Origin of the sequence: Leptospira fainei serovar Hurstbridge str. BUT 6 (genome assembly GCF_000306235.2) — a bacterium.
In the GTDB taxonomy this organism is placed as follows: domain Bacteria; phylum Spirochaetota; class Leptospiria; order Leptospirales; family Leptospiraceae; genus Leptospira_B; species Leptospira_B fainei.
Genome location: NZ_AKWZ02000009.1, coordinates 1 through 115343 on the forward strand (window position 1 = coordinate 1; position 115343 = coordinate 115343).

Consider the following 115343-nt stretch of genomic DNA (forward strand, 5'->3'; position numbering starts at 1 on the left):
AAGAAGGGACTGCCGTAGCAGATCGTTTAAATATACCGAAATCCGCAAATTTTTCCTATGTTGTGAGCGGAGCATCTTTCGGACCATTCAAGAGAAACTTTTTCCAATCCTTTTGTCATGAATCTATTTCCTGCACGAGATCCTTTCATTGCACCAAAGACGCCTTCAATCGAAGAAAACCGTTTGGCATAAATTTTTCTCGATTTCGGGTTTTGTAACTTTTTGCGCATTTCCATCGTGTAGAAATTATTCAGCTCGCTCGGATGGTAGTTTTTACTTGGACTTAAATGAATGTAGTTTCTTCTCAAGTTATTAGAATTCACCAAAATGGATTTAGATCGACCTTTTGTGCAGAAATGTTTCAACTTACAGCCGTTGCAACCCGTCGATCTGTAATCCGAATAACTGTATTGTCCATGAAGATACTTTTCGGATCGGAATTTAAGTGTTCTGCCCGATGGACAGACGAAGTTGTTGGCTTTCTTTTCATAGATAAATTTGATGAACGGAGGCCTTCGTTTGGAGAAATCGGTAACTTTTGGGATCTTCCCTGCTTGGAATAACCTTGTTACTTTTTGATCGGGACAATAAAGATCGAAGTCTTTTAATCTCTGGAAATTACTTTCGCTTGCATAACCGGCATCTAAGACATATTGAATTCTATTTAAATCTTGTTTTTCCGATCTTAAGAATTCGTAGCAAGATTCGACTTTTCGAATCATTTTCTCCGCAAACTTAGTATCGGATTGTTCCGTTTCCACACTGTGAGAAATGATCATGGTTGGATTTGCAATCGACCGCCGCTTGAGCATTGTAACCTACCAGGAATACGTTTCCTTTTTTCTGTAGATCGCAATCTCTCTCATAGAGATGGACTCTACGACGGTCTTTGTGCTTTTTTAGGAATTTTACCGCATCCTGAAGCTTTTCTGCCTTTAGTTCTAATTCTTTCTTTTGTCTCGAATTTGAGAACGATCCATATCGGCAGACTTTTCCCATTCTTGAAATTTGACCTTACTTACCTTTTCGATTTGTTCAAGTCTAAGCTCGAATTTTTCCAGGTCCCCTATATCATCGGGATTCGCATTCGCCTTTATCTTAGTGCCATCTATGGAAACGGTTTCAAAATCTATATAACCGCTTTCGTAACCGAGAAATACCGTTTGAGAAAATAGATCTTCGATTTCAGTTCTGTGAGTCTTTCTGAACTTTGAGATAAAACTATGATCCAGCTCTTCTCCATCCAGAAGATAGATCAATTCAGCTCTGAGTTTGGATATCCTACAGAGTTCCCGCATCGAGATATTGCCGATTAAAATGGAATAAAAAAGAGCCGAAATAACTTTCTTCGGTGAAATTGCAGGTCTTCCAGTCTCATCATTCTGGTAATTCTTTTCGAAATCTTCGAAATCTAACCGATCAATGACTTTCTTAAAACCGTGAATCGGATGTTCTTCCCCGAACAATTCCTTGAAGTCTAAAACGTACATTCTAAGCTGATTCGGATCCGTATTCTTGAACTTTGCCATTCCGTAAATCTAGCAAGTTCCCTAAAATTGCATCCCTTTTTCAACAGGCTCGTGGGGGATGGAGGCGGTTTCTCGAAGCAAAGTTATTTATCACGAATTATCCGAACTGTCAACAAGGCCTCAAAAAAGACTGTAGGAGCTCCAACACAAACTCGCTAAGAAAAAGGGTTTCCAAAAAAGCGGGATTGTGCTAACGAGGGGCTTCGGAGCGGGTACCACCGACCGGCCCCCACCCAATAAGGGTGTGTACGTCCTGGAACATAGGTAACACTTTAGACCGGAGACATGGGTTACACTTTCAAAGTCCTAGATATTTTCTTTGTGTTCTCATTCAAATAACCTATTTTCACAAAGCTGAAATAAATGGCCCATATACCGTCGTCGACAGGTTCAAGGCCGATATTCTCTCCACCTAAACTCTTCGTAATAAAGAATCTTTGATTTTTCCAATAAAAATTACCGTCATCGACTTTACGAATTTCAAAATGATCTGGATAAAATATCTCGGATAGACGATTCGGATAGGATCTTAGGGAAGGTTTATAGATCTTCGCAGGCGGCTTCTGACCTAACGCCTCATGGGGACGATCATGGTTATATTCCGCTCTAAAACGATCGAATGCCTTTTGCTGCTGTCTCATATTAGAACGAATCGGATAAACCGCTTCTGCCTTCAAAGTCCTATGCATTCTTTCATGCCTTCCGTTCTCTTGTGGTTTTCCCGGATGAATCCTTTCCGGAAAAATACCTAATTTGATCCACCACATTGATAATAGGGAAATTCCCGACCCGGCAGCAAACGGAATTCCATTATCCGTTCTAATCGCATTCGGAAGGCCGTATTCTCGAAAACACTTCTCAAATTCCTTCTTTGTTCGTAAGTCCTTGTGCCTGATAGCCCTTTGCAACTTAGAAGAAACCGACTGTAACCGTCGGATATTGTTAAGGGATAACAACGGATTCCGTCTCGCATTTTAAAATCACCTTTGAAATCAGCACACCAAACCGCATTCGGATGATCATAACCTCGGAAAGGTTCCGAAAAACGAACCATGCCCCTCTCTTCTTACGGGGCTTTACTAAACCTCTTTTCTTAAGAATACTGCCGATCGTGCTCGCTGCAGGCCAAATAATTTCCGGATGACTTCCCTCAAGTATTACAAGCAATTTGCGAGGTCCCCAAGTAGGGTGTTGCTTACGAACTGCAAGAATCAACCGCTCTTCCGCAAAACCTACTCGGTTCGGGTTTGTGTGCGGAACCCTACTTCTCTCCAAAAGACCTTCAGGGCCTTCCTTGCGATACCGTTCAAGCCACTTGTATCCCGTCTTTCTACTTATTCCAAATGTTTCACAAAGAGAACTTATGGAAACCGTTCCGTCGCATACTGCGGCAATGAATTTTACTTTCTCGTCCATAGGGAACACCTCTTTCCACGGCAAAGGATTTTCCTCCATTTGCCTAAATTTCAGTGTTACCTATGTCACAGGTCTATTCTGTTACCGATGTCTCCGGTTTGTACCGGCGGGGCCAGCTCGAAAAATTTCTTCCCATTGAACTTTCTATTTGCGATCTTAGAATCTGGAGGAAGCAGATGGCCGAAAATTTTGACGTAACCGTTATTGGCGGTGGTCCGGGCGGTTATGTTGCCGCAATCAGAGCTGCTCAACTGGGATTGAATGTCTGCCTCGTTGAAAAAGAAAGACTCGGCGGTATTTGCTTGAATTGGGGATGCATTCCCACGAAAGCATTGTTAGAGTCCGCCCACCTTCTCCAATCGATACGAAAAGCGGAAACCTTCGGCCTAAAAGTCGCTGAAGCCGCTCCCGATTTTCCTGCAGTGATCAAACGTTCGCGCGGAGTTGCCGATACGATGGCAAACGGTGTCGACTTTCTCATGAAGAAAAATAAAATTTCCGTAAAGAAAGGAAGCGCAGTCTTCAAGGACAATAATACGATTTGGCTGCCTGATTCCTCAAAAGAAGAAATTCATTCCGAATTTTTTATAATTGCTACGGGTGCACGCCCCCGAGAACTTCCCGGTTTACCCTTCGACGGTGAAAGAGTTTTATCCAGCAAGCATGCAATGATCCAAGAAGCCGCGCCCAAATCTCTCGCAATTATAGGCGCCGGAGCTATAGGAGCCGAGTTTGCCGACTTTTATTCAACGATGGGAACGGATATCACTCTTATCGAGCTGCAGGATAGAATTCTCCCTTTAGAAGATTCTGAAATTTCAAACTTGCTGAACCGATCCTTCGCAAAGCGCGGCATTAAAATACTTACTAATGTCGGAGTCACCGAGCCGAAACTGGAATCGAACGGAGTATCCCTTTTATTAAAAGGAGAAGGACTTCCCGCAACGGGAGAAAGATTGGAATTTGCAAAAGTATTAGTCGCGATCGGAGTCGTTCCGAATACGGAAGGGTTATTTTTGGAAGAAGTCGGCGTCTTTCTTCAAAAAGGATTCATAAAAGTAGATACCAAATATAAAAGCAAAGTCGAGAATATATATGGAATCGGAGACTGTATAGGAGCTCCCCTGCTCGCGCATGTAGCTTCAATGGAAGGAGTCAAAGCTGCGGAGGCGATATCGATCGCAAAGGGAAACCCTCACAATCTTGTCTACGAACCCATCGATTACGATAAAATCCCTGCCTGCACATACTGTCATCCGGAAGTAGCGTCCGTCGGTTACAAGGAAGAAGAAGCCAAGAATGCAGGGTTCGAAATTGTGGTTGGAAAATTTCCATTTCGAGTCAGCGGTCGTGCCCAAGCATTAGGAGACACGGAAGGCTTAGTGAAATTAGTAGCCGATAAGAAGTCCGGAGAAATATTAGGAGCCCACCTAATCGGTCCGAACGTAACTGAATTATTAGGTGAGATCAACTTGGGAATCGGGTCGGAATTGACCTTAAAAGAAATCGCTGGGAGAATTCATGCTCATCCGACTCTTTCAGAAGCGCTTATGGAAGCCGCAGCTCAAGGATCGGGAGAAGCGATTAATCTGTAGAAATTGATTCGCTCTTGACAGGATCCATCGTACCCGAAAAGAGAATATCTACTTTATTCACTTTGAATTCCGACGGTAAATGAGATTCGAGGCTGAGCAAGGATGTATCTACATCGTGAAATTTACCAGTGGTCTCGTCAAAAAAATGGTAGTGATCGTCTATGTTGCTGTCATAGACGGATTTTCCTAAACAGGAAAATTTAAATTCACGAAGAAGACCTGCGGAGACAAGCACATTCAAAGTATTATAGACGGTAGCCAAGCTCATCTTAAATGAGCGACTATCCACCCATTCCTTAACTTCTTCCGCAGTCGGATGATCCGCCTCACAAAGTACGTACTGGCAAATTGAAATTCTTTGCATCGTAGGCTGAATAGAAACGGACTTAAGCCGCATTTCGATCTCATCTGGAGTGAGGCAATAGTTATTATTCTTACCGAAATGAGTCATTGTGCAAAGTCGTTTAAAAAGGTCTCTATAATATAAGACGGTCGTTTTACGCCGAATCTGATAGAAAAAACACCTATTTCCACGCTAGTCTGAGGAAACCTTTGGATTAGTATCGAATTCCGCAATCCAAAAACCCTTCGAAAAAACGACGCTAAATGGGTTTTTCCTTTGAAAGGGATTCTTCCGACCTATAACCTGACCAAAAATCTTCGGAAATGACAGGAACGATGAGAAACAAAATCCTTAATTCCATCTTAATCTTTGCGCTGCTGCTACCTTTGACTCTTGGGGCTGAGAATTCTCCAGCTGGGAAATCCGGCGAGAGTATCGCTCAAACAGAATCGGCACCGACTACACCGGAATCCGCTATAGAGCACCATGACTCGAATCCCGCCTCTCACCACGAAAGCTTAGGAGGCGACTTGCCATTTTGGTCGGTCATCCCGTTTATCCTTATCCTCTTAAGTATAGCGCTCTTACCGTTGATTTCGCATTCGACGGCACATTGGTGGGAAAATAATAATAATAAACTCCTACTCGCTCTGGCATTAGGAGGCGTTTCGTTCGGAGTTCTTCTGGCTTATAACTGCGGTGAAAAAATATATCATACAATGGTATTCGATTATATCCCGTTTATCATTTTACTCGCATCGCTTTTTTATATTTCAGGAGGAATCGTTTTAAAAGGGGATATCGAAGCGACTCCTATCAACAATACTATCTTTTTAATCGTAGGAACTTTCCTTTCTTCGTTTATCGGAACGACCGGAGCATCGATGTTGATGATTCGCCCGATCTTAAAGACGAATTCGGAAAGAAAGCATGTCGTCCACACTGTGATTTTCTTTATCTTCTTGGTTTCGAATATAGGAGGATCGCTGACTCCTTTAGGAGATCCGCCTCTCTTTTTAGGATATCTACAAGGAGTTCCCTTTACCTGGACTTTCGGCTTATTTCCTGAAATGCTTATCGCCACCATCATTCTACTCGTGATCTACTTCATCTGGGACACGGTAATGCACGGAAAAGAGACCAAGAAAGATATTCAACGAGATATTAGGAACAAGGAACCGATCGGATTGGAAGGCCAAGTAAACTTGATTTGGCTTTTAGGCGTCGTTCTATCCGTCGCTTATATCAATGACCATTATATTCCGGCTATCAAAGGAAATCATTATCTAGGATTCTTCAGAGAGGCGGTCCTAATTTTACTCATTCTTGCTTCCAAATTCACGTCCGATCCGAAATTACGGGAAAGAAACAAATTCACTCTGCAACCAATCCAAGAGGTCGCTTATCTGTTCATCGGAATTTTTCTTACCATGATTCCGGCGCTCCTTCTGTTGGAGCATCATGGAAAAGAGTTAGGCGTGACGAAACCTTGGCACTTCTTTTGGGTAACCGGGCTATTTTCCGGAGTCTTGGATAATGCGCCGACTTATCTTACTTTCGTTTCTTTAGCAAAAGGTTTATTAGGATTCTCGGATATACATCAGATTCTGGCCGATCCATTCGGCGAATCTTTGCTGAAAGCGATCTCGGTCGGAGCCGTATTTATGGGAGCCTTAACTTATATAGGTAACGCTCCGAATTTTATGGTCAAATCGGTCGCAGAGGAAAACAATATCAAGATGCCCAGCTTCGGCGGATATGTTCTTTATTCCTTGGCGCTGCTGATCCCCACTTTTATTCTACTAACGTTTATCTTTTTTATCTAAAAGAAGAAACGTTTCGAGCATAATAAAATCCTTCCGCTGATCCATGGGGAAAGGCGGAGGGATTTTATTATGCCCTTTCAGAAAGTAAAGGAGAATAGAAATAAGAGTCGATTCTATGGCTCACTCGGACGCTTTTGGAATAGGAGCAAAGACGACCGAGTGTAGAGTCCGAGATATCTTCCCGTCCGGATTTATTTTTTCCGTATATAAGACTTCGGCGTTCGTGTTGGAAGCCGGTTTATACATCACGTATTTTCCTACCCAATCGTAAACGGAAAGAGAATAATCAATAATCGTTAATGCAGCTTGCAATGGGAGAAATCTGGATTTCACAACCGGTTTTACATCCCTATCTTTTGCCGCAGCCAGCCATTTGTACATTCTAGCAGACCGACCCATATTCTTTAAATTGTCCCATTCCAATCTTGTTTCAGGTAGAGTCGCTTCGACTTGTCTGAAATTCACCCGTACTGGAAGGCCCTTCTCTTTGGATTCCTTAATAGCCGTGGATAATTGAAGATCGAAAGTATCCTCGTCCAAATATTCGATTTCGTTGCACGACGCAAATACGGTCTCGCAAATATCGCCGTATCTTTTATGCACGATGAAAACCATCGCGATATTCCCTGTAGTCGGGTTGTATAAAACTTTCGCGTTATAGTTGGTGGTAGGTCTATAATAAATTCCGCGATAGACTCGTTTAAAGACATTCCATCCCACAAATCCGACATCTTTGAGAAGAGGCGGTTCCGGTATTTCCAATCCGCGGGTGGCAATATGCAGTTTCTCGACGGCAACGCGGCCGTCCCTTTTAGAGATTTCTAATAAGAAATCTCTAATATCTTCCAGGCCGTCGTCCCCCAGCTTCAACCGTTTCGACATGGTATCGACGAAAATCTTACCGACGTTTTCGGAAAGAAGTCGCTTCAGCTCGGACTTCCCTCCTTTCTCGTTCAGGTCATCAAGCGTATATTGAATGCAATCTTCCTTGTGACAAGAAATCTGCTCTTCATACCGATCGACTCCAAAATATCCTGAAGAAGAAGGTTTAGTTTCGACATCGGATTGTGCGAACAAATCCGAACAGACGATGATAATCGCGAATAACGCTAAAATTTTAGATCTCAAGGATCCGCACCGAATTCAGGAAACCTCGTCCCTATAATCCATGACTAGATACATCAACGTTTCGTTATCCGTCGGATTGATATACTCATGAGGAACGTCTGCTCTAAAGAACACCGAATCTTTCGTATCCAGCTCCACTACTTTGTCCGCGACTCGGAGTCTTAATTTCCCAGAAACGACTACGAGATTCTCCGTAGTTCCGGCTTGGTGAGGTTCTGCGACCTCGATTCCTCCCGGTTTCAAAACCAATTCGTAAAATTCGGTTCTTCTTCCGCCCAAGAAAGGAAACAGAGCCCTACTCGAGAAAACTTTCGAACTAGAATATAAAATCTTCGTATTTTCAGCCTTTAAAACAAGTACCCCATCGGTTCCCTTTTCTTTTAACAGTTCGCTAAACGGCACATTCAAACCGTTCGCAATTTTCCAAAGAACCGCTATAGTCGGAACGCTCTTACCTTGTTCGATTTGGGATAGCATGGCTCGGCTAACCCCACAACGTGAGGCCAATTTATCCAGCGAGAGGCCTTTAGTATGGCGGATTAATTTAAGGTTTTCTTTTACGACTTCCGTAATATGTTCACTGGAGACGAGATCTTTTCCGTCTAATTCTTCCGCATCGGCCTGGTTCATACCTTTTTCATCCAATATAACGGAAAGTGTGTCAATCTAATTTCCATAAAAACAGGACAGGTTTACAAGAAGATAGGATTTCCTATCCTCGGATTTGCATGACGTTCCCGGAAAAATCAAATCCTTCGAGATCGATTCCTTCTGCCAAGCCGATGCAAAACTTAAAAATTTATTATCGAGGAAGTTTTCTGCTGATCGCCGAGAAGCCCGCCGGCCTTCCCGTTCATGCGACACTGGATCCGCATCGAAAGAACTTTGCCGATCTAGTCCAAGCGCAGGAGAAACTCCCTTATCTCCGACTCGTTAACCGATTGGATTTGGATACGACCGGCTTAGTCGTATTTTGCACCGATCCGGAAAAAAATAAGGACGCCGATGAGATCCTGTCCCAGGCGGAAAAAAAATATCTGTGCATCGTTAATGGAATTCCGAGAGAGAAATCGTTTCGCGAAGAATGTTTCTTGAAGGATGGGAAAGGTCGTGTAACAGCCGTTCGATCAGGTGGAAAGAAAGCCATAACCGATTTTAAGATTTTATCAACTAACGTAGCGGAGAATATTTCTATTCTCGAGGCGACCCTGATAACCGGACGGAGACACCAAATTCGGTTTCAAATCGCACAAGCAGGATTTCCTATTTTAGGCGAGACTGTTTATATACCGAACGATTTCAGAATAAAAAAATCGGTTCCGATCCCAAACCGTTCTTTACTTCATTCTTATCTTCTAAAATTCAAAACGGAAGAAGGAATCGACAACTCCGTAACCTCTACCCTACCGGACGATTTTCAGCGATATCTTAACTTTTTTCCTGGAATTTCCTTACCAGACTGAATACTCTGGAGCGCATATTTTCAAGGTCGATTTCGATTCGACCGTCCGGGAGGACAAATGTCCGAATCCATTGCATTGATCGTGGGCGGCTCAGGCGCTGCGGGGCAAAGCGCCATTCAAGGATTGACAGAAGACCGAACAATCTCGGGTCGAAACTGGAGAATCATCGCGACAACTTCCGGTGACAAAGATGTGGAAGGCGCGGATAGAACGTTAAAACAAATTCAACTAGAGGAACCGGACGAAGCCGTTTCTAAAATAATCGAAGCTCTAAAAATGGAAGATCCCGTGGATATTTTAGTTTATACGCCCGCTCGGGGAAAATTAGGATACCCAGCTTCCGAAACACCCGACGAAGACATCGAATCCGGATTGAAGTTTTGCTTCGATCCGATGCTGGAATTGGAAAAGAAATTATCCCCACGTTTGACAATCGGATACTCCGCATTCTACTATTTACCTTATTTACTTACATATTACGGTTCTTTAGCTTTCATAAAAAAGAAAATGGAGGAATGGACTTTAGAAAAACCCGCCTCCCGAAAAGCAATTCGAGCCGGGACATTTTTAAGCCAAAGTGCAAGAGGAATCGGAATCATACTCCAGAGACTCGCGAAATCGACTTCTCATCCGGATTTGCAAAAACTGATCGAAGAGCAAAAAAGTTCGGGTAAAAAATTTTCCGACTTTTTCATCGATTATATTCAGAAAAAGGAAAAGGAAACTTTCCTGAAGAATTTTCCCTCTATTCCTTATCGATTTACCGAACCGAAGGACCTAAAGATTGCTTTATTAAGAATTTTACAAGGAGAACCTTCTCCGATCATATCGGTCATTGGAGATTGGGTTTGGACGGAGAATACGCTACCTCCGATGCCCGATTATCTCAAAAAAAGATGAGCGAATTTAAGATTCTTCCCATCGGCACGGTCCATTGCAGTCGCTCCGAGGTGATCGACGACGATTGGGACAAGGAGGAATCCTACATCGAATTAAGTCATGAGATTCCGGTAGAGAGTCTGGAAGGATTGAAGGACTTCTCGCATATCGAAGTATTCTATATTTTTGATAAAGTGGATCCGAATACGATCGTTTATAAATCGGAGCGCCCGAGGGAAAATCCGGATTGGCCGAAGATCGGAATTTTTGCGCAGCGAAAGAAGGCTCGTCCCAACCGCATCGGTGCAACCATCGTCGAATTACTACGTATTGACGGAAGAAAGATTTTCGTAAAATCTTTGGATGCCATTGATGGCACACCGGTCATCGATATTAAACCCGTTTTTAAAGAATATCTGCCGAGGCAAAACGTAGTTCAGCCTCGCTGGTCCGAGGAATTAATGCGTGATTATTGGACGCATTAGTTTTCTGCCGAATGAGAATTCTTCCGATAATCACTCGCTCCGCGCTTTATATGAGTGATTTTGCATATTGAGATAATTGCGCATCGTATCAGGATCTTATTATAGTACGGGCCAGTCTAGGATCGATTGGATTAATGATCCGACAGGGGGAATTTTCCCTTTTCCCCGATCCAGAAAAATTCCCCGTAATTTCGAATTTTCCAATAATGCAAAATCGTTTTCGGTGTCGCCGAAGGATATATCGTATCCCTCACCGTTCGTAGCTTTCATAATTTTCCGAACCTTCCCGGCTCCGTACGTAAACGGTTCCACGACCTGATGAGAAAGAACTCCTTCTTGCTCCGCAAGCTCTACGCCTAAAACCCGATTTTCCGGGATATTCCAGCGACCGGAAACTTCTCGGATGACCCCTTCCGGTGAAGCAGTCACGATCCAAATATCCGTATTTATGCTTTGCAATGCAAGAGTCAGTTCGTAGAGAGCTCGGTACGGTTTTACGGAAATCTTAGTTTCGGAACTTTGGTTTTGCTCCCATATTTGCCGTGCGGTTTTTCTTAATTCCAGGTTCGAACGACCCGAAAAAATCCAGGTGGACCAACGATAAGCCACTTCCAGCCCTTTCGTTTCATGGATCGTGTCGTACACTGCCCAGGCTTCTTTCTGAAAGGTAGAAGGATCCGTTTTACGCAATTTTTCCAAACGATCGGCGGTCTCAGGTTCCGGAAAAAAAGGGCGAATGTCGGAGATCCAAGGAAGGCCTTGTCGGAGAAGCTCATTCATAACAGCTTCTCCGAAATCATTACGCACTAACGTATTATCAAAATCGAATACAACGCGAAGAGGTTTTGCGCGATCTATGACCCCGCCTAAAAAGGATAATAATTCTGTAGACCAAAACGTGTCGGACAAGTAACTTATTGTTGAATCGTTTCCTTGGCAATTGCGACTTGAGAATCTCTGTCCGCCAAGAACGGTGGTAAGTAATGTTCAGGATTTAAAACGACATTTTGATAACGCACTTCGAAGTGGACATGAGGTCCGGTCGTATGCCCCGTATTACCGGAAAGCGCGAGCACCTGGCCCTTCTTTACCTTATCTCCTTGTTTTACGAACAAAAGAGAATTATGAGCGTATAATGTCTGGATTCCATTAATCTGAGGATGCTGGATCACGACTCGAAGGCCGTAACCGCCGTCTCTCTTGGAATCAACGACCAATCCGTCCGCTGCGGCGATGACTATAGATCCGTTCGGGCAAGCGATATCCACTCCTGCATGTAGAGCGTTCCAACGTCTTCCCAAGCGAGAGGTGACTCTTGAATGTTTGAAGCTTAGCGGCCAAATAAGTTCTCGCGAATCGGAAGTGAATATTTCCCGTCCCTTATCTTCCAAGAGAAGGTTCCGAGTATAATTTGCATTGTATGGAAAGAAAACCGGTTCCGAAGCGGGAATTTTTCCCGAGTCATGAATTCCGTTTAAAACTCGAACTTCTAATTCGGATGTACCAAATTTATGGTATAAATCGTCCAATGAGTCTTTCACTTTTCCGGTTACTATCCAAGTCCCTTCTCTTCCTTGGTACGTTTGGATGTATTGGTTATCGATTTTTACTTCTTCTAAATTTGGATTCGCAAAAGATTTCAGCGCAAAAACGAGTAGGAGTGGGGTCAGGATCCCCAGAATTGTTAGGCGGATTTTACTTTTCATTTGGTCCTTTCCTTTATGCACTGCCAAAAATCTTCCTAAAAAACGAAGACTGTTTCTAGGATCGGCAGAAAATTTCCGAAAGTTCAACCTATCCTGCCTTGCGGGAATCCTTGGACAAGAATTTTTCTCTTCCCAAACCCCTGCAATTGGACAATTGGGTTAAATTTTGAATTGAAATCGGATGTTTTCGATAAGATTTTATCTATTTTCATTCTATTTAATGGATTTTTAAAAGTTTTTAATAAAAATGGGTATTTGCTTCTTTAAAATTGGAAGCAGTATTTCCAGGTTTTTGAACCGATCCTCTCTGTAAAATGGATTCTCGAGAATTTTCTTCTATGGATCCAGTTTATGCGACATAATATAGTAAAAAATTAGATAATTGTCCACTATCTTTCGGTGAATCTAATTCGAGAATAGGAATCAAGAAGTTGAAAATGGCTTAATTTAAGAACCGTTCTTTCAATTCCGGCGTAATTACCCTGCAGGAATCAGACTTTCCAAACCAACGATATCGACGTTTGGCCACAAAATCGTAGAACCAGTCTCGAATAAATGCCGGAATTGCAATTCCGGCATATCCGAGGTTCCAGGGAAACCCAACCAATAGTAGAATTTCCAAAATTGCCCTGGATTTTCGGAAAATCTTCCCTTTGGTATAAAAGACGATGCTCGCTCCCCTTCCTAAAAGTTCGGCGGATTCGGCGGGCGTTAGAAAAGATTGGGCGGTAGCCGATTGAAGGCTCGCGAATACCATCTTCTTTTTCCTATCGATATCAATGAGAAGATTAACGCTCGCATTGCAAAGATTGCACACGCCGTCAAAAAAAACGATATTTCGGTCTTTTAGATCGGGCGATATGAATGCCATGTTAACTGTTAGACTTACATCTCTAACAATCTATCTTCAGAATAACGGAAACTAAAAGCGCGGATGAATACGCGCTTACTCCCCCTGTCTTTCGATCGAATCTACAAAAAAGGATGTTTAATTTTTTCGTTCCACTCCGCCGACTCTAGGCGCAGCCCCGGTTCCACCGGCCTGTCCATAAATACTAACAGCCTGCTTGGGTAAGCTGGATTTTCTCCATTCAAACCAAGAACCGATATAAACGTTTACATCATTGTATCCGACTTCTTTTAGCATCAAAGCCAAAAGAGACGATCTTGCACCGTTATAATCGTAAATAACTGTCGTACGTTCCGGCATAAACGGAAAGCCGCGAAGTTTTTTATTAAAGAGGGTTTTATCGATTAGATCGCCGGCAGGATCGTACAACATTCTCCAATCCCAAAGAAACGCGCCCGGTAAACGACCGCACAAGCTTCCTGGCTCCGGGGCAGTAAGGCGGGGCAGTTTGCCTTCATATTCCTCAGGAGTACGAGTATCGAATATTTGAAGTCGAGTTAGGTTTTTTTCTAGAAAGGCCTTATCGATGATTCCTTCCACTTTACGAATCTTGGAAGCAGGACCAAAATCGAGTTCTCTGGATCCTTTTTCGGTTCCTCCTTCCACAGGCCAGCGCTTATCCAAAACATAGGTATGCACAAAGCCGGCCGACCTTAGGAGTAGAGTTAAGCGAGCGGCGAACATTCCCATTCCCTCGTCGAAGACTACAATCCGGGACTTCCCTTCTTTTTTTGCCAAAGCGAGAATTTCATCCAAGGGTCCCAACATCTTCTTAAAAGATTCGGGGTCCGATGCGAACGCCTTCTTTACAAAAGGAAAATAGTACGCTCCCTTCAGAGTTGCTTCCTGGTACTGCGCCTGGGAACGACAATCGATTAATAAGTCCTGATCAGACAGGTCTGATTTTAAAAAGCTCCAATTGGACAAGATACACTACCGTTTATTTGTTATAGAATTCGAACCTATTTAAGTCCGAGAGAGTAAGAAGAATATTCGAAAACGATTCGATGGAATCCGAAGTATTCTAAACTTACTTTTAACCATATTCCTAAGTCCCGCTCGAAAGTTTAACTTTTTTTTCGGAAAGAGAAAAATTCGCGACATAAGGAAGAAAAATGCTGCGATTTTTTTCTTCCTGGAGCGGTTCGGTAAAATACGGTTTTTCCGGAGCCGATACTCTATAGCAGTGAATCTTCCGGTGCGCAAAATTATCCAGTCGTTTGTCACTCCGACCTATCTATTCTTGATTTTTATCGTTCCGACAGTCGGTTGGGATCGATTTCCATCCTATAACTTCTCGCTTTTAGCGGAAACCAGCCCATTAATCAGTTCCTCAGCGGGCAATCTGGATGATCCCGAATTCAAGGAAGGTTGGAAAAAATATTCGAAGGATAAGGATGCCCGGCCGCTGAAGGCATGGTTCCAATCTCATCCGGATGTTAATATCCGCCCTTGCAAATTATCAAGGACTCTCGACTTTGAAGGGCTACAGTATTTTTCGATCAAATGCCAGGATGAAATTCTGAACGGCTTCTTTTATTCGGGAGGCGCGACCGTTTCCAACCCCGACTCGATCGACTCGATTCGAGTAAAAGGTCCGGTGAAAATCGGTAAAGTCGTATATTGGGATTTATCCTTTTCGTCCAAAGATCTTCCCGTAAATTCCTCCCCTGGCCGTTTAGAAAAACCGAATAGACGAACCCGACTCCCGGAAAAGCCACCCGATAATTTAGGACTGCAGTATTTCTTAAGCTTAGCAAGACGTCCGGCTCATAGACCCGCGCCCGACGGAAAAGAGGTTTTCTTTGATTCATCCTGTCCGTTAGTTTTCCTGGGTAAGGACGGAGATTTTTACTGGGACAAAGCTATTTACTTTTCTTTCCAGGCCAGTTGCTTTCCTCAATCGCCGTATTCTTGGGTGCGAATCAAAGCGGATTTTTCCGGGAATCTAGTGTTAGATAATAAACCTTCCCAAAGCCTAAAGGAAGGAGAACGCTTTCTCGCGAAACTCAAAATTCAATCCATCGAGAAAGATAAAATCGTCTGGTCCGAGGCCGAGCTATTCCATGAATAATATTCGAAATTCTGCAATCTATCTGGCCCTTTCGGCTCTTCTATTTCTTCCCGAATCCGTTTCGACGCAAAACGCCCAGAACAGTAACCAAGATCTTAAAAATCTGTTCGGTAGCGTGGTTATCGTTCGAAGCGACAGTTATCCCGATCCCTCCGATCCCCTCGAGTTCGGAGACCAGGATTTATCCAAGGACGTGGGCTCCGGTTTCATCATCCAAGGGAATAGAATTTTAACGAACGCACATGTTGTCGCAGAATCGAAGTTTTTGAAAGTGAAACATTATAATAGTGGCAAATACTACGATGCCCAAGTGGAATTTTTAGGCTTCGATTGCGATCTCGCTCTTTTGAAAGTTGAAGACGACGAGTTCTTTATGGGGATCGAGCCTCTGGAAATCGCGGAGGAATCCCCTTCTTTAGGAAGCAATTTATTAATGCTCGGCTATCCTGAGGGCGACGAAAATCTTACTCTCGAAAACGGCATCGTGAATCGAATCGAGAGGCTTCGATATTCGTTTACCGGCCTCGATTATAGGAAGGTCGTTCGAGTTACTGCAAATATCCTTCCGGGTTATTCGGGCGGACCGGCCATCCAAAACGGCAAAGTTGCGGGGATCACGTTCGAAGTCAGTCAACTGCAGGGAAATACCGCATATCTAATTCCTCCCGAAATCGTTCTCCACTTCTTAAGAGACGTTCAGGACGGATCATACGACGGATTTCCTTACGCGGGATTCACGTTTCAAAACGGAAATTCGGATTCTTTAAAACGATATTTAAAAGTTCCCGCAGGTTTGCAGGGGATACTGATCAATAAAGTCTATCCTGATTCTTCCTTTTCGGAGGTTTTGAAGCAGGACGATTTCTTATATAAAATAGACGATGCTTTCTTGAATAACGAAGGCGGCCTTTTGGAATTTACCGGAAGGACGGTCGTCGATTTGATAGAACCGAATTTTATCGGACAAACTCTGACTCTATTCTTTTACCGAAACGGTAAACACTTCAAAGTTCCCACGCAATTAAAGAAAACCAAATCTTTAGATATGTACCGAGACAGGGACTCCAAAAGTTTCGTAGGCGGAGGACTAATGTTCCAGTCGGTAAATCGGGCCTTGTTCGGTAAGGAAAGCCAAAGAATCGAAGCCGCATTACGTTATCATTATAGTTACTATATTCAGGACGAGCTCTTTCGATTTACGGAACGGGACCTGATTCTTACCACCCTTTTTCCCGATCCTTTAAATTCGAAATATCTATCCTATCGATTTAAAATTTTAGAATCGATCAACGGAAAGACTCCCGCGGATTTAGCCGACTTTAAAGAATTATGGAAGAAATACTCGGACGGAACGATCGTTTTAAAATTTCGCGGCGTGGGTTTACCCATGATATTGGATACGAAAACGATCCGAACCATCGATGCGAGAGTTAAGAAGCGGTTCGATGTGCGTCCGGACGGAAGCAAGGAGGAAAAATGAAACTTCGCCTTGTATCGCGATTCGTTCATAGTTTTCTAATTCTATTTTTCATCCACGCCTTCGCAATCGAGGCGAGATCGACAGGTGAATTCTCGGTTCTCGTTCATTTTAGAAAATATTCTCATCATAATCCGTTTCAAAAAGGAATCCCTTTCCAAAAACGGATCCCCGCAATTAGGATCGACGAACATACTGCATTAGCGCTTCTAAAACCGGGGGACATCCCTCTTTTTGCGGAACTCCATCCGGACGAATCCGCCGGTCGCAAGGCCTACTTTGAGAAGGTGGATGTGGAAACCGGTTTAGGAATTCTTGTTCTTCCGGAAGACATAGGCAGATCCAGAAAAAGAATTCCTATTTCTCATTTGGATCACCTGCATCGCGGATCAAAAGTCTGTAGCTCGTATTTTACGAATCAGGAATGGGGAAGTTTGGACAATTCCAAGACTTTACTTCCTTTAACCAAAATTGTTAAACGTGAGGAGGGCGAATCCGTTAGAAAATTTCTTTTCTCACACGGCGTTGTATGCGGTTTTACGGACGGTTTTTGGAATGCGGGTTCGGATCTGTTGCGAAGATTCTACGTTCACCGATATTCGTCCGTTTCTCCGTTCCCGCACCCGGGGTTTGTGGCGGATACGAGCCTGACTCCGGCGGAGGAAAATTACTACTTCCCCAAAGGAAGCGTGGGAGTTGTCGTATCGGAAGTCCTGCCAGGCGTGGGTCCGATGCATAATTTGTTTCCTGGAGACGCGATTCTATCAATCAACGGAATTTCCGTCGCTTCCAAAGATAAACAGCGTCTTTACGACCTTATTCTAACGCGACATGGAACTGCCTTGAATGCAGGAGATTCCGTGGATTTAGTTTTATATCGAGATGGGCGTCGACGAGAAATCGTTTATCGCCTGAAACAATACAGTGAAGATTCCTTTCTGATACCCGAACGAATCGACAAAGGAGCGCCTAGATATTTGATTTCCGGCGGTCTTTTATTTACGGAACTCACTCGCGCTTACCTGAAAGAATTCGGAGAAAAATATAAATCTTCTGCGGAACGAAAATTAGTTTATTTAGCGGATAGTTTTTCGCGAAAACTTCATCCGGAAAAGAATAGAATCGTCCTACTTTCGAGAACGTTTCCCGATGAGAAGAATCGTTCATATCAAGAATTCCAAGATCTGATCTTAGAGTCCGTAAATGATAAAACAGTGGACTCTATTGCCGGTCTAAAGGCCTTAATGCGGGATACCAAGGATGAATTTTACGTCTTTCGGTTTTCCGGGAATCGGATCGTGGTTTTCGGAAAAGATGAAGCAAAAGAACTCGATGCTCGCATAAAATCTTTATATTCTTTGGACGCCTTAGATAACGTAGATTGACAAAATTCTTGACTAAGTCTCTGTCTCGGGATTTTCTTTGGATTCGGAACTTTCCATGAAAATCCTTTTCGTAGATGATGAGGAGGTTATCCGGGATCTATTCCAGGAAATCTTCGGTAGCGAGTATGAACTCACGCTTGCAGGAACTGCGGAGCAAGCCCTTGAAGTCGCCGACTCGGACGCTTTCGATCTTATCATTACTGATATCCGTCTTCCTCGGATGAACGGAATAGAGTTAATAACTAAACTCCGAGAAAAAGGAGTAGAAACCCCTTTTATAGTCATTACCGGAAACCAGGATATTCAAATCTCCATCAACGCTCTTCGATTGGGCGCAGTGGATTTTTTTCTAAAACCGTTCCGAATGGAAGCGATCAGATACTCCCTACTTCGATTCCGAAACCTTTTTTATGCGGGAAAAGATTTAGTAGACAAGCGATTTTTTCAAGTTCGAGAATCGAAACAAAAGTTCGCATTAATTCCTAGATTAGGAAACCTTAATCAATATGTTCATTTAATTCTACGGTCCATTTCTCATTTACCCGGACTTCATAGCGATGACCTTCTTTCGCTGAAAGTTTCCCTTTACGAATTGGTCGGGAATGCGATAGAGCACGGTTGTGCGAGAATTTCCTACCATCAAAAACAGGAGTTGATGTTCAAGGAAAACGATTACTTTTCCTACGTGGACAGTATATGCGAATCCAAGGAAGAGTGGATCGAAGTGGAAGTGCATTACGACGATAAACAAGTAACCGTTATCTTGGAAGATAAGGGAGAAGGCTTCGATCCGGATCGAGTCCCGGATCCGGTAAACGATCCTAATGCAAGCCAACTATCCGGACGAGGAATCTTTTTAGTTAGAATGAACGTCGATTCTTTAGAATATAACGGAAAAGGAAATCGAGTTACTTTCATTAAGAAATTGCAGGCTCCCGTTTCAGTTAAGAATTAAAACCTTAATCCCGCGCTTGCGTACCATCGAAAATATTCACGCATCGCGATCGGTCTTCTAATCTCGTCCAATATGTAGGATTCGTCTTGGCCGGGTTTAACCCAGGCGTAAGCAGCCCCTAACAAAAAGTATCCGAGCTCCCCTTTCCACCCTCCGGCCGCGATCAACTCAAGACCGCGACCTATATAAGAAATTCCGATCCCGGTAGCCAAGGTCGCACTCCAACCCCCATCCAATTCCTTTCGAATCCCGGTCTGATAATATTGCATTCCGGAATTTTCATAAACCGGCGACCGAAGCGAATCGATTCCGTAAAAAGGAGAGTCTTGCTTAGCTTGAAAGTCCCGTAATAGTAAAATCGAGATCGGGGCCAAAAAGCCCCTTGGGTCTCCTTTAATTCCGGCAAACCCATTGGAATTATGGTCCGTTCTGAACGTACGGTCTTTTGTCGAATACAATGCTCTAGCAAAAACGGAATAGGATTCCAACTCAAGGGTTCCCGAAAGAGTTGCCAACCAAGCGTTCGTCGCCTGGCGAGTATTATAAGAATTAAAAATGTCCGCCCCGTTTTCTCGCCTTCCTTCCAAGTGAAAGGCCGAGCCGTCGAATTTAATTCCTCCAAATTTCAAAAAATCCCATTCGATTCCGGAATATCGAAAAAATCCGTAAGCGCGAAACGGTTCTGCCGTTTGAAAGTAACTCGCTCTAACCGGTTCCTGCCGAGGTTCCGAATATTGGTAATAGAAAAATCGTAAAGATTTCAAGATACGATCCGGCTCCCATAAAAAATCTCCGCCTTTTACCTGAAGGGGAGACTGAGTCGTATCTTTCGGTAAATAAGAAAACTGCGATTGAAATTCTAACCCGGTAAAGCTTCCGCGTATTTTCCAGGAAAGGACAGACCAACCGAATTCCGCATAATTGGCAATACTCGCAAAAAGAAAGCCCGCACTATCCAATCGCTGGAACCCTCGTCCACCTTCCGCCCGAAAGGCGATTCCTCCGAGTCGAAGGGAAAGAGATCCGATCGCCTCTCCATCTGTTAGGCGATATACTTTGGTTTGTGAATCTTCCTTTACCATGTAAGTAAGATAAGGAGATACGAGAAACTGACTTTCCCAGGTCGTCGATTTACCGATCCACCCGAATTCCGGACTTAGCGAACCTTTTACTGATGTCTTTCCGGCAGCGTCCGACTGAACTCCTCCCTTTTGAGAAAACCCCCTACCGGATAAATACAAGGAGGTATAAAAACCTGACTCGGTCCTATATTTAGGAAGATCTTCCTGAGTTTGCGCCGAGCGCCCTACGGAACGAACTCGAATATTTCCATCCGACAATAAGGATGCATCGTCCAGTCGATATTTCGGATAGGAATCCGCTCTCGTATTGGTCCATGAAATTACGAGCAAACTACAAGATAAAAATTGAATATACTTTAGAGTGTTCACTTACTCGAAGGCCGGTAATAGGCCAAAAAATATCCGCTTAAAAGAAGCCAGGAGGGAATCTGCCCCAAAAAGAACGCGCTGGCAGCTCCCATAGGTCCGTATTCAGGAATTAATAAATTATCCAATATTAAACCGGAAACCAATCTAACTAGAGCGAGAAGAGCCAACATTCTCGGTTGTCCCAAAGCGAAAAGTGCCATTCCCAGCGGTGAAAAGACCAATTGTAAAAGATAATTCGGATACAATAGCTGAAAGACGGGGACCGACTCCGGATACTTTCCTGAAAATAATGCCGCGAATACCCAATCCGAAAGCAAGACCCAAGGTCCGAGAAGCAAAGCCAATCCGCTTGCCATTAGAATCGATTTGCCGAGAAATTTTGCGAACTCACCGTTTTCGGTCAACCTGGAAAGTTTCGGATAAATCATCGAGTTAAGAACCGAAAAAAGAATCACAAATCCACTGAAAGGTTGCAAAGCGGTTCCGTAAGATGCGACGGCTTCGTTGGAATGATACCGATTCAGAAAGAACAGTTCCATCCTGTCCGACACGATCGCAAACAAGGACGCCAAAAAAGCGTATCTGTTAAAGGAGGCCAGCTCGCCTGTCTGAATCCGTATCTCCTCTTTCTCACCAACCCAGTTTAGCTTTTCTCTGGGAAATAGAAAAAAGAAGAGTATGATAGTCAGGGCAGGCGCAGCGGTGAAAATTCCAAGTATATCTAGATTATTTAATGCTCGATCCGTAAACTGATCGGCAAAATACAATATCGTTAATCTAAAAAGATTCGGGAGCGGATACCAGAGAGAGAGAGACTGATACTGTCCGAAAGACACGAAAATACTTTCGAAATACGTATTAAACGAAAGGACAAAACTTCCGAATACGAGCAAAAAAACCACTAATGCGTTTTCATGCAATAGAATTGCCGCCGCTCCCGAGATGACGGTTAACGCGGCAAATGCGCCCCATTTAATCCACAAGGAGGAGGCTAATAATATGCCGATTCTTTTCTTATCTTCGGTTAACGGGGAAAGATATTTGACCAGTGCGGTCGGTAATCCGAACTCAGCGACAGCAAGCAAAATCGGCAAAAAGCCGGAATAGTATTGGAAAATACCGTTTTCATTTTTACTCAGTATTCGAACCGAGTAGACCATAAATACGAAATTTAAGAGGGATGCAAGGACCTTGGAACCGCCTACCGAAAAAAAGGAGCGTAAGAACCCCGAAGTGCGGAGGCGGCTAATCGCTTCCGGAAAAACTTTCAAGGTATCCGATAGTCGGGACATTCGTTAAAGTAAGTAAATTCCTCCTTTGATCCTCTTTAAAAGAAAGGGAGAAACGTGGCTAATATAGTAGCATACGATCCCATACCTTACGTATCTGGCAACCGGATTTTCCGGCAAAAGAACTTTGAGGAGTTCTCCCAAGAAAATGAAAAATACTAAAATGCCGAGCAGGGTGATTCCGATTCTCACCAGAAAAGACATCCAATTATCGCCTGCATTCCAGTCTATGCCGGTAGAGCGATTAGAAACGATCCCGATTCCGAATCCTGCTAAGGCTCCCGCAGAAGAGACGACCACTTCCCATGAATGATACGATTGATCCACCCTAGATCCTTCCATTAAGAGAACGCTCGGTATCGTCATCGCGATGATTAAAATCACATAAGATTTAAGACGGTTAGGCGGAAGTTCCTTGCCGTCCGAAAATTTTGCCTCAAGTAGGTCAGGATTCCTCTTGAACCAAAATTCCAATCCGATAAGAAGCAAAAGGCCTAATATAAAGCCGCCGATCACGTCTCCTAAAAAATGTAGGCCGGCATACATCCGAGCGATAGGCATAAGCAAAATGAATGCCGGCAAAATTCCTCGTAACCATCCGACTTTAAAATGCAAAAATAACGTGCCATACAGAACAACCGCGGTTTGAACGTGACCGGAAGGAAATCCGAAAGAAGGTTCCGAAAGACCAAGCTCGTTGGAAAAAGGTAAACCGGTCGGTCTAGGGAATTCCAACAATGCTTTGCAAGTTCCGTTCAAAACCCCGGCCACCATCAATCCGAATGCCATTCGAATTCCCACTTTGCGATCCACGCATAAGTAGATGAACGAGACCAAAGCCATGAAGAAAGCCGTAGACCCTAAGTGATGGAAGATTACCGAGAGCGGACCTAAGATCGAACTTAATCCTATTTCGTGAAGTAATTCCAAAGGAGTATTACTAAAGATCGCACCGCTTAATACCGAAGTCTTCCAGTCCATGCGACCAGCATAAGAAACCTCTCGCTCCCAGCAAAGGTTTTTCAATCGCGAGATTTCCTCTCATCGAATTGATTCCGAACGAATGGTAGATTAACCGCTGAAACGTCGCATAATTGCCCGAACAAAAGGAAAATCTAAGTTGATGTAATGTACGCATGGGAGTAGCATGAATCAAAGTAAGATCGCAAAGTGAACAGTCGTTAACTTCGCTTTACGATCTTCTCTAAGATTGTTTACAACATTCCAAAGTTTGAATTAAGCATAGACAGGATTTTCATGGACGAAGCCGCGCCGCAATTAGGAGAATTAGAGAGTTTATTTCTTATTCCGAGGGAATACGCCAGACTTTTTTTAAAAGGTTTTCTTCACTTGATCTACGACGTAGAAGTACAAGGAGTTGAAAATATCCCCGCGACCGGCGGAGGAGTGATTGTTTCGAATCATACGGATAATCTTGATGTGATCGTCCAAGGAACTTCGGTTACAAGGAAGATCATTTACCTGGGAAAATACGAACTCTTTCATCCTCAAGAATCCATGATAGAACTGCTAAAGAACCCGGCGTTCGATAATTTTCCTCTAAGCCTAATAAAAACCGGACTTCATGCGACATTGAATACGATCGGCGGTTACCAGGGAAAAACGTTGATAAATTGGGGTGGAGTTCCTATTTTAAGAGCGCATAATATAACCGATTCTAAATCCGCCGCAAAATATTATGAAGATCTCGAAAAGTATATGGTGGATATTATTTCAAAAGGAGAATTGGTATCCGTTTATCCCGAGGGCACGAGGTCCGAAGACGGGAAACTCGGTAAATTCAAGGCCTTAGCCGCAAAAATCGCGATCCAGGCGGGTGTGCCGATCATCCCTTCCGGAATTCAAGGAGCATGGAGAATGACCAAATTGGATTCGTTTTTAAGCGGCAAGGTATTTAAAACGAAGATAGTTTATAAAATTGGAAAGCCGATATTTCCGTCCGAATTCCCAAAGGAACCTTTAAAACGAGCCGCAAAATTATTAACCGAAGAACTCGAACGTCGAGTGGCCGATTTATCCGGCAGTCGTTGTAGCAACGACGAATCGACCGAAGAGCATTCGTAGGAGAATTTTGAAATGGAAGCGCAAGCATACCAACCTAAACATAAGCTAAAGTTCGTAACTGCGGCGTCTCTCTTTGACGGACACGATGCTTCCATCAACATCATGAGACGAATACTACAATCTTCCGGTGTGGAAGTCGTTCACTTAGGGCATAATAGATCCGTTCAAGACATTGTGGAGTGCGCTATCCAAGAAGACGTGCAAGGAATCGCCGTTACAAGTTACCAAGGCGGCCATGTCGAATATTTCAAATACATGATCGATTTATTAAAAGAAAAAGGATCTAGTCATATCAAAGTGTTCGGGGGAGGAGGAGGCACGATTCTTCCTCAGGAAATCCAAGAGTTGGAAGCGTACGGAGTCTCCAAAATTTATTCCCCCGACGACGGCAGAGCCTTGGGACTTCAGGGAATGATCAACGATCTACTCGCAAAATCCGATTTTATCCCTCCTCTGACATTTAACGGAGATCTTCATTCGGCCTTAAGATCTCGAAACCCGATCGCGATCGCACAATCCATTTCATTGGTCGAAAGTAGCACGAGCAAAAATAATGCGGATCTTTCCGTCGGAGGAAAGTTGGATTTCCCTCCCCCATCTCGCCCAATTCCGGTCGTTGGAATCACCGGAACCGGCGGGGCCGGAAAATCTTCGCTCACGGATGAACTCGTCCGTAGGTTTATACAGGATTTTCCAAAGAAGACCATTGCGATCGTTTCGGTTGACCCTTCCAAAAGAAAGACCGGCGGGGCCTTGCTAGGAGATAGAATTCGTATGAACTCCATCTCGCATCCGAACGTATATATGCGCTCTTTCGCCACCCGGGAAGCGAATATCGCTTTAAATAAGAACGTGAAAAAGAGTCTAGAAATTCTAAAGAGTTCCGAATTCGATTTAATCATAGTAGAAACCGCCGGAATCGGCCAAAGCGATTCGGAAATCACCGAAGTTGCCGATATCAGTTTATACGTGATGACTCCCGAATTCGGAGCAGCGACCCAACTTGAAAAAATAGACATGATCGACTATGCCGATCTCATCTCCGTAAATAAATGCGATAAACGCGGAGCGCAGGACGCAATTAGAGACGTACAAAAACAATTCCAACGTTCTCGAAAGCTCTTTGAAAAATCTCCCGATGAAATGCCTGTATATGGAACGATCGCATCTCAATTCAATGATCCCGGCACGAATAATTTGTATGCGGCATTGATCGGCGTATTGAACTCGAAATTCAATCTGGGCTGGAAATCGACTTTCTCCATCACGAAGGAAGCCAGCCAAAAAATCCATATTATCCCTCCCGAAAGACATCGTTATCTTTCCGAAATCGCGGAAGAATGCGAGAAGTACGATTCCTTTGCGGAAAAAGAAGCCGCGTTAGCCGAAGTCTTATATAGAATTCAGGGAGCGATCGAGGTTCTTCGAGAAAGAGGTAAGGATACGGCCGATCTCGAGAAAGAATTTCATGAAAAGGAAGCTCAGCTTCGTCCCGAAACAATGGACCTATTGCGTAATTGGGAGAAAAAGATCGGCAAATACTCCGGTGATTTCTTTACGTATTCGGTTCGAGACAAGGAAATTAAAGTTCCAAACTTTACGAAATCATTAAGTAATATCGAAATTCCGAAGGTCGCAGTTCCGAAGTTTAGAAATTGGGGGGAGATAGTCCGCTGGTCCTATAAGGAGAATTTTCCGGGCGAATTCCCGTTTGCGGCCGGAGTTTTTCCGTTTAAACGAACAGGGGAAGATCCTACAAGAATGTTCGCGGGAGAAGGCGGCCCGGAACGCACAAATGCGAGATTCCATTATGTTAGCCTTGGAATGCCCGCTCAAAGATTAAGCACGGCCTTTGACTCCGTAACTTTGTACGGAGAAGATCCGGGAGAGAGGCCCGATATTTACGGAAAAATCGGGAACTCAGGCGTTAGCATTGCAACGTTAGACGACGCAAAGAAACTCTATTCCGGATTCGATTTATGCAAACCGAGTACCTCCGTTTCCATGACGATCAACGGCCCGGCTCCCATGCTATTATCTTTTTTTCTAAATGCGGCTATCGATCAATCTTGCGAAAAATACATTCGATCGGAAGGGAAAACGGAGGAGATCCGGGAGAAAATCCAGGCAATTTACCGAACGAAAGGAGTTCCGACACCGATTTATAAAGGCGAGATTCCCAAGGGAAACGACGGACTCGGTCTCCTGCTATTGGGAGTAACGGGAGATCAGGTTTTAAACAAAGAAGTTTACGAAAAGCTGAAAGCCGAAACGTTAACTACAGTACGAGGTACGGTCCAAGCGGATATTCTGAAGGAAGACCAAGCACAAAATACCTGTATTTTCTCCACGGAATTCGCCTTAAAGCTAATGGGAGATATTCAAGAAAATTTCATTCGCAATAAGGTGCGCAATTTTTATTCAGTCTCCATATCGGGATACCATATCGCCGAGGCGGGCGCGAATCCGATCACGCAGGTCGCATTCACGCTGTCGAACGGATTTACGTATGTTGAATATTATCTTTCTAGAGGAATGAAGATAGACGACTTCGCCCCGAATCTTTCCTTCTTTTTTTCCAACGGGATAGACGCCGAATATGCGGTAATCGGTCGGGTCGCCAGAAAAATTTGGGCAAAGAGTATGAAGAATAAGTACGGAGCCGGGGAAAGATCTCAAATGTTGAAATACCATATTCAAACCTCCGGACGTTCCTTGCACGCACAGGAAATAGCGTTTAACGATATTCGAACGACTCTTCAGGCATTGTACGCGATTTATGATAATTGCAATAGTCTTCATACCAACGCGTATGACGAGGCGATAACCACTCCCACGGAAGACTCCGTTAGAAGGGCGATGGCGATTCAACTGATCATCAATCGGGAATTGGGCTTAGCCAAGAATGAGAACCCGCTGCAGGGCTCCTTCATAATCGAAGACTTATCCGATCTAGTGGAGCAGGCGATACTGACCGAATTCCGTAGAATTTCGGAACGAGGCGGCGTATTAGGTGCTATGGAAAGAATGTATCAAAGGAATAAAATTCAGGAAGAATCGCTACATTACGAACATCTAAAACATACCGGAGAAATTCCGGTAATCGGCGTAAATACCTTTTTGGGCAAAGACGGCTCGCCTACGATCCTCCCCGATGAAATCATTCGCTCTACGGACGATGAAAAGAAGGCGCAAATCGCTCAGCTGCGAAAATTCCAGGAAAGAAATCGGGAAGAAGCTCCGATTGCATTACAAAAACTGCAAGAGGCATGCATCGAAGATAGAAACGGTTTTGATCAGTTGATGGAAGCTTCTAAAGTTTGTTCTCTCGGACAGATGACCCAGGCCCTTTATGAAGTAGGCGGACAATATCGGCGAAATATGTAAATTCCGCGCCGAACCGTAAATAATCGAATCTTTCCTCTAAGATCGCAGGATTGCCAAAAAACAATCGATTCACTCACGAAAATGAATTGATTCTCTGGCTAATTCGGATAATTTTTTGACAAAGTTTTGGATTCTGAATTCCGATTTTGCCTGCAACTGACTGATCGGAATAGGATATATTTTTCGGAGAATTCTTGTGATGTCATTTAAACGATTTATTTCGCTTATTACGATTCTGCTGATATTTCTCATTTCTATAGATTGCAATAATATCGGCTACGCCGGTCCGGGGGGAGTCAGAGGGTCGGATGCAAAATTAAAGATTAAGGAAGCGGTGAGCGACGAGAACGATCTTTTCGTTGCGCAGGTCTACCCTCTCCTGCTCAATCCTCCGAGTTGCACCAATTACGGAGGAGCCAGAGCCACCCGATTAAGCGGGTTTGACGCTCTTGCACTCAAGGATTTCTTCGCTAAAGCGAGAAATTTTACGATCCAAGACACCAAAGTTTATACGCAGAGTTCCTTAGACAAATGTACGTCGACGATTCGAAATATCGGAGTAACGTTTGATATACAGTATGCTCAGGCAGTACAACTTTATGCTACTTGCAATTCAGCTCCGCAGCCGATCGATCTTGGCTCTTACATTATCTATAAATCCTGCGAGTTAGAGGACGCGGGAATCATTCAATGGAATAAAACGAAAATCCCGTAAACGGCGATATCGAATTTTAACATAAACCCGATCGGGGTGGGAAGCACTATGGAGTCGTGGAAAATTTAAGACAGATTTTTCTAGGCTCCGGATCTTCCACCCGTTCGGACAAAAGCCTTTGAAAGAAATTTCTCCGCTCACCCGTTCTCTTCTCGTCGCCGGTGTCGGCTTCGCAGACCCAATTCAATTCTCCCGGAAAAATCGGAAACTCCACTTTCATCTTAGGCTCGATATGAATAACCCGTGCTTCGGAATCATTATTAGAGAATTTTAAAATTCTTTTTTGATTCGCAGACTCTTGCAAAAAAGGAAAATCGGCTTCCAAAAGAATTTTTCCGGACGCGGAAATTTCCATCCATCCTTTGCCTTCCAATAGATACGATTCCCCGATTCGATCGGGCGGAAAAAATGTCCCGTATCGGGAGGTTTTTTTACCTGCAAAGAAGACAGCCGCAACTAACAACCCGCAAAAAACATACAGAAATAATTTGAATTCGCGAACCGTCGCTCTTCGCTTACCGATCATTGATAATAATAATATCCAAAAAGGAATTTGTATCGCTCTTAGGAAAAACCATTCTTGCAGCCAGCTATATGCGAAAATTCCCAGAAAAGACGATATAATGACTCGATGAATAAGTCCCTTTTTACTTATTGAAAAACGAATCCCGCGATAAAAGGCGATTCCCCATAATGCGCAAAAGAAAAATAATCCGAAGATTCCTTCTCCCGACAAAACCTGTAAGAATTGGTTATGGGAAGAGTGCAATCTGGTCCCTTTATCTACCCCCTTCAAAAAATGCTCGTTACCCCAAGCATAAGACTCCATCCCACCGCCAAAAATCGGAGAATAAGAAGAAAGTAAAATACCTGCGGAGAATAACTCCTTTCGCTCTTCTCCGCCGGAAAGAAATCCGAATTCCTTCGCAAAGAGAAAAGGAAATAACAACGCTAAACAGAGCAGTAACCCAGTCGTTCGTAAGGCAAATACTCTGGAAAAACCGGAGTCTTTTTTCAAAGACAAAACGGTCATCGATAGAAAACCGAAGACGGTAATGCCGAAAGCGATGAAGGCTCCGCGAGCTCCGATCAAAAACAAAGTATATCCAAAACCTAATAACAGGGAGGAAATTAATAAAAACGAAATATTGTAACCGAATGCAATGAAGCGCCGTCTACGAAAGAAATTCGTTAAATACAGAGCCCCGAATGGAAGGCACGCAATTAAATACATCGCGTACCAACTTCTATTCCAAAAAAGGGATTGAATGCTGCGACTGCCCGATAAATGGAAAGAAAGTACAGAATGAGGAATGTTTCGATCAACGTATCCTCCCAGCCAAATATGATATAAATCCAACCAGTTGGATACTGTAGGAAAAATAAATTCCAAATACCCGATAATGAGAGTCACACTAAAGCCGGTCAATAGTCCGCCAAATAAAACGGTCGGAATTCTGAAATCTCCTTTCTCCCGCTTGAAGGCCCCCGCTAGTACGAACAAGAGGTAAATGGAAATCGTTACGAGTATCATTTTTAAGGGATACATAGGTTCCAATTCGCCAGAACGAAAAAAGAAAAACGGATTGATTCGATAGTGTTCCAAGTCCGTTAGAATGTCCGGCTGGAAAAGTAGTCCAAGGAGGCCGGCAAAAACGAAACCGACTGATAACATTCCTCCGATACTTTTAAAAAAAATAAGAATGCGAGCATCCGCTCGCTTCACGGTCGAATAAGCCCCACAAAGCCAAGTAAGCAACAGAAAATCCATGATTTCCATGAAGCGTCCGCCCGGATGATTTCCAAACAAAGGAAGAACGGCAAACAGCAGGAACAAACCGAACTTAGGTTTTAAAAAACAGATTCCAATCCAAAGAAGCGCGCAACCGACGATTGGGAAACGAAACGAAAGCGGATAATAGAGAAGAAACGAAAATAAAAACGAAACCGTAACAATGCAAACGATCCATGGGATAAGGACTCTCTTACGAGCAAGCGTAAGTTCGGTTTTTTTATGAATTGGCATTCGTATGGAAACTTTTTCTAAAAGTCTTGCGTGTCCTATCTACTGACATTCCTTTTTTACGGCTCTCTTCGAAAAAGGCTTTCGTTTTTTAGTTTCCCGAATAGCCTTATACGGGAAATTTTGGTTAAAATTTATGGCTTCATCCGTTATACAGTTTACAGAGTCTCACGTTTATCCCGACAAAAATCGGTTTAGAGTAGTCTTTGTACGGAACGTATGTTCTGTCGAAACGGAAGAAATTACTCTGATTTTAAATAAAATCCAGGACGTACAACCGAAATCGGTCGAGCTGGATTTGGAAAGCGTGGTGGCAATTCCGTCGCTTATCCTGAACCGAATTCTCAAACTTCTCGCGGAACTTAAATCTCGGGGAATTCCTGTAGAAATCAAAACTAGCGAAGGACTCAGATCCGTCCTGAATCGCCTTAAGATCTCTTTGCAATGAAGGGAACGACTCTCGTATTGATCCACTGCTTCTTGTTTCATAGCCTAGTTTTCGGTAGTGGGTTTTTCGGTGGCATCCTTGCCGACGAAATCAAACTTTGCGAATGCAATCATGGTAGCAAAAAGGAAACCCATGCAACGGACGAAGATTTATCGTTCAAAACTAAACTAGCCACCGAAGACTCCTCCCGTTCGCATACTGACGACACGAATCATCATTTACCCGATTGCCAATCCGCCGATGCGGGAGAAGTTCATAAATGTTCTTGCTCGAAAGCAAAGGACAAGGTGGCCTTCTTTACTGGAACGCTTGTTCAGCAGATATTCGCGCTGGACGCTTTTGGATTTTTCCCTAACCTGGAAGAATCGAACATTTTGTCCTTACAAACCCGAATCTCCGGCCTGTACCTTTCAAGCGATATCGATCGTCCTCCTAGCTTCTACTGATATCTCCCTCCAAACGAACCCGTCCGGCTATTGATATGCCGACGTTTAGTTATTCCACCTAATAAGAATTAGGTGACGTATGATCTTGGATCCGACTAAATATCGAATCCGGGATGCATTAGGAGATTATAATGTTCTTTTTAAAAACAACAATACGTGCGCTACTTTTATCATCAACCGTTGCATTCTTAGGCAGCTGTAACGGAAACACAGAAAAATCAAATATGCCTTGGCTGCTCGCGGGGTTACTTGCGAGCGGCCCTCTCCCCGGAATACGTTTCAAGGCAATGGCAGGATCTAGCCTCATAGAATGCGGTAAAGATATTTCAGGCCACGCCCTCTTTCGGACCACCGGAACGAAATCGGTTTCGGAAGGAATCGGACCGACTTATCATATAGCGGAAATTATGCCGATCAGCCTAAAAGACCTAAGACTTTACGTTTCCAATCTAACCTTGATCGAAGCTGATGGTTCCGAAACGAAACCGGTATTTACGGCAGACGGCAAATGGCAGAACTCGTCCGTAGCTTTACTGGATTTTGAAAATCTTTCGGGGGATTGTACGGGCACATCCGACACGAATTCCCTCGTGAAAATTACGATACCGAATAAGTTATACAAAGGCATTCGCTTTGAAGTTGGAGTTCCCGAGGAATTCAACCATCAAAATCCGGCTCTCGCGAACAGTCCCTTAAACGTCAGCGGACTAGCATGGGGTTGGGCGATGGGCTATCGTTTTTTAATCGCCGAATTCGTTTCTCATGACCCGACTGCGAACGGAAATACCGCCGTATTTCATTTGGGTTCGGGAGGATGTTCAATGTCGGCGCCTTATGCCTGCGCAAGACCCAACCGGGCGGTCATCGATCTACAACCTGCCGGCGGGTACAATCCTTCGACTCAATCCGTAAAATTGGATCTCAAGGCTCTCGTCAACGGTTGGGATATCCGCTCGGGAAGTATCTCTTGTCATTCCGAGAGCGCAATGACTTGTGCATCCCCCTTTACAAACCTGGGAATCGATTTTTCCACCGGAAACTTGTCCGGAATCCAATCGGTTTTTTCGATCTCAAACGAATAGGAATCGTCTGCTTCATCCTCCGATTTTCGGAAGATAGAAGCGGGCGCGGTTCATTATGAAATATCAATATTTATTTAGTATAGTTCTGTTAGTGCAATCATGCTCTGAAGTAGGAATAGAATCAAAAAAGAAAAATTCTTCGATTCAATCGACGATTCTCTCGATGGCTTTGTTGGGAAAAAACGAATCCGGCTACGCCTGGAATCTTCCTCTTGGATTTCCGAAGCCAAAGGTTCCTGAGGAAAACGCGATGTCGGAAGAAAAAGTGACACTCGGCCGTTTTTTATTCTTCGAAAAAAGACTCTCGGCAAACCAAACTCAATCCTGCGGAAGCTGTCACCAACCTTCAAAGGCGTTTACGGACGGGTTAACGGTTTCCGTCGGATCAACGGGACAACTACATGCGAGGAACGCTCAGCACTTATCGAACATCGCTTATAATGTAAGGCAAACCTGGGCGAATCCTTTCCTCGTAAAATTAGAAGATCAAATTCCGATTCCCATTTTCGGAGACAACCCGGTGGAGTTAGGGATGAGAAACCGGGAAGAGGAACTCATCGGCAGACTAAAAGCGGATTCCGTTTATCCAGACTTATTTCGCGCTGCATTTCCTGAAGACTCGGATCCTATTTCTTTAAAGAGTATCGTTTTTGCGATCGCAAGCTTCGAGCGAACGCTGCTCTCAGGCGACTCTCCTTACGATAAATATAATAGAGGAAATTTGAATGCTCTTAGTGCCTCCGCTATTCGAGGTAAAAATCTCTTTTTCGGAGAACGCGCCGAATGTTTTCATTGCCATGCCGGGTTCAATTTTACGGACACGGTTCTTCATTCTGAAACCGTTTTCGAAGAATTCGCGGTTCATAATAACGGTTTAGATTCTTCCCGATACCAAGTTCCGAACGGGGGACTCTACGAGTTCACTGCAAAGACGAATGACAAAGGCAAATTCAGGGCTCCTTCCTTAAGAAACGTGGAGTTAACCGCGCCGTATATGCATGACGGTTCCATACCGGATCTAATATCGGTCGTAAATCATTATGCGAACGGAGGCTCAGGCGACGGGAGAACGAACCCGAATCGAGATCCGCTCGTACGAACTTTTTCTTTGACCGAATCCGAAAAGGCGGACCTCGTCGAATTCTTAAAAAGTTTAACGGATACGAGCTTTATCCGGAATCGCAAATTTCAGGATCCCTTTTAACATGGGATACGATATAAAACGATTCGTTGTCTTGATTCAGTTTCCTTTTTATTTCGGATGCACATTCGGAACAATCGGTAATTCGACTAAAGAAAAGGAAACCGTTTTACAAGCTATCGGAAGAATAATCGATTCGCAGAAAACTCCGGTTCTCCCCGTAATCTATTATTCGGATGATCAAGCTGATTCGGATCTAGGAAAATTTACGATCTCCACATCGGTCGATTCCTATGAGATCACGATTGATTCAAATTCGGTGGAATTAGGTCAACTTTCTTTACTCATCAAACCGGTTCCGAACCGATCCTTCTCTTTTTCTCAAAGATCCCTATCTGCCAGAGAACGAATTTACAAAAATGAGACCCGAATTTCCGGGAATATGCATTCGTCCGACCCGAACGCGAATTCCGATGCGCCTAACGCATCGGATTATGCGCGAACTTACGGAATAACCGGAAACTTTCATGCAGGAGATATTTCCTCGGTAAACGATTCGATTCCTAGCGGTCCGGTTCGATCGCAATTTCTTTACGGATTTCCCGATATTCCCTTCGGAATTCTTTCTCATATATACGGAGTATATAATAAAATATTGTTAAACTTATCCGCAAAAAGGGTTTCAGACGGATCTATCAAAACGATTTATTTGGATCTTAGAAATTTAAGCTTTCAAGTAGAAGCCTCCTGTAACGTCGGCTTTCCGTATTCTAAATCGATTCCGTTTTCGATAGGTTTTAGGGTAGACGGCCTCCTTTCAGGACGTCCCGGTTCTTCCGTTTCACTTCTGGATGATGTATTCCTATCCGGAAACACATCCTTAATAATCAGCGAACTCCAAAATTCGTCTTGGTTGAACGAAACGATACAAGTCTTCAATTCCCCCGGACAAGTTTTGATCTTGTATCCATGCTTATTTCCATGAAATTGTTTTCTTTCCATCGGTCGCTTTATTTTTGTACTGCCGCCGCAATGCTTTTTCTTTTTCAAAGACCCATCCTTTCGCATCATGCTGGCGAAGGGCAAACAATGGCTTCTTCTACCCGATTCATAGATCCGTTTACGGGAAAAAAAGAAAAGCCCTTAGATTACATTTTGATAACTCAGGATTATCAAAAAGGAACGATAGATCATTCGAATCTATATACGACGACCTTGTTCGGAGAGACTTTCTATTCTGGCGGAAAGTTCGCTCTGAACTTTAGCATACCTTGGATCTACTATCGGCAAATCGGAAGAGAGGATGCCGCAAGATACGGTAAGCCCTATCTTGGATTTAAATGGAATCCGTTTATAGAATCGAATAGCCCCTTCTTTATCTTATTGGAAGCAAGACTCGGATTTCCTAGCGGAGGAGACTCCAGCAAATTTACCGGCGGAGATTATTATTCGGGCCTAACCAATGTAACCGTAGGCGCGAGTTTTACTCGATGGCTATTCGTAATCAGAGGTTCCGGAATTTTTCCGTTATCAACGGATCGCTCGTCTACCGCGGAACAAGTCGGCGTTCCATATTGGGCGCAATCGACGAATACGACTCAAACTCCCGAGACTTCTCCTAAGATCCAAAAAGTTACGCAATGGTTCGGATATGTGACTTATCGGCTAACTCCGAATTTTAACGTTTTTGCAGGTTATTTAATTCGAATTCCGTACGTGAATGTAATCGGAGGCGGCAGTCTGGTGAATGAAACGCCGAATAATCGAAAAACATTTCCTCGGATATTCAGAGAAATTAGTTCCGGCTTTAGCTGCAAAGCATTCAAAGGATCTAATCTTACGATAGCAGGTAGGTTTCCGTTAGACCGTGATTCAGATATCAGATTGTACGACTATGCAATCACGACATCGCTATCCGTTGAAATTTCGGACTGGCGAAAATCAAAGTCCGAAGGGGATGGGAAAAAATCGGATGAGCCGGGAATCGAAAACGAAACCTTATTCCCTCTCGAAAAATAATGATTCGTATTCAATCCCAAATCGATTGAAAGCAGAGAGGAGAGTCTTTTAAAAAACTATGATATCCCGGTTTCGTTACGCATTCTTCCTCAGTAGCGGGAAAGTAATCGAATCCGCCGCCCTGGTATTTTATGCGACAACAACCTTTCACCGTTTTCTTTTTATCTTCCGAATCCTTGGCGGGAGATTCGTTTTTCTTTTGAGATCCCGGTTCATCCGCAACACCCTTCACAGGAAACTCCCGTGAGGAAAAAAAAGAACCGGATGCAAGGCGACTACTCCAAACATGCTCTATAAATATGAACGCCAACAAGATAATTATTATCGGTATCGAACGAATCGACAACATAACCATCAGTTATTCTTTGTCGCGTTTCTCCCGCAAGGCAAAAAAGAACCGATTCTTTCGATTACGGAATATTTTAGCTTGACTTTCTATTTGTAGGACAACCAAAAGGAAATATATTCCCGAGGTATCATAATGAAAAAAATTTCTAAAAAAGCGCCGGTCGGAAATTTATTTCCGATTCTTTTTGCACTTGTCTTCGTTCTACCCGCCTCGATTTCCGCAGAAACCATCCTCTTAAAAAATGGAGACAAGGTATACGCCACGGTAATTGATCAATCGACCGATTCCGTAACGATTCTGAAAGAAACGAAACGCCAATCGATTCCTAAAAACCAAATTCTTAAAATTATATTTAAGGAAATTAAGGACGAAACGGAACTCGCGAAAATCATAGAGGCGGAAAAGAAGAAGTTAAACAAAGAAGGCAAGAAAACCGACAAGGAAGAGCAGTTAGACACGATAATGCTCGAACAGATGATCAAGGAGAACAGCTATAAAGTCGTACAAAAGCGTCTTGCTTTGATCGAGAAATATATAGAAGAACAGGACGCTAGTTGGGAAGAATATATTACGACCAAACGGAGCCCGTGGGATCCGGTTTGGAGATCGGCTGTCCTTCCGGGCTGGGGTTTAAGCCACATGAAACAAAATGCATACGGTAAAACTTATCAAATGCTCTTCATCTTTTCCGCGTTGGCTTATTTCGGTTTTGAAAAGGCTGCGCAAGATAGATCAAGTAAGCACGACAATAAAGTGAACGATATCCTTTTGAAAGACCCGCTGATCTACGCCCAAATTAACGCGGCGCTACCTGCTGCAACCGCCCAACTCTTTATACAGCAAGATCAGATTTCAAAACTTCAGGATTTGAATAAAATAAAGAGCCAAGAGCACAACTACTCGTCATACAGCCATAACGCGCTAGGTATCGGAATCGGTATCTATGCGATACAATTATTGCACAGTTATTTCACCGGCAAGACCTGGGCAACGCACAATCAGGTGGAAACTCCGTCCGGTGAAAAAGTGTCCGCAGGAATAAACGTTAAAAGCGTTTATATACCGATGGCGGCGGGAGGAAGCCTCGCCGGATCTGAATATAGAACCGACGTGCGTTATGTGACTTTGTTCTAAACCCGAGGAATAGAATAGCCTTTTGTTTTTAACCAGTCTTGGTCGAAGAGACGAGACTGGTACCTTGCACCGCTATCGCATAGTATCGTAACTATAGTATGCCCCGGACCAAGTTTCTCCGCCAACTTTATCGCCGCCCCGACGTTAATCCCGGAGGAGCCACCCAAGAACAGTCCGTCTTTTTTCAATAGCGTATAAATGACTTCCAGGCATTCTCTGTCGGTAACTTGAACCGCATCGTCAAACGGCACGTCTTTCATATTTTCAGTGATGCGCCCGTTACCGATCCCTTCCGTAAACGAGCTTCCTTCCGAGCTGATTTCTCCCTTCTTAACGTAATTATAAATGGCGGAGCCCAAAGGATCCGCGGCTACGGAAAGTAGGCCCGGTTTTTTTTCCTTTAAATAAAGCGCAGTCCCCGCATACGTACCTCCTGTTCCTAAGGAAGTTACCCATACGTCGATTTTCCCGCCCGTTTGCTCCCAAATCTCCGGACCCGTCGTATAATAATGGGCTAAACGATTAGCTATATTATCGAACTGGTTGGCCCATATTGCATTCGGAGTTTCTTCGGCGATGCGGGCCGATACTTTCACATAATTGTCGGGATCTTTGTACGGTACTGCCGGGACTGTTCTAACTTCTGCGCCTAAAGTTTTTAGTAGATCTATTTTCTCTTTTGATTGCGTGTCGGGAATAATGATTAAGGTTTTATAACCCTTTGCATTACAAATATGCGTTAATCCGATCCCGGTATTTCCGGCAGTTCCTTCGACGACAGTGCCGCCGGGTTTCAACAGTCCCTTTTTTTCCGCGTCTTCAACTATATAAAGCGCCGCTCGATCCTTAACGGAACCTCCGGGATTCAGAAATTCGGCCTTACCTAAAATTTCACAGCCGGTTTTATCGGAATAATAATTCAATCGAATCAGAGGGGTATTCCCCACCGTTCCCGAAAATCCTTTCGTAATTTTCATCGATTCCTCCACTAATTTTTCCAAACCATCTCTTGAATAAAAAAGGAAGGAGTCGCCGCCATCTAGCGCCGATCCCTTCCTCTCGATTCGTTCGACATTTTATCAGCTGCCGACGAAGTATTTGTATGACGACCCCTTTACGCGATCGTCACTTCTTTCGAAAGGTATACGTCTTGAATCGCGTTCAACAACGCAACGCCGTCTTTCATCGGTTTTTGGAAAGCTTTCCGCCCGGAAATCAATCCCATACCGCCTGCGCGTTTATTAATGACGGCAGCCTTTACCGCGTCGCCTAAATCGTTCGACCCGGAAGGTCCTCCGGAGTTGATTAAACCTATTTTTCCCATATAACAATTCGCTACTTGATAACGCGCCATATCGATCGGATGTTCGGAGCTAAGATCCGTATACATTTTATCGTCTTTTTTACCGAACTTAAGATCTTTAAAGCCTCCTGCATTCGTTTCTGGTAGCTTTTGTTTTACGATATCCGCCTCTATGGTCGCGGCCAGATGATTCGCCTGTCCAGTTAAATCCGTCGCAACATGATAGTCGGTTTTATCGGTTTTAAATGCGTCGTTTCTAAGATATGCCCAGAGGATAGTAACTAAGCCGAGTTCGTGAGCTCTATGAAACGCTTCCGAGACTTCTTGAATTTGACGGGAACTCTCGTCGGAACCGTAATAAATGGTAGCACCGACGGCGGCAGCTCCCATATCAAAGGCCTGCTCCACATTCGCAAATAAGATCTGATCGAATTTGTTAGGATAGCTTAGAAGTTCATTGTGATTAATTTTTACGACGAACGGAATTTTATGCGCATATTTACGCGAAACCAGACCCAGCACTCCGAGTGTGGAAGCCACAGCGTTACAGCCGCCCTCGATCGCGAGTTTTACGATATTTTCGGGATCAAAGTAAGCAAGGTTTTTCGCAAACGAGGCGCCTGCGCTATGCTCGATACCCTGATCGACGGGAAGAATCGAAAGATAGCCGGTTCCAGCGAGACGCCCCGTATTGTAAATGGATTGGAAATTTCTTAGAACTGAATTGTTCCTGTCGGTCTTAGAAAAGATATCATCAACATACGAAGGACCCGGGACAGTGAGAATCTCCTTCGGAATCGTTTTAGATACGTGATTCAATAGGAAATCCGCCTCTCCGCCGAGTGCGCTCTTGATTTTGTCTAACATTCCTGTTGCTACCTTAATGGATTTGGATCTTGGAGTCCATTTTTTTGGAAAACCCCAAAATTTCCATCGCTTTTCCGATCCCCGATTGATGAGATAGATCTACCTGAATTCTACGGGTAATCTAACAAAGAAGTCCGTTCCCGAAGGGGATTTGCGAACAAGGAGCTTACCCCGGTTCGACTGGATGATTCCATAACAGACCGAGAGTCCCATACCCACCCTAGTATCATCCGACTGGATTCGTTCGAAAGGTTGAAAGGCATTATCGGGATCGATTTCCAAGGATAAGGAACCCGACACGCGGATTTCTAAATTCGATTCTTCCGTTTTTCCTCCATCATCACCTTTGCTGAATTTCGCAGTCAGCCGGATTCCGCCGCCTTGAGCTGCCATTGCGGCCGCATAATAGTAAAGTAAATAATATAGAACTTCCTTTATTTGACTTTGCTTCAAAAATAATTCCGGTAATTCCTGGGGAATATCTTTGATAAGTTCCAAATTCTTTGAACGTAGCAAAGCCGAAATCATTCCTTCCACCGCGGAAACAATCTCCTCGAAACGAGCCCAAGTCGCTTCCTCATTATCGGATTTTGAAAAGAGTATAAGATTTCGAACGATTCCCGAAATTCTTTCGCCCTGCTCTATGATAACCCGAGCATAGTTCCTAATATCAGGCTCGACGCTTCGATGATTTCGGATAATATTTCCGTAATTAATGATTCCCATTAACGGATTATTGATTTCGTGCGCGATCCCTGCGGCTAATTTCTGAATCGAATCCAATCGCATTTCGGACTGAATAACTTTTTCCATTTCGGAAATTCTCTGCTCGGAAATGGTAAGCAAGGAAAGTTCGGAGAAGGTAACGATACTTCCGATAATTCTGCCGTCTTCGTCCCGAATCGGAGATACCCTAAATCCGACCCGAATTTTCTTCCCGTCCCGACGTGCCAGCACCGCGGGAATATAACGAAGATTATTCCCTAAATCCGTATTATCTTCTTCTAAATCGCCGAACTCGGTTTGAATAAAAGACAAAACTCGGTCTCCCGGTTGCCCCATCGCATCGACCAATCTCCACCCCGTTAACTCTTCTCCGGCGTGATTTAAAAAAATGACTTTTCCTTCTCCGTCCAACGAAACGGCGCCTTCCGAAATACTTTGAATAACGTTCCGATATTCGTTCCCGCTTTCTTTCACCTGCCCGAATCTTTTTTGCTGGCGAAGCGCTATCTCGATCGAGGACTTCAATTGGTGATTTTGAAACGGTTTCGTAATATACGCGTAAGTGGATGCGGAATCCATCGCGCGCATAAATGTGGAATCGTCCGTGTATGCGGTCATAAAGACGATCGGCACATCCTTGATTCTTTGAATACTTTGCGCGGTTTGAATCCCGTCCATATCTCCTTCAATCGAGATATCCATTAGTACAAGATCGGGATCGGTCTCTTGAAAGATTGTTTGAGCGTCTTGTCCGTTGGCAGCGACTCCTGCAATCCGGTACCCCAAATTTTGAAGAGTCTTTTGAAGATTAAACGAAAGCAACCATTCGTCTTCCACGATTAAGATATTCGGTTGCTCAGAAGAAGTTGAGCTCATAGATGATTGTTTTTTACTTAGTCCCAAGGTATACGGGGCGACTTCCTCTGACGATATCCTTCCACGTTAGGAGCGAATTGGGAAACCTTTTTTCCATTTTAGTCCGAAGGTTCCTGAAGAGTTCACCGTTGAAATTGGTTTCGAAGCGCATAATTAGGACTTATTTTACGGAATTTCGTTGCTTTTTTTCCTCAATTTGCCCTTGTACTTTCTGAAAAGCCCACCCTGAAACCGATAAAAAATCCTTGAACCGAGGCATCTTCGGACATACACTTTGGCCCAGAGGTTAACATGCTGGTTAAGGAAATCTTGGAAAAGAAGGACCGAAAGATTCTTTCGGTAGAACCCCAAACTACGGTTTGGGAAGCAATTCGCTTCATGACCAAGTACGATATTGGTTCTGTAATAGTTTTGAACGCGGGGAAGTTGGCGGGAATCTTTACGGAACGCGATTTACTGCACTTTGCATCTACGGATCGGGAAAAAGTCTTCGATAAAACAGTTGCTGAAGTGATGTCAACTCAGTTGACCACGATGACTCCAGGGGACCAAGTGGACGACGTCTTAGCGATTATGCTGAAAAAAAGGATACGCCACATGCCGATACTCGACGGAAATCGGCTTACAGGAATTATTTCTATCGGAGATGCGGTTAAAGCCAAAATTGAAAAAACGGAAGAGGAAAATAAAAATCTCAAACGTTATATCTACAGTGAATCCGGCTTTATTTGAACTACGAGCGGCAGTTCCGCTTCTTCCGCGGCAAGAACGAAATTGCCGCTTTTCCATTTGAATTCCGGGGGTCCTTTCAGAACGCACCTTGGTCAGAGCTAAACGAAATCAGGTTGCCGGAATCCTTTTTGTCGAAAGAATGATTCTAGGATGAAGTTCCTATTTTTCTTATTACTCAGTTATCTCGTTTTTCGATTCGTTCAGCGAGCGTTTACTCCGATTCGTAAAGAAGAACGTAGCGGATTTAAGGTTATTTTCCCGGATGCCCGTCATGCCGGAAGGGAAAAGGATATTTCCGATAAAGTCAGAATTTTAGAGAAAGAAGATTCGGAAAACCGATGAAGAGATTTCTATTCTTCCTCCCCTTACTCCTCGTGTCCCTCATGATATCCTGTCTCGGGATGAAGGGAGAATTCGGTTGGGCTATTTTGGACGAGGATCAATTGGATTTCCTCGAAAAACGGATGACCAACATAAGCGAATTCACGTTAACTCGGGATAAACTGGCCTTTCCAAACGATAAAACATTAGCCTATATTTATAAATTTTCCCGCCTTCCAAATCCCGAAGCCGAGACATACGTAAGTTTAAGCCGGTTTCAATTAGGATTTAATGAAATAGAAGTCAGTCGCAAGCGTCCTGATTTATCCACTTCCACGATTCGAGGCAGTTTTCGCGATTTACCGACGGGAAAATATCTTCTTAAAGTTTCGTACAACGAAGATGTGATCGATAGCGTGGAATTTAGAATCGTTTCCCCGGCAGGAACTATGGACGAGGATGAGGATGCTCCGTCCGGCTCGGACGATATCGAAAAATATTCCAAAACAAGAAACGGAAAAGATTAAGGCGTATCGCTCGCAAGAGGATCTCCGGGATACGGATCGCGAGGAATACCGTCTTCCAGAATTCGATTAATTCTTTCTATATTCCGCAAAGCAAGATTCATTTCCGTTTGAGTTCCGATTTTAAGAATCTCTTCGTTGAATTTCTTCGCGGTCGCAAAATCCTTTTCGAACTCGTATAATATCGATACTCTCTGCATCGCTTTCGTTCCGGGAGAAGTTTCCAGCTTTGTTCGGACAACGTCTATTCTTTCCTTAGTTTCCTCCAATTCCAGATTCTTCAATCGATATTGAGCCATATCCTGATCATTTGTACGCTCTAAGAGGCCTTTCTTAATCGTCAGTAATTCCTTCTTGCCTTCCGAATATTTACGATCTTCCTTTGTATAACTCTCGCGGAGCTTGGCGTAGGAATCGATCGACTTCAATAATTCGGTCTTTTCCTTAGCGGGTTTCTTCTCGTATCTGTGCAAACGCGAAATTCCCAGATGAGCGATCGTTTCCATTCTAAAGCGCTCTTGGGAATCAGGAAATGAAAGTTCTGATTCTGTCTCGGCCTCTTTTGCTCTGCCTTCTAACCAATATGAATAATATGCGGCGGCTTTTTCCAAATTCCCGATTTTAGTTTCGAAAAAATTGCCTACTTCAAAGGAGTACAATCCTTTCTTTTTCGGATCAGGTTCGGCTTGATAATATTTTTCATAGAATTCAGCCGCTAAAACATATTGTTTCAATTCGGTATGAAGCGAAGCGATTTCCCGATAGACCGGAGCCATCTCGGCATCGGTTTTATTTTCTTTTAATGCAAGAGTAAGATACTTTAAGTAGAAATCCAAAGCCTTGGATTTCTTTCCGGCGGAACGTAATTCTTGGGCGAGGCTTAAAACCACCGGAGAATATTCGGGATCCAATCGAAACGCGATTTCGAGCAAGCCCGCATATCCGAAGTAGTCCGTGTTTCTTTTATAATCGAATAGAACGAAGATCCCTTGGCCGCTGACCGAAGTTTTGTTAACGACTTTAAGTCGCTCCTTGTTTTCGTTTTCCGCTTCCTTTACGTATTTTGCCAAATCGAATACGGCGCTCGCATCTTCCCGAGATTTTCGCTTAAAGAAAGGATAATAATTCTTCTCGAACGAATCCTTATAGGAAGCATCCGCCTGCTTGAGACGCTCTTCGGCGATCTTTACATTCTGCCTTGCGTCGGCGATATCCTTCGATTCTATCTTTCTCTTAGGCTGGTTTTCTTCGAAAATAAGTTCTTTCCCTCTTACGTTCGCCGCCTCCAAAACATGAATCTTATCTTTGGCTTTATTCCAATCGATTCCGGCCTGAGAAAGTTCCTTTGCAATCCGTCCATGCCCTCTCGCTTTTTCTATTTCGGAGCTATCGTATAATTCTCTCAGTCGCGACTCTTTCGAGAAAGATTCCTCGGTGTGAGCGAAATCGCGGTAGCGTAAAGCGGTGCTCGCTTCCTCTAAAGCTTTGAAATTCTGCTTTCTCTTGGCATATTCCTGTCCCAAAAGAGAATGGAGTTCGAACAGAATGGGAGATTCGCGCAGAACGGCGGCATCGGTGAGTTTATTCGCCATTTTAAGAATTAATAATCTTAAAGTGTTTCGATCCGTTTTTTCTGTGAAGATTTTTCCGAGTCTCCGCTCTTCTTCAGTTCGTTTAGGGTCTACGAACTGCGCGTAATAACGGTCCAACGGAGCACGGATAGACGCGATCGAATCAACCCCTTCAACAGGATTCGATAGGGATTCTTTTAATTTTGCGACTTCGTCCGGCGGGATAACTTCATGAGGAAGTTTATAAATCCCGGCGGGATCGAGTCGTTGATCCTGCTCGTCCGCTAAAAGCAAGCTCGCCGATCCGATATAAAGCAGAAGCAGCGCGCCCGTTTTCAGGCGGAGAAAATTCATTTTACCGCAGAACCTAACTCCGACAATTCTTCGGAACCCAGGATCTTCTCGATATCGATCAATATAATAAATCGATCATCTTTTTTACCGACGCCGGTAATATAGCGAGAAGAAATTCCTTTAACCGAAGGAGGAGGAGGATTGATTGTTTCAGGAGGAAATAAGGCTACGTTTGCGACCTTATCTACGATAATTCCTACCGATTCACCTCCGATCTTCACTACGATAGCGCGATCGTATTCGGACTCGTGCTCTCTCGGAATATTTAATTTAACTCCGAGATCGACCATTTTTACGACTTTGCCTCGGATATCCATAATCCCGGCAAAGTAATTTTTAGAACGAGGTACTCGTACTAAATTGTGAATTTTTATAATCTCGTCTACCCAGGTGATCGGAATCGCATATTCCTCTTCGCCTAAACTAAACAGAATGTACTGGTGTTCGATTTCGTCGGACATTCCCCCTCCTCAGAAACGGGTGTATCCGTAATAATAGAAGTACGATCCTGAACCTAAGAAAAGCATCACCTTCGAAAAGAGCGGATCGCGTTTCCTCAGTATCCAGTCCAAACCGCCAAAAAGCAAACCGAAAACCGCGAGCGAAAAACCCAGTAAATAAAAATCCAGGTAGGTATACCAAATTCCGACTGCACTCATAGCCCCTACGAATAGATCGTGAAGATCTCCCCAGAGCCTACGGCGAATTCTTGGCCATAACGGTTCGGAAGGGGTTTTATCCGAGAATCTATCCCAGAAACCGGCTCCCCTTCGAATCCCGAAAACATGATCGTATTTGGTCGAAATTTCCCAAGGTTTCGACTCTTTCCGTTCCGTCGCGGCTCCCAAAGGTTCCGGGGAAACCCCGTATGCTCCGCCCATAACTTGCAGAGCATCCCTATCCGGAAGTGAGGAAACTAAATCTCGAAAAGGGGCGAATCTGGAATATAGCGGATAGGAACGACCGGTGCTTAGATCGGTTTCCTTGAGAATCGAACCGTCCCGAATCGTAGAAACATAGATCCTTCCGTTCTCTCCGGCAACCTCTAATGTCAGACGGATTTTGCGATCGTGATAATGAAAATCGGCTTGGAGAATATCTCCATCCGGAGTTTTAGCTTGATATGATTTTGTGTATCCTTTGGCAGGAGGAAACTCAGGCTTCCACCACTTACGAAGAACGGAATAATCCTGGAACGAGGCCATACAACGTTCCTATCGGTGAATTTCGAAAATTGCTTTAGGTCCGTTTGAAGCGGTTTTGAATTTCGAAGGATATCTTCGATTAAGAAATGAGGTGGGCGGCGAGACCGGGGCTCGCCTATGATGGAAGAGGAACCCGGTCTTAAAGTCCGGTTAGTACCGGTCTATTTGCCTTTCTTCTTATGACGGTTAAGTCTTCTCTTTTTCTTCCTTTTATGAGTCGCGATCTTTCTTCGCTTTCTTTTTTTACCGGAAGGCATTCGGTGCTCCTATGGGTTTCCTACCCTGTCAGCAAATTATTCGGTATACTTTTGTAAACCTTTATTTTTACGGATCTCGGCCACTAGTGTTTTGATTTCTCCGATACCTTCTTTAGAAGCGATGAATAGTACATCTTCTTCTTCCACTACGACTAAATCTTGTACTCCGAGTAAAGCAGTGAACTCTTTTCGAGTTTGAGTTACGTTATTGGAAGATTTAAAAAATAGAATATCCTTTCCGATGTGTCGATTTCCTTGAGAGTCACCCGGGAGCACTCGCTCCAACGAAAGCCAGGAACCCACATCATCCCAACCGAAACTCGCTTCCACCATACGAATCTTCGAACTCTTTTCCATAATTGTGATGTCGACAGGTTCCGACGGAAGTAGTCTGAAGGCTTCGCCCAACTCTCCGGCTTTCTTAAAGGGAAAACGATCTTGAAGAGGTTTAAGAATTCTAGGCGCTAATGAAGAGAACTCATCCAGTATCAAACCGGTTTTCCAAATAAAGATTCCGGGATTCCAATAAAAATTAGATTTCTTAATGTATTTCAACGCCGTCTTCATATCCGGCTTCTCGAAGAACGCCTTCACTTCGAATCCGTACTTTGTCGGTTTTCCTGAGGAAATGTAACCGTATCCGACTTCAGGACGGTTCGGTTTAATTCCAAGAAGAACCAAATGGTCTTTGGTTTCGTGAATCGCTTTCTGAATCGTTTTAGTAAATTCCTTATCGGAGCTTACCCAGGCGTCTGCGGAAAGCACGACCTGAACCGGGTCGCCGAACATTTCTTTAAAATAAAGAGAGGCCAAGGCGATGATCGGCGCCGTATTTTTACCTTCGGGTTCGATAATAAAATTCTTTTCCGGAAAATTTCGTTCCTGGGCGAGGATCGCCTTCTTTAAGGTTGCATTGGTTCCGATGAATATCCGATCCAAACTCGTGATGCTTAAGGCACGATTTAAGGTTTCCTTAAGTAAAGTATTTTTAGAATAGACTTTTTGAAGCTGCTTAGGCGTGGAAATTCTAGAGCGAGGCCAAAACCTCTCCCCTTTTCCTCCTGCCATAATTAAAACTACAGGTTTTTCCTGACTCATCTCTACTCCACTTCTTTGGGTTTTCGAGCGGTTTGTTTCTTCTTCCCCAAGGCCTTTGGATCTCCGAGAATGGAATCTACAGGAAGGAGGATTACTTCGACCTTGTCTCCCAAGCTCTCGTATAGGACAAACTCTTTCATCTCCGGATTCTTTTTTAGGAAGTCTCGGTATGCTTCCCAACGGTGTTTTGCTGCGGTAAGCTTTGCCTCTTCTTGGACCAGGAGGAGTTCCGCTTTTTTTAACGCATCCAATTTTTCCTGTTTTTTGGCCAATAGGTAATTCGGATTTCGTAACAAGTTATTGATTACTAGCGGATCGGGAACCTGCAACTCTATAATCCGAACCGACTCGACACGGAGCCAAGGCATTTGATTCGAGACCCCGATAGAAGCCTCCTTTCTCAGGAAATTGGACAGTCCGTCCTTTGTAAGATTGAGATTCTTTTCGTCTTCGATCCGGGACCTAAGCAAAGATAGAAAAATCCCCGAAAGAAATTTTTTCCTGGCGGATTCGGCAATTCCTCCGGCGGAAAACCATTTTTTCGCCCCTTCTCCATCTAAGGAGAAAACGACCTCAAAGTCGGCCGAAATCGTCCCTTCTTCCGAATCTTTGGGAAACAGGCCGGACGATAAATCGTAAGCGATTTTTACTTCTTCGGAAAGGGAGCGTAAATCTTCCTTTAGAATTTTATGATCCCAGAATAGATATACCCTGGGTTCGTACGCCAACCCCGGCCCACGTATAAAGGACAATAATCGAGAATCGGATGACCAGGTGACGAGAGCTTCCCCGTCTCCTAGGATATAAAGTGGATAGACGATCCCGACAAGGATTCCTCCGAATAGGAAGAATAGAAAAGCTCTACCAATCCATCGAATCATCTAGGCAGAAGGAGTTTCCTTCGCCGCTTCTTCGGTATATAGTTTGATCACTTTGGAAGGAATGATGGTAGAAATCGCGTGTTTGTACACTAAACTCTGCTTATTTTCCTGCTCCAGGATGATTGTAAAATTATCGAAGCTTACAACCTTTCCTTTTAAAGGAACTCCATTCAGAAGGTAGATGGTAAGTTCCAATTTTTCCTTCCTTGCAGTGTTAAGGAGTTGGTCCTGGATATTGTTTTTAGCAGACATAGGTTTTATCCGTTTTATATATTTTGTATATTTTTATACGCTTCACTTGGTTTCACGGGAGTCAAGAAGGCTTGCTTCCTGAACCAAGTGATTTGTCGTTTGGCGTAATTTCTGTGGGATTGGCTTAAATTCCCTAAGAATGTCTCAAGATTGGACTTTCCTTTAATATTTTCAAGCGCGAAATTATAACCGAGCGAAGAGAGCCCTGGGCAACTCTCCCCGTATTTATCGGCTACTTTTTTTGCCTCCTCGGCCATTCCGTCCGAGATCATTTTCCGAGCTCGTTCGTCGATTCTAAGATACAATTCCTTACGATCTAAATCCAAAAAATATCCTCGAAGAATATTCAAATTTCGAGTATGTAAGGCGCCCGATCCCTCTTTGATTTTTAATTCCGACCAACGAACTCCCATTAAATTAACTTCCAAGGCTCTGCCGTATCGATAATCATCATTTGGGAATATTCTCTCGAGGGCGACCGGGTCTAATTCTCGAAGCAATCTCATTTTTTCCTCTATCGGAAATGATTCCACTCGAGCACGAACTTCAGGGCTAATATTCGGAACGTCGAACATTCCAAAAAGAAACGCATTCAAATAAAATCCCGTACCTGCAGTCAGTACTGGAATCTTTCCTTTCGAGAGAACGATATCCAACGCCTTCGCCGCAAAGATCGAATATTTAGCGGCGTCGATCGACTCCGCGGGAGAAATCAGATTGGTTAAATGGTGAGGAATTCTCTCTAGATCCTGCTGCGAGGGAGAAGCGGTTCCGATAGGAAGCTCTTGATAGATTTGCCTGGAATCAAAGGAAAGAATCTCAAAGCGAGAGGGGTCCAATTCCCGGACCAGGGCCGTCTTACCCGCGCCAGTCGGCGCGGTCAGGATTACGATCGAAGACTGGGAGCGGATTATTCCTCCTCCTCTTCCTCGTCCTCCTCTTCTTCCAGAGGTTCTTCCACGATGGCTTCTTCGTCTTCGAAACCTACTTCGGCATCATCTTCCACGATCGCATCCTCGAGAAATTCCTCCTCTTCGATACGGGGACGAGTTGCGGTTCGACTTTTGACGACGGGTCGTTTATTTTGATCGGCTCCGCATTTCGGACAAATCTTATCTTCTTTATTTAAATCGTAAAATTTAGTTCCACAAGTATGACAGGTGAACTTTTTACCCAATGGATTTGCGGAAACTTTACTTCCTGCAAAAGATCTCTTTGCGAACGATGAGGATGATACGGCAGGCTTTGCAGAAACTGCGATTTCCTTCTTTTTTGCTGCGACCTTCTTTTTAGGAGCCGGTTTTTTTACCGGAACTTTCTTCTTAGGGGCCACTTTTTTCTTAGCCGTTTTCTTAGCGGTTGCCATTGGAATTGACCATCGTGGAATAGACAAAACCGGATTCAAGCAGAAAAACCTATTTGAAATCTAGTTTCCGATTTCCTCCAAATATTAAGAAATGGGGGCAAAAGGAAGCAAATGACCAAGCTTAGCGTTAACGTAAACAAAGTCGCAACCCTCCGCAATTCTCGCGGAGGAAACCATCCCGACATTTTGCATATTTCTAGATTGATCCTAGATGCAGGGGCCCAAGGTATCACGGTGCATCCTCGAGAAGATGAAAGGCATATTCGCAAATCGGATGTGTTTTCGCTTAAAAATTTCTTAAATTCGTACAATCAATCCAAGAACAGAAAAATAGAATATAATATGGAAGGAGAACCGTCTTCTCGATTTTTGGATTTAGTCTTGGAGGCCAAACCGGATCAGGTTACGTTAGTGCCGGTTACTCCCGGGGAGATCACATCCGACCACGGTTTCGATCTCCAAAAAGACGGAAATACGTTACGGACCTATATTCAGAAATTTCACGAGGCCGAAATTCGAGTTTCCTTGTTTGTGGAGACAAATCTCGAAAACTTAAAATACGTTTCGGATACCGGTACGGACCGAGTGGAGTTTTATACCGGCCCGTTCGCGAACGCATTCGAGTCTTCTCGGGAAGAAGGTGAAAAATCCTTCCAAGTCTATCGATCCGCTGCGGAAACGCTCCTGAATACCGGAATTGGAATCAATGCCGGCCACGATTTGGATCAATTCAATTTGCTTCTTTTTTCGAAACTGCCTGGTCTCCTGGAAGTATCCATCGGACATCGATTGATTTCCTATGCTTTGGAAGTGGGAATCACCGAGTCTGTGCGGGCGTATCTGAAAGCTCTTTCGCCAAATCCTTAAACGTGGAAAAGTTTGAATCCTCGGACAAAAGCAAGTAAGCGGCTTTTTTAAGATGAAGAGCCAATTGCTTGGAGGCGGGATTATCTTTGGATAAATCCTCCAACCCTTGTTTGAAGGAAATGATATGCCGTTTCCCCGAAGCGATGTCCCTGGAAGGGAGAGCTTTACGCAATTCCAACCAAGAGCGAGTGGCTTTATTTCCCGAAAGTTCCTTCGAATTTCGCCCGAATTCGCCGGATAAATCCCATACTTTCCGGAAAGGATGATTCTTTTCCAATGTTTTATAATATTCTAACGAAGGCTTTATTGAATTCGGTTTCGCGCCGGCAACGAAAGATTTATCCAGACCGCAATCCGCAAATACTCCTCTGCTCAGGGATTCCTTGGAAACTTCCCCCGACGCAATCAAGGGACCTAGATAACGATAGGCGTCATCCTTCCGACCTTCCTTGCAGGCGCGAATCGCGGCAATCAGTGAAATTTCACCCTGATCCAAGTCGGAACGCTCCTTATCTTCCTTTATTAATGCGGTCTGAAACGCCAATTCAGCGTATAATGGATCGTTAGGGTCGGACGTTTTAGCGCGAATCGCGTATTCGACGGCTCCGTCTAAATCTCCCAAAGATTGATAAAGAATGGATAAATTATAGCAGGCAAGCCCTCGGTCTCTGCGAATAGAACGGCAGGTGGACCGGAGTAATTTCAAGGAAGAATTCCGTTCCTCTTCGGTTCCATAAAAATCCAAGATCGCTTGTTCCTGGATCAACTCAGCGCCGAATCTTCCGCCTCCTGGAACGGAAACAGATGAACATCCGAGGGTTCCCAAAAATAGGAAAATAATGATCAGAAAAATGCGAAAGATGTTCACGTACGTTTGTCCATTAACGATAGACCGGTCGAAGGATAGATCGCCTTTTCGGGGGAATGTATTGACAGACCCCGTACGAGGTGGAAAATGTTCGAAAATAACCCGACCGGCAAGAGGAACCGATTTGAAAAGCCTGAGATCACTCTCTTTCTCCTTCGTCTCCGTCGTATTATGTACGAGTATCTTCTTTTGCGAGCCTTCCTCTGGACACTCCAAGACTACCGCGGATTTCACTCTTAAAGATTTTGACAGTGTAGTCAAGACCGTTGATCGAAGTTATATCGATAAAAACATCGATAAAAATCGTGCGTACAAGGACGCGGCGATCTTCGCGCTGTTCGCGCTCCCCCATGCTTTATATCTTTATCCCGAAAGCTATTTTAAGGATCGCGAAAAATACGAGGAGCCGGACGATATTTTCCCCGGAAAAACGTTCAAACTTTCCTCCGAAGATAAGTTTATCGTTTTCGATCCCGACTACAAAGAAGTCGAGAAAATCAGGGATCGTAAGTTGAAAGAAGAGGCAAATAAGCCGAAACTCTCCGGTGAAGAAGTTATAAAACTAGTCGAACGTGAAAAAGTAAGAAAGGCTGTTCTGTCCGCAAAATGGGAGCAAACGAATTTCTCAAAAAAGGACTTCGATCGCGTTCTAGCCTTCATTGAAAAAAGTCTTCAAAATTATTCGACTCCTCCGTTAAAGGATCCTTTCGGAACTGAAGAAACGAAAGATAAGGAACCCTTTTCCATCAAAGACATTTACTTAGCCGCGGCTAACGGGTATCTATCGTCTCTAGATCCGCATAGCCAAGTATTTCTAAAAGCCGTTTGGGAAGAATCCATGGCAAAGATAGAGGATGGAAGTTTCGAAGGGATCGGCGCAATCTTAAGCGGAGGCGGAAATAAGGAAGTCGTAGTTGAAAACCCTCTGGAAGGCAGACCTGCCGTTAACGCGGGAGTGCGCGCGGGCGACGTGATCCTAGCGGTCGACGGAAAATCGGTCAAAGGAATGATCCTTGATAAGGTAGTAGAACGAATCAAGGGTAAGAAAGGCTCGACCGTTAGCTTGACGATTCGACGCAAAGGAGTCTCCGGGACGTTGAATATAGACGTCGTAAGAGATACCATCGAAATTAAGAATATTGCAAGTAAATTGATCGAAGGCCATAATCAGATCGGTTATATTAAATTAACGGGCTTTGTTAAGTCTGATCCTTCGGTCGATAAGGAATTTGTACTGCATTTTAAAGAGCTGGAAAAGCAGGCTCAGGCAAAAGGAACCAAATTAAAAGCGCTAGTCCTGGATTTGCGAAACAATCCCGGCGGATATTTGGATCTCGCCATCGATTTAGCGGATATGTTCATCACCAATGGACTCATAGTGTCCGTTAAGAGTCCGAACCGCAGTCCGGAGGATTCGAACGCAAAAAATAGGGACTTAACGGACCTTCCGGTAGCGGTATTGATCAATGCAAAGTCCGCTTCCGCTTCGGAAATCGTAGCGTCGGCTTTAAAACATCACGGAAGAGGGTTGATTTTAGGCGAACGTTCTTTCGGAAAGGCCACCGTTCAAAAATTGCAGGAACTACCGGGCAACGGAGCATATTACATAAAATTAACGCAGTCTAGATACTACGCCCCGTCGGGAAATACGATTCAGGTTGTCGGAGTAAAACCCGATGTGGAAGTTTCTGCGGAAGAAGACGGAAGTTTCCCGTTCCATTACCGTGAGGAAAATATGTGGAACCACCTTCCGGAATTGCCGTCTGCCGCCGAGGAGAAGAGCCACTTCGACGTAAAAAAATTGGAAACTTGGGTCAAGGCGAACGGCAAAGCCGAAAAGTTCATTCAAGAACATAAAAACGACCCGATCAAACCGGATTATCAATTGATTCGGTCCATCGATTTCGTCGAAGCTCTCATTAATACCGGAGCCGGCAAACGTAAGTAATATAGAATGCAATGGAACGAAATTCGTTCCATTGCTTTTCCGGGGATATATCCATGCCTAGAATACGTACCGATTTCCTTATCATCGGGACCGGGATTACCGGACTTTTTCAAGCTCTCAAGCTTTCACCGTTTGGAGATGTAACAATCATCACCAAAAAATCCGACTACGAATCGAATACCAATTATGCGCAAGGCGGAATCGCATCCGTTTTTGCGGAAGGTGATAAGTTCGAGGATCATGTGCGAGATACGTTGGAATCCGGAGCGGGACTTTGCGATCCTGAAGCGGTTCATATTCTTGTAAAGGAAGGCCCGGCTCTTGTCCGTGAATTGCTCGATTACGGCGTCCCGTTCAACCTTGACGCAAATGGAGAATTTGATCTGCATCGCGAAGGCGGGCATGGAACAAATCGAATCGTGCACGCCCACGACCGAACAGGACGGGAAATAGAGAAGACTCTATTAGAAAACGTTAAACAAAATCCGAAGATTCGAATTTTAGAATACCATACTTTGGTGGATTTGATCACGCCCCACCATCTCAAAAAGAAAGGTCTTATTTGTTTCGGAGCGTACGTACTTTCCAATCATACCGGGGAAGTGATTCCGATTCTTGCTAAGCGAACCGTTCTTGCAAGCGGAGGAGCCGGGCAAGTTTATTCCCACAGCACAAATCCGAAAATTGCAACGGGTGACGGCGTCGCATGTGCATATCGCGCAGGCGCCGTGATTAAGAATATGGAATTCTACCAGTTCCATCCTACTTCCCTTTATCACGAGAAAGGCGATTCATTTCTCATTTCGGAGGCGGTTCGAGGAAAGGGCGCTATCCTATTGACTATGGACGGCGAACCGTTTATGAAAAAATATCACCCGATGGCAGACTTAGCGACTCGCGATATCGTAGCGAGAGCGATCGACGCGGAAATGAAACGTTCGGGCGATCCCCATGTCTGGTTGGATATTTCGCATAAACCTGCCGGGGAAATAAGAGCAGCCTTCCCTTCCATTTACGAAAAATGTATGGAATTAGGAATCGATATTACCTCCCAACCTATTCCTGTAGTTCCCGCGGCGCATTTTATGTGCGGCGGGGTCGCAACCGACCTGCACGGAAAAACGAACATCGAGAATTTATACGCAGCAGGCGAGGCGGCTTGCACCGGCGTCCATGGGGGAAATCGCTTAGCCTCCAATAGTTTATTGGAATGTCTCGTCTTTTCGAATCGAATCGCGCAAGACGTGGAACGAAATCGCCCGACATTCCTGCCTGAGCACGATCAAATTCCTTCCTGGAACAAGGAAGGCTTGGTAAACACGGAAGAATGGGTCTTAATTTCCCATGATCTATTAGAAATTAAGAATACGATGTCAAATTACGTCGGTATCGTTCGATCCAACCTGCGTCTGGAAAGGGCTCTCAGAAGAATGGATTTGATATTTTCGGAAGTCAGAGACTATTATAAGCGGACGATTATTACCGCGCCCTTACTGGAATTAAGAAATTTGGTTTTAGTCGGAGAGTTGATTATCAGAGCGGCTCTTTCTCGAAAGGAAAGTCGAGGATTGCATTATTCCACGGATTATCCCGAAAATCGTGCTCCTTCCCGCCATGATACCATTTTGCGCGACGATACGGTCCTGCGGGAATAATATGCGATTCGAATTCTTTTAATAAATCCACTTTATTAAAAGACGTGGCTAAAATTAACAAAAAGTTGTTCGTCTTCCCTTGATTTCGCATAATCGATCATGATGATCGTAGCCTGATTCCAAGCGATGCGCAAACCTAATCCTTCGGAATATTTATATCCTTGAGTTCCGATCTTGTGCTCATCGTCCCAAACTCGTCCAAAATCGAAGAACGGAACGATATTAAATGCGAAGTATTCTCCTCCAACGGAGGCCTCTCCGAATTTCCAACGGATTTCCAAATTTCCCCAACCCATCACCCTGCCGACGAATCGATCTTGTTTATATCCACGCAGCGTCCGCAAACCGCCCAAACCTCCAATAACCCCTTCCGTACCCCACATATTCCTATATTCAAAAAATGGAGTATTCCCGTCCGTTAATCCCATACCGAAGCGACTGGCCAGTACGAGTTTATCGAAGACTTTCGGAAACGGACTATAAAAGAACTTACCTTGTGCAAAATACTTTTGGAAATCGAAATCGGAGCCGATCGCCTTGCTAGATTTTTCGTAGGTTCCTTCCAGGAAAACTCCGCTATTCGGGTCGGGTTCAAAATCGCGAGTATCATATACTAACCCGATTCTAACTGTGTTTACAAAGCCGCCCCCGTACCCTAAAATCTTTCCCGCCTCCTGGTCTTGTGTAAGTCTAGTCTTACCGTTCGGAACTTTCGCTCCGTAATTCAATGGATCTCCCCCGAGCAAAGGATCATGACCTTGTACGAACTTACCGTCGAAAGTATGAACGATATTGTCCGACGCCTTAAACCCTGCGACAAGCCGCACGGTTCCTCCAACGTAGGATCGCTCGGTACTCAAATTAATCATGGGAGTTTGAATCTGGTAACGATTGTACATACGATCGGTAACTACGAAGCCGGGTTGACTAGGAATTCCAGTATACGCATTGCCCCCGTAACGAACAGGATCCTGGGGACCTCCTGGACGCCAGTAATCTAGATTCTGAGACTGATCCTGATACGTCGCATTCGTGCTCAAATACCCGCCAGGTTGATTTCTATCATGGTAACTTAGATTTTTCATCGAATCCTGTCCGATTCCAAAATACAAAGTAGTAGGAGTGATCGTCAAAAACGCATCCGCTCTCAGTCTCCATTGCGTATTTGCAATAAACGGCATGTCCAAACTGAGCTGATGATATTGTGCATTCTTGTTCGTATTAAAGTATTGGGCAAAAAAACGGACTCGATAAGGAGTATAGTCGAATAATGGGTCGCTCTTCTTCCCGTTATTATATGCGTACGCTCGAACTCCGTATCCGATTCCTTCGTTCGGATCCGAGTTAATCAAAGGCAAACCGGTCGGATACCAACCTTCTTTTTTCTGATCCAAATCCTTTTTGCATAACTGTTTTGCTGGATCCATTGGAAAGGGAAGATTCGGTCGAGGCGGAGATTTTTCACAACCTCCGGTCGGAGGCGGCGCTTCGGCTAGGACGGATTCGAAAGCGCATAAAAGCGCAAGCAGGCAGGTAAGATCTCTGACTTTGCGAATCTTCATCGAGCGACTCATCTATAGGGAAATTTCCAAACTCATAAGTAAATATGTAGCTTTGTGAAATTGTCAAATATAAATTGCGAACAAATATTCACATTCCCGTGACAAGAACGTCCGAATCGGAATATTACGCAAACAAAGATGATCTCGCGTAAAAGAGTCCAAGTCGACTCACCGACATTTTAGAATTTTATAAAAATCTAAAACACTTGAATCGGCAATCAGCGGATCGTTTATTAAGTAAATTTCGTTTAAGGTCGAACGCAACGAACGTAATAACGATTAGTCTTGTTCTGGGCATCATCCGTTCCGAACTTATCCCTTGCGAACGAAACCGCCCTAGCTGTTCGATTGGAAGGATCCTGTTCATTGGCCCAAGCGCTCCAATAAAGATCCTCGATTGTGTCCGGAAACTTCAAGAGCATCTCCGCACGGCTAGATGAACTTAATAATTTCAATTCGGTATAGCTCGCAACGCGCCAATTCGAATATCCTCCAGTCCTGTCTCCTGAACAACTAGTATATGCTTCCGAGCTACCGGCCACCCCGATCTGAGAAACCGGAACTAACGCTTCCGGCAAACTTACCGCGTTACACGCCCCGTTGTTTTGATTACAGTATTGCAACTGAACGGCGCCCCAACCATTGTTTATAAGACCGCCACCTTCGCAGCTATAACCGCCCGACGTGGCAACATAGGTTTGTCCCTGAGAGCAAATTTTCCAAGTTAGCCCGATTGACGAATCGGTTATCGTTCCGTCCCCGTTAGATCGATAGGTGCTGAAGAAAAGCGCACCCGCCAGCAATACGTTTGCGTCTTCGTTTAAAAAACCTTGGGTCTCCTTATCCTTTTTTTGTTCGCAGTTTGCGACGGCAAAAAACGAAATCGAAAGAACGAAGTAACATTGAAGGATCGAGGAAAAGAAAATTGTAAACTGGTTCTTCATAAATAGTACTCTATCAAAATGCGTGGTTAAAGTTTATAAAAAGTTGCTTATCTTCTCGAGAAACTGCGTAGTCTATCATGATAATCGTAGTTTGGTTCCAAGCAATCCGAAGTCCCGTTCCCTTAGAATATTTATATCCCTGGGTACCGATCTTATGTTCGTCGTCCCAAATACGACCGAAGTCGAAAAAGGGAACAATATTGAAGGCAAAGTGTTGCCCCCAGATGGAAAATTCCGCGAATTTATAACGAATCTCTAAATTTCCCCAACCCATCGTACGACCGACAAATCGATCTTGCTTATATCCGCGAAGGGTCGTGCGACCCCCGAGACCGGAAATCACACCTTCCGTTCCCCACATATTTCTATACTCGAAAAAAGGAACATCGCCTTCAGTAAGGGAAAAACCTCCGCGACCGGCCAATACGAGCTTATCGAAAACTTTCGGGAACGGGCTGTAGAAGAATTTAGCCTGCGTGAAATATTTCGAATAATTGTAATCGGATCCCATGGTTTTGGTCGCCCGTTCATAAGTAGCCTCTATGAAAACGCCTTGGTTTGGATCCGGCTCCAAATCACGAGTATCATACACCAAACCCAATCGAATGGAATTCACATTTCCACCATGGTACCCTAAAATCTTGCCCGCTTGCTGATCCTGCGTTAATTTTGTAGTGCCATTATATACCAATCCGCTGGAATTGATAGGCCATCCGTCCAGAACAGGATCGTTGCCCTTCACTTGCGTACCGTCAAACGTGCGAACTATATTCTGGGAAAACCTGGCTCCCGTAACAAGCCTTACTGTTCCACCTAAATAGGAATGCTCCGCGCTTAAGTTCGCAGTCGGCGAAATTATATTATATCGATTGTATTGTCCGTCCGAAACTCTAAATCCATTCTGGGCAGGCAGTCCGCTATACACTCCCCCGCCTAAAGTGACCGGATCTCCCGGACCACCTGGTCGAGTATAAGCAAGATTTTGCTGCTGTTGAGTAAAGGTTTGGTTCGTGTCCAACTGCGAGCCGGGTTGATTTCGATCGTGAGAACTTAAATTTTGCAGGGAAGATTCTCCGACACCGAAGAATAGAGTATTCGGGTTTGCATCGTATACGCCCTCACCTCTTAATCTCCACTGAGTTCCAAAAACGTACGGCGCATCAAATGCGATATCCTGGTACTGTCGATTTTTGGTCGTGTTAAAGTATTGAGCATAGATACGAAACTTATACGGTGTGTATTCGAAAAACGGATCGTCCCTTTTGCCGTTATTATAAGCGAAGACGCGCACACCGTATCCGACACCGCTATTCGGATCCGAATTTAAGAGTGGAAGCCCCGTAGGAAACCAACCCTCTTTCTTTTTTATTAAATCCTTCTTACAGAGTTGCCTCTGCTGGCTTATTGGAAATGGGAGATCCTTACGGGCCTCGGGCTTTTCGCAACCGCCAATAATATTCTGCGCGGATATTGGTTCAGCGAATCCAAAAGTGACAAGTCCGATTAAAGCAAGACAAACGAGAAAATTCTTCATTCAAAGCCCAGATAATAAAATACGATTTCGCAAGTTATAGTGGGGTAAGAAGCGATGTCAAATTTATTCCTGGAAAACGGGGAACCGTTCATCGTTTAAGTGGGTCTTTTGCAAATTTCCTATCATCGAGTTCATACGGTTGTTCGAAATAGAATTGTAATCTTGAACGAGAGGAAAATTTAAGCTCTGCACCAAAAACATGTTTTATATCTCACTTTTCTAGACCAAAAAAAAGGCTTCCCCATTTCAATAATGACAATCATACACGAGATAACGAATGAACGAATGTTTAAACCTTGGCTTAGAGAGAATCGGCTAAGTAGAAAAAATGTATGCGCTTGATTCGGAGAATTCTCAATGATACGCAGGAACAGTACCTTGTATTTCTCTTTCGTTTCGAAATTGATTCTGCGGAAGCTTTTGTTGTTGGGGTGACTAACGTTCCAGACTGCTCTTGCGGCCACGTGCAAGCTGAATCACGATTCCGAAAATCGGAACGGGGTTACGAATTCAATATTAAAATTATCTGATCCTGAGCTACAAGGTCTCCGGGAGAAGCTTTCAATTCTTGAACCTCTGCATCCGCGCCTGCCTTTAAAGCGTGTTCCATTTTCATTGCCTCGACGACGGCAAGTACCTGGCCCTTCTTTACCGAGTCTCCGGGCTTTACTTCAACTTTGATGAGCTTTCCGGGCATTGGGCTTTTGATTTCTTTTTGCGCCGCATCGACTCCGCTTGTTTCTTTTGCTTTCAACAGAAACTGAAAACTGCGTCCTCTAGTATGAATGAAAATTTTGGCGCCGGAAATCAGTGCAACAGAACCGTCGGGAAGCGAAAAGGTCCCTTCTTTCTCTTGCGTCCAAGAATAATGGGAAAGCAACGTTTCCCAGCCGGACTCGGAATCGAATACCCTTGCCGAAGATGGAGACTCCCCTAAATCAAGGAGATACTCCTTTTCCTTCCAGCGTAATCTATATAAGGTACTCACGAATTCACTTCCCATAAATCCCTCGGACCCAATGCTTCCCAAATGGAAGTCGCCTTTTTTCTTCGAGCCGCAAGCAAAGACGCGACTTTTGATAAGGCATCTTTCTCTTCCTCGTTTTCACCCGTAGAGATGGAATGCTGCTCCAGAAAATGAGTATGAGTATGTCCATTTGCAAATTCAGGATGAATCAAAATCCCTTTCAGATATGGAACATTCGTAGTAGGCCCGAACACTATCGTATTTTCCAATGCATTGATCAGATTTTTTCGTGCTTCTTCCCGATTCTTACCCGATCCGATCACTTTGGCCAACATAGGATCGTAATATAGAGATACTTCCGAACCGGTAACGACCCCGCTATCCACGCGAATATTTTGTCCTTCGGGAAACGAAGCGAATTCAATCTTTCCGATGGACGGAAGAAATTCATTTTCAGGATCTTCCGCATAAACTCTGGCTTCGATCGCGTGTCCTGTCTGACTCAGTTTGGCGCCGTTTAAGAGTTCGTGTAAGGTTTTTCCTTCCGCAATTCGTATCTGCCACTCGACTAAGTCGTATCCGGTTACGATTTCGGTAACCGGGTGTTCCACTTGAAGCCGTGTGTTCATTTCTAGAAAATAGAAATTCCCATCCTCACCCAAGATAAACTCTACCGTTCCTGCTCCGAGATAACCGATAGATTTCGCGGCTTGAACGGCAACCTCGCAGATCTTATCCCTTAACTTGCGGTCCAAATTCGGTGCGGGCGACTCTTCGATTACTTTCTGATGTCTGCGCTGGATGGAACATTCTCTCTCGAATAGATGGAGAACATTACCTTGGGTATCTCCGAAAACCTGCACTTCTATATGACGGGGATTGGTTATGTATTTTTCTAAGAATACTCGGGCGTCTCCGAAGGCGTTCTTTGCCTCTCTCTGGGCGGATTCAAGAGAATGCAAAAATTCCGATTCGGAATACACTCTCTTCATCCCTTTTCCGCCACCGCCGGCGCTCGCCTTTATCATAACCGGAAATCCGATTTTCTTGGCTTCGCTTAATAATAATTTCGGATCCTGGGAGTTTCCGTTATATCCGGGAACGACCGGAATGCCAGCAAGTACCATCGCTTCTCTGGAACGAATCTTATCTCCCATCAAATCCACGCTTTCCGGACGCGGACCTAAAAATAAAATTCCTTCCTTCGCGAGAGCAAGAGCGAACTCGGTACGTTCCGAAAGAAATCCGTAACCCGGGTGCACCGCATTTGCGCCGGTTTCCTTGACGGCCTTCAAGACTGAAGGGATTGAAAGATACGATTTGGAAGGCTCGGAAGCTCCTATATAATAGGCAAGATCCGCTTGTTGAACGAAGGGAGAATTTTCATCCGCATCCGAAAAAACCGCGACAGTCTTAATTCCAAGTCGTTTGCAAGTTCTTTGGATCCGAAGAGAAATCTCGCCTCGGTTCGCAATGAGCAACGTATGGATCACTTTGACTTTACCGGCTCCGGCTCTCTTTGAGTTCCGATCTGTTGATCCAACAGAGCTTTCTCCTTAATCATGACTTCGTGTAAGGACTCTCTAAACGCTTCCCAAGTCGCAAAGTTAGTCGGTTCAAATCGCCCGACATATTTATAACCGACTGTTGCGTTCATCGGCTGAGTTTGATACCGGGTTATCCCCGATTTAAGAACCAAAACTACCGGAATTTTATTTTCAAATGCGATCTTGACCATCCCTTTCACTAAAGGTTGAATTACTTCCGAATACGTATTATGGCCTTCCGGATAGACGATGTACGAGGTCGTATTTAAACCTTTTAAAAGCTTTCGGACGGACACGGCAATCGTGGTCGCCTTAGACGTCTCGAATACTTGGGAACCCATGGCTTTCATCCACCAGTAAGCTACTAAAGTTTTCTTAATAACTTGATTGGCAAGATACGGTTTATTCACTACGAGACAATCATACGGGAAATCGATCTCATTCACATGATTTAAAAAAATCATGTGGCCCGTCTCCGGAATCGTAATCTCATTCGTTAAAATCAGATTGGTTTTCGTCATCTTGCGGACGGCCTCGCCCCAAAGCGCGGACCCTTTTAGAAACGAGATATATTGCTTGGAACGATTCCCGATCAGAGAATAATAAATTCCTTTAATCATTGCTGGAAAAGCGATCGTCAATACCAATCGGACGGTAATCAGATAGGTTCGTAAAACGAGTTTCTGGTATTCCTTTGAGAACCTACCTAATCGACTTTCCAAAAACTTGAATGGACTCATGCATTACTATGCTCCCGGAGAGGACATCGTCTGGAAAGTACTTTCTGGATGTGTAAACCGCTCTCTTTTATTACGAAATGAATGAAACGGTAATAAACAAGAATGCCGCTCCTTTAACGAACGGCATTCGGAAACGATTTTCGAAGTTCAGGTAAGAGCCGCATACCGGCTCTTACACCCGTGATTACTTATTCGTATTCGCTGGTTGGGTTGCTTTCGTTTTCCCTGGAGGAAGTTTATCTCCTACGAGAGCCTTCCTCTTTTCGGCATCCCATCTCAGATACAAACGACTACTGATTTCGTCGTCGAATACTCTACCGAGAACGTCTACCGCATCCTTGCGATATTCGTCCGGAATCCGTTTATCGAATACCGGGCTCATTTTTGCATCCAAACGGACGAGAGGATTTTGCGTAAAATCGTAGGTAATTCCTTCGATCGAAACGACTTCGGCAGGAGTGATTTCCCCGTATTCGTTTTTCAGTTCTTCGGTCTTGGCGTCGGATCTTTGAATAAAGTAGTTATCATACGGATACTTCAATTTAAAGATATTGATCGCATTCGCTCTCGCATCCCGACAAAGATTAATGGCGCCTAAATAATATTCGATCCGATATTTGCGATGACTAGGCTGAAGTTTTTGGTGTTTTTCCAATTGCTTCTCGATTTTGAGCGCGTTATTTCTGGTTTCTTTCGCTTCTCCCAAAAATTGATAACCGAGTTCCATATTCTTTTCAATCGTATACTTGCTTGTTACGTAATGGTATTCACGCGGGTTGTACATTCTACGAAAGAAAGGAGCTTCGCGGTTTTCCTTGATATCGGCGCGAATATAACTCCCTTGTCCATACTCGACGGCGATGTCGACAAGAGCTTTATCCTGCGGATTATTCGGGTTCTTTCTTTCAATCGCAGTTTTCAACATTTCTTCGGTTCTTTCCACATAAGCCTGGGAAATTTCTTCCAGCAGAAGTTCCATTCCGAATTGTGCTTCTAAGAAACGACGATATGAATTTACGTGATTCCCCTCAAAGAAGTAAAGCAAACCCTCTTGGTAAAGGCGCTTCAACTCTTTGTATTTCCCAATTCGATCCCCCTCCGATTGCGGCGCGGCTTGACCTTGTTGGTTCTGGGGCGTTTTTTGATCGCCCGGATAATTCCGGACGATCGGCTCGATCTCCCGTAAGTAGGTAAGGAGTTCGACCCGTTTCTTATATGCCTTCATCGAAACGGCTTCGCCGTGGAGGATTGCGGGCGCGATAAACATCGCGATCGTGAAAACGAGTAGTTTCTTCATTGGCGGACCTTTTCTTTACTATCTCCCATAAGAGACCGGGTTCAACCCGAAAATCGTGCTTTTCTTCTTAGTCTATCGGTTAGAATACGGTGAGAATTGACGCTTCCGGCAGGATTTTTCCGGAAATTCTCTAACTAATGACAGCAACAGCACTAGCACAAGGTAAGAAAATCTCCTTCCGCAATAAGGAGGATACCGTTTGCCCTATATGCAACGAAGTTCACCAACGTGAAAGCATGTTTCAGGGCGGCGGGCGCTTAATTGCAGGTCGTTTGACCCAGGAACTCCGTCGCCTCTACGAAAAGAACAAAAAATTCGGTCGGGTAAGTCCGAACGACTATGTTCTAAATGTCTGTCCTAGATGCCTTTATACCGCCTTTCCGAAAGACTGGTCTTCTTTAGACGCGGACGAAAACACGAAACTGAGAGAAAACGCGGAAACCCGCAGAAAGAATATCGAACTAATCCTCGGTCCTCTTGATTTTTACCAGGATAGAAATCTAGTTTTAGGCACAGCTTCCTACTTATTAGCGATCGAGTGCTATCAAAGCAGAAAAGTAACCGTTGCTCCGACTCCCAAAAAGGCAGTTTGTGCCGTGCGTGGCGCCTGGTATTTCGACGATATGCATGTCGAATTTCCCGAAATCGGATTTGATAAAATTCGGGATCTTCTCTACCAGAAAGCAGCCAGTTGGTATACCGATACGATGGAAATCATGCAATCCGGATCGGAACCTGTAGACGCCGCGTCTTATTTATTAGGTCCCGATACGGACAAAAACTGGGGTTTTGACGGAGTCATTTATCTTTCAGCGTACCTTACGATGAAATTTAAAGACGAATTGGCATCGGATCCTCAATCCAAACTGAATCTACTAGTTCGGGCCAAACGAACTCTTTCTAGACTTTACGGTTCCGGAAAAGCTTCCAAATCCAAGCCTTCGGTGATCATCGATATGGCAAAAGAATTGTACGATGAATACAACAAGATCATCGATGAGATGGGAGGAGAGAAATAACCCTTTCCTGCTTGTTCCGTAAAACTTCCCCGCGGTTTCTGAAACATGAATGAAATGGACGAGCCGGGTAATTACGCTCTCCTTCTGGAATATGATGGCGGATGCTTTTACGGTTACCAAACCCAAAGACAAACGCCTACGGTTCAGAACGAAATAGAAAAAGCTCTGGCGATTCTTTTAAATAAGCCCACGCGCATCTACGGAGCCGGACGAACCGACACCGGGGTCCATGCACGGGGAATGATCGTAAATTTCAAAACGAAATCGAAGATCAAAGAATTATCCCGCTTCTTACTCGGACTCAATGCACTCACCGACCCAGGTCTTTCCATCCTAGGAATCGCCCCAGTTCCGGAAACCTTCAATTCTCAATTTTCCTGTACTGCGAGGGAGTATGAATACCTGCTTCTAAACTCGAAAATTCCCCGACCTATTTGGAAAAACCGCGTGTTTTGGTACCAACATCGGATTGACGTTTCCCGGTTACGGCAAGAACTGGAACTATTAAAAGGTGAGCATGATTTCCGTAGCCTGGCTAAGGCTACTTCCATGAGGAACCGAAAGATTACAACTCGGGTCATTTATGATACGAGTTTAAAAGAGAGCCCAGAGGAACCGGGATTGTTTCGCTTCCGGATTAAGGCAAATGGCTTTCTCCATAATATGATCCGCATTCTAACGGGTACATTATTAGAGATAGCGACAGGAAAGCGTAAAGAGACAAATATATTGGAAATCCTATCCTCAAAAGATCGAACGATAGCCGGAATCACTCTTCCACCTTACGGATTATATTTCGTTCGAGCGTATTACGATTCCTTTCCTCAAATCGATTCACTTTATCTAGAACGGGATGCTTTTGGGAGAATTTCACATTGAAAAAATTCCTCCCGATCGCCTTCTTATTTTTTCCCTGGACTGGGGTATTCGCTGTCCCAGATGGGCTTAGTAAACGTGCCTTGAATTTTTTAGGCGGGGCAAGCATACCCGGAACTTGGAACCTGCCTAAGATAGGAAATAGCTTTCGCAATGGAGAATTAGTCGCCCAAGGCGGGAACCTTCCCTCCTCCGGTTTGACACGGTCAGGCAAAAAGGCCGACTCTAAGGAAAGCGAAGAGGAGGAAGAAGAGGATCTCCCCAGTTTTTTCGATAATCGAAAACCGGAGATCGGTTTTTGGTTGGGGGCTGCCAACCCTTTTCCCGGTAGCCAATCGCAGCAAATATTAAATACGACTCTTGGGGCGGGTTTATTTTTTAGGATCCCTTGGCCTTGGATCTTTTATATGGAATTCGGTGCATCTTACGCCAATTACCTCTCCAGATCGGAACGGGCTCTTACGACAATTCCAACCTATGGCGCATTGGTTTATAAGCTTCCATTTGAAATTCCCATCAATTTCCTTGTGAAGGCCGGGGGCGGAGAAACTTACGTAGTCGCACGACCTGCAAATACGTCTCGCTGGGATAAAACGCTCTACGCGGGCTTTGAGGCCAGCTTCATCGCCGGGAAAAAAATTCGAATCGGAATTCGAGTGGATTATTATAAAATATTCGAAACAGACTTGGAGCCTCCGAGCGCTACCAAATATCCGTATATTGGGCCGACGGAAGATTCTCGACTAACCAATCCTAATTATTATCATACGGTAAATACGGAATTTTTCAACTTCGGTCTAATGGTGAGTATGTTCTTATGAATTCTAAAATCTCGACGGCTATTTTGCTCAGCCTACTGCTCATTACTTGCCGACGCGGAGACTGGCAAGGAAACCTTACCGGAGCGCCTGTCGTGAGTACCCTCTTTAATAGTAGGATGCTCCTTCTTTTAAAAGCGACGTACGCTACCGACAACCCTCAGGATTTTTCGCAATACCAAGGTGGAACGGGAGCTTTATACCAGGATGACGTTCCCGGCGATCCTGCGTTCAATCTTACAGGTGTCCCTTTGGCTAAGGACCTGCCGATTTTTATCGATATCGGAGAGATTCGAATCTCATCCAAATACCAAGAGGGCTTGGGAAATCTTTCCCAAATTACGACCACAAAGCAATCGAAATCGTTCTGGGATTTTATCGCTCCGAATCGCGAAGTCTACTGCACCGTTCCGTATACGTTAAACTCCAATACTTGCCGATCGCAAAATGGCGAATTCAAAATGCAGCAGTTACTAAACGGAGACGGCGCTCAGTACCCCTCAAACGATCCGACGGAAGGAACTAGCCAAGGAAATCCGAGTCAGTACTATTACACCGGCGTCTTCCTAAGAACCATGATCACTGCTTGGGGAAATATTCCGAATGTGGATCTTACCACAGTCACCTTCTTTGATAACTATCCGATCAACGGGTTTAATATCGTGCCGAGGATGGCTTACGTTCCGGGGGCACTGACTAAATCCACGACTCCGTTGATTTTTCCTTTGCTTTATTCGATGGGGGGAGACGAGGGAGGACCTTTAGGCAACGGCGATATGGAATTCCGTCCCGGTTATGAACCCTATATCTTCGAAGTAAGGATGAATCTTAAAGAAAACTTAATGATTCACTCATTCGCCGCACTCGACGGATCGAACGCAGGAACTTTGGTTGCGGTCAGCGACTGGAATGCCGATCATCAAGGCCAAACGGATATCGGCGGAAATTTACTGCTTCGTTCTAGAACCATTTACCCAAGCTCCGCTTCCAAATTATTGATCAGCGGAGGCAGCGGCTCTACGTATCATTATTACGGAATTTTCCGCGATACGGAAATCAATCTATTGAGCAAATTGCCTTTGATTGCCTCTCCCGCGCTTGCGGGAACCACTCCGATAAAGTACATTATGCCCGGACAATATCAATTGGTTTGCTTGGGAGACATTGCCAGAGTCGACGGTTTTCCGGATACGATCGTAAGGCAGACCACGTTTTCCGTTCCTCAAAACGGGAACGGAAACACGATGGCGGTCTCCTTAACCTGCCCGTAAAATAAAATCTCAGCGATCTCCGAAAAATTTTTTACGGTCTCTCGGAGATAAATATTGTTAGACCTTCCCTAAGATTTCCTCTTGCCTGCCCATCAATCGAACGGTGAGCCGTGGTCCGATTTCTTGAACGATTCGCGATGCAACGTAGTTTCCCCATTTTGTCGCCCTTTCCAGGGAAAATCCATGCGTAAGCCCATATAAAGCGCCCGCCGCAAAACTATCTCCTGCGCCGGTCGTATCCAATAAGTTCTGAGCGGGAAAACCTCCGACATGGCGTATCTTTCCGTTTTCGGATACGAACGCCCCATTGGCGCTGTCCGTCATAAAAACCGTCGAGCAAAGGGAAGCCACGAATTTAAGAGCCTCTTCCTTCGATTCCAGGCCTGCGAGAGCCTTAGCCTCCTCTACATTACAAAAAACTACATCACAATATTCTTTCGTTAATTTAACAAAATCTTCTCGGGAGCGATTCACGCAAAATGGATCGCTGTAAGTGAAAGCCACCTTGACTCCCGCTTTCCGGGATTCTTCCATCGTTAAAACGCAGGCTTCCTTTGTGGAAGGAACATCCCAAAGATACCCTTCCAAATAGCTATAGGAGGAGGTTTTTAATCGAGCGAGATCTATATCCTGCTTTGTTAATGTGGACGAGATGCCCAAGTTGGTAAGCATCGTCCTTTCGGCATCCGGAGTCGTCAAAATTACGCACGTCCCTGTATGTCCGTCCGTTACCGGAGGAACTTCGAATAGAATCCCGGCATTTTCCATATCTTGTTTATAGAATTCACCGTACGTATCTTCGCTGACTTTTCCGGTATAGATTCCCGTTCCGCCGGAGTTTGCCAACGCGATCATCGTGTTGGCCGCGCTCCCTCCGGAACGTAAATCCTTCTTATGCCCTTCAAGGGCCGTCAAAACTTTTCCCTGCGTGGGTGAATCCACCAACGTCATGATTCCTTTGGTCCAACCTAAATTCTTCAGAAAAGGATCGTCGGTTAATACTAAAATATCGACTAATGCGTTTCCGACTCCGAATACGTCGTAATGTTTCATGAAAATCTCCTAAAATATTATAAAATTAAAATGTACTAAATCTAAATCGGTTAGATTTTTCTGCTCACCGAGTAAAACGGAACTGAACGGAATAACTTTTCACTCGCGAAGCCACTCGATCAATTCCCAACCGTTCCAAGACGTTTCGTAAACTAACTTCCCTTTTACGATGTCGGTAAGGAGTTCCAAGAATTCTTCCTTTCTTTCCGTTATCACGCCGCTAAATAGAAAATGATTCGTTTTTAAGGAGGCAATCCGCTCTATATTAGCCTTTAAGACCGCAAAGGTGATATTTGCGACGCATAAATCGTATTCTTTTTCCGCGACTAAGGGATGATCGAATCCGCCCTCTTCCACTCTTAGATTAGAATCGGAGATCCGGTTTTCGTCTCTATTGAAAGTGGAAGATCGCACCGCGTTTGGATCAATATCGACGGCCAGAATTTCCGTAGCGCCGATCTTCGAGGCTGCGACCGAAAGAATTCCCGAACCCGCACCGATATCTACGACGCGTTTACCGACCAGCTCTATATCGCCGAGCCGGGATAATACGAGTCGAGTCGTTTCATGATGTCCGGTGCCGAAGGCCAAACCAGGATTGATGTATATCGGAACAGCAGGTTGAATTTCGACGGCTTTAGCCGCTTCCCAGTCCTCTTTTTCCCAAGTAGGAACCACCCAAAATACTCCGACGGAAAAGGGTTTGTAAAATTCCTTATAAGCCTCTTCGTATTCTTTCGTTTCGATCCATCTGGATTCGGCGAAAGAATTCTCCGGAGCAACCGCCTTTAGGTAAACCCAGATTTTCGCTTCCGAAGAGATATCTTCCTCCGCCAAATAAACCCTAATCGGAGTATTATCCGAAATAATTTCCTCCTCCGGTTTTCTTGCTTCTTCGCGATCGAAGAGAATTTCGTAATATCCGGCGACTTGCCATTCGTCGAGCAGAGAGGAAAATTCTTCGGCAAAATCTTTAGGTATGGATACTTTGACTTCCTTATACTTCACCTGATTGTCCTGAGGACAAATTAGGTAGAACGACACTACCGTCATCTACGATTTCTGCATCCAACGGAACCAAGTATTTTCTTCGATCCTTCACTATCCACACCCAAATCCCGACGAATAAGGCGATCGCAATCCAAGCGCCGAATCTTCCGTTCGGTAATACGAAAAAATCGAATAGGCCGTGTTGAAATACTGCCAGTAAGAACGCCTGACCTAAATATTTAGCCTTGTCCGCCTTTTCCTTAAAATTACTTTTAATCAGAAAAAGGGAAAAGCATAGATTTATAAGCAAGTGTGCGTTCGTGGATTTTAACGTTCTCGCGATGAACGTCGCTACACGATCATGTTCGTTTGCGGATTGAATATAATGATAATTTTCCACACCGGCAAACCCGAGCGCAACAAATCCTCCGATTAGGAAAACTTCAGGTAAAAATCGTTTCGCCCGTCGGTCGTAGGCAACTAAATAAGAAAAACCTAAAATAAGAGCGGATTTACACGCTTCTTCCATCATCCCCGCTTGAACGAAAGCGATATGAACCGTTTGAGATAGGATGGAACCGGAAGGCTTTTTACCCGGAACGGGAACATTCGGCCAGAACCAAGCGTTCAATTGCAGAACCAATTCGGTAGCCAACCAACCTAAGGCAAGGGCGCCGAATAACGTGAATACTAGTTTAGAAACGGGAATTTTGGGATGGATATAAACCAAAACGAAAGCCCAAGGGAAAATACTCAAAATGGCAAGGAGTTCAACGCTCATAGCTCCTCCATGTAACGTCCGTCGAACATTTGCACCAAATCGCTTTGTAATTTGGTGGGCATCGTTTCTGGATTAATGGTACCGTTCCAAAAAAGTTCCGTCACTCGAACATATCCTTTAGTTCCGGGCGGAGGCATCATCGGAGATAGATTTTCGATCAGTTCCAAAGTCCGTCGATCCTGTTCAGGATACGGAGAACTTTCAACGAGTTCGACGTCTACCACATCGCCTTCTGGCGTGATTGTGTATGCAACAACGCAGGAATAATTATGCGGAGCGGTTTTCCAATATTCCATAAACGATTCGAAGGCCCGCATTTTCGCGGAGATATAATTGGAGTAAGTGGGCGGAAGTTTTTTCCCGCGGATTCGTTTTACATCCCCTTTGACCCGCCCTTCGTCCGCAGGTTTTTCATTCGGAATTTTTTCCCCTTGCTGCGTATTGGGCGTTTCCGTCCCGGTTATAACCCCACCGTTTAGTCCCTGAACTTCGTCGGGAACGTTAGGATCGATGAAATAATATTCCATCGTATTTTCGGGAGTATAATGTCCTTCCGGTTTGGATTTCTCCTTATCCGATTTTCGATTAATCATCGCAGGGATGATTAAAACTAAAGACAGGAGAACTAAGTGAATCAAAACGCTAAGCGCGATATTGTTCGCAAACCCAGGCCGTAAACCTCGCGCAGGTAAATTCGTCTGAAACGATCTTTTCAATAACCAATGCGAGAAGCCGTTGGTCGCGGATAAAAGCAGCAGAGCGAAGAACCAGGGGAGAAAGGAGGAAGCCACTTCGAAAAATTTCTTATCGGGGATTCCCGGCTTCAAACCCAGAGACGCTAAATACCGAATTCCAAATGCAGGCTCCATCCAGGAGAAAAAGAAAGTCGCAAAGAATAAAAGAAGAAGTAAATAAACGAATAGAATCGGAAACCCTTTCCAAAGATTTCCGGAATAAATATGACCCCACCCTGGAAGCAACAAATCTCGGATCATCGAATATTTTCGTTTCTTTAAAGCGGATTGAGTTTCCTTGGTTTCGGAAACTCTAGAAACGAAAACCTGTTTAGAAAACCAAGCCCAAGGTTTGCGAAAGAGGAAGATAGGGCGTCCTCCGGACATCATTCCTGCGACGGCGATTAACCAAGGGAAGAATATCCAAACACTTTCGGACAAAACCACAAATGGAGCCATTTTCACTCTGAACTCATCCTCAAACGCAAGGTGGTGAGTCAGAATTAAAACTCCGAATAGCGCCAAAATCGAAAAAACCGGCACGAGGATTAGAGGCTTTCTTTCTCCGGAACGTAATTTAGAGCGAACCGACTTTGCCTGAAGAAGCATGAATACAAGGCCGAGTAAGAAGAATAGAGGAAGAATAAACCATCCATGCAATCCGGATATCTGCGGACTTACTAAAACGAAGATGGAAATAAATTCTTCGGCCTTTGTGGAAAAAAGCTGAGTAATTTCGAGTGGATATAAAATTCCGAGAATGGCGATTTGTAGCGCCAAAGAAGAAAAAGCATTTCTACGAACGTTTCTTCCGGTCGGAAACGCAAACAAGACCCCTAAGGGGAAAAAAATGCCGAATCCGACGAACGGTGAAATCCAGGAAAGAAAGTTAATCCCCCACTCTACGATTCGACGTTTACGGGAAAACACTGTCTCGAACATCCTCCGCCTATTGGACCTCCCTAGTCTTCCAACGCAAACAAGAATTGGAAGATTTGTGGGAATTTAATACTTTATCGTAACACCGATTCGGGAATTCTTGGATGCATGGAGAAGAAAGAAACCCTCGATTCATCGTTGAAAGATATCGTTTCCGTGTGTAAAAGACGCGGCTTCGTTTATCCAGGTTCCGAGATTTACGGAGGACTCTCGAATACTTTCGACTACGGCCCGTACGGGGCGGAACTTCTTCATAATTTAAAACGGCTCTGGTGGAAGCATTTTGTTCACTTACGCGAAGATGTCGTAGGTTTAGATTCCTCCATTCTTCTGAATCCGAAAGTATGGGAGGCCTCCGGCCACGTTTCGAATTTCAACGATCCTTTGATCGATTGTAAGAATTGTAAAGCCCGCATTCGAGCGGACAAATTCCTGGAAGATCAAAAAGGGGAAGGAGCAGCGACCGGCCTCACTCTGGAAAAAATGAATCAGGTGATTAAGGAAGGAAACTTTGCCTGCCCGACTTGCGGGAACCGCGGCACTTTCACCGAGGCGCGCGATTTCAATCTGATGTTCAAAACTTCCCACGGCGCTTCCGCCGAAGACGCGCAGGATATCTACCTTCGACCGGAAACCGCTCAAGGGATTTTTATCAATTTTAAGAACGTCGTTTCCACCACAAGACGCAAAATACCGTTCGGGATCGCTCAAATCGGAAAATCGTTTCGAAACGAAATCATGGCGAGACAGTTCGTATTCAGAACTCGGGAATTCGAACAGATGGAGATGGAATATTTTTGCGAACCTGGAACTCAAAAAGAATGGTTCTCGCATTGGGTGGACTACTGCTTGCGGTTTTTGACCGATCATGTCGGTCTTCGCAAGGAGAATCTGAAGATCCGCGAGCACGAGAAAGAGGAATTATCTTTTTATAGCGAAGCTACCTCCGATATCGAATACAAATACGGATTCGGATGGGGAGAACTTTGGGGAATCGCGTCCCGCACCGATTACGATCTGACTCAGCACGAAAAATTCTCGGGGGAAGATTTGAAGTACCAAGATCAGGTCGCAAACAAGAAATATATTCCCTACGTCGTTGAACCGGCGTTAGGCTTAAATCGACTATTCTTAGCTACGGTTACCGATGCGTACTTCGAAGAAAAATTAGCGGATGGGGAGACTAGGACGGTGCTTCGTTTTGCTCCCAAGGTAGCCCCCGTAAAAATAGGAATCTTCCCTCTGATGAAAAAGGACGGACTTCCCGAATTAGCTCGTTCCATCTTCGCCGATTTATCCTCGCTGGGAAATATGGAGTACGACGACGGAGGAGCAATCGGAAAACGTTATCGTCGTCAGGATGAAATCGGAACTCCGTATTGCATCACCGTTGATTACGATTCCCTTAAGGATAAGACGGTAACCGTTCGAGAAAGGGACAGTATGTCTCAGGAAAGACTGCCGATTGCGGATCTTAAGATGTTCTTTGCGGATAAGATTCTTTAATCTAAGTTTTAGAATCCTCGTTTTTATAATTCGTTAAGGTTTATAATTTCTAATATCGCTCAGACACTCGTCGCCGTAGATCAAAGGTGTGGAAGCATTAAAATTATCCAACTGTATGGAATAGTACATAGTACATTTCTTATTCGTGCAATGGGCTCCGTGGGAAAGGTCTTGGTGGGAGGATTGCATAGGGATTCCGTTATTAACGAGTCCCAAAGCATGACCTAATTCGTGGACAACCGTCGACTGTTCTCCCGATTTCCGATACTGCAAGGGGAAGGTGTTGATAATATCCTTAAATACGAAGACTGCCGGCGCACCGATATTGAATACCCCTGAAATCGTAATTGCAATGATATTGCTGTCGTTCATTTTCCCTTTCACGAAAACTACAAAGAAATTCGCCGTTTGAAAATCGGAAGACTTCCGTCTGTATTTGGAAGCTAACGTAACTAAATCAACCACACTCCAAATTTCCTTTCCTTGGCCGGGAAGTTCCTGCATCTCTCCGGATACTCCGGAAGGAGTCGAAACGGAAACGGAATATCCCCGATTCGCGAAGACATTTTCAAGATTTCTACGAGTAACGTCCCAAACCGGCATGGGGGGAACAACGCTAGCAAACGTTCCATCTTCGGGGGTAGCTCCCGTTTCATAGGCGACTTCAACGCCGACGCTTCTTACCGTCGAAAAATAGACGGCCGAACGATCCGGGTCTTGGGATATTACGTAATCTAAAACGATAAAATCGAGTAACGGGGCCGGAAGACTATCATGGTTGTTTTGGCAATTGGCAAAGGCGAAAAGCGATGCGAATAAAAATCCGCTAAGAAAGGCCTTGCTAATCATCGTATTTAAAAACACTCGACTGGCGGTTTTTTGCGCAGAAAATGTCCGTAATCGAATTTTCACCCCTTCGATAACACTAAAGATTAATCCTAAATCAAGTTTCTTTTTTCATCAGCAAGATAATGAATACCAAAGATTTTATCATAAAACCCGTTTTACCGGAGCAGCGGGAGGCGGCGATCGAGCTAGTGAATCAGTTCTTTCGATTCATCAACAAACTCACGTTAGACGGCGTATTTCGAATCCGACCAAGAGCGGCTGCCAAAATGGTGGACATATATCTGAAGCTACGGGGGACGGAAAAAATAGTTTTTCTAGGCGGCTTTCTTGGAGAAGAGTTGGTTTCCATACTGATTGCAAGAGTCGAAGATAAACCGTATCTTGAAGAGGAAAAAAATCTTTATATCGACCTCGCCATAACGAAACAAGGAAAACGAAGATCCGGCTTCATGAAACCTCTGGTAGAAGCTACATTCGAGTGGGCAAAATTAAACGGAATTAAGGCGATCGAGTTACGTGCAATCGCCGAAAACGAAAATGCAGTGGCCTTCTGGAAATCCTTAGGCTTCGATCCTTTCTATATTCGTTTTCGAAAGTTAGTCGATTAACTACAACCAAACTTATTAGAAGTTTTTTATTTTCTTTTCGCTTACGACTAACGCAATATCCGTTTCTCGTTATTTGCTTCGATTGCAAAACATAAGGCTTCCAAGGATTTTTTTAAGAGATCGGTGCATTCCGAATCCGCCAAAATTTCCGTTTCCGTGATCTCTTTGCCCGCCAACGGTATCGTTAGAGAAGCCTCCCGAATAACCGTCGCAGACATTACTGTCACGATTTCCAAAAGCGAATCGTAAGCAAGTTTGGCCCGTTTTGACGCACTCAAGATTGCGACCGGTTTATCAATGAATTCGCCGCTCCCGACAACCCAGTCGAGCGCATTCTTTAAAACGCCCGTAATTCCATGAGCGTATTCCGGGCTTGCAATTATGATCGCGTCTGCCGATCGCAATTCGGAACGAAAATCCAAAACGCTCCAGGATTCCTGCCCTTCTAAATCAGGATTAAAAAGCGGTAGACTTCCCATTCCTTCGTAAATCTGAATTTGTGCGAATTCCGGAGCTAATCTCGTCGCCGCAGAAAGTAAGGCTTTATTTACGGAGCCGGATCGTAAGCTACCTACGATACCCAGAATTTTAACAGTAGAACTTGCCAAGAAATATAAACCTTCGATGGAATAATGAGTCTTTGAACGAAAGCTGACCGCACGTTAAAAGCTATACTCAATAAGACTTTAATTCGGATAGTTTGTTCACCCAAAAATAAGGTATAAACGAAGAAATTGGCGTTTTTATGTTCCTGGATTGTCCCTGTCATGGGAGCGAATTCAATATGGATTTACGTCGAAATTGCGCGGATTTTCGGAATAAAAAGAATTCCTCATGGAAATTTTTCTATTTTACCATATTCTATATTCATGATATGTATATCAAATTCGTATAATTTAATAGAATTTGAACATATTAAAATCTAACGCTTATAATAAGACTCCTTAAAGGACCATAAAATGGACCAAACTCGGCGATATTCTGAACAAATCAACCGGCCAGGAATCAAAATATTATTGGATGGACCGATCCTAATCATTGAAGATTCTGAAGAAATCGCTCAGCTTTATTCCTCCTATTGTAAACGACTTGGAATAGATTGCGAAATCGCTGAAAACGGAGTCGTAGGTCTCGAGAAAGCTAATAAGAAATCCTACTCCCTGTATATTGTGGATCTGATGATGCCGGTAATGGACGGAAAAACCTTCGTCCAGAAATTAAAGGAGATTCAGCCGGAAGCATATATTATCATAGAAACCTCCATCGACGAATCCGAAGAGGTAATCGACATAATGAAACTGGGAGTAGTGGATTATCTGATTAAGCCGATTCTTCCGGATCCTTTTTTCAATTCCATCAGGAAGGCGGCGGAAAAACGCATAGAATCCAAGACGGAAAAGGAAATAGAGGGAATCGAAACGCAGCAACTTCGCAATCAATTGGATTGGCTTACGTTTAAGGAATCCCAAAGAAAATCCAGCAGGGAGTCATGGGAGATCTCCTCTTTGTACTCTTTAAAAACTTCTCTTTCACAAGGTTCCGGGATCGGTGCGTTAATTACATTATTAGATATGCTAAAATTATCCCAAAAGGACGCAGGCTCCGAATATCTCGTCAATAAGGAAACTTTAGATTTAATTTACGCGAATCAACAAGTCGGGAAAAACATACTCTCCGGAATATCCGACCTCCTCGATATCGTACAAAGAGAACCGAATTTCGAAACCATTAGAGCATCCGAATTATTAAGTCATGTAAAAGAAAAATCTGCCCGTCTCTCGCCTATCTTTAAATCCAAAAATGTGGCTCTAAATTTTCCCGATCTAAAAAGTGATCCTGTTTTAGAAATCGAACTCGACTCCTTCTCTATGGCCACCGATGAGTTACTACTGAACGCCTGCAAATATTGCGTTGCAAATACGAGCATAGACGTATTTGCAAGCGTGGTCCAAGGGTATTTCTGTATCGCCGTCAAAAATATCGTTGAGAAAGTGAGCGCAGGAATCGAAGAAAAATTTGAGAATCTGGTCGTTCAACCTTTCTTCCGAGTTCTTCCGCCAGTGGAAGAAGCGGCGGATTTCGAAAGATTCGGACTCGGTCTCGGCCTAACGGCAGTGGACTACATAACACATAAACATAACGGAATGTTCTTTATTCACAATGCAAAGGACCATACGACTAACACTGTCAGACTTTCGGTGCTTGCGGAACTTTTCTTGCCGTTGAACCATAAGCCCTGAAACAAAGGCTGGGCAACGGCAACTCGTCGAATAAACTATATCTCGTTTTCGATTCGAATGAAAACTAAACTCTCTAACCGTTGTTAAAATAGGAAATTGTCGCCGTTCCGAGACCGGTTCCGACCGGTAAGGCTGTATTATTCGATGCTGAAACCGTATGTGAATAATTGCATGAGTCTATATACCCGAAGTTGGTGATATAAATACTGATCGTTGCCGATCCATTACTGAAATCCTGAGGATATTGGACCGTATATGTATTAGAAGTCGGAGCAGCTCCGGGAAAATTAAACGAGTCCATTACGTTCAATGCCGTACAGTTTTTTTGGATTAAAATCGTCACGTTTGTCGAAGCGGCAACTGATGCAGCTACGATCTGGTAATTAACCGTATACGTCGATTGCGTAAGTGAAATAAGCCCCGACGGCGTGTTTGCCAGGGAAAAAGTCCCTCCGTTCGGCCGATTTCCGGAAAGAGATAGCCCCAATAAACCTAAAGTAGTGTCAGTCTGGCTGGAATTCTTAGCCACTTTATTCGTCTCGGACTCGGTGACGAGTAAAGCGCCGCAGTTGAGAAAAAAGACCGCAAGCAATAGACATGCGAAGATCTCAAGGCGAGATAGACATAAGGCTTTATTCTTTTTCAAATACTTCATTTTAACCCTGGCTATAGCCGCTAGCCGCCTTTAGTATAACCTCTAGTCCGAAATCGTTCAACCTAATTCTTTTCTTTCATTCTATTTAAGAATTTTCTAAATCGTTAAAAATCGACCAGGAAATAAAAAAATACTATGAGACAAAAAAGGGGACCGAATTGGCCCCCTTTTTCCATCCCTCGTTCGAGGGATCCTCTCCATCGAACATCTTCGAATGAAGAATCCCTTATGAAGAAGATTCCTAATGGAATAGTCTTAACAAGAGTCCGCCCTGTTGAACAAAGAACTCTGCAAAGACAAGGCTGGTAATCGCCATGAGCTTGATAAGGATATTGATCGAAGGCCCGGAAGTATCCTTTAACGGATCACCGACGGTATCCCCTACTACTGCAGCTTTATGCTGATCCGAGCCTTTACCGCCTGCCATTTTCTCGATATATTTCTTGGCATTATCCCAACCGCCTCCGGAGTTTGCGGAAGAAATCGCAAGAACCACTCCGGCAACAAGAGCTCCCGCGAGAACCCCTGCAAGAGATTTGATACCGAAAAGGTAACCTACAACGATAGGCGTTAATAGAACAAGCAAACCTGGCAGAATCATTTCGCGGAGCGCGGCTGACGTTGAAATATCAACGCAACGTTTGTAATCAGGCTTAGCTTTACCTTCCATGATTCCGGGTATTTCGCGGAATTGCTTCCTAACTTCCTCCACCATATCAACGGCGGCTTTACCGACGGATTTCATCGTCATTGCGGTAAAAACGAAAGGTAGCATCGCCCCGAATAATAAACCGCCGAACACTTCTGCGTTTAAAATGTCCAGGCCGACCGTGCCGGTTCTCGTAATAAAAGCAGCAAAGAGAGCTAGCGAAGTAAGCGCCGCCGATCCGATAGCAAAACCTTTACCGATTGCAGCAGTGGTATTTCCCGCGGCGTCAAGAGTATCCGTACGGTTCCGAACTTCTTTACCAAGTTCCGCCATTTCCGCAATTCCACCTGCGTTATCCGAAACGGGTCCGTAAGCGTCGATTGTCAGTCCGATAGCGATCGTGGAAATCATCCCGAGCGCAGCGATGGCAATTCCGTACATTCCGGCTAAAAGATTCGCAGTTACGATCGTGATAACCAATAGGATCACCGGAACCACCGAGCTTTGATAACCTAAAGCCAGGCCGTAAATAATATTCGTGGCTGCACCGGTTTTGGAAGCCTCCACGACTTCGCGAACCGGTTTATAGGAATGCGAAGTGTAATACTCCGTAATTAATCCGATAAACATTCCCGAGAATAAACCGACGATTAAGGAAACATAAACATTCCATTTCGTAATCGTTTTACCCGCGATCTCGAAAGAATCGGTCATATAAATATCGGTCACGAAATACATAATCGCAGCAACTAGAAGAGTCGAAACCCAAAGTTGAATCTTTAAAACTGTCTCGACGTTACCGCCTTCTTTTACACGAGCGATAAACGAAGTTAAAAGAGAAGCAGGAATTCCGAAAGCCGAAATCAATAACGGATATAAAAGAGCATCGGTGTTTCCGGAAAGACCGGCCGCCGTAGCTCCGATCACAAGTGCAGCGCAGGTAGCTTCCGCACAAGAACCGAATAAATCGGCCCCCATTCCTGCCACATCGCCCACGTTATCGCCGACATTATCCGCGATCGTTGCAGGGTTTCGAGGGTCATCTTCCGGAATTCCTTTCTCGACTTTACCGACCAAATCCGCGCCGACGTCGGCCGCCTTAGTATAAATTCCACCGCCGACTCGACCAAAAAGTGCGACAGCCGATCCGCCCAAACCGAATCCGGCCAGCGCTTCCATTAAGAAGAGCTTGCTGACATTCGGAAACATACTTGTGTAGAGAAGGAAAAGACCGATCATTCCAAGAACCGCTAGCCCGACTAAACCGAAACCCATTACTGCGCCGGAATCGAAAGCGACTCGGAAGGCTTTTGCCATGGAAGTTTTTGCGGCTTGGGCGGTTCTAACATTTCCGGCAGTGGCAATCTTCATCCCGATAAAGCCGGAAAGGCAGGAAATGACTGCTCCGGAAACGAAAGCGATGGCCGTAAAAAGGCCGTCGTTAAAGTCAACCGATTCCGGGTTATCTAAAAGAAAGAAGATCAACAAGGCCATAAAGCCGATGAACAGGGAAATAGTTTTATATTCCCGAACCAGGAAGGCCATAGCGCCTTCAGAAATAGCGGAGGAGATCTCGACCAGTTTTTTGGATTCTTGGTCTTTACCGCCCTCGGTTCCGATGGTAATCCTGGTGACCTTAAGTGCGTAAACTACGGCGGTCAAAATTGCCAGGACGGCCAAGGACAGAATAATCGTTACCGAATTCATTCAGAGAAACCTCTTGTTTTTTTTAAAATGTCCGATGGGTTAAAAAGATGGGAATGAGCATTTTTTTCGGCACGGCAGATCTTGGTTGCATACGAATGCATTCGACCGTGAACACGAAGCTTACACTCCAAGGTGGGCTCCGGTAATGCGACGCACATTTTCCATTTGGTTCTTTCTAGTTATTTGCACTATAAAATCCGTCCTGCCCTTGAATTCAACCTTTTCTTGGGAGGAGCTCCTACAGCAAGCCGCGGAAGAAGTCCGGAGAGGGCGGTATGAACAGGCTCTAGAAAAACTCAGAATCGCGGATGAGACCGGAGAAGCAAGGGACTTCCGATATTACTGGGTCCTCGGGAAAGCCCAATTAGGTCAAGGCAGCGAATTGGACGCATTGCGGAATTTTCGGCTTAGCTTACAGCTCCAGCCCGATCAACAACCTCTATTAAGGGAAATGACGGAGCTCTATGATAGACTTCGCCTTCCCGATAAAGCCCTGGAAACGGCCCGAGTGATCCTATCTAAGCAGCCGGCCGATGCGGAACTTCGTTATCGTGCAATGATTTGGGCCTCGCGGACCGGAGATTTACAATATTACAAAATTGCATTGCAGGAATTAGAGACATCTAACCCTTATGCTTCCGAAGAACGAGCCCTTCTGGACGAAATTCGGACTTTACAATCCGGGAAAAAAGACGACGAAGTCATTTCTCGTTGTCGTAAGTTCCTTCCCTTTTTTCCGCAAAATAAGGATCTGCATCGAATCTGCTTGCTCTCCTACAAAAACAAGGATCCGAAATTATTCGAAGACGGATTGATCCGCCGGGCGGTCGTTTTTCGGGAAGATCCAGTTTTTCAACATGTTCTCGCCATGGAATATTTGGATCAAAAAAGATATATGGATTCTTGCGCCTTGGCAAGACGCGCATTACTCTTAGCTTTACAACAAACCGCCTTTCCGGAAAAAGATTATCTCGTCCCGATTCGAAGAATCTATCTCCAAAACGGATCGGTCAACGACACGCTCGCAATGGACTTATTAGAGGAAGTTCTTCTAAAGAAGAAGCGACTTTCTTCGGACGAATGGGAGACGTTGCTTAAGCAAACTCGATTTAATTGGGAAATTCTTAGCTTTGCGATTTCCAAAATGTTGAAATCAGATAGGACTGACGATTCGAATAGAATGATTTCCCGTTTGCGGGAACGATATTTGTCCCTAAGAGGCCCCGAAAGAGAGAAAGATCTGTCTAGATTCGCCGGCCCTTATTATCTGGATAAGAGCTTTGAAACGTTTTTAGAAAACGCGTCCGTGGAAGAATGAAAGGCTCGGCCTTCCAAGCAAAACGCGAGCCTTCGATTTTATTTATTCGCCGAAGAACTCCCCCAAGATACTAATGCAAGAAGTGAAGACTGACAACTTTCTCCTTTCTTTATTGCTGGTACTGAATTTGAAGCATTAATTTCACCAGGAAAGGTATTTGACGTAAAGATCAATCCATAAACGGGGCCGATAGCGCAATTGGCCAAAAACAAGGAAAGCCCCATTACTGCGAAGATTAGGATAGTAAATTTTTTCATAATATTTTCTGGTTATCTTCTATTACTTCTTTTTACCAGGAATCGTTCGGGCTTCCGCCTTACTCTCAGGGGCTGCCGAACTATTAGTAGAGCCCGAAACTACGGTGCAAAAGCTGTGATAGATCCAACCGGCAATTACTCCGAACTGTTCGAAATCAACGTTAGCGACTTTTACGATTTTGCCATTGGCTTTAGCTGCTTCTATTGAAGAGTCTCCAAAAGCAACCAGACCTAAAATACTCCTAGAACAAGCGGACCCGTTAGCCAAGCTCTCCGCGTTATGCCCAATGGGGCCCGGAATCGTACCACTATGAACTATCAATCCGCCTTTTATCGGAATGTAGTTCGGGTTCGCATATTCTTTAGTCGGGTTAGTATTTAGAGCTACCCCATATCCGTAAGACAAGGCGTTATAGCCTGTACGATTCGTAGCTCAAATTGCGATAAAACAAACGAGAAGGTTGAATGTAAATTTCATTCGACCTCTCCCAAAAATTTTTCTAAAATCAAAGCCTGTTCGAAACTTTTTATTGCTAACAAAAAGAGCTATAGAGAGACCAAGTCTCTTAAACTGTTCCATCATCAACTCAAAATCGATTATCTTACAATTTAAATAATACGGGCTATCCAAGGACGTAAAGCCTTTGATAGCCCGTAAACTAGACTCTTAGTTAATTCGATTCGCCAACGCTGAAAAGCGAGTGCAATAGCCTGTTCCTACGAACGCATAGTACCAGGATTCTTCCATTCTAAGATCGGAAATCTTGCTACCTGCGGCAAGAGACGTTAATTTTGCATAAGCTTCCCCGTGTCTGGAATTAATACCAATTGGAATAAATAGCAGAAGTTGAAATCCGCAAGATTCCGCTGAAATCGGATAACTTGAAATAGTTTGTCCTTTTGTCAGCGGTTTAACGGCAGGGTCTGCGGGAATTACAAGAGGAGTCGAATTACAGCCGATAACAAGTAAAGCGATTATTGTGCCTAATATTAATAAATTGAATCTCATTGCACTGCATCCCCTGAAATTTTTAGACAACGCAAAGTGCCTAATAAAACCCACGTCCAGCTTTCCTCGAGCGTAATGTTTGCAAGACCGATAGCTCCGGGCGCTTGCATTAGAGCGCTCGAATATGCACGGTCCACCCGGGAATTCTGCATAATCGGAATAAAATAATAAGCCGTAAAACCGAGGCCCATAAAGCCGCATGCTTCACCGCTCACTCTCCGAATAACCTTTTCATTTCCCGTGAACTTTGGTTGAATCAACACTTCCCCGGAACTGCAATTGATCAAACCGACAAGCAACGGAAAAAGAACCAGTAACAAAGTAAAAATTTTCTTTCTCATACGAGTCAAAGTCATCAGGGATCTTATTTTGAAAAGAATATTTATTTTTTTAATATATTAAAATTGAATAATAAGTTTAATATAAATAAAATCATCATATGATTACATACCATAACTATAAAATCATCAATCGATTCAATATCAAATAATCATTATTAAAATAAAGGAAGTTCGGCAGAATGCACAAATAATTAAAAACGCGATCATCCGATCATCGCTTCACCTTAAGGAGAATCATCCAATTTCTCGCAAATACAACGTAAGGGTTAAAATTTTACGATAACGATGTCCGTCAGGCCAAATAGCATTAATATTATTGCATAAACCAGGATAGAACTGTCATAATTATAAACATTAGCGATAATAAATGAGCCTAAACACCGAAAAATTTAGAAAGTCCAAACCACCATATTTTCAAATTCTACATCACAAGCCCTGACCTTCATACAGGATTCACAATACTATTCTGAATATTAGAGATTACAAAACTTTCTAATTTTACAACAAAATATTAATGATAAAAAAAGAAAGCAATTTTTGACATTTTGAAAAACAAGAATAAAAAATCCGGCGTCTTCCTATTTGAATGATAAAGTTCTGAGTCTTGCGATTTGCTTATATCCAAAATTGGATATAAGCATTCACGTTAAAGGACGCTTCGTTTAAAGAATCCAAGAAGAGAAATTACCGAACTATTATTAAGCGCCTATCGATTTATTTTATCGAAAAGGCTTCGTTCAATTTTACGAAACAAGTAGCTTGCATTCGGCTTCATAGGAGCCTCTTTTATTATCTTGACACTCGTTCAAAAAAGTTTCCTATAAATCGATGCTTAGATCTCGGATTCGTCCAGCGTCCCTTGTAATCATTCCAACGTTTTTCTTTCTCTTCCATGCTTGCATAGACTATCATCAATTTCCCGAAGAGTTTATCCGGAAAGTGCCTGAAAAGGCAGTCGGTAAGAATATTCTATATTATAAAATTGAGAATGGAACGATTTTCAAAGGGAAAAATCGTTTGAAAGAAATTTTTGCCAAGGAAACGCCTTTTTCCGAAACAATATCCACTTCAAACCCACCTCCCAAGGGACTCTATGTAAAAGTTCAAATCGAGTCCGTTCCCCCCAGCATTCCGGCAATCTTATTCGGATATTTTTCCATGGCTACTTTGACGATACTGCCGGCCTGGAGCCGAGAGGACGGTTACGATATAGAGTTTCAAATCTCGAAAGATGGAGCGCCCGTAAAATCATATACGTATCCGATTCGTAGAAAAGTTTTCGCTTGGATTCTTATGCTTCCTGTCTTTTGGATAAACGAGTTCACTTATAATGAGCAGGAGGCGTTTTCGGCCGTTACCAATAAATTTTTCGCGGATTCGAAAGATCTTCTAAAATAAAAAAATTAGTATAAAGAATGTCGAACCGTCTACATTTTCTTGATAGGTAGTGCCTAATAACTCTCAAGTCATGATACGGATATTAACGGCCCTATTCCTGATCGCTTCCCCTATCCTTTCCTGCAATTTTTTCCCCGACTGGTTCGTTCGCGAGCCGAATCGCGGCGAATTTCTTAAAATCGAATCTTTAAATCACCATATTCAGGAATTGAATATGGATCGATTACGCATCGATAGAAACTTTTATCTCCGAAAGTCAAACTTTCGAAAACTATTCGGATTTTCATTGTCAGGCAAAAATTTATCCAACTGGCTGAACGCTCGAATCAAGTACGTAAAAAGCGGGCCTACCGGAAAATACATAGCTTATTTCCACAACGGTACCGTGGTGTTGGGAAAAGATTTTTTTAGTCTTTCAAAGATCGAACAAACCCTAGTTTTAATTCACGAAGCGAGACATGCCGATGGAAAAGAATTTGCGCATTCGAAATGCCCGGAAGGATTTCCGTATTTAAGCGTTCGCTCTCCCCAAACAATGTTGGAAAACATGGAGGCCTGTGATGAGCGAGACGACGGAAGCTACGGCTTTGGTGCAGCATTTCTTTTCGAAGTATATGCTTTCGGCTTATATCAGACGGGAGAGGAACGATTGATTTTAGGCTTGTATAACTCGGAAGTTGCCAGGATCGTTAATCTGGAGAGTAATCGTTTCTAATGTATTCCAGAAATTATATCGCCAACTTTTTAAAGCGATTGTCCATGGTCCTTTGTTTGAGTCTATCTGTTTGTCAGCATAATTCCTGTACCAGCAAAGAGCATTTCGTAATACTAGAAATTCCCAATAAGAATTCAGGAGCCCTTTACGTTATTCGTCCGATCGTAACTCAGATGGCGATTTGGAATTATTCCCTCCGCTTGTACAAATACAAAGGAAATTTCAGAGCTGATAAGAATCCGCAAGAAATAGCGACTATTCAATTATCCAACGGTTCCTTCTTTCAGGAAAATTTGCCGGAAGGATTCTACAAACTTACTTTAAATTCGGACGAGTCGGTCGAGAAAATTTTTAAGCTAAAAAACGGCGAAGTATGTTTCTTGGAGTTCATTATTTTCAGCAAAAGCGAATTCTCGGGCCCGGAATATTTTATAAAAGAAATAGAGAAACAAACCGCTCTAACGTATCTTTTAGAGGATAAAAAATTAATTAGAGAGCCGTCGAAAGTCTATTTAGATGCCCCGAAATAACCGTTCAATAATTTCAGAAAATCTTTCGCCCCGTCGCTTCGCCCTAATTGCATCCAATCTACGTGCCCGCCTCCCCGAATCTCCCAGAAAATTTTCGGATCGGAGGCCAATCGAAAAACTTCCTTCCCGTTGTCAAATGGAACGACCGGATCGTTCGTACCATGTATTACCAAAAGAGGAACAGGAGCAATTTTAGGAATATATTCTTCAGGACTGGCGGCATCGCTGAAAAACGGAGCGAGTAGAAATCCTATCGGAGGGAATAAAGTCTTATTTGCTATTTGCCTCGCGACGGAGCGGTAGGAAAAAAAAGTCCCGTCAGCTACGACTAAACCGAGACTCTCTTTTTCCTTCATGTCCGGAATGGATCGCAACGCGATCGCGCCCCCTAGACTTTGACCGTAAACGATAAGTTTTTTATTAATGGATTTAGCATACGAATGGGCGTAATCCAGGACGATTAGACTATCCTCATAAATGCTTTCCGGATCGGGTTCGCCGCCCGATAATCCGTAACCGCGGTAATCGTAAGTGTACAATTCATAACCTTGGTTCACCAACCACACCAGCGAAATAAAATGCGTACTCATATTCTCTCCGTTACCGTGAAACTGAAGAATGACTCCTTTAGGCTCCTTCGGAGATTTTTGTTGATCGGTAATTTGCCATAAATGAAGGCGGATTCCGTCTTTGGCAGTCAGGAATATATTTTTACTGAGAAAGCCGAGCTTTTCCGGAGAAAAATATTCCTGCTTTGACGGATGATAGTATAAACTAGTACAACCGTACGCGTTCATTAAACAGAACAAGCAAATTGTTTTAAAAAAGAAAATTATAAGAAAGTAAAACTTCTTCATAATACCTCATAGCATTTATCTCGAATCTCAATTCGTTATTCTTATTTATCAGATAGCGAATTTTAAGATTCCCCGAATAGTTGTTTTCGTTTCCACTTCCTTGATAATATTGATATGCCCCGTACAGTTGAAATTTCCAAGATCCGTATTCTTTCAAGACGCTCATGACGGCTTCGGGACCGTATCTGACTCCCCCATTAAAAAATGCGCCGGGCTGCGCTTTCACCCCGCCAAGAAACGAAATTAGAGCCGTGCCTTTTTTTTGCGAGAACTCGTCTTGGAAAGAATATCCGTATAGAACTTCGAAGTTTCCCGCTTGTTTGCGAATGTATTCGCGTCCGTCTCGTTCCCCCCTTGCTAGGGCATCCATATTTAATAGTTGTGCAGTCGGATCGCCCGGGAGTAAAGTTCCTAACCGATTTACGTTTAAGTCTTTCTGGAATTTCTCCTTTTCCACCATGACTGTGTCTGTTCCGATATCGATTCCGTACGAAAATTGCTTCGAAACCGCATTATAGGGCGTGAAAGACATTAGTCGGACCAAATTCATCGAAGTAAATTCCAGCGGCGCCGATTCGTATTTTCGAACCGTAAAATTCATGAATTGAACTTCCGAATTGGGAACATGCCCTCGATCAGTATTTAAAATATCATGATATGCGACCCTATACTTAAATTCCGCAAACGAACCAACACTAGAAAAACCGAATCCTGTCGAGACTCGACTAAGAGAATGCGAATCTTCAGGAGGAGTGGTCATTTCTTCATTTTCATTTATCGGGATCTGCTCGTTAATTTTACTCCGAAGTAACAGAAACTTCCGGTATCTGGATTGCTCCACTTCCGAACTCTTATCTCTGGATTTTCTATATCGATAGGAATCCAAAAGGGTATCCAAAATCAAAGAGTATCTAATTCCGATCGGTTGAACCGAATCGATCTCCCTTGCACCATCCAAAAGGGACCAATAGATTCCTTTTTCTTCGGGTGTCATTGCTATGATTTTTTGCTTCACTTTGGAGTAAAGCGATGGACGATATTTTCTTTCCGTTACTAAGCCCGGAACGGATAAATATATCTTTACCGTATCGGGAGGAGCGACAATCCAGCTTGCCTTACTAGAAATATCGAGATCAGGTTTGGCTGCTTCAAGCAATCCCAACATATGGAAGGAACAATTCTGAGTAAAAAAGTAATAATCGAAATAATTCCTCCCCATCTCCCATAGATGACGTAAAAAACGTTCTCGATCTTCTTTGGAAATGTTTAAACGATATTCCCAAAGATCGCGACTTTCCATATCGTTGTACTCGTTTACTTTCAAGTAATACGGAAAAAGAGCAAACATTCCGGGATAACCGCCGGTTAGTCCCCGAAGTGTATAGGTAAACGGATTTTTGTCGTCGGTGTTTGCGGCATAATTTACTCCGTAATCCAGAAGTTCCGAGTCTACATTTTTGGCTGAATCGATTTTGAATAAAGTATGCCCTAGAACTGAAGCAGGTGATTGCATATAAAAAGATGAAAATACCACCGTGATGCTTCCAGGATCCAACGCTTCCCGCCAATTTTGGAATCGGGCACATTCTCTTTCCTGCAATAAAGCCGGGTTAAAGGACAACCTCTCTTTCAACCAAAAATACCGTTCCGGATAAATGCACTGAGGATGCATTGATCCCTCTTCTGTCGGCTCCGGCGCAAAAAAAGCATGAAGGGTGGCTCTCATTTCTTCCGCAGGGTTTACTCTTCCTTTCGGGGAAAGAAAATATAGAACGCTATCCGATTCACTCTCGACTCCCCCCAAAAAATTTTTAGAGTATCTCTGCAGACGGTACCAGTGTTTTTCCTCGTACAATTTTTTCTCATCAATCTGTTTGAGTAAATCATCCAGATAAGCGGACTGATGCGGATCGGCGGGTATAAAAGTGGAATAAAATCGATTTCTTTTTAACTCTTCTTCCGGTTTCGGAAGATTAGTAGGAGAAGCTTCCGACTCGGAAGAAGTAGCCTGCTCTTCTTCGATTTTTGAACTGGAATTTTCGCCCGAAATGTCCGGCTCTTTTTTGCTCTGGCCGAAAAGGGAAAGGATGAGAAAAAAAATTATTATGAAACTAAGACGTTTGACTTTCGTCACAAAAAAATACCCTGGGGGTCTTACCTCCCCAGGGTATTTCTTAATTAAAAGGCTGCAAACCGATTTTTAAATCTTGCACGAATTTTTCAGCTCTAAGTCGCTTCCGACTTGGCTTCTTAAATTCGTTAGTACCAAGCTCGGATCTTTCAAAGATGCGGAGGTAAATATTCTGGAATAATTCTCCTTAGCAACTTCTTGGAAACGTTTCGAGTCTTTTGGACAACCGAAAAGAGAGGCCAAATTACTCAGTTTCTCTCCCTGTCCTTTCGCGATTTCCTGCTCTAAGCTTTCATAATTCATATGAACGAAAATCTCTTGAGCTTTTTCAGTCTGAACGATTCCGTCTTTCGTACACCCGGACGTTCCGGAAGTGATTCCGAAGGTCTGATTGTACAGAGTTCCGTTCGTCGTAGTTGCAAAAATTTGCTCGATTCCGTTTCCGGTAATTATGATCGAACCCAAACCACAGCCGGCTTGACCGTAGCCTTTTGCAGAAAGATTCGCAATTCCGAAAGAGAATGCAAAACAAGAAATAAAGGATAAAATAATAAGTTTTCTCATGATCTTTTATTCTCCGAATTTATAGTAAAGCGCAGCTTTTTGCGAGGCTTTCGTTTTTACGAACTTCAGATTTAACGGCTGAAAGTAGAAGTGCTGGAGTAGTATCCGAATTAATCAGAGAAGAATATTTGTCCTTTGCCATTTTACCGAATTGAGCGGAAGAAATATCCGAGGTGCATCCTAATAGTTGGGCAAACGTATTTAATTTTTCACCTTTTCCTAATGCCATTTCTTGTTCGAGACTTTCGTAATTAACGGTCACAAACAACTCTTGCGCTTTTTCTTTCATTACGATTCCGTCGGAACTGCAATTTGAAGTTCCCGAAGTAATTCCGAACGTCTGAATTCCGGTCGCATTCAAAGTCGCCGCAAAGATCTGGGAAATATCATTATTCTTAATGATCAGAGAGCCTAAGCCGCATCCTGCCATCCCATAGCCTTTTGCTTCCACTCTCGGCGATACAAATAACGCACCTGCCAAAGCAGTAACTGATAGAACTGCCAATAATCGGTTTTTCATTCTACTGTCTCCTAAGGAAAAATAGGGCTTCACCGTATTCAGGAAAAAATGATAGTCAATGACTTTTTTCCGCTAATTGGAGAGACAACTTGAAGTCATCGAATGCAACCGCAATGATGAGTCGGTTTTCCATTCCACCTTATCCAATCTAGGATTGGTAGAAAATGATATTTCTATCTTATTGCACAAAACCGGGACTATATTGGAAATAAGTTTACGACTAATCTCGAATTCACTTCCTTCTGAAAGTTCTCAGTTCGAGATCCATTTTTTTCATCTAAAATGAATCGATATAAAATGAATCCTGAAATCCATAACGTGGCTATTGACAAATATCATGGTTAGTAACATGATTATTTGTGCGCTGAACGATTTTTACTTTAAATACGATGGTGAGGAAATTGAAATTTTCCCTTTCTAAAGCAACTATCATTAATAGAATTAAAAAAAATGAATTTACTTAGATTCGGTTTTGTCTTTGAGTTTTTCCCGATACGCTTAGCTCGATTTTATCCTTTTCAAAAGATGTATATTACCTCACGGATCGATTCATCGATAATCCGAAATTACCCTGATTAAGACCTTTTCTTTTCAAATTTCCGCCTATCGACCATCCTTTTAGTAAGGAATATAAATATTTCTAAAAATCCAGCCTCGAAAGATGGATGCTGCGTAAAAAGATTGCTCATAAAAACCTTTCGACCTCAACGGTACTAGTTTCAAATCGCCCGAAGAAGATCCGGGTTATTCTAGTTGACATAACTGTTTCAGAAGATCACATGTTCTCCTTAATAAAATAAAGGAGAGGTTAGTTTTATGGACAAAAGACTAATTTCGATCGGTTTAGGTGCATTCCTACTGCTCGGATCCAGTGCAAATGGCATCTTCGCGAATGGTTATGGAGCCGCTGGGTGCGGACTCGGTTCGGTTATTTTTAGCAATAATACGACCGTTCTTCAGGTATTAGCGGCGACGACAAACGGAACGTCCGCAAATCAAACGTTCGGAATTTCCACCGGTTCCCTTAATTGTACAACCGACGGAATCGTGAAGAATGAAAAGGCTCAGGAAATTTTCATCGCTCAAAACTTTGAATCATTGGAGCAGGAAATGTCCAGCGGCAAAGGGGAAAAACTGAGCACCCTTTCGCATTTACTCGGCTGCACTCCCGAAAGCACGAACCAGCTCGGTCTGTTGGCAAAAACGAATTATGCAAAGCTTTTCGGAAAAGAGACGACTCCATCGACTCTTCTTTCCGCAGTGAAAGACGGTATTCGAGAAGACCAAGCTCTCTCTCGCAGTTGCAGGATCTAATGGAAAACAACATGAAGAAATTCTTATTATCATTATTAGTTGTCGCTCTAGCGATTTTACCTAATTATATCGCAGCAAAAGAAGGATACGGAGCTGCGGGTTGCGGACTCGGAGCCGTAGTAATCACGGAGAATAAAAAAGTCCACCAAGTCATAGCTGCTACGGTGAATGGATTTTTAGGGAATCAAACTTTCGGAATCTCAACTGGCACCTTAAATTGTAAAACGGCAAGTCTTGCGCAAAAGCAGAAAGCGCAGGAAATTTTCGTTCACATGAACTACCACTATCTGGAGCAGGAATTCGCTCAAGGCAGCGGGGAAAGAGTCGGTGCCTTGGCGTCTTTGATGGGCTGCCGGGATTCCGCAACCTTCAGCAAAGTTGGGAAAGAGAAATTTGCCGTTCTTTTTAATCAAGATACGCCGGATTCCTTTTTACAGAAAATGAGACAGGAAGTCTCTTCCAATCAACAGTTGAATACGACCTGCCAACTTTGATAAGAAAACCCCTTCCGAGCGCACGGAAGGGGTTTGGTTTCAGTCTATTCGAAAGTTACCTGCCATAGTTGCTAAGGAATTTTACTAATTGCAAATTTCTTCGAGTTCGTAACGAATTTTACTTTCCCCCAATCTCATTCATCCTTGACCCTTCCAATAAATTGCGAAGCGCTTCTTCAACGTTTAAACTCTTTATAAATAATCCGGGTATCGAAAAAGGTCCCCTGTTATAAAGCTCTAACGATAGGAAAATAATTTCTCCTTCTTTCGCATAAAATATTTTATCCATGTCCTTACATCGAAGCGAATAAAAGCCCGGATTTAAACGGATTTTTATAAAATCTGCGGAATCCAAACTCCAGCTATCGATCGGAGATTTCTTATCGGATGTGAAGGATCCTTCGTAGCGAAATAATTCCACATGAAAGGACCAGAGAGACAGCGCCACTCGGGTAGGGCGCAAGACATAAAGTAATGCCTGCTTCTCGGTCGTTTTTTCCAAGGACTGAAATTTGGACGTCGTCGCGCAACCGGCCAGCAAACCGGCAAACCAAATCGTAAACAGCGAAGCGCCTAATTTCTCCAAAAATCTTGTAGCCCCTAGTTGCATTCGAATAAAATTGACTCCCACACCGAGGATTTCTAATGAAAATTGAGTTCACACCGGAGCAATTCGAGACTTTGCTTAAATCCATCGCCATTTCAAGCTGGATGATCAACGCCTTTAACGAAGGCAGCGAAGAAACGACGGCTTATTCCGAACTCGAGCAATACATCCTGTCATTTGCGAAGGATTTTGGGAAGCAGGAATTCGTTGACTATGATGCCGCAGATAACGTCTATTATCCGACTCGAAAATTCGAGGATCAAACGGATATTTTCGATATCATCTCCGAATACGATAACGAACTCTTTTGGGACGAGCTGATTCATAGAATGGCTCGCAGAGATTTTGCGATTGAATACGGGGAAGACGGAATTTCAGCCATGGCCATCGAAGAAAGAATCGAAAAAGAAGCTCCGTTCATTACAAAGTACGAAGAGATCTTTGCCAATCAAGGTTTGGATAATATTGAGATTAAGTGAAGCGGTGACATCTGTTTCTCTCAATACCGCATAAACGGACATCGTAATGCCGAACACGGATAATATCGAACCTACCGGCGTCATCACGATAGAACGACTCGGTCGAAACCTGCGCGGCTTCGGAAAACTGGGAGGAAAATCTATCGAAATTCCTTACTCTCTCGTCGGGGATGTCTATCGCGTTTTTAAATTCGGAAAACGTAAATTCTTCTATAAATGGCAGGCGGATTCTTTAGAAAAACGTGATGTAACTCCGGAATGTGCGCACTTCGGTCAATGCGGAGGCTGCTCCGGCCAGCATTTGGAATATTCGAAACAGTTCGAATTGAAATTCGCGCCGATTCGACAAGGTTTGTTAGAACGTGGAATTGAAAATTTTTCCGTCCAGCCGTCAACGGCGCAATATCATTATAGAAACAGGATGGATTTCGCGGTTTTCCCCGATAAGATCGTCGGACTTCGGATGGCCGGTAATTTCCGAAAAATAATTCCGTTAGATAATTGCGCGATACAATCGGATTGGGCCAACGAGGAATTAAGTCGTATAAAAATATTTTTGTCCGAATTTCCGGACATCGAGTACGACCGGAAGAAAGAAGTCGGATTTTTAAAATACGTTACTCTTCGCAAATCGGTGTTCACCGACGATTCCATGACCATCTTTACATTTACCGAAGATTTTAAGGAAAATCCCTTATTAGAGAAAGTTGCGGACGCCGCGAAACGAATCTCAATCGGTAAAAATTTGGTCTTTTGCTTTAATCGCAAGAAAGGTGAAATATCGGCTTCCGGAGAAAGTCTTGTCTTACGTGGAAAAGACAGCCTGCTCGAAATCGTGTTGGGTCGATCTTTCCTGATTCCGTTCGACGGCTTCTTCCAACCTAACCCGAAAGAATTTTTGCATATTCTGGATTTCGTGAAGCAAAGGATTACTCCGAAGAAAACGCTAATCGATTTATTCTGCGGCAGCGGGTTCTTCTCACTTTTATTCGGTAAGGAATTTCCAAGCTTATTAGGAATCGATGTCGTTCCCTCTTCGGTCGCCTCCGGACTATCCGTACTTCAAAACGAATTTCCCGATAAGAAATTGGAAATGTTATCCGTCGATTTATTCCACAAGAAAGGTTTGGAAAAATTGGAAGCGACCGGACTTCTTCATTCCGAGGGAGTTCTGATCGCGGATCCGCCGAGGAACGGTTTATCTCCCGAACTTTGCGGTCTTTTAAACCGAAGCAAAGTCGGTCAATTTTTCTACGTTTCTTGCAACCCTGAAAAACTGCTCGCTGATCTTCAAATTTTGTCGGAATCCTACGAAATCAAAGATCTACTCGTATGCGACCCCTTTCCGCAAACACCCCATTTGGAAGCGGTTGCCCTTTTAATTCCCAAAAATAGCTGAAGGATCCTCCGAATTCGTTCGATATTGTACCCAAAGAGACAAATTCCCAGGGTTCCGAACGATGAAATTTCGCGTCTTATATTCACTTCTACTTATCTCGCTGGCGATCGGTTGCAACACGGTCGTGATTAAGCCTTGGAATCCTCCTCATCAGATGAAGTCGGTGGACAAAATCAGAGTGCTATTAGGAAAAACCGATTCCGATCTACTCATAAAAGCGAGCGGGACAATCTCGGTATTCGATGTAAACGATCTTTTGATTAAACGCGCCTATGATATCGTTTCGATCGATGCAAGAAAAATCAAGGCTCCGATCCGTTTCGTCTCCGATACTCCCGGAATCGAATATAAAGGGAAAAGATATAGAGGAGAAATTCTTCTTCAGCCGGATAGATCAGGCACTTCGCTTATCATCAATGCGGTTTCCTTGGAAGAATATCTGTATGCCGTCGTTCCTTCCGAAGTGCCGGCTACTTGGCCGTCGGAAGCATTGAAGGCGCAAGCGATCTGCTCTAGAACCTATGCGGTTCGGGAAATGTTGAACAAGAAAGATTCTTCCTATGATGTGGAAGCGACAGTAAGCTCTCAAGCATACGCGGGCCTAGATAAGGAGAATCCAAAAACGACGAAAGCTGTCCGCGAAACCGAAGGAGTATTGGCCGTTTTCGACGAGGACCCGATTCATACTTTCTTTCATTCGAATAGCGGAGGAAAAACGGAAACTCCGGATCAAGTATGGGGAGGAAAAAGACTACCTTATCTGGAATCGGTCTCCTCCCGCTTTGACGATGCCGGAGATAATTTCGTCTGGAAGGAAGCCTTAAATCAGGATAAAATTGATCAGGCTTTAGTTTCATTAGGAGTAGGCAACGTCCAATCGATTCAAATTTTATCCAGAACCCCGTCCGGGAGAGTCGACTTAATGGAAGTTATAGGCTCCAAAGGAACGAATCGAATTAAAGGGAAAGAATTTCGTAGTTTGATGGGCTCTTCCGTAAAATCCCTTCGCTTCGGTATCAAAAGAGAGCACGATGGTTTCTTGGTTAAAGGAATGGGATCGGGGCACGGCGTCGGTTTAAGCCAATGGGGAAGCTTCGGAATGGCAAAGCAAAACTATTCCTATACGGAGATTCTTCGTCATTATTATCAAGGAATCGATTTTGCCCGAATCACGAAATAGATTCGATCGTTCAGCGTTTAGCCGAATATATAATTAGGCTTCAAACTATTTTATCTTTAGAATGCCGAGTTCTTTTCCTTGCATTCGCATAGCGGGAACGAAAATAGTCGTATGCTCGGATCAACCGATCGACTAATTGTTCGCAATCTTAAGAAAGAATACAAAACGGGAAAATTATCGACGCCCGTTTTGAACGGTATCGATATCGAACTCCCGACTTCCTTCATAACCTTGATGGGCCCATCCGGTTCCGGAAAATCAACATTTTTGAATATTCTTTCCGGAATCGATTCCGCGGACTCCGGAGAAGTGTGGGTGAACGGATTCGATCTGACAAAACTATCCGAATCCGAACTTACGGAATACCGTCGCAACGATACCGGGATCATATTTCAATTTTTCCATCTTCTCCCCTATCTGGATGCGATAGAGAATGTCGCCCTGCCTTTGTATATTTCAGGACTCGGTCGGAAGGCGGCTCGATCGATTGCCGAGGAGGCTTTAGAAAGGGTCGGACTCGCAAATCGAAGAACTCATAAGCCGGACGAACTTTCCGGAGGGGAGCAACAAAGAGTCGCTATAGCCAGAGCTTTAGGTAAGAAACCCAGAATCGTTTTGGCGGACGAGCCGACCGGAAATTTAGATACGCTTCATGCAGGAAAGGTCTTAGAACTTTTGTTGGAACTCCAAGAGAAGGAAAAATTTTCGCTTATTATAGTCACTCATGATAGAGAAATCGGAACGCAAGGTAAAATCCGATTGAGAATGAAAGATGGACGAATCTATCAAGAGGAAGAAATCCTTCGGTGAGTCTATATCTACTCTTTCTATTCGAATATTTTAGAACCCACATTTCACGCGTAGTCTTTGCCTTACTGGGAATTTCCTTAGGTGTCGGATTATTTTTATCCACGACTACCAACGCCGGAAAAGCCGAACGATCCCTGATCGATTTTTCATTGGGTTATTTCAGGAGGGATTATAAACTGAAAGTCGGAGCATCGCAACCCGGCCAAACGATTTCTTGGAATACGATATCCTATATTTATAATGATCCAAGGCTTCGCAAAATAACGAACATCCTACCCAGAAGCCAACGCGAAGCGATCGCATCGGATAATCTCAGGATTCTTTATCTTGCTATAGATCTGATTAAAGAGACTCCGGGAAAATCCTTGATCGGACAGAATGGGCGAATTCAGACTCTATCGCCTGCGGATACTACGTTCGTCTCTCAAGCGGTCTGGGATCGTTATAAAGGAAAACCGTTCGATCTTTTGCTGGACGGAGTCACTCGAGAGATCCGAAACTATCACCCCGTTAAAACCGAAGGAGGATTTTTAGTTTTCCAGGATTTTTCCCTAGCCTCCCAAAATATCGATACGGAAAAAGGACCGGACTATCTGCTCTTACGCTGCCCGGAGGATGACGCGACTAAAATTAAACGAATTCTGGCGGAAGACCTAGGTGGAAATTTTCAGGTCGAAACATCCCGGGAAATTCAGGAAAAATCGGCAAATGCGCTCCGATCATTTCAACTGAATCTTTTAGTGATTTCTTTCATATCTCTTCTAATCGCATTCTTTATGGTTTCAAACACCATGTCGGGTTTGTATTTGAGTCGCGAGAGAGAATTGGGAATTTTAAGAACTCTCGGGCTAGATCATCGAAAAGCTACGTTTCTATTTTTAAGCCAATCCTTGATTTTGGGAGTCTTCGGAAGCATATTAGGGTTAGGTATCGGCACTTTCTTTTCCGGCTTGGATTTCTTTCGACCGGAATCCACTCTAGTCGATCGCTCCTTTCTATCCACATACGGCTCGATACCCGCAACAGACTATGCGATCGCTTTAGTTGTGGGAATCGCAGGATCCGTTTTTTCGGCATTGATTCCTTCGTCTAGGGCCGGAAAAATAACTCCAATCTCCATCTTAAGAGACGCATCCAAAGGCAGCTCGACATTCGGTACCGAAAAATTCGCCGTCGCAGGGGTCTTACTATTTATCATTTCTTTAGGAATTGCGAATATACCGTCACCCTGGAAACTCCCGTTACCGGGCCTCTTAGGAATCGGTGGAATCGTAATCGGGATTACGCTCGCCTTCCCTTTCTGCATTAAAACCATCACCGGCATAATGATTTCCCTATTGGAAAAGGGAGATTCCACTTTTACGTTTCTAAAAATCGGTCTCGAGGAATTGAAGGAAAATCCCGGAAGAAATACGCTTACGGCGGCGACCGTTATGCTTTCCGTTTCCTTGGTTCTCTGCCTAACGATTCTAACCGACAGCTATAAACGATCACTGAACGATTGGGTGGACTCCGAATTTCCGTCGGACATTACGGTTATCAACAACCGGTTTTTTCATTCGGGAATACACGGAGGCGTGCCGAGAAACCTTATAGCAAAAATCGCCGATTTGAAAATTACATCTTATCTTGACGGGTTTTTGGTAAATACCCGCTTCGAAACCGATAAGGGAGTATTTACGGTTCACGCTTACGATTTCAATGCGTATGCAGAGAGAAGCGACGGGCCTGAAAAATTAATTCAGGATGAAACCGACATTCTCGTTTCTTCCAATATGGCATTTCTTCACAAATTGAAAATAGGAGACGTGCTTATTTCAGGAACTCCAAACGGTCCGAAAAAATTCGTTATTCGAGGCATAAAGGAACATTTCTTCTCCGAGCGAGGAACCGTTATGATGGATATTCATTCGTATGAAAAAATATTCGGAATTCGTTCCCTGAATTCCATCAAACTTTTTCTAAAAGATGATTTTAAGACGAAAGAAGGAGCCGAGATCGCAAAGGAAGAATTAAAAAAGTTGTTTGCGTCCGACCCGGCTTACTCGGATCTCACTCTTTTAGATTCATTTCAACTCCGAGAACTCTATTTGTACGAAGTGAATAAGGTGTTTAGAGTTTTGGATTCCTTAAAAATCACCGCATTATTCATCACTCTCATCTCGCTTTTATCCTCCTTGATGCATAACTTATTCGATAAACAGCGACTTTTAGGTTTGCTAAAATATTTAGGCGCCTCCCACGCGCAATTAGCGGCGATCGTACGATCCGAGGCAATTTTCTTGACCAGCTTCGGGGCGATTTTCGGAATTTTGGCCTCTTTAGTTATGGCTCCGATCATCCTTTATGTGGTGAACCGAAATGCGTTCGGATGGACTTTGACATTCACATTTCTTCCTTGGATGCCGATGACGATCATGATTGCCGCTCCGATTTTAGGTTGGTTGGCCGCTTTTTATCCTCTTCGGATTCTGAAACGTTTGAATTTCAAACTGAGTCCGGAATAGCTAAAAATTTTGCCCCCGCTCTTATAGCGGATAGTACGGAAAAAGAGTTAAATCTCTCTTGCTTGAAAAATAGAAGGAATTAAGCTACCAAAACGATGGGAACTCCGCTCGAAATCGCCCTTGAATTAGCCGAAGAGATAAAGAAGGCCAATATCCAGGAGGATAACCGAATTCCCTACTCCGACACCTTCCTTAAGGATATGATAGGTTTTTTCTCCAGAGAAACCTCGCAAATCAGGCAAACCTTGGAGATATTGCGGGAAGCGAAATATATTTTCATCATTAAAGTCGTTCTTCCCGACATGTCCCATAATGCTAAAAATCAGGACCCGGGAGTGGATGCGTACATCTATGCGGATCCAAAAATCGTGAGCGACCTTCGATCGTATACGGAGAAAAAATTAGAGAAGGCCTACGAGGCAACTTACTATAAACGTAAGTCTCCGTTTCAAATCACTCGTGAATTATTCCCTAAGATCAAAGAGCATAATAACACACCGTTAGGACGGTATATAAACGTCGTGGTGATGCTGGAAGAATATCAGAGAATTCTAACCGCAGCTCCGAACGAGTATGAGGATACTCGCCGTCGAAACAATCTTGCCGCATTATTGGAACAGTCGGGAACTCCTACTACTATCGCAAGAGACATTCCCGAATATGAGATCGGTCCGTCCATCGGAAGTCACGGAACAAAGCGCGCCGTGGATAAAGTCGCTTCCAACGAAGTACAGATTAATCCCAAAAATCCTTGGTCGCGATTAACCTCGAAATTCTCTTCCGAATTCTTGATTCGAATCCACCTTAGAAAATACGAATTCGATACGGTCAAAAAACTCATTCAGAGCGGAAAGATCGCCGAATACGATGAATTAAAATTCGTACGCGATACGTTGCAGGTAATGGAGAGTCACATTCATTTGGACCCGCTACTCAACAACTTCGTAGCGGAAATGACGGAACTACGCCGATTAGCTCAAAAGAAAATGAACATTCTGAAAGGAATCACGAATTCGGGTTCGATAGGCTCCGGTTAAACCACTCCGAAATATCTTGCGACCAGTACGATTAAAAGAATCAGAAGTATGAATATGTATCGCCTCCGTGCCGGATAGCCCGTATTCATTCTGTCCTTTGGCCAATAAAGTAAAAATAGAAGCACGTTAGCCGTTGCGACTATATAAATCACATCCTGTTTTAAATGCCAAGGACCGAATAAATAAGCCAAAATAATCCCGAAAGTCGGCAGGAATGCGAGCGGTGTTTTCCAAGTGAGAACGCGGGAATCCTCTTCGAATACGACCGCTTTTTTACCGGATTTTTCTTCCAGTTCGGCAAGAAAGTCATCCATGGCCTGCAAATTCAAAATCGGGACGAAAGTTCCTTGTTTGGTAATTAATACGATTCGTTGGTACCCTCTAAACTTATCCTTCTCGATTCCGCTCACTTCTCGCAAATCGAATTCCATGCATTGACCCTGAGGATTCCACTGTTTGAGGCTATTTCCCGATAATTCCACTTTAGAACCTTCTAAAGTTTTCAATTGTCTAGAATAATTCTTAACTAGTAAGAAAATCAAAAGACCGCCCAAAACCAAAAACATCGTCAAAAAAGATTCCTGGCTCTCCGGAGAAACTTGGCGAAAATTTACTCCTAAAAAAAGTAGAAAGACGAAGACCACCATTCCGGTCCGCTGCATTAATTTTTTACGAAAAACCGGAACGTCGTATGTATAATTTCCCATCGCTTACTCCAAATTTCCGAATTCCGATTTTTTAAAAATCGGATATACTCGAATTCCTTCCGCTTCAATCGCCTGTCTGCCGCCTTCTTCCCGGTCTAAAATACAAATACAAGCCGTTACTTCCAATCCGGAATCCCGAAGACTCTTTACCGCTTGAAGCGTCGAACCGCCGGTAGTTATCACATCGTCAACGACCACGCAGGATTTCACCGCATTCACTGCGCCTTCCACCAGGTTCTTCGTTCCATGTTCTTTTGCTTGTTTTCTTACGATTAAAGGAAATACGTTTTTCGCCTGCCGTCTGAACTCGAGAGCAATTCCGTAGCAAATCGGGTCCGCACCCATAGTTAGACCGCCGTATGCTTCCTGTTCGGAAAGCCCCGAACTCGGAATATGTCTTTCCACAATATACCGACAAAGCAATTCCAATCTTTCAGGGTGCAAAGTGATTTCCTTGCAATTAAAGTAATGTCTAGACTTTCTTCCGCTTGCTAACGTAAAGGGTTCTTCCCTAAATCGATACGCATGATTCTGCACGAGTCTAAATAATTCCTCTCTCACCTTGCAATTCCTCCGCGGTGTTTCATCGCCGCTTTTCCATAATAAGAACGATCTCGGAACGAAAAACCGATTTTTCTAAATCGGGAAAAAATCCGAAAAACGGAAACTTTTTCGCAACCTAACTAACGGCTTTCGCTCATATAAAGCAAACCAAGACCGGATTACCGATATGGAACAAACGAAAAAAATTGCGCTGAAAACTACCATCTTCCTCATAGCCACTCCGATTATCGGGGTGTTTGGCACGGCGGCCCTTCTCTTAACGAGAGGAATACCGACCTATACCTGGCTCGCATTCCTATTTATGCTAGTCGCAACAGGGCTTTCGATTACCGGCGGTTATCACCGCCTTTTCTCGCACAGAGCTTATAAAGCGGCTCTTCCAGTCCGTCTTTTCTATATTTTCTTCGGTGCGGCCGCATTTCAGCAATCCGTTATCGAATGGAGTTCCGATCACAGAATTCACCACAGATATGTGGATAAAGACGAAGATCCTTATTCGATCACAAAAGGTTTTTGGCATGCCCACATCCTATGGTTATTTAAGGATCGAAGCTATAGAGAACCGACCAATGTGAACGACCTTTGGGAAGATAAATGGGTCAAATTCCAACACGAGAATTATTACTCGGTTGCCATTTTCATGAACTTTATTCTCCCGATGATTATCTGCGGACTTTGGGGAGACTGGTTAGGCGGATTGATCGTAGTAGGAACTCTTAGAGTCGCCATCAATCACCATTTCACGTTTTTCATCAACTCGTTGGCGCATTACAAAGGCGCTCAGCCGTATTCGGATAAGCATACCGCTAAGGATAATTGGTTTATAGCTCTCTTTACATTCGGAGAAGGATACCATAACTACCACCACGAATTCCAAGCGGATTATAGAAACGGAATCCGCTGGCACGATTATGATCCGACTAAATGGCTGATCAATATCTTCTCCTACTTAGGACTTGCTAGCGACCTTAAGACTATTTCGGACGAACAGATTCTTCGTAAGAAAATGATCATGGATGAAAAGAGACTTCGCAATAAACTAGAAGTTAAATCCGAATCTTTAGCTCCTGGATTCGAAGAAAGATTGGAATCGCTACGTAAGACCGTCCAGGAAAGACAACTGCGCTTGCTAGCTCTCAAAACCGAGCAAGAAGAAGTCGATAAAAAAGCGGTCAAAGACGCTAAATCGGATTTCAAAGTCGCATTAAAGACTTGGAAGCGTTTCGTATCCGGAGATTTGGCTCCAGCTTAAGAATTCACTGTACCTGATCCCAGCATTGCCCTCCCCTAAAAAGGAGGGTTTTCTTTTAATAGGATATCGATTGCGATCGCCTTCTTGGCGAAAACCTCGACCAAAAATCGAATTAAATGTCCGTCGCGATTCCGGAAGAATCACCCAACTGAATCACATCCACTTCGACTTTCAACTTATGCTTTCCTCCTCCGAATAGGATTCCCCGTAACGGAGAAACATCCGAAAAATCCCGTCCCACGGAAGTGTAAATATACTCTTCCGTTATGCTTTTACCGTTGGTTGGATCGAAATCATACCAACCTAATCCCGGACAGTAAACGGATATCCAAGCATGAGTTGCATCGCTTCCCCTTAATTTAGGTTTACCGGTCGGCGGATACGTTTCGATATAACCGGATACATACCGGCAGGGAAATCCCATGGAACGAAACGCAGCGATGGATAAGTGAGTGAAGTCCTGACAAACACCTTCCTTCTTATCCAACACTTCTTCCAAAGGAGTGTATATATTCGTACTCCCCGCTTTGAATTTGAATTCTTCACGAAACCGCATTACGTATTCCAGTACGGCTTCCAAATAAGGCTTATTCAACGGGAGAAACCGATTTAAAAATTCCGAATATAATTCGGACCGAACTACGAATAGGGAATCGCCGATAAATTCAAGAGCTTCCATTTCCTCCTTCGTGGAACAATGATTCAAGGCCTGTAAAACCTCGTAACCGGTCGGAGAATTTGAAAATTGGGTAAAGACGGAATCCGTAGTAACTTTGGCTTCGGCAAGTACGGAAAGAACGGTGTGAGGCTCGTCGACGGAAAAAGAATAAACCGTATTTCCGAAATAATCTCTCCGAAATTCCGTTAATTTAGGTTTCGGCTCGACAGTGATCCTAAGTTCCCGGCAAATCTGACGATCATTCGAATCCGGACAAAGGTGAGCCAAATTTAAACAATGCGCCACCGACTTTTCGTACGTATAATGCGTAAGATGACGCACGGAATACTCAGCCATACGGTCCTCCCAGGCGAACCTGATTTTCCACGTAGCGGAAATATTTTTTCGCTAAGGCATCCGCAACTGCCTTCAATTGCAGAAAGATATCGTCCAACCAGCGGCGCAAGCCCCCCGCCGGGTCAGCGTATTCGAATAACCGTTTGGCATCCTCTTCCTTAAATCGAGCGACAAGTTCGTTGAAAAGTCGAACTTCCTCCGGAAGATCTCCGTTGACTCCGGAAATCATCAAGGCGTTTTCTCGAATCCTGGACAATTGATAAGCCAGAGAACGAGGATTCGTTTCGTCGAATATAAGAATATCGATTACAGATTCGGCTTCGATTCTATATTTATATCTTCTACGATATGTAATTCGAATATCATTTACGTTTAATAGACTTTCGAAAACGCCTTTATTATAAAGAGTCGTTTGGTTGACTACGGAAAGTAGTACTCTCGCTAAAAACTGGGATCGCTCCAACCGTTTTCCCAAATCCAGGAAATAGTACCCGGTCTCGCGGCTCATATTTTCGGACGATAATCCGGACAGGGAAGAGAGAAGAGTGACCAATTTTTGCAAGTATTCTAGGATTTCTCCGTAAGAAGAATCGCTCGGAGATTCGCTTTCAATCTGAGAAATCAAATATCTGGTATCGTCGGAAATCCGATCCCGCACCGATTTAGTGGTTCGGACAAAGAAATTCAGATCATGTCGAATGCTTCCCGATGAGTAATGCGAGGTAACCATCTCATAAACTTTATCACGGACAGCCTCCAAGGATCCGGATCCGATTGCCTCTCCGAACCCTCCCGAAAAATTCGAGACTTGGCTTAAAATTCCGAGAAGGACGGAAGACTGATCTCTTTCATAGGATTCTTCCGATTCGAGAATTTTATTCACTCCTTCTCGAACGAGCCTAGCCATATTTTCAGCACGTTCCGCATAACGCCCCATCCAGAACATATTGTCCGCGACGCGACTTGGAACTCCAGCCCCCTTTCTCTTAAGCGGGATTCGTTCGACATTACCCGGGAGGAGCGTGATATCCTTCTTTTCTTCCGACGATAAAATCCAAAGATCTTTGGACACCGCCCCTCTTTGGTTCGTAACGATAAGTTCGTCATGTTTCGGCGCAACCCGAACTAAGCCGCCGGGCATACTCGTGTATCCGTTTTCGGACAGACAGGAAAAAGTTCTTAGAACCGATTTTCCTACCGATAAGCCTTCCGAATTTCCGGAGAAAACGGGACAGGTTGATCCGCTTAGAATTTCCTGAGCTACGTATTTCTCCGGCTTCGCGTTAATTTTCGCTCTCCACTCGTCTCGCTCGGATTGGGAAAGTTGGGATAAAAATACGGAGGGTTCGAAGGAGGAGCGAACGGCAGGCTTTAAAACGTATTTTTCGTAATTTGAGAATACTTCCGCTCGGGAGGATTCTTCCCCCATCCAATGAGTCGTTACGTTAGGGAGAATTAAATCCTCCCCTAAATAAAATTTACATAATGCGGGCAAATAGGCATGCAAAGCCCGATTTTCAAGGAAACCCGAGCCGATCGGATTTGCAACTACGATCGTCCCGGCTCTTACCGCTCCTAGAATTCCCGGAACCCCCAATAGAGAATCTCCCTTTAATTCAAGAGGATCCATAAACCAATCGTCGACGCGACGAAAAATAACGTCCACCTGCTGTAAACCTTCCACCGTTTTTAAGAAAACCTTATTTTCACGGACGGTCAGATCTTCGGCTTGCGCTAAAGTAAACCCCAGATATCCGGCGAGATACGCGTGCTCGAAATACGTTTCATTCCCCGGACCGGGCGTCAAAAGTACGATCAGCGGATCACGGTCCTTTGTCGGAGATAAATTATATAATGTTTTTCTTAAAGATCTAAAATATAACGCGACTCGATGGACTTGGGAATCGCGGTAAATCGACGGAAAAACTCTGGAAAGAACGATTCGGTTTTCGAGAGCATAACCGGATCCTGACGGGGCTTGAACTCGATCCCCGATTACGAAAAAATTACCGCTCTTATCGCGACTGATATCCGTCGCCACGAACGCCAATCGAAACGTTGAATTATCGTAAATTGGCGAACAAGCGCGCAAAAATCCGCCTGAATGAAACAATACTTGCGGGGGAATTTTTCGTTCATAGAGAAGCTTTCTAGGACCGTAAACGTCTTTAAGAATTTCGTCCAGCAATTCGGAGCGTTGGATCAGACCTCTTTCGATTTGATCCCACTCTTTACTTTCCATCAAAAGCGGGAATAAATCCAGAGACCAGATTCTTTCACGATCGTCTCCGTAAACATTATACGTGACTCCGTTCTCGCGAAGAATCCTAAGACTATCTTCTTTTCTCCGACGTAATTCGGAAGCCCCTAAATGATCGAAAGAACGAAGAAGAAAATCGTATTTATCGCGAGGTATTCCTTGATGAGAGCATACCTCGTCAAAAATTCCGGAGACAGGAAAATATCCGGATAGGAGACTATTGTTCTGGGAAGCTTGCTGGCTCATCTTCCGGAAGTCATTTTCCGGTTCGGTCCAGATTTTTTCCATCCTTTCGAACGACCCGAAGCCGTTTTTACACAAAGGAAAGGTGCTTTAGGAGCAAATCTAAGTTTCCATTTTTATCGGCAACAACGAATTCCGGAGCTCCAGCTATCGAAATCACCCGCTGAAAAGGCCGAAAACCTAATCCAATTTCAGCGTCGCCCCGATATTGATCTGACGATACGGTCCTTGCTGGATTCCGACCGGAAGTCTTCCGGAAATATAGACTCGGTCTTCCAAATTTTTACCGTTCACAAATATCGACCATCTTCCTCCGGGAACCTCATAGCCGAAGTCTGCGTTCCAAATCCCGTATGCCGGCACCACACCCTGGCTACCATCCGAACTCTGGTTTTTCGTGTTTTGTAAATCGGAATACTGTTTATCGAAATGTTGATACTCTACTCTTACGTAAAACCCGCGAGGACTTTTAACGCCGAAGGCGGTGATGACCGTGTGCATCGGAACATACGGGAGATAATTCCCGCTCGTATTTACTTTGATAACGTTTCCGGCAGAGTTAACGCTGAACAACGGTTGATTCGTTACGCTTACCGTACCGTCTGCATTCTGAATCGTTCCGACCGGAACGTAAGTCGTCGAAATCGCACGAGTATAAGAATACGCGATTTCCAGAGGTATCTCCCAGCGAGACTCCGCGAACTTCCCGAAATCGAATACGAAATTACTTTCCACGCCTCGGTTCACCGACTTACCGGCGTTGATCGGAACCGCTCCTATCGAGGAACCGGCCTCGTTCGTGTTCACGATCTGATTGGAAAAGAATAATGCATACGTGCTTATTTGAGTATAGAAGTATTTCGTAATATTCCCTCTAACACCGGTCTCGTAATTATTGGACCTTTCCGCGTTAAGCTTATACCCTAACCCTAACGAAGGATTCAGGATGGTGGAAAATGAGGGAGGGGCAAAGGCCGTATGAGCGCCTGCAAACCACATGAACTTCTCCATCAAATCATAGGTTATTCCGAAACCGGGTAAAACCACTTTCGTATAACTCTCGTTAGCCTGATTTACTAGGATATTCTGACCTACGGTCGTAGCCAATCCGTACGTTACATCGGTAGCCGTGGCGAATTTTCGATGAGTGAATACTCCCTGCGAAATATATTCGTATCTGACTCCCGGAATAATTTTCAACCGCTCGGTCAGTTTAATTGAGTCCTGAACATAGGTGGCGTATGCTCTCGCATTCCGAGTCTGCTGTTGAGTCGTAATTCCTTGATTCATCGTCGGATACGGAAATTGGTTATAAGCCGCATTTACAGTTTCATAATGTGCCCGTGCCCCGCCGGAGATTTCGTGCTCTAAACCGAAGGCAACGAACTTACCTTCCAGTTTCGTTTCCAATCCACCCGTCCGAAAAAATTGGTGCCGATTCGGAGTGGTATTTAACATGTAAATCACGTCTCCCGGACGGTTTCCGATGGGAGCGGGAGAATACACTGCAAAGACGTTTCCGGTAGGTGGAGTCGGGAGACCGAGTTCGTTCGGGCTATTATAAGAATAGGATTCCTGCTTAAAATCGAATCCGACATTCGTCCAATACGAACGGGTAATCAATTTCCAATTTTCGTTGAAGGCATGATCATGCCCGATGACTGCAGCCTGGCGTTCCACATGCTTTCTATCGAAACGAGCCGGGTTGATTTTCGGGTCTTTCCAGTACAATCCTTGAGTTAGTCCCAGATAGGTGGCCTGTGAATCTTGTTGGTAGACTTGATACTTTAGAAAAACCGTATCCTTATCCCCGATTTTTTGCATTAATTTAACGTTAAAATCGTTAACGTTAAAACCTTGATAATTTCTAAATCCGTTTCCCTGGGTATGTAAATACGAAACGTCATAAGCGGTATTCGTGTTTTGGACCGTCCCGCCGTATTGAACCAAGTTGGAAGCGTACCCGTTTATTCCCCCGATCAATTTCAAATTTAGAGTCGGTTTTTCGGGAGGCTTTCGAGTCACAAAATTGACGATACCACCCAAAGTCGTAGGGCCGAATAGAATGGAGCCGGAACCCTTCACTACCTCGACTCTTTCCATACGATCGATATGAGGAATAAAATAACTTTCCGGTTGCCCATAAGGACTCAAAGAAGTGAAAACACCGTCCTCCAAAATCAGCGTTTTTCTGGATTCCTCATTGCTCACACCGCGAAACGCAATGTTTGGAGTAAGACCGACAGCATCCTGGTAGCGAATTGTGGCGCCCGGGACCCTTCTCAAGGCTTCCATCGAATCGATCGGACTCGTCTCTTTCAGAATTTTCTTTCCGACGACGTTAGCCGATCCCGGGATCTTTTTTAGGTCTTCGTCCTTGGATCCGATCACGTTGATCTGTCCGCTTTCTAAAAACCTGCGCCGTTTTTCGTTGATATCTTCCTCTTCCTTGGACGGTTGTTCTTTCGTTTCATTTCCGTTTTTAGGTTTTTCTTCTTCAGTTCCGCCGTTCGGTTGGGAAAGGATCGTTGAAATCGGAAGAAGCAGAAATAAGTAAAGAATGAACGTGCGCAAATAGGATTTGTACACCATCAATCTCCATCCCCTCCATGTCCTGACACGACACCGCTACCGACGATCGCCGCAAGCTGCGTGTTCAAAATCGTCAATAAGGTATTTAATTGAGTGACGGCTTGTTTGATTGCGGCCATATTACCTGCGCTAATATTATTAAACGAATTAAGTGTGGATTCTAAGAGGGTAATTTGAGCCTTCACCTGAGTATCCAAGGTCGGACTATAAAAAGTGACGTAATCGGATAAGCCGGTCCCTCCGCCTCCTAAGTAGAACGTTTTGAAGGAAGAAAGATTATCGCGCAGGTTCTGTATGCTATTTCCGGAAAAACGGGATTCGGACAAACTGAGATTGATAACGGAGCCGTTTCCTCCCTGCGAAAGACCTGCAGGAACTTCCAACTTTCCATCTTTCATCGTCGTTAATTCGCGAACGGCGGCGGCGAAGATCGTATCCAACGCTCCGCCGGAATTTGGAAACGCGGTCGAGCCAGTCCCTGCGGTCGCCAACTGTTCCCCATAAGGGGAGGTCCCGTTCGGAGCCCAAGCCGCAGCGAGAGCGGCAACGTTTGCCGCATAATCGTTAACTAACGCCAATAAAAGTTGATAGCGATTGGCGCTCATATCCGAGCAGGCAAGTGGCGTAGCGCCGTAGCTTCCCGGTTTTATAAAAACGACGTATTCGATAGCCGGAAGACCTTTTGCATCCTTGTCTAAAGTACCGATATATGCCGTCGCAGTGCCCGAGAAACCGGGAGACGCATCCAAATCGTCCATATCACCGTTGCTAGGTGGTGATTCAGGACTCACCGTCTTCATAGCTTCTCCGGGCCAAGCGTCGAATAGAGGATAGTAGGTGTTGGAAGGCCCGAAGCGATATAGTTCCACTTTTTTAACCGCAGAAATATTCGCTAGCCAGGAAGCTTGAAAATTGGAGAGAGTCCCTGCGTTGCAAGTCGATAGCGCGGTGGCTTTCGTTATTAAATCTTGCGCCTTTACGTTTAGGTCGGCATATAATGGAGGAATAATATTTCGACCCATGTTTTGTAAAAAGAGCCTAGGATCGTAGGAATTAAACATCCTATAAAGGAAACCGTTGATCAGTGAGGAATCGCTTGCCGACTCGTTTCTTGGATTGCAGGAAATTACGAGGAAAAATGATAGAAGAGAGGTAAGAAGTATTCCGTAACCGGAACAAATTCTAAGTAGAAAATAGGATTTTTTGACAGAAAGTTCCCAAAAGGAACGAAAACCCGAACGATACATCGTTTCGCCTCAGCCGTTATTAAACTTGGATCTGAGAATCAAGATTAACTAGGGCCTTTTGAGGACAAGTGTTTTTGAGAAAGATTCTCAAAAATTGACGAAAATCATGTATTACCGGCTTAAGGGACGATTAGATATTCTTATCCACCCATCTTAGGTCCAAAGTGTACGGATGCGATTTTTCTACTTTTCGAGGTGATTCCTTCAAACCGCCGGAATGCCCATCCGGGAAAAACCGTGAAATCCTCCGGCTTTCCGCCTCGAAGGAATTCACCGGGAAAGTCTCATAGGCCCTTCCACCGGGATGAGAAACGTAATATCTACATCCGGCGACAGGCCGGTTCGACCATGAATCCCAAATGTCGAAGACGAGAGGATTTTGGACGGGTAAATTTGGATGGAGGGTAAACGGAAGATTCCAGGCTTTGAAGCGAATGCCGGCCACTGCCTCCCCCGGCTTACCCGTAGGGCGCAATGGAACTTCGACCCCATTGCAGGCCAATTGAAAACGCTCATTGGTCCAACCCTCGACTCTTACTTGTAATCGTTCCACTGCGGAATCGACGGATCGAGAGGTCCCGAACGAGGAAGATTCTTCTCCAAGAACATTCCAAGGTTCTAATGCAAGTCGTAATTCCAGAAAGATGTCGTCTTTCTTGAGAGTTCCGTATACGGGAAATCGAAACTCGAAGAACGGAAGAAAATCATCATCCTCGAAAGGATATCCGTGATCTTTTAAATCTCTTAAGACGTCCTTAAAATCGTTCCAAACATAATGTGGTAGTAGAAAACGATCGTGTAATTCCGTTCCCCAATGTACCGGGGACTTCTTATAAGGTTTTTCCCAAAGACGACCTAAGAGGGATAAAACGAGAAGTTGTTGGACGACGCTCATTCGGTAATGTGGCGGCATTTCAAACGCTCTTAACTCCACCAATCCCAATCGAGGTCCGGCAGGAGGATATAATTTATCGATCGAAATCTCCGCTCGATGAGTATTTCCAGTCAGGTCGACTAGCAAATTTCGAAACAATCTATCGATTAGCCATGGAGGGAGGTCTTTCTTTCTTTCATCGACTTGCTTTGCCGCCAATTCGAATTCATACAAAGCCTCGTCCCTACCTTCATCCAACCGAGGAGCTTGAGAAGTCGGTCCTACGAATAACCCCGAAAATAAGTAGGATAAGGACGGATGATGCTGCCAGTAACTAACCAAGCTTCTCAGTAAATCCGGTCTTCGCAGGAAGGGACTGTCAGCCGGAGTCATTGCGCCTACCGTGATGTGATTGCCGCCTCCGGTTCCCGAATGACGACCGCCTATCTGAAATTTTTCCGCACTGAGTTTGATCGCTTTCGCTTCCTCGTAAAGAATCCGAGTCTTCTCCGCCAATTCTTCAAAATCGGAGGAAGGATGTAGATTCACTTCGATTACGCCCGGATCGGGTGTAATTCTAAATAGGGACAATCGATTATCATGCGGAGGTTCGTATCCTTCGAATACGATCGGCAGCTTTGTTCGAAGGCAGGCATCTTCGATGGAGGTCAATAAATCCAACCAGATATCTAAACGCTCGATCGGCGGAAGAAATATATGTAAAACCCCGAGACGGGGTTCGATTACTAAAGTACTTCGAATCGGAAGTTCTTTTCCGTTCGGATAAAATTTTCCCTCTTTTTGTGATCGCTCTTTGACTTTCTTTGAAAGTTCCTTATAGGAAGGGAGTTTGCTTGGTTCCGCAACATCGGTAAGAACTGCGGAAAGACGAAAGGAATCCGCAATGGAAGCGAACGGAAGGCGTAAACCGGCGGGACTGTCGCCTGGTACCAAATATAGACGTTCCCGACGGTAAGTCCATTCAGAACTTTCCCAACGCTTTAAAATATAATTATATTGTAATGGAATAGCGAATCCTTTCTTTAATTTAAAGTCCTTTTCCAACACGGAAAGTACTCGCCTTCTTTCCAGCGATTCAAAGGAAAAATCGTCGTCCTTCGGAGATTCCGGCTTTTCCCATTTCGGCAACTGTCCTTCCTTCCATAGATAATAGAAGCCGTCTTCGAATAAGGGTATCATGTGTTTGTTAGAAAGTCCTAGCGAAACGCAAATTTGCTCGCCGATTGTTTCGGCTTTAGTCAGCTCGTCATCTCGATCCGCGTCTTTTTTTTCCTTAGCGGAAGATAAATATGCTTCTTCCTGCCAAAGCTTATCCCCGTCCCGTCTCCAAAATGCATTCAAGGACCAACGAGGCAAAGGCTCCCCAGGATACCACTTACCTTGAGTAACCTGAACGACCGAACCGGGAGCGAATCGTTTTCTAAGATTAGCTAGCAACTCTTCCGCCAAAGAAAGTTTCTCGGTTCCGAGCGCATCTGTATTCCATTGCGGATTCTGGCGGTCAGTGTCGGAAACGAACGTCGGCTCTCCTCCGATCGACAATCGAATATCATTTTTTCTTAATTTATCATCGATTTTTTTCCCTAATTTGAGAATCTTTTCCCACCTTTCTTCAGTGTACGGTTTCGTGACACGCGGGGATTCTTTTATTCGTTTTACGGCCATGTGAAAATGGAATTTAGCGTTTGCGGGATCGGAATATCCGAATACCGGCGAGGCGCTGGAAGGTTCGGGAACGGCAGCCAAAGGAATATGGCCTTCGCCGGTGAGTAGACCGGACGTTGGATCGAGACCCACCCAACCTGCGCCGGGTAAATAGACTTCGGCCCAGGCATGCAAATCGGTAAAGTCTTCGGTTGGACCGGCCGGTCCGTCTATCGGAACTTCGTCCGGCTTTAATTGAATGAGATACCCGGAAACGAAACGTGCAGCCAGGCCTATATGTCGTAAAATTTGAACCAACAGGAAAGCGGAGTCCCTGCAGGATCCGGATTTCTTTTCTAAAGTTTCAGTGCACGTCTGCACGCCAGGTTCCATACGAATAACATAGGAGATGTCTTCATAGACTCGATGATTCAATCGAACCAAGTAATCGACGGTACGAGCTTTTTGTAATATTCCGTCTTTCCTAAGTTGCGAAATGTAATTCGCCAACGCATAACTTCCGTCGGAAGCGCTCAAATACGGCATGAGCTCCCTCCGTAAAGAATCGGAATAAATAAAAGGCGCCTCTTCCGCATCCGGTTCCAGAAAAAAATCGAACGGATTAAAGACTTGGATTTCGACGATTAGATCCACGAGAATCCTAAGCCGATTCGTTTTTTCGGGAAAAACGAGTCTCGCTTGGTAATTTCCGAACGGATCCTGTTGCCAATTTAAAAATTGCTTGGCCGGTTCCACTTGAAGCGAATAGGAGATAATCTTAGTCCGAGAATGGGGAGCCGGACGCAAGCGAATCACATGCGGGGAAAGAGAAACCGCTTTGTCATATTCGTAAGATGTTTCGTGTGTTAGAGATACCAATAACGACATTCGTAAATATTAATTCCTGAAGTATGTTTCGTCCAACTCCGACGCAATACCGTTCAATCTGACTTGCAACTGATCCAAATATTCATGCATGCCCGTCCCAAAAATCTCGTCGATGGAAGCGTAGTTCATTTCGGATAATAATAGTCCGACCCGACGTTCCGTTTCGTTCGCATACGAATCCTTGTCGGTACCGCTTAGAATCTTTAAGCTATCGAAGGTTTTAGACAAACAAAATCGAATCGCTCTCGGGAAGAGCTTATCCAAGATCAAGAATTGAGCGATATTCTTAGGCGTGATCCTTGTATATATTCGATTAAACATCTCGTGAGCACTTGCTGATTTCAGAAGGGATAGCCATTGAATCAAATCCAAGGTCGACCCTGTTTCTTCATGAGACGGAAGCAGAATGAAATATTTCATATCCAGAATCCGAGTCGTCTTATCGGCCCTTTCCAATAATCTTCCCAACAAAGCGAAATGCCAAACTTCATCGTGTGAAATGGTGGCTTCTTGGCATCCATAAAACAACAAGCATTGATTTCGAATTGATTTAAAAAATTCGGCGATTCCGGGCATATCCGATTCCTCGAATTTCTTTCTCGTACGAAACGTAAGATAAAACTCGTTAATCACTTCCCACATAGGTGTGGAAATATTCTCACGAATCGTTCGTGCGTTTTCCCTGGCCCTAATTAAGCAATTCATAATGGAGTTCGGATTTTCGACGTCCAGACTCATAAAATGAATCACATTTTCCTTTGTGGGAAGGGAATACTTCTTAGTAAAAAGTTCGTTATCTCCCGTCGTGTAGACCAACGGCATCCATTGACGATTCGCATCTTCGTTTAAATCCAAAGAAAGCTGGAAATTTACATCAAGAAAGCGGGAATAATTCTCCGCTCTCTCCATGTATCGATTCATCCAATACACGGATTCGGCGACTCGGCTCAGCATAGGAAACCTCTCTAGTTCGTTTTTTACTACGGTTCCGCTTGCCGGGAATATACCCCGGTGCCTATTTACTCATCCATGACCCATGACCCATGTATCTTTGGATCCCCCGCCTTGCGAAGAATTTACGACCAACGATCCTTTACGCAAAGCGACTCTTGTAAGCCCTCCGGGCATCACATAAATATCTTCTCCATAAAGAATAAACGGTCGTAAGTCGACATGACGACCTTCCAATTTATTCTCTACCAAAGTGGGAACACGGGAAAGATTCAGCACAGGTTGCGCGATGTAATTACGCGGATCCGCTTCCACTTTTCTGATGAACTCTTCCCGTTCCTTTTCACTTGCGACGGGGCCGATGATCATTCCGTATCCGCCGGCCCCGTTCGCGGCTTTTACGACTAAATTTGAGATATTCTCCCGAACGTATTTCAAATCTTTTTCTCTGGAACAAAGATAAGTAGGAACATTCGGAATGATAGCTTCCTCACCCAGATAATATTTAATGATTTCCGGTACGAAAGAATAGATTACCTTGTCATCGGCAACTCCGGTGCCTGGAGCGTTTGCAAGAGCAACATTTCCTTTTCTAAAAGCTTCGAAAATCCCGGGCACTCCGAGCAAGGAATCCTTACGGAACACCTTCGGGTCCATGAAAATATCGTCTATCCTTCGATAAAGAACATCCACTTGTTTCAATCCATGAGTGGTTCTCATGTAAAGTTTGTCGTCCTTAACTACCAGATCGGTTCCTTCGACTAAAGGAACTCCCATCCTAGACGCTAAAAAGCTATGCTCATAATAGGCCGAGTTATAGATTCCGGGAGTCAAAACCGCGATATTAGGATTCGGTTTTCCCGAAATATGCTCGAGCATTCCTCGAAGCCTGATCGGATAATCGTAAATCGGACGGACGGAAAGACTTGCGAACAATTCCGGAAACGTCTTCTTCATTACTTCACGATTTTCTAATACATAGGATACGCCCGACGGACAACGGAGATTATCCTCGAGCACAAGCATTCTCCCGTCCCCGTCGCGAACCAGATCCGTTCCGGTGATATGAATCCAAGTACCTTTGGGAGGAACGACTCCTTTACATTCCTTCAAGTAGCCGGTGCTGCTATAAATGATTTCCGCCGGAATAATTCCGTCTTTGATGATTTTTTCATCACCGTATATATCCTGGACAAAAAGATTGAGCGCACGGATTCGCTGCTTTAATCCATCCTCTAATTTTTTCCACTCGTGAGCCGTTACGATCCTTGGAATGATATCGAAAGGCATGATCCTCTCTTCTTCTTCCTCATCACCGTAAACGTTGAAGGTAATTCCTAAAGAGAGCAGAGCTTTTTCCGCCGAGCTTTTGCGCTTGAACAACTCCTTGTCGTCCATCCCTTCGATTCTGGATTTCAAGGTATGGTAACTCTGCCGGATCCCGCCTTCTGGCGAGAACATCTCATCGTAAAATGAATCTGTTTGATAGTTTGTCAGGAGCATAGAAATTCCTCCATCTCTTACCGGAAAGTACGGGCATGCCTTCTATTTAACAAGCAGAATTTAGATTGGTCGCTTATTTTTTAATCTATTTATTTTATATTGCTCCATAATTAAGCAATATAATTCATTGAGGAGCAAAATGCAAGTCCCCTAGACTATTTTTTTTAAATTTTTGGATTTCTAATTGGGTTTTGCGATCGGGAAAATCTGGAATTCTGGGAAAAATCTGTAGCAAATCCTATCTAAAAATTGCAGACCGCAATCAAAACTAGGGGATTCGAACAAAGCATATCGATCGGAAATTTATTTTTTCTTGGATTCCAGTTCCTTCGCAATCTGGCATTCTCGAGGAGGCTCTCGGCGTAAGACTTCCGTGGCGCTCCTGGATCCGACAATGTATCCTGGAATTACTCCAACC

104 protein-coding genes and 2 pseudogenes (1 of these 106 running past the window's edge) are annotated in these 115343 nt (G+C 44.1%); 45 read left to right on the top strand and 61 right to left on the bottom strand.

Translation table 11 applies throughout. The features are described 5' to 3' along the window. Positions 1–26: 26 nt before the first annotated feature. From LEP1GSC058_RS20495 to LEP1GSC058_RS20595, 3 genes and pseudogenes are all read right to left on the bottom strand, one after another. Positions 27–779, bottom strand: a complete 753-nt coding sequence (locus LEP1GSC058_RS20495) for a transposase (RefSeq protein ID WP_016547490.1) — start codon at positions 777–779, stop codon at positions 27–29. A gap of 162 nt (positions 780–941) precedes the next feature. Further along, positions 942–1529 (bottom strand): transposase, encoded by a 588-nt coding sequence (locus LEP1GSC058_RS20500; RefSeq protein WP_016549279.1) that lies wholly within the window; start codon positions 1527–1529, stop codon positions 942–944. Positions 1530–1819: 290 nt separating this feature from the next. Continuing rightward, a pseudogene (locus tag LEP1GSC058_RS20595) lies at positions 1820–2969 on the bottom strand (IS481 family transposase). A gap of 152 nt (positions 2970–3121) precedes the next feature. On the opposite strand from LEP1GSC058_RS20595, the gene lpdA reads away from it, so the two are divergent. Beyond that, entirely contained in the window at positions 3122–4540 is a 1419-nt protein-coding gene (lpdA, locus tag LEP1GSC058_RS08365; RefSeq protein ID WP_016549283.1) for a dihydrolipoyl dehydrogenase, read from the top strand. Here the strand turns inward: lpdA and perRB are convergent. Further along, positions 4530–4991, bottom strand: coding sequence for a peroxide-responsive transcriptional repressor PerRB (gene perRB, locus LEP1GSC058_RS08370; RefSeq protein ID WP_016549229.1), 462 nt, complete (start codon positions 4989–4991; stop codon positions 4530–4532). The two genes, lpdA and perRB, sit on opposite strands and share 11 nt — an antisense overlap. Before the next feature lie 227 nt (positions 4992–5218). Between perRB and LEP1GSC058_RS08375 the strand changes: the two genes are divergently transcribed. After that, a complete protein-coding gene (locus LEP1GSC058_RS08375) occupies positions 5219–6709 on the top strand; it encodes a sodium:proton antiporter (protein ID WP_016549309.1) in 1491 nt (496 codons plus the stop codon). Positions 6710–6829: 120 nt separating this feature from the next. On the opposite strand, the gene LEP1GSC058_RS08380 is transcribed toward LEP1GSC058_RS08375, so the two are convergent. Together LEP1GSC058_RS08380 and LEP1GSC058_RS08385 are read right to left on the bottom strand one after the other, a co-directional pair. Further along, the gene (locus LEP1GSC058_RS08380; RefSeq protein WP_016549228.1) at positions 6830–7837 is read right to left on the bottom strand and encodes a hypothetical protein; all 1008 of its coding nucleotides are present in this window, start codon (positions 7835–7837) and stop codon (positions 6830–6832) included. Between the two features lie 15 nt (positions 7838–7852). Further along, positions 7853–8467: a helix-turn-helix domain-containing protein gene (locus LEP1GSC058_RS08385; protein WP_010411335.1), complete on the bottom strand. Its 615-nt coding sequence runs from the start codon at positions 8465–8467 to the stop codon at positions 7853–7855. Between the two features lie 98 nt (positions 8468–8565). On the opposite strand from LEP1GSC058_RS08385, the gene LEP1GSC058_RS08390 reads away from it, so the two are divergent. From LEP1GSC058_RS08390 to tsaA, 3 genes are read left to right on the top strand one after another with little or no spacing between them, the layout of a single operon-like run. After that, positions 8566–9300, top strand: coding sequence for an RluA family pseudouridine synthase (locus LEP1GSC058_RS08390; protein WP_016549301.1), 735 nt, complete (start codon positions 8566–8568; stop codon positions 9298–9300). A 57-nt stretch (positions 9301–9357) separates the two neighbouring features. Then, positions 9358–10200: a Rossmann-fold NAD(P)-binding domain-containing protein gene (locus LEP1GSC058_RS08395; RefSeq protein WP_016549217.1), complete on the top strand. Its 843-nt coding sequence runs from the start codon at positions 9358–9360 to the stop codon at positions 10198–10200. Further along, positions 10197–10664 (top strand): tRNA (N6-threonylcarbamoyladenosine(37)-N6)-methyltransferase TrmO, encoded by a 468-nt coding sequence (tsaA, locus tag LEP1GSC058_RS08400; protein ID WP_016549286.1) that lies wholly within the window; start codon positions 10197–10199, stop codon positions 10662–10664. The genes LEP1GSC058_RS08395 and tsaA overlap by 4 nt, the downstream gene beginning before the upstream one ends. 99 nt (positions 10665–10763) lie before the next feature. On the opposite strand, the gene LEP1GSC058_RS08405 is transcribed toward tsaA, so the two are convergent. The 4 genes from LEP1GSC058_RS08405 to LEP1GSC058_RS08420 all read right to left on the bottom strand — a co-directional run bounded on the left by LEP1GSC058_RS08405 (position 10764) and on the right by LEP1GSC058_RS08420 (position 14207). After that, positions 10764–11573 carry an HAD family hydrolase gene (locus tag LEP1GSC058_RS08405; RefSeq protein WP_016549230.1) on the bottom strand — a complete coding sequence of 270 codons (810 nt, stop codon included), beginning with the start codon at positions 11571–11573 and terminating at the stop codon, positions 10764–10766. 5 nt (positions 11574–11578) lie between these two features. Continuing rightward, positions 11579–12397, bottom strand: coding sequence for a M23 family metallopeptidase (locus LEP1GSC058_RS08410; RefSeq protein WP_051133784.1), 819 nt, complete (start codon positions 12395–12397; stop codon positions 11579–11581). A gap of 415 nt (positions 12398–12812) precedes the next feature. Further along, positions 12813–13241, bottom strand: coding sequence for a thiol-disulfide oxidoreductase DCC family protein (locus LEP1GSC058_RS08415; RefSeq protein ID WP_051133782.1), 429 nt, complete (start codon positions 13239–13241; stop codon positions 12813–12815). Between the two features lie 117 nt (positions 13242–13358). Beyond that, complete coding sequence (locus LEP1GSC058_RS08420) at positions 13359–14207, bottom strand: sulfurtransferase (protein WP_016549250.1); 849 nt, start codon at positions 14205–14207, stop codon at positions 13359–13361. A 259-nt stretch (positions 14208–14466) separates the two neighbouring features. On the opposite strand from LEP1GSC058_RS08420, the gene LEP1GSC058_RS08425 reads away from it, so the two are divergent. The 4 genes from LEP1GSC058_RS08425 to LEP1GSC058_RS08440 are packed head-to-tail and all read left to right on the top strand — an operon-like array spanning position 14467 to position 19171. After that, positions 14467–15354: an LIC11113 family protein gene (locus LEP1GSC058_RS08425; protein ID WP_016549212.1), complete on the top strand. Its 888-nt coding sequence runs from the start codon at positions 14467–14469 to the stop codon at positions 15352–15354. Beyond that, positions 15347–16834 (top strand): S1C family serine protease, encoded by a 1488-nt coding sequence (locus tag LEP1GSC058_RS08430; protein ID WP_016549246.1) that lies wholly within the window; start codon positions 15347–15349, stop codon positions 16832–16834. The genes LEP1GSC058_RS08425 and LEP1GSC058_RS08430 overlap by 8 nt, the downstream gene beginning before the upstream one ends. Then, positions 16831–18216, top strand: a complete 1386-nt coding sequence (locus tag LEP1GSC058_RS08435; RefSeq protein ID WP_016549290.1) for a PDZ domain-containing protein — start codon at positions 16831–16833, stop codon at positions 18214–18216. The genes LEP1GSC058_RS08430 and LEP1GSC058_RS08435 overlap by 4 nt, the downstream gene beginning before the upstream one ends. A gap of 55 nt (positions 18217–18271) precedes the next feature. Continuing rightward, positions 18272–19171: an ATP-binding response regulator gene (locus tag LEP1GSC058_RS08440; protein ID WP_039948237.1), complete on the top strand. Its 900-nt coding sequence runs from the start codon at positions 18272–18274 to the stop codon at positions 19169–19171. Here the strand turns inward: LEP1GSC058_RS08440 and LEP1GSC058_RS08445 are convergent. From LEP1GSC058_RS08445 to LEP1GSC058_RS08455, 3 genes are read right to left on the bottom strand one after another with little or no spacing between them, the layout of a single operon-like run. After that, entirely contained in the window at positions 19168–20622 is a 1455-nt protein-coding gene (locus LEP1GSC058_RS08445) for a hypothetical protein (protein WP_232224651.1), read from the bottom strand. The genes LEP1GSC058_RS08440 and LEP1GSC058_RS08445 overlap by 4 nt on opposite strands. Then, complete coding sequence (locus tag LEP1GSC058_RS08450; protein ID WP_039948220.1) at positions 20619–21914, bottom strand: oligosaccharide flippase family protein; 1296 nt, start codon at positions 21912–21914, stop codon at positions 20619–20621. Before LEP1GSC058_RS08450 ends, LEP1GSC058_RS08445 begins: the two co-directional genes overlap by 4 nt. A gap of 3 nt (positions 21915–21917) precedes the next feature. Continuing rightward, positions 21918–22892 (bottom strand): phosphatase PAP2 family protein, encoded by a 975-nt coding sequence (locus tag LEP1GSC058_RS08455; protein WP_039948238.1) that lies wholly within the window; start codon positions 22890–22892, stop codon positions 21918–21920. Positions 22893–23168: 276 nt separating this feature from the next. Between LEP1GSC058_RS08455 and LEP1GSC058_RS08460 the strand changes: the two genes are divergently transcribed. The 3 genes from LEP1GSC058_RS08460 to LEP1GSC058_RS08470 all read left to right on the top strand — a co-directional run bounded on the left by LEP1GSC058_RS08460 (position 23169) and on the right by LEP1GSC058_RS08470 (position 28098). Continuing rightward, the gene (locus LEP1GSC058_RS08460; RefSeq protein ID WP_016549216.1) at positions 23169–23996 is read left to right on the top strand and encodes a lysophospholipid acyltransferase family protein; all 828 of its coding nucleotides are present in this window, start codon (positions 23169–23171) and stop codon (positions 23994–23996) included. A 12-nt stretch (positions 23997–24008) separates the two neighbouring features. Next, the gene (locus LEP1GSC058_RS08465) at positions 24009–27383 is read left to right on the top strand and encodes a methylmalonyl-CoA mutase family protein (RefSeq protein ID WP_016549291.1); all 3375 of its coding nucleotides are present in this window, start codon (positions 24009–24011) and stop codon (positions 27381–27383) included. A 199-nt stretch (positions 27384–27582) separates the two neighbouring features. Then, positions 27583–28098, top strand: coding sequence for a TIGR04452 family lipoprotein (locus tag LEP1GSC058_RS08470; RefSeq protein ID WP_016549236.1), 516 nt, complete (start codon positions 27583–27585; stop codon positions 28096–28098). Positions 28099–28144: 46 nt separating this feature from the next. Here LEP1GSC058_RS08470 and LEP1GSC058_RS08475 read toward each other — a convergent pair whose 3' ends face one another. Then, positions 28145–30124: an O-antigen ligase family protein gene (locus LEP1GSC058_RS08475; protein WP_016549306.1), complete on the bottom strand. Its 1980-nt coding sequence runs from the start codon at positions 30122–30124 to the stop codon at positions 28145–28147. Positions 30125–30257: 133 nt separating this feature from the next. On the opposite strand from LEP1GSC058_RS08475, the gene LEP1GSC058_RS08480 reads away from it, so the two are divergent. From LEP1GSC058_RS08480 to LEP1GSC058_RS08505, 6 genes are all read left to right on the top strand, one after another. Then, positions 30258–30569 (top strand): hypothetical protein, encoded by a 312-nt coding sequence (locus LEP1GSC058_RS08480; protein ID WP_016549268.1) that lies wholly within the window; start codon positions 30258–30260, stop codon positions 30567–30569. Continuing rightward, positions 30566–31015: an LIC_11090 family protein gene (locus LEP1GSC058_RS08485; RefSeq protein WP_016549183.1), complete on the top strand. Its 450-nt coding sequence runs from the start codon at positions 30566–30568 to the stop codon at positions 31013–31015. Before LEP1GSC058_RS08480 ends, LEP1GSC058_RS08485 begins: the two co-directional genes overlap by 4 nt. 131 nt (positions 31016–31146) lie before the next feature. After that, the gene (locus tag LEP1GSC058_RS08490; RefSeq protein WP_039948221.1) at positions 31147–32097 is read left to right on the top strand and encodes an MbnP family copper-binding protein; all 951 of its coding nucleotides are present in this window, start codon (positions 31147–31149) and stop codon (positions 32095–32097) included. A gap of 55 nt (positions 32098–32152) precedes the next feature. Next, on the top strand, positions 32153–33301 hold the full coding sequence (locus LEP1GSC058_RS08495; protein WP_016549304.1) for a methanobactin export MATE transporter MbnM: 1149 nt from the start codon (positions 32153–32155) through the stop codon (positions 33299–33301). A 1-nt stretch (position 33302) separates the two neighbouring features. After that, entirely contained in the window at positions 33303–34223 is a 921-nt protein-coding gene (locus LEP1GSC058_RS08500; RefSeq protein ID WP_016549252.1) for a hypothetical protein, read from the top strand. Positions 34224–34270: 47 nt separating this feature from the next. Next, the gene (locus tag LEP1GSC058_RS08505; RefSeq protein WP_408605694.1) at positions 34271–35257 is read left to right on the top strand and encodes an LIC11086 family outer membrane transporter; all 987 of its coding nucleotides are present in this window, start codon (positions 34271–34273) and stop codon (positions 35255–35257) included. A gap of 10 nt (positions 35258–35267) precedes the next feature. Here the strand turns inward: LEP1GSC058_RS08505 and LEP1GSC058_RS08510 are convergent, their stop codons facing one another. Next, on the bottom strand, positions 35268–35606 hold the full coding sequence (locus LEP1GSC058_RS08510; protein WP_084680398.1) for an LIC_11321 family protein: 339 nt from the start codon (positions 35604–35606) through the stop codon (positions 35268–35270). A 132-nt stretch (positions 35607–35738) separates the two neighbouring features. Here LEP1GSC058_RS08510 and LEP1GSC058_RS08515 point away from each other — a divergent pair, with 132 nt between their 5' ends. Then, positions 35739–36740, top strand: coding sequence for an LA_0442/LA_0875 N-terminal domain-containing protein (locus LEP1GSC058_RS08515; RefSeq protein WP_016549288.1), 1002 nt, complete (start codon positions 35739–35741; stop codon positions 36738–36740). Here LEP1GSC058_RS08515 and LEP1GSC058_RS08520 read toward each other — a convergent pair. From LEP1GSC058_RS08520 to LEP1GSC058_RS08530, 3 genes are all read right to left on the bottom strand, one after another. Beyond that, the gene (locus LEP1GSC058_RS08520) at positions 36737–37717 is read right to left on the bottom strand and encodes a cysteine synthase A (protein WP_039948240.1); all 981 of its coding nucleotides are present in this window, start codon (positions 37715–37717) and stop codon (positions 36737–36739) included. The two genes, LEP1GSC058_RS08515 and LEP1GSC058_RS08520, sit on opposite strands and share 4 nt — an antisense overlap. 137 nt (positions 37718–37854) lie before the next feature. After that, positions 37855–38910, bottom strand: a complete 1056-nt coding sequence (locus LEP1GSC058_RS08525) for a class I fructose-bisphosphate aldolase (RefSeq protein WP_016549232.1) — start codon at positions 38908–38910, stop codon at positions 37855–37857. 99 nt (positions 38911–39009) lie between these two features. After that, entirely contained in the window at positions 39010–40512 is a 1503-nt protein-coding gene (locus LEP1GSC058_RS08530) for an ATP-binding response regulator (protein ID WP_039948223.1), read from the bottom strand. Positions 40513–40803: 291 nt separating this feature from the next. Between LEP1GSC058_RS08530 and LEP1GSC058_RS08535 the strand changes: the two genes are divergently transcribed. The 3 genes from LEP1GSC058_RS08535 (at position 40804) to LEP1GSC058_RS08545 (ending at position 42092) form a co-directional block, all read left to right on the top strand. Beyond that, a complete protein-coding gene (locus LEP1GSC058_RS08535) occupies positions 40804–41244 on the top strand; it encodes a CBS domain-containing protein (RefSeq protein WP_016549298.1) in 441 nt (146 codons plus the stop codon). Between the two features lie 150 nt (positions 41245–41394). Further along, positions 41395–41586 (top strand): hypothetical protein, encoded by a 192-nt coding sequence (locus tag LEP1GSC058_RS08540; RefSeq protein WP_016549284.1) that lies wholly within the window; start codon positions 41395–41397, stop codon positions 41584–41586. Next, positions 41583–42092: an LIC_12238 family plasminogen-binding lipoprotein gene (locus LEP1GSC058_RS08545; protein ID WP_016549296.1), complete on the top strand. Its 510-nt coding sequence runs from the start codon at positions 41583–41585 to the stop codon at positions 42090–42092. Before LEP1GSC058_RS08540 ends, LEP1GSC058_RS08545 begins: the two co-directional genes overlap by 4 nt. Here LEP1GSC058_RS08545 and LEP1GSC058_RS08550 read toward each other — a convergent pair. The 8 genes from LEP1GSC058_RS08550 to LEP1GSC058_RS08585 all read right to left on the bottom strand — a co-directional run bounded on the left by LEP1GSC058_RS08550 (position 42089) and on the right by LEP1GSC058_RS08585 (position 49073). After that, a complete protein-coding gene (locus LEP1GSC058_RS08550) occupies positions 42089–44014 on the bottom strand; it encodes a tetratricopeptide repeat protein (protein WP_016549199.1) in 1926 nt (641 codons plus the stop codon). The two genes, LEP1GSC058_RS08545 and LEP1GSC058_RS08550, sit on opposite strands and share 4 nt — an antisense overlap. Continuing rightward, positions 44011–44475: a chemotaxis protein CheW gene (locus LEP1GSC058_RS08555; RefSeq protein WP_016549197.1), complete on the bottom strand. Its 465-nt coding sequence runs from the start codon at positions 44473–44475 to the stop codon at positions 44011–44013. The genes LEP1GSC058_RS08550 and LEP1GSC058_RS08555 overlap by 4 nt, the downstream gene beginning before the upstream one ends. A gap of 9 nt (positions 44476–44484) precedes the next feature. Beyond that, positions 44485–45219: a hypothetical protein gene (locus tag LEP1GSC058_RS08560; RefSeq protein WP_016549293.1), complete on the bottom strand. Its 735-nt coding sequence runs from the start codon at positions 45217–45219 to the stop codon at positions 44485–44487. Positions 45220–45512: 293 nt separating this feature from the next. Continuing rightward, positions 45513–46574 (bottom strand): mannose-1-phosphate guanylyltransferase, encoded by a 1062-nt coding sequence (locus tag LEP1GSC058_RS08565; protein WP_016549226.1) that lies wholly within the window; start codon positions 46572–46574, stop codon positions 45513–45515. Positions 46575–46576: 2 nt separating this feature from the next. Beyond that, entirely contained in the window at positions 46577–47455 is an 879-nt protein-coding gene (locus tag LEP1GSC058_RS08570; RefSeq protein ID WP_016549271.1) for a hypothetical protein, read from the bottom strand. Beyond that, positions 47456–47707, bottom strand: coding sequence for an RNA chaperone Hfq (gene hfq / locus LEP1GSC058_RS08575; protein WP_010411443.1), 252 nt, complete (start codon positions 47705–47707; stop codon positions 47456–47458). It lies immediately after the preceding gene. Between the two features lie 14 nt (positions 47708–47721). Beyond that, a complete protein-coding gene (gene miaA / locus LEP1GSC058_RS08580; RefSeq protein WP_084680399.1) occupies positions 47722–48600 on the bottom strand; it encodes a tRNA (adenosine(37)-N6)-dimethylallyltransferase MiaA in 879 nt (292 codons plus the stop codon). 17 nt (positions 48601–48617) lie between these two features. Next, complete coding sequence (locus tag LEP1GSC058_RS08585) at positions 48618–49073, bottom strand: TIGR02300 family protein (protein ID WP_016549210.1); 456 nt, start codon at positions 49071–49073, stop codon at positions 48618–48620. Between the two features lie 111 nt (positions 49074–49184). Between LEP1GSC058_RS08585 and LEP1GSC058_RS08590 the strand changes: the two genes are divergently transcribed. Beyond that, positions 49185–49940, top strand: a complete 756-nt coding sequence (locus LEP1GSC058_RS08590; protein ID WP_016549311.1) for a pyridoxine 5'-phosphate synthase — start codon at positions 49185–49187, stop codon at positions 49938–49940. Here the strand turns inward: LEP1GSC058_RS08590 and LEP1GSC058_RS08595 are convergent. After that, positions 49891–50808 carry a hypothetical protein gene (locus LEP1GSC058_RS08595; RefSeq protein WP_016549214.1) on the bottom strand — a complete coding sequence of 306 codons (918 nt, stop codon included), beginning with the start codon at positions 50806–50808 and terminating at the stop codon, positions 49891–49893. The two genes, LEP1GSC058_RS08590 and LEP1GSC058_RS08595, sit on opposite strands and share 50 nt — an antisense overlap. Positions 50809–50932: 124 nt before the next feature. Between LEP1GSC058_RS08595 and LEP1GSC058_RS08600 the strand changes: the two genes are divergently transcribed. Together LEP1GSC058_RS08600 and nadB are read left to right on the top strand one after the other, a co-directional pair. Further along, on the top strand, positions 50933–52756 hold the full coding sequence (locus tag LEP1GSC058_RS08600) for a S41 family peptidase (RefSeq protein WP_016549233.1): 1824 nt from the start codon (positions 50933–50935) through the stop codon (positions 52754–52756). Between the two features lie 53 nt (positions 52757–52809). Next, entirely contained in the window at positions 52810–54411 is a 1602-nt protein-coding gene (nadB, locus tag LEP1GSC058_RS08605) for an L-aspartate oxidase (RefSeq protein ID WP_016549215.1), read from the top strand. 35 nt (positions 54412–54446) lie between these two features. Here nadB and omp85 (LEP1GSC058_RS08610) read toward each other — a convergent pair whose 3' ends face one another. From omp85 (LEP1GSC058_RS08610) to LEP1GSC058_RS08640, 7 genes are all read right to left on the bottom strand, one after another. Then, positions 54447–55973: an Omp85 family outer membrane protein gene (gene omp85, locus LEP1GSC058_RS08610; protein WP_084680400.1), complete on the bottom strand. Its 1527-nt coding sequence runs from the start codon at positions 55971–55973 to the stop codon at positions 54447–54449. A gap of 248 nt (positions 55974–56221) precedes the next feature. Then, positions 56222–56917, bottom strand: coding sequence for a surface adhesin Lsa25 (lsa25, locus tag LEP1GSC058_RS08615; protein ID WP_016549178.1), 696 nt, complete (start codon positions 56915–56917; stop codon positions 56222–56224). A 13-nt stretch (positions 56918–56930) separates the two neighbouring features. After that, positions 56931–58451: an Omp85 family outer membrane protein gene (gene omp85, locus LEP1GSC058_RS08620; protein WP_016549264.1), complete on the bottom strand. Its 1521-nt coding sequence runs from the start codon at positions 58449–58451 to the stop codon at positions 56931–56933. A gap of 502 nt (positions 58452–58953) precedes the next feature. After that, on the bottom strand, positions 58954–59439 hold the full coding sequence (locus LEP1GSC058_RS08625) for an acetyl-CoA carboxylase biotin carboxyl carrier protein subunit (RefSeq protein ID WP_232224652.1): 486 nt from the start codon (positions 59437–59439) through the stop codon (positions 58954–58956). Next, complete coding sequence (locus LEP1GSC058_RS08630) at positions 59436–60911, bottom strand: acetyl-CoA carboxylase biotin carboxylase subunit (protein ID WP_016549194.1); 1476 nt, start codon at positions 60909–60911, stop codon at positions 59436–59438. The genes LEP1GSC058_RS08625 and LEP1GSC058_RS08630 overlap by 4 nt, the downstream gene beginning before the upstream one ends. Next, complete coding sequence (locus LEP1GSC058_RS08635; RefSeq protein ID WP_016549253.1) at positions 60908–61705, bottom strand: 1-acyl-sn-glycerol-3-phosphate acyltransferase; 798 nt, start codon at positions 61703–61705, stop codon at positions 60908–60910. Before LEP1GSC058_RS08635 ends, LEP1GSC058_RS08630 begins: the two co-directional genes overlap by 4 nt. A 184-nt stretch (positions 61706–61889) precedes the next feature. Continuing rightward, on the bottom strand, positions 61890–63002 hold the full coding sequence (locus LEP1GSC058_RS08640) for an LIC11274 family protein (protein ID WP_016549243.1): 1113 nt from the start codon (positions 63000–63002) through the stop codon (positions 61890–61892). A gap of 137 nt (positions 63003–63139) precedes the next feature. Between LEP1GSC058_RS08640 and LEP1GSC058_RS08645 the strand changes: the two genes are divergently transcribed. Genes LEP1GSC058_RS08645 through LEP1GSC058_RS08660 form a run of 4 tightly spaced genes read left to right on the top strand, consistent with a single transcriptional unit; the run spans position 63140 to position 66986 of the window. Beyond that, positions 63140–64021: a DUF2225 domain-containing protein gene (locus LEP1GSC058_RS08645; protein WP_016549303.1), complete on the top strand. Its 882-nt coding sequence runs from the start codon at positions 63140–63142 to the stop codon at positions 64019–64021. A 54-nt stretch (positions 64022–64075) separates the two neighbouring features. Continuing rightward, entirely contained in the window at positions 64076–64900 is an 825-nt protein-coding gene (gene truA / locus LEP1GSC058_RS08650) for a tRNA pseudouridine(38-40) synthase TruA (RefSeq protein WP_232224657.1), read from the top strand. After that, positions 64897–65718, top strand: a complete 822-nt coding sequence (locus LEP1GSC058_RS08655; RefSeq protein ID WP_016549235.1) for a hypothetical protein — start codon at positions 64897–64899, stop codon at positions 65716–65718. Before truA ends, LEP1GSC058_RS08655 begins: the two co-directional genes overlap by 4 nt. Beyond that, positions 65715–66986, top strand: coding sequence for an LIC11270 family surface protein (locus tag LEP1GSC058_RS08660; RefSeq protein WP_016549315.1), 1272 nt, complete (start codon positions 65715–65717; stop codon positions 66984–66986). Before LEP1GSC058_RS08655 ends, LEP1GSC058_RS08660 begins: the two co-directional genes overlap by 4 nt. A gap of 57 nt (positions 66987–67043) precedes the next feature. Here LEP1GSC058_RS08660 and LEP1GSC058_RS08665 read toward each other — a convergent pair whose 3' ends face one another. The 4 genes from LEP1GSC058_RS08665 to LEP1GSC058_RS08680 form a co-directional block, all read right to left on the bottom strand. Next, positions 67044–68039 (bottom strand): adenosine kinase, encoded by a 996-nt coding sequence (locus tag LEP1GSC058_RS08665; RefSeq protein ID WP_016549272.1) that lies wholly within the window; start codon positions 68037–68039, stop codon positions 67044–67046. 99 nt (positions 68040–68138) lie between these two features. Then, on the bottom strand, positions 68139–69047 hold the full coding sequence (locus LEP1GSC058_RS08670; RefSeq protein WP_016549274.1) for a 50S ribosomal protein L11 methyltransferase: 909 nt from the start codon (positions 69045–69047) through the stop codon (positions 68139–68141). Further along, complete coding sequence (locus tag LEP1GSC058_RS08675) at positions 69037–69810, bottom strand: PrsW family glutamic-type intramembrane protease (RefSeq protein ID WP_016549182.1); 774 nt, start codon at positions 69808–69810, stop codon at positions 69037–69039. The genes LEP1GSC058_RS08670 and LEP1GSC058_RS08675 overlap by 11 nt, the downstream gene beginning before the upstream one ends. Beyond that, positions 69807–71486: an energy transducer TonB family protein gene (locus tag LEP1GSC058_RS08680; protein ID WP_039948225.1), complete on the bottom strand. Its 1680-nt coding sequence runs from the start codon at positions 71484–71486 to the stop codon at positions 69807–69809. The genes LEP1GSC058_RS08675 and LEP1GSC058_RS08680 overlap by 4 nt, the downstream gene beginning before the upstream one ends. A gap of 105 nt (positions 71487–71591) precedes the next feature. Between LEP1GSC058_RS08680 and LEP1GSC058_RS08685 the strand changes: the two genes are divergently transcribed. Continuing rightward, positions 71592–72989 (top strand): glycine--tRNA ligase, encoded by a 1398-nt coding sequence (locus LEP1GSC058_RS08685; RefSeq protein ID WP_016549281.1) that lies wholly within the window; start codon positions 71592–71594, stop codon positions 72987–72989. A 33-nt stretch (positions 72990–73022) separates the two neighbouring features. Here LEP1GSC058_RS08685 and LEP1GSC058_RS08690 read toward each other — a convergent pair whose 3' ends face one another. Then, complete coding sequence (locus LEP1GSC058_RS08690) at positions 73023–73901, bottom strand: hypothetical protein (protein WP_016549224.1); 879 nt, start codon at positions 73899–73901, stop codon at positions 73023–73025. Positions 73902–73960: 59 nt separating this feature from the next. On the opposite strand from LEP1GSC058_RS08690, the gene LEP1GSC058_RS08695 reads away from it, so the two are divergent. Further along, positions 73961–74446, top strand: coding sequence for a GNAT family N-acetyltransferase (locus LEP1GSC058_RS08695; protein WP_016549273.1), 486 nt, complete (start codon positions 73961–73963; stop codon positions 74444–74446). Between the two features lie 47 nt (positions 74447–74493). On the opposite strand, the gene LEP1GSC058_RS08700 is transcribed toward LEP1GSC058_RS08695, so the two are convergent. Then, entirely contained in the window at positions 74494–75054 is a 561-nt protein-coding gene (locus LEP1GSC058_RS08700) for an NADPH-dependent FMN reductase (protein WP_016549294.1), read from the bottom strand. 351 nt (positions 75055–75405) lie between these two features. Between LEP1GSC058_RS08700 and LEP1GSC058_RS08705 the strand changes: the two genes are divergently transcribed. Beyond that, positions 75406–76686: a hybrid sensor histidine kinase/response regulator gene (locus LEP1GSC058_RS08705; RefSeq protein WP_016549176.1), complete on the top strand. Its 1281-nt coding sequence runs from the start codon at positions 75406–75408 to the stop codon at positions 76684–76686. Between the two features lie 73 nt (positions 76687–76759). Here LEP1GSC058_RS08705 and LEP1GSC058_RS08710 read toward each other — a convergent pair whose 3' ends face one another. Together LEP1GSC058_RS08710 and LEP1GSC058_RS08715 are read right to left on the bottom strand one after the other, a co-directional pair. After that, complete coding sequence (locus LEP1GSC058_RS08710; protein ID WP_016549265.1) at positions 76760–77341, bottom strand: hypothetical protein; 582 nt, start codon at positions 77339–77341, stop codon at positions 76760–76762. A gap of 241 nt (positions 77342–77582) precedes the next feature. Further along, positions 77583–79697, bottom strand: coding sequence for a sodium-translocating pyrophosphatase (locus LEP1GSC058_RS08715; RefSeq protein WP_016549231.1), 2115 nt, complete (start codon positions 79695–79697; stop codon positions 77583–77585). Positions 79698–79842: 145 nt separating this feature from the next. Between LEP1GSC058_RS08715 and LEP1GSC058_RS08720 the strand changes: the two genes are divergently transcribed. Next, the gene (locus LEP1GSC058_RS08720; RefSeq protein ID WP_016549257.1) at positions 79843–81015 is read left to right on the top strand and encodes a tetratricopeptide repeat protein; all 1173 of its coding nucleotides are present in this window, start codon (positions 79843–79845) and stop codon (positions 81013–81015) included. A 38-nt stretch (positions 81016–81053) separates the two neighbouring features. Here the strand turns inward: LEP1GSC058_RS08720 and LEP1GSC058_RS08725 are convergent, their stop codons facing one another. The 4 genes and pseudogenes from LEP1GSC058_RS08725 to LEP1GSC058_RS08740 form a co-directional block, all read right to left on the bottom strand. Next, positions 81054–81272: a TRL domain-containing protein gene (locus LEP1GSC058_RS08725; protein ID WP_051133783.1), complete on the bottom strand. Its 219-nt coding sequence runs from the start codon at positions 81270–81272 to the stop codon at positions 81054–81056. 22 nt (positions 81273–81294) lie between these two features. Beyond that, positions 81295–81750 (bottom strand): annotated as a pseudogene (gene lsa14, locus LEP1GSC058_RS08730) (adhesin Lsa14). Between the two features lie 189 nt (positions 81751–81939). Beyond that, positions 81940–82281 carry a hypothetical protein gene (locus LEP1GSC058_RS08735; protein WP_016549211.1) on the bottom strand — a complete coding sequence of 114 codons (342 nt, stop codon included), beginning with the start codon at positions 82279–82281 and terminating at the stop codon, positions 81940–81942. Next, positions 82278–82622 (bottom strand): hypothetical protein, encoded by a 345-nt coding sequence (locus tag LEP1GSC058_RS08740; RefSeq protein WP_039948246.1) that lies wholly within the window; start codon positions 82620–82622, stop codon positions 82278–82280. Before LEP1GSC058_RS08740 ends, LEP1GSC058_RS08735 begins: the two co-directional genes overlap by 4 nt. A gap of 828 nt (positions 82623–83450) precedes the next feature. Here LEP1GSC058_RS08740 and LEP1GSC058_RS08745 point away from each other — a divergent pair. The 3 genes from LEP1GSC058_RS08745 to LEP1GSC058_RS08755 all read left to right on the top strand — a co-directional run bounded on the left by LEP1GSC058_RS08745 (position 83451) and on the right by LEP1GSC058_RS08755 (position 85265). Beyond that, a complete protein-coding gene (locus LEP1GSC058_RS08745) occupies positions 83451–84020 on the top strand; it encodes an LIC12231 family lipoprotein (RefSeq protein ID WP_016549314.1) in 570 nt (189 codons plus the stop codon). 70 nt (positions 84021–84090) lie between these two features. Next, complete coding sequence (locus LEP1GSC058_RS08750) at positions 84091–84735, top strand: hypothetical protein (RefSeq protein WP_016549181.1); 645 nt, start codon at positions 84091–84093, stop codon at positions 84733–84735. After that, a complete protein-coding gene (locus LEP1GSC058_RS08755) occupies positions 84735–85265 on the top strand; it encodes a hypothetical protein (RefSeq protein WP_016549316.1) in 531 nt (176 codons plus the stop codon). Before LEP1GSC058_RS08750 ends, LEP1GSC058_RS08755 begins: the two co-directional genes overlap by 1 nt. Here LEP1GSC058_RS08755 and LEP1GSC058_RS08760 read toward each other — a convergent pair. The 4 genes from LEP1GSC058_RS08760 to LEP1GSC058_RS08775 all read right to left on the bottom strand — a co-directional run bounded on the left by LEP1GSC058_RS08760 (position 85244) and on the right by LEP1GSC058_RS08775 (position 89337). Continuing rightward, on the bottom strand, positions 85244–86122 hold the full coding sequence (locus tag LEP1GSC058_RS08760; RefSeq protein WP_039948226.1) for an alpha/beta hydrolase: 879 nt from the start codon (positions 86120–86122) through the stop codon (positions 85244–85246). The genes LEP1GSC058_RS08755 and LEP1GSC058_RS08760 overlap by 22 nt on opposite strands. After that, positions 86085–88256 (bottom strand): Lnb N-terminal periplasmic domain-containing protein, encoded by a 2172-nt coding sequence (locus LEP1GSC058_RS08765; RefSeq protein ID WP_016549220.1) that lies wholly within the window; start codon positions 88254–88256, stop codon positions 86085–86087. The genes LEP1GSC058_RS08760 and LEP1GSC058_RS08765 overlap by 38 nt, the downstream gene beginning before the upstream one ends. Before the next feature lie 66 nt (positions 88257–88322). Next, entirely contained in the window at positions 88323–88817 is a 495-nt protein-coding gene (locus LEP1GSC058_RS08770; protein ID WP_016549260.1) for a DUF3015 domain-containing protein, read from the bottom strand. 19 nt (positions 88818–88836) lie between these two features. Next, complete coding sequence (locus LEP1GSC058_RS08775; RefSeq protein ID WP_016549201.1) at positions 88837–89337, bottom strand: DUF3015 domain-containing protein; 501 nt, start codon at positions 89335–89337, stop codon at positions 88837–88839. 816 nt (positions 89338–90153) lie between these two features. Between LEP1GSC058_RS08775 and LEP1GSC058_RS08785 the strand changes: the two genes are divergently transcribed. Further along, positions 90154–90651, top strand: a complete 498-nt coding sequence (locus LEP1GSC058_RS08785) for a DUF3015 domain-containing protein (protein WP_016549186.1) — start codon at positions 90154–90156, stop codon at positions 90649–90651. 11 nt (positions 90652–90662) lie between these two features. Continuing rightward, on the top strand, positions 90663–91145 hold the full coding sequence (locus LEP1GSC058_RS08790; RefSeq protein ID WP_016549207.1) for a DUF3015 family protein: 483 nt from the start codon (positions 90663–90665) through the stop codon (positions 91143–91145). Positions 91146–91263: 118 nt separating this feature from the next. On the opposite strand, the gene LEP1GSC058_RS08795 is transcribed toward LEP1GSC058_RS08790, so the two are convergent. Beyond that, entirely contained in the window at positions 91264–91755 is a 492-nt protein-coding gene (locus tag LEP1GSC058_RS08795) for a hypothetical protein (RefSeq protein WP_232224654.1), read from the bottom strand. Between the two features lie 35 nt (positions 91756–91790). On the opposite strand from LEP1GSC058_RS08795, the gene LEP1GSC058_RS08800 reads away from it, so the two are divergent. The 6 genes from LEP1GSC058_RS08800 (at position 91791) to LEP1GSC058_RS08825 (ending at position 99164) form a co-directional block, all read left to right on the top strand. After that, entirely contained in the window at positions 91791–92231 is a 441-nt protein-coding gene (locus LEP1GSC058_RS08800) for a hypothetical protein (RefSeq protein ID WP_016549200.1), read from the top strand. Between the two features lie 46 nt (positions 92232–92277). Next, the gene (locus LEP1GSC058_RS08805; RefSeq protein ID WP_016549248.1) at positions 92278–93630 is read left to right on the top strand and encodes a class I SAM-dependent RNA methyltransferase; all 1353 of its coding nucleotides are present in this window, start codon (positions 92278–92280) and stop codon (positions 93628–93630) included. Positions 93631–93691: 61 nt separating this feature from the next. Further along, positions 93692–94810: a SpoIID/LytB domain-containing protein gene (locus tag LEP1GSC058_RS08810; RefSeq protein WP_016549191.1), complete on the top strand. Its 1119-nt coding sequence runs from the start codon at positions 93692–93694 to the stop codon at positions 94808–94810. 111 nt (positions 94811–94921) lie between these two features. Then, entirely contained in the window at positions 94922–95620 is a 699-nt protein-coding gene (locus LEP1GSC058_RS08815; protein ID WP_016549259.1) for an ABC transporter ATP-binding protein, read from the top strand. Continuing rightward, a complete protein-coding gene (locus tag LEP1GSC058_RS08820; protein WP_016549299.1) occupies positions 95617–98127 on the top strand; it encodes an FtsX-like permease family protein in 2511 nt (836 codons plus the stop codon). The genes LEP1GSC058_RS08815 and LEP1GSC058_RS08820 overlap by 4 nt, the downstream gene beginning before the upstream one ends. A gap of 95 nt (positions 98128–98222) precedes the next feature. Beyond that, complete coding sequence (locus tag LEP1GSC058_RS08825) at positions 98223–99164, top strand: hypothetical protein (protein WP_016549261.1); 942 nt, start codon at positions 98223–98225, stop codon at positions 99162–99164. Here LEP1GSC058_RS08825 and LEP1GSC058_RS08830 read toward each other — a convergent pair. After that, positions 99161–99871 carry a hypothetical protein gene (locus tag LEP1GSC058_RS08830; protein WP_016549195.1) on the bottom strand — a complete coding sequence of 237 codons (711 nt, stop codon included), beginning with the start codon at positions 99869–99871 and terminating at the stop codon, positions 99161–99163. The two genes, LEP1GSC058_RS08825 and LEP1GSC058_RS08830, sit on opposite strands and share 4 nt — an antisense overlap. Before the next feature lie 3 nt (positions 99872–99874). Then, entirely contained in the window at positions 99875–100432 is a 558-nt protein-coding gene (gene pyrE / locus LEP1GSC058_RS08835; protein WP_016549180.1) for an orotate phosphoribosyltransferase, read from the bottom strand. A gap of 169 nt (positions 100433–100601) precedes the next feature. Between pyrE and LEP1GSC058_RS08840 the strand changes: the two genes are divergently transcribed. Continuing rightward, entirely contained in the window at positions 100602–101687 is a 1086-nt protein-coding gene (locus tag LEP1GSC058_RS08840) for an acyl-CoA desaturase (protein WP_016549234.1), read from the top strand. Positions 101688–101799: 112 nt separating this feature from the next. Here the strand turns inward: LEP1GSC058_RS08840 and LEP1GSC058_RS08845 are convergent, their stop codons facing one another. The 8 genes from LEP1GSC058_RS08845 to LEP1GSC058_RS08880 form a co-directional block, all read right to left on the bottom strand. Beyond that, entirely contained in the window at positions 101800–102702 is a 903-nt protein-coding gene (locus tag LEP1GSC058_RS08845; RefSeq protein ID WP_016549206.1) for a transglutaminase family protein, read from the bottom strand. Continuing rightward, positions 102695–105208 (bottom strand): circularly permuted type 2 ATP-grasp protein, encoded by a 2514-nt coding sequence (locus tag LEP1GSC058_RS08850; RefSeq protein ID WP_039948247.1) that lies wholly within the window; start codon positions 105206–105208, stop codon positions 102695–102697. The genes LEP1GSC058_RS08845 and LEP1GSC058_RS08850 overlap by 8 nt, the downstream gene beginning before the upstream one ends. A 177-nt stretch (positions 105209–105385) precedes the next feature. Continuing rightward, complete coding sequence (locus LEP1GSC058_RS08855) at positions 105386–107797, bottom strand: TonB-dependent receptor family protein (protein WP_016549317.1); 2412 nt, start codon at positions 107795–107797, stop codon at positions 105386–105388. After that, positions 107797–109044 carry an imelysin family protein gene (locus LEP1GSC058_RS08860; RefSeq protein ID WP_016549225.1) on the bottom strand — a complete coding sequence of 416 codons (1248 nt, stop codon included), beginning with the start codon at positions 109042–109044 and terminating at the stop codon, positions 107797–107799. Before LEP1GSC058_RS08860 ends, LEP1GSC058_RS08855 begins: the two co-directional genes overlap by 1 nt. 130 nt (positions 109045–109174) lie before the next feature. Next, positions 109175–112471: a transglutaminase family protein gene (locus tag LEP1GSC058_RS08865; protein WP_016549310.1), complete on the bottom strand. Its 3297-nt coding sequence runs from the start codon at positions 112469–112471 to the stop codon at positions 109175–109177. A gap of 9 nt (positions 112472–112480) precedes the next feature. Further along, a complete protein-coding gene (locus LEP1GSC058_RS08870) occupies positions 112481–113425 on the bottom strand; it encodes an alpha-E domain-containing protein (RefSeq protein WP_016549249.1) in 945 nt (314 codons plus the stop codon). Between the two features lie 69 nt (positions 113426–113494). Then, positions 113495–114925 carry a circularly permuted type 2 ATP-grasp protein gene (locus tag LEP1GSC058_RS08875; RefSeq protein WP_016549203.1) on the bottom strand — a complete coding sequence of 477 codons (1431 nt, stop codon included), beginning with the start codon at positions 114923–114925 and terminating at the stop codon, positions 113495–113497. A 303-nt stretch (positions 114926–115228) separates the two neighbouring features. After that, positions 115229–115343: the 3' portion of a hypothetical protein gene (locus LEP1GSC058_RS08880; protein WP_016549239.1), read on the bottom strand. 767 nt of this gene lie beyond the right edge of the window; the window shows 115 of its 882 coding nt (coding positions 768–882); the start codon falls outside the window, past its right edge — the gene reads right to left on this strand; the stop codon is at positions 115229–115231.

Coding starts and splice junctions, on each gene's coding strand:
- LEP1GSC058_RS08870 (WP_016549249.1), bottom strand. CDS start 113,425: ATGCTGAGCCGAGTCGCCGAATCCGTGTATTGGATGAATCGATACATG.
- LEP1GSC058_RS08705 (WP_016549176.1), top strand. CDS start 75,406: ATGGACCAAACTCGGCGATATTCTGAACAAATCAACCGGCCAGGAATC.
- LEP1GSC058_RS08470 (WP_016549236.1), top strand. CDS start 27,583: ATGTCATTTAAACGATTTATTTCGCTTATTACGATTCTGCTGATATTT.
- LEP1GSC058_RS08490 (WP_039948221.1), top strand. CDS start 31,147: ATGTTCTTTTTAAAAACAACAATACGTGCGCTACTTTTATCATCAACC.
- LEP1GSC058_RS08460 (WP_016549216.1), top strand. CDS start 23,169: ATGGACGAAGCCGCGCCGCAATTAGGAGAATTAGAGAGTTTATTTCTT.
- LEP1GSC058_RS08715 (WP_016549231.1), bottom strand. CDS start 79,697: ATGAATTCGGTAACGATTATTCTGTCCTTGGCCGTCCTGGCAATTTTG.
- LEP1GSC058_RS08750 (WP_016549181.1), top strand. CDS start 84,091: ATGATACGGATATTAACGGCCCTATTCCTGATCGCTTCCCCTATCCTT.
- LEP1GSC058_RS08790 (WP_016549207.1), top strand. CDS start 90,663: ATGAAGAAATTCTTATTATCATTATTAGTTGTCGCTCTAGCGATTTTA.
- LEP1GSC058_RS08825 (WP_016549261.1), top strand. CDS start 98,223: ATGGGAACTCCGCTCGAAATCGCCCTTGAATTAGCCGAAGAGATAAAG.
- LEP1GSC058_RS08725 (WP_051133783.1), bottom strand. CDS start 81,272: ATGAAAAAATTTACTATCCTAATCTTCGCAGTAATGGGGCTTTCCTTG.
- hfq (WP_010411443.1), bottom strand. CDS start 47,707: ATGTCTGCTAAAAACAATATCCAGGACCAACTCCTTAACACTGCAAGG.
- omp85 (WP_084680400.1), bottom strand. CDS start 55,973: ATGAAGATTCGCAAAGTCAGAGATCTTACCTGCCTGCTTGCGCTTTTA.
- LEP1GSC058_RS08805 (WP_016549248.1), top strand. CDS start 92,278: ATGCCGAACACGGATAATATCGAACCTACCGGCGTCATCACGATAGAA.
- LEP1GSC058_RS08740 (WP_039948246.1), bottom strand. CDS start 82,622: ATGAGAAAGAAAATTTTTACTTTGTTACTGGTTCTTTTTCCGTTGCTT.
- LEP1GSC058_RS08395 (WP_016549217.1), top strand. CDS start 9,358: ATGTCCGAATCCATTGCATTGATCGTGGGCGGCTCAGGCGCTGCGGGG.
- LEP1GSC058_RS08640 (WP_016549243.1), bottom strand. CDS start 63,002: ATGAAGAAACTACTCGTTTTCACGATCGCGATGTTTATCGCGCCCGCA.
- LEP1GSC058_RS08645 (WP_016549303.1), top strand. CDS start 63,140: ATGACAGCAACAGCACTAGCACAAGGTAAGAAAATCTCCTTCCGCAAT.
- LEP1GSC058_RS08685 (WP_016549281.1), top strand. CDS start 71,592: ATGGAGAAGAAAGAAACCCTCGATTCATCGTTGAAAGATATCGTTTCC.
- LEP1GSC058_RS20495 (WP_016547490.1), bottom strand. CDS start 779: ATGATCATTTCTCACAGTGTGGAAACGGAACAATCCGATACTAAGTTT.
- LEP1GSC058_RS08475 (WP_016549306.1), bottom strand. CDS start 30,124: ATGCCAATTCATAAAAAAACCGAACTTACGCTTGCTCGTAAGAGAGTC.
- LEP1GSC058_RS08565 (WP_016549226.1), bottom strand. CDS start 46,574: ATGAGTCAGGAAAAACCTGTAGTTTTAATTATGGCAGGAGGAAAAGGG.
- LEP1GSC058_RS08735 (WP_016549211.1), bottom strand. CDS start 82,281: ATGAGATTCAATTTATTAATATTAGGCACAATAATCGCTTTACTTGTT.
- LEP1GSC058_RS08435 (WP_016549290.1), top strand. CDS start 16,831: ATGAAACTTCGCCTTGTATCGCGATTCGTTCATAGTTTTCTAATTCTA.
- LEP1GSC058_RS08680 (WP_039948225.1), bottom strand. CDS start 71,486: ATGTTCGAGACAGTGTTTTCCCGTAAACGTCGAATCGTAGAGTGGGGG.
- LEP1GSC058_RS08525 (WP_016549232.1), bottom strand. CDS start 38,910: ATGTTAGACAAAATCAAGAGCGCACTCGGCGGAGAGGCGGATTTCCTA.
- LEP1GSC058_RS08485 (WP_016549183.1), top strand. CDS start 30,566: ATGAAGGGAACGACTCTCGTATTGATCCACTGCTTCTTGTTTCATAGC.
- LEP1GSC058_RS08555 (WP_016549197.1), bottom strand. CDS start 44,475: ATGTCCGACGAAATCGAACACCAGTACATTCTGTTTAGTTTAGGCGAA.
- LEP1GSC058_RS08415 (WP_051133782.1), bottom strand. CDS start 13,241: ATGGCATTCATATCGCCCGATCTAAAAGACCGAAATATCGTTTTTTTT.
- LEP1GSC058_RS20500 (WP_016549279.1), bottom strand. CDS start 1,529: ATGGCAAAGTTCAAGAATACGGATCCGAATCAGCTTAGAATGTACGTT.
- lsa25 (WP_016549178.1), bottom strand. CDS start 56,917: ATGAAGAACCAGTTTACAATTTTCTTTTCCTCGATCCTTCAATGTTAC.
- LEP1GSC058_RS08840 (WP_016549234.1), top strand. CDS start 100,602: ATGGAACAAACGAAAAAAATTGCGCTGAAAACTACCATCTTCCTCATA.
- LEP1GSC058_RS08800 (WP_016549200.1), top strand. CDS start 91,791: ATGAAAATTGAGTTCACACCGGAGCAATTCGAGACTTTGCTTAAATCC.
- LEP1GSC058_RS08770 (WP_016549260.1), bottom strand. CDS start 88,817: ATGAGAAAACTTATTATTTTATCCTTTATTTCTTGTTTTGCATTCTCT.
- LEP1GSC058_RS08855 (WP_016549317.1), bottom strand. CDS start 107,797: ATGGTGTACAAATCCTATTTGCGCACGTTCATTCTTTACTTATTTCTG.
- LEP1GSC058_RS08635 (WP_016549253.1), bottom strand. CDS start 61,705: ATGAGTCCATTCAAGTTTTTGGAAAGTCGATTAGGTAGGTTCTCAAAG.
- LEP1GSC058_RS08560 (WP_016549293.1), bottom strand. CDS start 45,219: ATGGCCTCGTTCCAGGATTATTCCGTTCTTCGTAAGTGGTGGAAGCCT.
- LEP1GSC058_RS08585 (WP_016549210.1), bottom strand. CDS start 49,073: ATGGCAACCGCTAAGAAAACGGCTAAGAAAAAAGTGGCCCCTAAGAAG.
- LEP1GSC058_RS08665 (WP_016549272.1), bottom strand. CDS start 68,039: ATGAAACATTACGACGTATTCGGAGTCGGAAACGCATTAGTCGATATT.
- LEP1GSC058_RS08430 (WP_016549246.1), top strand. CDS start 15,347: ATGAATAATATTCGAAATTCTGCAATCTATCTGGCCCTTTCGGCTCTT.
- LEP1GSC058_RS08510 (WP_084680398.1), bottom strand. CDS start 35,606: ATGTTGTCGATTCGTTCGATACCGATAATAATTATCTTGTTGGCGTTC.
- LEP1GSC058_RS08480 (WP_016549268.1), top strand. CDS start 30,258: ATGGCTTCATCCGTTATACAGTTTACAGAGTCTCACGTTTATCCCGAC.
- LEP1GSC058_RS08540 (WP_016549284.1), top strand. CDS start 41,395: ATGAAGTTCCTATTTTTCTTATTACTCAGTTATCTCGTTTTTCGATTC.
- LEP1GSC058_RS08850 (WP_039948247.1), bottom strand. CDS start 105,208: ATGAGCCAGCAAGCTTCCCAGAACAATAGTCTCCTATCCGGATATTTT.
- lpdA (WP_016549283.1), top strand. CDS start 3,122: ATGGCCGAAAATTTTGACGTAACCGTTATTGGCGGTGGTCCGGGCGGT.
- LEP1GSC058_RS08385 (WP_010411335.1), bottom strand. CDS start 8,467: ATGAACCAGGCCGATGCGGAAGAATTAGACGGAAAAGATCTCGTCTCC.
- LEP1GSC058_RS08520 (WP_039948240.1), bottom strand. CDS start 37,717: ATGAAAATTACGAAAGGATTTTCGGGAACGGTGGGGAATACCCCTCTG.
- LEP1GSC058_RS08535 (WP_016549298.1), top strand. CDS start 40,804: ATGCTGGTTAAGGAAATCTTGGAAAAGAAGGACCGAAAGATTCTTTCG.
- LEP1GSC058_RS08760 (WP_039948226.1), bottom strand. CDS start 86,122: ATGAAGAAGTTTTACTTTCTTATAATTTTCTTTTTTAAAACAATTTGC.
- LEP1GSC058_RS08830 (WP_016549195.1), bottom strand. CDS start 99,871: ATGGGAAATTATACATACGACGTTCCGGTTTTTCGTAAAAAATTAATG.
- LEP1GSC058_RS08745 (WP_016549314.1), top strand. CDS start 83,451: ATGCTTAGATCTCGGATTCGTCCAGCGTCCCTTGTAATCATTCCAACG.
- LEP1GSC058_RS08775 (WP_016549201.1), bottom strand. CDS start 89,337: ATGAAAAACCGATTATTGGCAGTTCTATCAGTTACTGCTTTGGCAGGT.
- LEP1GSC058_RS08530 (WP_039948223.1), bottom strand. CDS start 40,512: ATGAGCTCAACTTCTTCTGAGCAACCGAATATCTTAATCGTGGAAGAC.
- LEP1GSC058_RS08795 (WP_232224654.1), bottom strand. CDS start 91,755: ATGCAACTAGGGGCTACAAGATTTTTGGAGAAATTAGGCGCTTCGCTG.
- tsaA (WP_016549286.1), top strand. CDS start 10,197: ATGAGCGAATTTAAGATTCTTCCCATCGGCACGGTCCATTGCAGTCGC.
- LEP1GSC058_RS08695 (WP_016549273.1), top strand. CDS start 73,961: ATGAATACCAAAGATTTTATCATAAAACCCGTTTTACCGGAGCAGCGG.
- LEP1GSC058_RS08590 (WP_016549311.1), top strand. CDS start 49,185: ATGACCAAGCTTAGCGTTAACGTAAACAAAGTCGCAACCCTCCGCAAT.
- LEP1GSC058_RS08505 (WP_408605694.1), top strand. CDS start 34,271: ATGCTTTTTCTTTTTCAAAGACCCATCCTTTCGCATCATGCTGGCGAA.
- truA (WP_232224657.1), top strand. CDS start 64,076: ATGGACGAGCCGGGTAATTACGCTCTCCTTCTGGAATATGATGGCGGA.
- LEP1GSC058_RS08455 (WP_039948238.1), bottom strand. CDS start 22,892: ATGGACTGGAAGACTTCGGTATTAAGCGGTGCGATCTTTAGTAATACT.
- LEP1GSC058_RS08450 (WP_039948220.1), bottom strand. CDS start 21,914: ATGTCCCGACTATCGGATACCTTGAAAGTTTTTCCGGAAGCGATTAGC.
- LEP1GSC058_RS08860 (WP_016549225.1), bottom strand. CDS start 109,044: ATGTATCGTTCGGGTTTTCGTTCCTTTTGGGAACTTTCTGTCAAAAAA.
- LEP1GSC058_RS08755 (WP_016549316.1), top strand. CDS start 84,735: ATGTATTCCAGAAATTATATCGCCAACTTTTTAAAGCGATTGTCCATG.
- LEP1GSC058_RS08785 (WP_016549186.1), top strand. CDS start 90,154: ATGGACAAAAGACTAATTTCGATCGGTTTAGGTGCATTCCTACTGCTC.
- LEP1GSC058_RS08810 (WP_016549191.1), top strand. CDS start 93,692: ATGAAATTTCGCGTCTTATATTCACTTCTACTTATCTCGCTGGCGATC.
- LEP1GSC058_RS08500 (WP_016549252.1), top strand. CDS start 33,303: ATGGGATACGATATAAAACGATTCGTTGTCTTGATTCAGTTTCCTTTT.
- LEP1GSC058_RS08440 (WP_039948237.1), top strand. CDS start 18,272: ATGAAAATCCTTTTCGTAGATGATGAGGAGGTTATCCGGGATCTATTC.
- LEP1GSC058_RS08720 (WP_016549257.1), top strand. CDS start 79,843: ATGCGACGCACATTTTCCATTTGGTTCTTTCTAGTTATTTGCACTATA.
- LEP1GSC058_RS08550 (WP_016549199.1), bottom strand. CDS start 44,014: ATGAATTTTCTCCGCCTGAAAACGGGCGCGCTGCTTCTGCTTTATATC.
- LEP1GSC058_RS08570 (WP_016549271.1), bottom strand. CDS start 47,455: ATGATTCGATGGATTGGTAGAGCTTTTCTATTCTTCCTATTCGGAGGA.
- LEP1GSC058_RS08465 (WP_016549291.1), top strand. CDS start 24,009: ATGGAAGCGCAAGCATACCAACCTAAACATAAGCTAAAGTTCGTAACT.
- LEP1GSC058_RS08875 (WP_016549203.1), bottom strand. CDS start 114,925: ATGCTCCTGACAAACTATCAAACAGATTCATTTTACGATGAGATGTTC.
- LEP1GSC058_RS08845 (WP_016549206.1), bottom strand. CDS start 102,702: ATGGCTGAGTATTCCGTGCGTCATCTTACGCATTATACGTACGAAAAG.
- LEP1GSC058_RS08515 (WP_016549288.1), top strand. CDS start 35,739: ATGAAAAAAATTTCTAAAAAAGCGCCGGTCGGAAATTTATTTCCGATT.
- LEP1GSC058_RS08495 (WP_016549304.1), top strand. CDS start 32,153: ATGAAATATCAATATTTATTTAGTATAGTTCTGTTAGTGCAATCATGC.
- LEP1GSC058_RS08660 (WP_016549315.1), top strand. CDS start 65,715: ATGAATTCTAAAATCTCGACGGCTATTTTGCTCAGCCTACTGCTCATT.
- LEP1GSC058_RS08545 (WP_016549296.1), top strand. CDS start 41,583: ATGAAGAGATTTCTATTCTTCCTCCCCTTACTCCTCGTGTCCCTCATG.
- LEP1GSC058_RS08815 (WP_016549259.1), top strand. CDS start 94,922: ATGCTCGGATCAACCGATCGACTAATTGTTCGCAATCTTAAGAAAGAA.
- LEP1GSC058_RS08675 (WP_016549182.1), bottom strand. CDS start 69,810: ATGAGCGTTGAACTCCTTGCCATTTTGAGTATTTTCCCTTGGGCTTTC.
- LEP1GSC058_RS08710 (WP_016549265.1), bottom strand. CDS start 77,341: ATGAAGTATTTGAAAAAGAATAAAGCCTTATGTCTATCTCGCCTTGAG.
- LEP1GSC058_RS08390 (WP_016549301.1), top strand. CDS start 8,566: ATGACGTTCCCGGAAAAATCAAATCCTTCGAGATCGATTCCTTCTGCC.
- LEP1GSC058_RS08865 (WP_016549310.1), bottom strand. CDS start 112,471: ATGTCGTTATTGGTATCTCTAACACACGAAACATCTTACGAATATGAC.
- nadB (WP_016549215.1), top strand. CDS start 52,810: ATGCCTAGAATACGTACCGATTTCCTTATCATCGGGACCGGGATTACC.
- perRB (WP_016549229.1), bottom strand. CDS start 4,991: ATGACTCATTTCGGTAAGAATAATAACTATTGCCTCACTCCAGATGAG.
- omp85 (WP_016549264.1), bottom strand. CDS start 58,451: ATGAAGAATTTTCTCGTTTGTCTTGCTTTAATCGGACTTGTCACTTTT.
- LEP1GSC058_RS08375 (WP_016549309.1), top strand. CDS start 5,219: ATGAGAAACAAAATCCTTAATTCCATCTTAATCTTTGCGCTGCTGCTA.